Raw genomic sequence first — 115,343 nt, 5'->3', positions numbered from 1 at the left:
ACTGATTTATGTTGAGTGGTAGTGAGATTATCAGCTAGATCTAAGTCTTCAATGGATTGTAATACCATCGCTAATGAGTTCTTCATATCATGGATACTGGTGGCTAACATAGTACTAAAATCTAATTGCTCATTGTTTTTCATTATATCTCCATCAGCATAAAAGTAGTGCTATATCATTCTATCGATAAAAAACCCAAGATGTTAGCCTTTAACGCTTAATATTAAACAGCCCAAAGTTTGCAAAATAGTTACCACTTTATTGTTTTGTATCATTTTGTCGTTGAATTCTACCCTTTAAGGGTATTTATACAGGTATAGTAGTGGCTAAGAAAAGTATGACTTTGTTAATTTTAGAAGTCTGATAGAATAAAATGGAATAAGCATTAACCTAAACATAAGCTGATAACATTATGAAATTGCAACAATTGCGTTACATTGTCGAAGTACTCAATCATAACCTGAATGTATCTGCCACTGCTGAGAACCTATTTACCTCTCAACCAGGTATTAGTAAGCAGGTCAGAATGTTAGAAGATGAGCTAGGCATTCAAATTTTCGAGCGTAGTGGTAAGCACTTAACGAAAGTGACCCCTGCAGGGCAGGAGATCATCCGCTATTCGACGGAAATATTAGGTAAAGTTGAAAGTATTAAAGCTGTTGCAAATCAATATACTATGCCAGATCAAGGTAAGTTAAATATTGCTACAACCCATACTCAAGCACGTTATGCCTTACCAGAAGTGATCAACGGTTTTATTAAACGTTATCCTAAAGTGTCATTGCATATGCACCAAGGTACACCTACACAAATCAGCGAGTCTGTGGTGAAAGGTAAGACTGACTTTGCAATAGCGACTGAAGCATTACATCTATACCAAGATCTGATCATGCTACCTTGTTATCATTGGAATCGTTCTGTGATTGTGCCTAAGGATCATCCCTTAGCTAAAATTGATAAACTTTCTATCGATGATATTGCTGAACATCCTATTGTCACATACATATTTGGTTTTACTGGTCGTTCAGAATTAGATGAAGCCTTTAACGCTGCCGGTTATAAACCTAATGTCGTCTTTACCGCAACCGATGCCGATGTGATTAAAACCTATGTGCGTCTAGGATTAGGTGTGGGTGTGATTGCAACCATGGCTATCAATGAAGATGATGACTTCTGTGTATTAGACGCCAGCCATATCTTTAAGTCGAGTTTAACCAGTATTGGCTTTAGAAAAGGGTCGTTTTTACGAGATTACATGTATGACTTTATGGTGCGTTTTGCACCGCATTTAACTCGTCCATTAGTTGAAAAAGCGATACAGCTTAAATACTCAGCGGAAGTGAACAAACTATTTGAGGATATTGAGTTACCGACTCGATAAATTTATTTGGTTTTATCCCTAAACCTAAAAACCCAAGGCATTGACCTTGGGTTTTTTATGTTCGTTTATCAAGTATTACTGATTCAGTTCAGCTAACAATGGCAAGATTTTACTGACCTTATCAAAGCACTCTTTATATTCACTTTGTGCATTTGAATCTGCAACAATACCTCCGCCAGCCCAGCAATATATTTTTTGCTGATGGCACACTAAAGTACGAATAGTAATACTACTGTCCATATCGCCATTACCATTAACGTAAGCGATGCTGCCACAATATATATGACGTTTAAACTTCTCTAGTTCACAGATCACTTCCATGGCACGAATTTTTGGCGCACCAGTGATGGAACCGCCTGGAAAACAAGCTCTTAATAGATCTTCAGTACTATATTGCTTTGCTAATTCACCAGTGACTGTACTCACGAGGTGATGAACAGCAGGGAAGCTTTCAATATCAAACAATTTAGGTACAGCTACACCGCCAGCAGCACTAACTCGACCAATGTCATTGCGTAATAGGTCTACAATCATTAGGTTTTCTGCCTGATCTTTTTCAGAGTCTTTTAATTGTTGTTTATTTACTTGATCTTGAGTGGGGTTATTGCTTCTTGGCATAGTGCCTTTAATCGGCTTAGTCTGAATCAAATTACCTTTTAACTGCAAAAAACGCTCTGGTGATACAGAGATAATGGTTTGTTCAGGCAATACAAAAAAAGCGGCAAAGGGGCTTTGTTTTCCATTAACAATGCTTGATAAGCCTGATATTCATTGCCCTTATATGGGGCTTGAAAACGTTGCGCTAAATTAACTTGGTAACAATCACCACTGAGTATGTACTCTTGTACTTGATTAAAGGCCTGTTGATACTCATCTTCAGTGGTGTCAGCTTGCCATTCCTGGGTTAGTCTGAAGTCAGTTATTTCAGGTGGTGCTTGTGTTACTAACTCATTTAACCATTGCCAGCGAGCTTGCCATAATGATTGGGTATCTTGTTGTTGGCCTTTAGTGCGGTGCTGCATTAAGTATAACTGGTTATCTCGTACGTTATGTAGGATAGCCCAGTCATAAAAACCACAGTGGTAAGCGCCTAAGTTCATTCCTTGATTCTCAACTTGTTTATGCAAAGATTCAAACAGTTCACCCATTTCATAACCGTAAGCAGCGATAGCGCCGCCAGTGAAAGGGAATCTGCTGTTCTGCTCAGGATGAAAGAGTTGCTCCCTTATAGTATTTTGTGCAGCAAGTGGATCAGTTGCAAGTGTTTGACTTTGCGCAGTAATCGCATCATGGAAAAAAACGCCATGTTGCGATTCTGTTAGTGTCGCAATTGGCTCACTGGTGAAAATTGACCACTGACTATCTTCATGGTCAACACTACTTGATTCTAAAAAAACGGTCCATGGAAGTATGGATAGCTTGCTCTTAATGATAGTGATTATCTTTTCAGGTAAAGATAGCGGTTTGATTACGGTATTATCTGATATATAAGTCATTTTTTCGTATTTAGGCAACATTTTTTTAACAAAAAATTAGGCGGTAGAGAACAATAATATTACCATTGTTTTCACAAACTGTTTACTAATTACTGGGAGCGACTGATGACAGTCATTAAAGAGCTTGATTTCATTAATAGTGTAAAAAATTCGTTACAATTCATTTCTTATTACCATCCCCTCGATTTTATCCAAGCAATGGATAAGGCTTATCAAGCGGAGCAGAATCCTGCTGCAAAAGATGCCATCGCACAAATTCTTATTAATTCTCGTATGTCTGCGGAAGGTAAACGTCCAATATGCCAAGATACTGGTATTGTGACAGTATTTGTTAAAATTGGTATGAAAGTTAGTTTCGATACTGAACTAACCGTGCAAGAGCTTGTTGATGAAGGTGTGCGCCAAGCATATAACGAGCAAACTAATCCATTACGTGCTTCTATTGTCGCTGACCCAGCTGGCGCACGTAAAAATACCAAGGACAACACTCCATCTGTCGTACATGTAGAGATGGTTAAAGGTGATAAAGTAGAAGTAATGGTAGCGGCTAAAGGTGGTGGTTCAGAAAACAAATCGAAAATGGCCATGCTTAACCCATCAGATTCTATTGAAGATTGGATTGAAAAAACGGTACCAACAATGGGGGCAGGCTGGTGTCCACCAGGTATGTTGGGTATAGGTGTTGGCGGTACAGCTGAAAAAGCGGCTGTCATGGCTAAAGAAGCGCTAATGGAGCCAGTTGATATTTATGAGTTAGAGGCAAAAGCAAAAGCTGATCCTGATTCATTAGAGACAGATGAAAAACTACGTTTAGAGATTTATAAACGTGTTAATAATTTAGGTATTGGCGCGCAAGGTTTAGGTGGTTTAACAACTGTATTAGATATTAAAGTAAAAAGTTGTCCAACCCATGCTGCCTCAAAACCTGTAGTAATGATTCCAAACTGTGCTGCTACACGTCATGCTCACTTTACCTTAGATGGTTCAGGAGAAGCATACTTAACACCTCCAGCGTTAGTTCAATGGCCTGAAATTACTCGTGAAGTGGGTGAAAATGTTAAACGTGTTAACGTTAACGAGCTGACTAAAGCGGACATGAGTGATTGGAAAAGCGGCGACACTTTATTATTAACGGGGAAAATTCTAACCGGTCGCGATGCGGCACATAAACGCATTAATGAATTAATCACCAGTGGTAAAGGTTTACCTGAAGGGGTTGATTTCAATGGACGCTTTATCTACTACGTGGGCCCTGTTGATGCTGTTCGTGATGAAGTAGTAGGTCCTGCTGGTCCAACAACTGCAACTCGCATGGATAAATTTACTGACTTTATGTTAGAAGAAACTGGTTTATTAGGCATGATTGGTAAATCTGAACGTGGCCAACAAACCGTTAACTCTATTGCTAAACATAAGTCAGTATATTTAATGGCTGTTGGTGGTGCTGCATACCTTGTTGCTAAAGCGATTAAAAAGTCTCGTGTTGTTGCCTTTGCCGACTTAGGAATGGAAGCAATCTACGAGTTTGACGTTGAAGATATGCCAGTGACAGTTGCCGTTGATAGCCAAGGAAATAACGTGCATGAGCAAGGTCCTGCAATTTGGAAAGCTAAAATTGCTGAAATAGACAGCAAAATGTCACAATAGTTATTAAATTGATTGCTTGATCAACTAAGGATGGTATAAAAGCAATCGAATTAACTATTTTTCAATATCAACAAAGGAATAAGTATGTTTGAACAAGTGAGTATGGCACCTGCGGATCCTATCCTAGGTTTAACAGATGCATTTAAGAAAGACAGTCGTGAAGATAAAATCAACCTAGGTGTTGGTATTTACAAAAATGAAATGGGTCAAACACCTATTTTAGCGACAGTTAAAGAAGCGGAAAAACGTTTACTTGCTGAAGAAACTACCAAAAGCTACCTGACCATTGAAGGTATTGCAGCTTACGGTGAAGCTGTTCAAACATTATTATTCGGTAAAAACGCTGAAATCATCACATCAAAACGTGCTCGTACAGCACAAGTACCTGGTGGTACTGGTGCATTACGTACAGGTGCTGACTTTGCTGTTAAAAAACTAGGCATCAAAAAGATTTGGGTAAGTAACCCAACTTGGGCTAACCACGGTAACGTGTTTAAAACATCTGGCCTAGACGTTGTAACTTACGATTACTACAATGCAGAAACTAAAGATCTTGATTTTGATGCGATGGTTGCTTCTCTACAATCTGTAGAAGCTGGCGATATGGTATTGTTCCATGGCTGTTGTCACAACCCAACGGGTATCGACCCAACACCAGAGCAATGGGAAATTTTAGCTAAGCTAGTTGCTGAGCTAGGTGCAATTCCATTCTTTGACTTTGCTTACCAAGGTTTTGGTAATGGCGTAGAAGAAGATGCACAAGGTCTACGTGTGTTCGCTGAACATAACAAAGAACTATTAATTGCTAACTCATTCTCAAAAAACTTCGGTTTATACAACGAACGTGTTGGTGGTATTACGCTTGTTGCTGAAGACAGCGATATTGCAGATGCGGCATTTAGCCAAATCAAAGCAGGTATCCGTTCAAACTACTCTAACCCACCATCACATGGAGCGGCTATCGTAACAACTATCTTAAATGATGAAGGTTTATATGCTCAATGGGTACAAGAAGTTGCCGATATGCGTAACCGTATTCAAGAGATGCGTGATCTATTTGTTGCAACATTAAAAGAGAAGGGTGTACAGGGCGACTTTAGCTTTATTAGCCGTCAATTAGGTATGTTCTCTTTCTCTGGTTTAACCGTTGAACAAGTAAATACACTTAAAGAAGAACATGCTGTTTACATCGTTGGCTCTGGTCGTATCTCAGTAGCAGGTATGACTAAAAACAACATGCAACCATTATGTGATGCGCTAGCTAAAGTTATCTAATCAATCACTTATGCGTTAATATTTAAACCTTAATGAGTGATCATTAAGGTTTAATTATATTCATTACATTAACTTTTACATCACTGTTAACGTTAATTTAATTAATATAAAACCGAACATAAAGCTGACTTTACATTTTTAAGTATTCTCGTTTCATGTAAAGTAAATCAGCATCGGTAAACATGATAGAGAGCTATGAGTAAAAAAATTAATCAAAGTTTTTCATTTTTAAAAAAATTGAAAAAACTGCCAATTTCTGCAGATAATGTTAAATGCTTGCTATCAACAGATGCATTCAAAACAGAATTATTTGCACAAATCAATAACGCAACTCAACGTATCTATATTGCTGCTTTATACTTAGAAGCAGACGAAGCTGGCGAACAAGTATTAAATGCTTTGTATAAAGCTAAGCAAAACCATCCTGCATTAGACATCACCGTTTGTATCGATTTTCACCGTGCTCAGCGTGGTTTGATTGGTGCTGCAAAGGGTGGAGATACCAATACAACTTGGTATCAGAAAATGGCAGAGATAAACGGGCAAGGTGTTAAGATTGTAGGTTTGCCGGTTAAGCGTAAAGAGTTGTTTGGCGTTCAGCATCTAAAAGGCTTTATATTTGACGACTTGGTTTTTTACAGTGGCGCCAGTATTAATAATATTTACCTACACCAACAAGAGCGTTACCGTTTTGATCGTTATTGGTTAATTAAAGATAAAGCCCTTGCCGATACTATGGTGGATTACTTAAAACAAGTGATCGTTAATAGTGAAGCGGTTGTACAGTTAAACTCTCCCTATGTACCGCGTTTTAACGAACTGAAAAAAGAGCATAAAAATTTAAGTAGAAACTTAAAATCATCGGGTTACCGTTTTCTACCTGAAAAAACTGATGGCCTGGCTATCAGACCGCTTACGGGTATTGGTACTAAAAAGAACCTGTTAAATAAAGTGATACGCGGTATCTTCCATTCAACAGAACAAGAGCTGATCTTGTTTACCCCTTATTTTAATTTACCAACGGCGTTATCTCGAGATATCTCAACTTTACTAAAACGTAAAGTGAAGATAACTATCGTAGTAGGGGATAAAACGGCTAATGACTTTTATATTCCTGAAGATAAACCTTTTAAAACCATCGCTGCTTTGCCTTATTTATATGAAGTTAATTTACGAAACTTTGCAAAAAAACATCATACTTCGATTTTACAGGGTAATTTGAAGCTGCACCTATGGAAACATGATACTAATAGTTTTCACCTTAAGGGTATCTATTCAGATCAACGTTTTTCATTGTTAACCGGACATAACCTGAATCCAAGAGCATGGCGTTTGGATCTCGAAAACGGCTTATTAGTGGATGATCCTAAAAAGCAATTAACTGAACAACTTAATAGTGAATTGGAAAATATTCTTACCCATACACGTTTAATTGAAAGCTATCAGGATATTGATGACATGGTTAATTACCCAGATAAAGTGAAGCAATTAATCTCAAGATTAAAACGTGTTAAAGCCGATAGAATTATTAAAGGTATTATCTAATACTAGCTAAGCTACTGAGACTTATTTTCTCAGTAGCTACTTTTCCAAAAGATGGTTAACACTTCCTGCCATAAACGATTTAAAGTTAACTTCCGATTTCTTCCTTCTATTTCCGACATTAATTTCTTTTATTTCTATTCCTTTCCATTTTTAAATTAAATATGTTCCATATTACAAATACCCTGATGACACTTTTATTAACAAAGCTTTATACCAATCACATTAAGTAACTGATTTATTAACTGGTTAAAATAACTTATTTACTCGTTGTAATTTTCGCAAATAGAGTAATTATTTAATAATTAACATTTTTTAGTTAATTCTCCGTCAGACTATTAACGAAGTGAATCATCGAGAGGTTTAAATTACGCCTGATTTAAGTCATTTTTGAATTAAGTCATTTTTCCTGCGCAAAGTTTAGATCACTTACTTAATGCAATTGCTATTAAATTCAATCATAAACAAAACACAGTGATAGAAAATGGTTTGCTTTTTAAGCAGAATAGCAAAAAGTGTCGACTATTTAAGCGCTTAGATATAATATTAATAATTATCTGTTGAATTATGTGGGGGCTTACGTATAATCCCTCGCATCAAGTCAAGGCTTGATGCAGTGACAATGGTAGGCCTCTTGGTTTCTCGCATTGATAACTTATTAACCTGGTCAGAGCCGGAAGGCAGCAGCCATAGTAGGTGATTCAAGTGCCGAGAGTTTGCTGGGAGGTCTGCCACCCAATCACTACTCTTCGTAAAAGCTTCTAAATATGACTCAATATAATTCCCAATTCGATACATCACTTAAAGCACAGCATTTTTTACCCAAATATTGGGGAACTTGGTGCCTATTAGGCCTGCTATTTGTTTGTAGCTACCTACCTATTCGTTTTCGCGACCGATTTGCTGCGTGGTGTGCAGATAAACTCTATTCCGCTAAGTTTTTGCAAAAACGTAAAAAGATTGCCTTTACTAATATCGGGCTATGCTTTCCTGAGTATTCTGACTCGGATAAAGATGCATTGATGAAGAAAAATTTCCGCTCAATGGCTCAAATCGCTTTGTCTTTAGGTGAGATTGCATTCCGTAGCCAGAATTTCCTTCATAAACGTATCAATTTTATTGGTGAGCACCATGTGCAAGAAGCTGAAAAAGCGGGAAATGCGATAATTTTCTTAGCGCCACATTGTTATGGAATCGATTTTGCTGGCGTTGCTGCGATCTCAGCAAGAGGGTACCCTCTATCTAGTATGTTCAAGGATTATAAAAACCCTATCTTTGATTGGTTTGTAACAAACTACAGAACACGTTTTAGTCGCCAACATGAAAAAGGGACCTTGTATCATCGCAGTGAAGGCTTAAAACCTTGTATTAAAAGCCTACGTGATAAAGCACATTTCTACTATTTGCCCGATGAAGATCATGGTCGTGAAAGTAGTGTTTTTTCACCCTTCTTTGCGACTGAAAAAGCGACTTTGCCGGTTATTGGTCGCTTGGCTAAATTAGGTAAAGCGGTGGTTATTCCAACTTATACCTCATATAATGCTAAAACGGGTAAGATTGATGTTATCTGTCACTCTCCCTTAAACAATATTCCTAGCGGTTGTGAGCAGCATGATACGGATTTAATGAACCAAGCGATTGAACGTGTGATCGTGGAGAATAAAGCGCAATACATGTGGACATTAAAACTGCTAAAAACAAGACCTGAAGAAGGGCAGACGATTTATTAAGCCTTGTATGATTGGTGAGTAATTTTATATATTCACCAATCAAAGAACACTTAAATTATTGTGCGTTGAAACGCTGCCCAGTCACTTCTAAGCTATCATCACCTAAAAGATAAAGGTAAGTCTCTAAAATCTCTTCCGGTGTCTTTAAACGGTTCACATCTTCATCTGGATACGCACTAGCACGCATAGATGTCCTCGTTCCACCTGGATTGACCGCATTAAAACGCATAGTGGTATCTGCATATTCATCTGCTAAGATTTGCATCATACCTTCCGTTGCAAATTTTGAGACACTATAAGTCCCCCAAAACGCGCGACCTTTATGCCCAACGCTTGATGTAGTGAAAATGGTGCTTGCGTTAGTACCTGCTTGAAGTAGTGGCAGAAGGTGCTTAGTTATCAAAAAACCGGCATTGACGTTGGTTTGCATCACCTCAGTCCAAGTATCATAATCAATGTCGATAAATGGGCTTAACTTGCCCAATTGACTAGCATTATGCACTAAACCATCTAATGTAACTTGTTGTTCAGTTAATTGTTGAGTAAATGTCATGTAGCGCTCTTCAGTGGCATCATTTAGGTCTAGTTCAATAACCATTGCTGTTTGTTTATGTAACTGAGCAATGTGATCAGCGACAGCTGCAAGTTTGCTTAGCGTTCTACCTAATAAAATCACTTTAGCACCTAAGTCAGCACATTTTATGGCTAACGCTTTACCAATACCGTCTCCAGCACCAGTAATAAGAATTGTTTTATTATCTAATAAGTTAGTAGGGGCAATGTAGTCCATTTGTGCTTCTCTTTTGTAAAATGAAGGGATCATATCGTTTTTTTAAAAAACGCTTAAACTCTTTTGTAGGTTGCGACATTTTTTGTCATTATGGGCAGATTATTTTACTACGAGGATTTATTTTGGATTATTTAATGCAGTATGGGCTTTTTTAGCGAAAGCTATTACCTTTGTGATCACTGTTGTTGCTATTTTAATTGCTATCATTGCACTGACTAGTAAACAAAAAGCTAAAAAAGGTGAGCTAGAGTTAACTGATTTATCTGAACAAATTAACGATACAAAGCAATCAATTTCAGAGCAATTATTAACATCTGCGCAACTTAAAGCGAAACAAAAAGAAGATAAAAAAGCACAAAAAGAACAAAATAAAAAAGATAAAGCAGAAGCTAAACAAGCGAAAAAAGCTGAAGTAAAACCACAACTTTATGTCCTCGATTTCAAAGGCAGTATTGATGCTAAAGAGGTGTCATCTTTACGCGAAGAAATCACTGCTATTATTAGTGTCGCAACAGAAAAAGATGAAGTGTTTGTTCGCTTAGAAAGTGGTGGCGGAATGGTACATGGTTATGGCTTAGCTGCATCACAATTACAACGCTTAAAAGATAAGAATATCCCACTGACTATCTCTGTCGATAAGGTAGCAGCAAGTGGCGGTTATATGATGGCTTGTGTTGCTGATAAAGTCATTGCAGCGCCTTTCTCTATCATTGGTTCAATTGGCGTGATTGCGCAGATCCCAAACTTCAATAAAGTACTTAAAAAACATGATGTTGAATTTGAACAACTGACTGCGGGACAATACAAGCGTACCTTAACAATGTTTGGTGAAAACGATGATTTAGGACGTGAAAAATTTAAACAAGAATTAGAAGAAACACATCAACTATTTAAACATTTTGTGAGTGAGCATCGCCCACAATTAGAGATTGATAAGATAGCGACGGGTGAACATTGGTATGGCTCACAAGCTTACGATTTACAGTTAGTTGATAAGATACAAACAAGTGATGATTACCTGCTTGAACAACTTGAAGGTAAACATATAGTACAAGTACGTTACCAAAAAAGTAAAAAGCTTGCTGAAAAAATCGGCAAAAGTGTAGCGTCATCTGTACAAACAAGTTTAATGACTATCATGCAAACTAATATTTCTAGAATGTTTAAGTAACGTTTTGATTAAAAATATGTTAAAAAGCCGGCTATTATTCAAGTCGGCTTTTTTGTTACCTATTATTTAAAAATATAAAAAATAGGTTGCTATTAGTTAAAACTTTGGATTATATAAAAAAGAGAGACTCAGCGGACGAGTCAATATTCTTTCTAACACAGACTATATATTAGGTATCAAAGCAATATGAGCAAATCTCTGGTTATCGTGGAATCACCTGCCAAAGCAAAAACAATTAATAAATACTTAGGTAAAGATTTTATTGTTAAATCGAGTGTTGGACATGTTCGTGACCTACCAACAAGTGGTAGTGCGAAGAAATCAATCGATGCAAAAGAAAAAATCTTTAGCTGGCTTAACCCCTGCTCAAAAAGCGAAAGAGACAGCCAAACGCACACAAGCTGCGTTAGTGACAAGAATGGGTATTGACCCAAAGAACAATTGGGCTGCCAACTACGAAATCCTCCCAGGTAAAGAAAAAGTAGTTGATGAATTAAAGAAGTTAGCCGTTGATGCACCGACTATCTATCTCGCAACCGATTTGGATAGAGAGGGTGAGGCGATCGCATGGCACCTGAAAGAGATTTTAGGTGGTGATGATGACAAATATCAACGTGTTGTATTTAACGAAATTACTGAGTCTGCGATTCAAGAAGCTTTCCAACACCCAACCGAATTAAATGTTGATGGCGTTAATGCGCAACAAACTCGTCGATTCTTAGATCGCCTTGTTGGTTTTATGGTTTCACCTTTGTTATGGAAAAAGGTTGCCCGAGGTTTATCTGCAGGTCGTGTACAGTCAGTGGCGGTAAAGTTACTGGTTGAACGAGAGCGTTTAATTAAAGCCTTTAACCCTGTTGAGTTCTGGGATTTACACGCAGATACAGTGGCAAAAGATAAAACTGAATTACGTTTAGAAGTGTTTAAACATAATGATAAAACCTTTGCGCCAGTTAACGAACAAGAAACATTAGTAGCTGTAGAAGCATTAAAAGATGAAACATTCTTATTACATGCTCGTGAAGATAAACCGACTAAAAGTAAACCAAGTGCACCGTTTATTACCTCTACACTGCAACAGGCAGCGAGCACACGTTTAGGGTTTGGTGTTAAAAAGACCATGATGTTAGCGCAACGTTTATACGAAGCGGGTTACATTACTTACATGCGTACCGACTCAACAAACTTGAGCAAAGATGCAGTTGCTTCAGCGCGAGACTTTATCACGAAAGAGTTTGGTGAAAACTACCTGCCAGAAGCACCAGTTTCATACAGTAGTAAAGCGGGTGCACAGGAAGCCCATGAAGCGATACGTCCATCAGATGTGTTGCAACGTGCTGAATTGATTGATGTTACAGATAAAGATGCAAAACGTTTGTATGAGCTTATATGGCGCCAATTCTTAGCTTGTCAAATGCTGCCGGCTCTATATGATTCATCAACTCTGGTGATTGCAGCAGGTGAGTATAAATTACGTGCTAAAGGCCGTACTTTACGCTTTGCAGGTTGGACAAAAGCACAACCGGTAACAAAAAGTAAAGCTGATGAAATTCATCTACCAGATCTGAAAGTAGGTGAAGAGGTAAGTTTAGTTGAGTTAGATCCTCAGCAACATTTTACTAAACCACCTGCACGTTTTACTGAAGCTGCATTAGTAAAAGAGTTAGAGAAACAAGGCATTGGTCGTCCATCAACCTATGCGAGCATCATCTCTACCATTCAAGACCGAGGTTATGTGAAAGTAGACAAACGTCGTTTCTTCGCTGTGAAAATGGGAGAAATTGTCACTGATCGTCTAACTGAAAACTTTAGCGATTTAATGAGCTATGACTTCACTGCTGCCATGGAAGAAAATTTAGATGCCATTGCAGAAGGTAAAGCAAACTGGCACAGCGAGTTAGATAGATTCTACAAAGACTTAACAACGCAATTGGACAAAGCTGATTTACCTGAAGAAGAAGGCGGTATGCGTCTTAATGACCCAGTGATTATTGATGATGTTGCATGTCCTACTTGTGGACGCCCAATGGGCATCCGTACTGCTAGTACTGGTGTATTCTTAGGTTGTTCTGGTTATGCATTACCACCAAAAGAGCGTTGTAAAACCACTATCAACTTAGTTGATGGTGAAGAAGTTGAAGATATTTTAAGCTCTGAAGACTTAGAAACTGCCGCATTAATGGCTAAGCATCGTTGTCCTAAATGTGATACTGCGATGGACAGCTACTTGATTGATGAAACACGTAAGCTACACGTTTGTGGTAATAACCCAATCTGTGATGGGCATATTGTTGAAACAGGTGAATTTAAGATTAAAGGGTATGATGGCCCAGTTGTTGAATGTGACAAGTGTGGCTCGGATATGCAACTTAAAGATGGTCGCTTCGGTAAATACATGGATTGTACTAATGACGAGTGTAAAAACACCCGTAAAATCCTACGTAGTGGTGAAGTTGCTCCACCAAAAGAAGACCCTGTTCATCTGCCTGAATTAGAGTGTGAACAAAGTGACGCTTACTTTATCTTACGTGATGGGGCAGCGGGTATTTTCCTTGCTGCAAGTACATTCCCTCGTTCAAGAGAGACACGTGCCCCTAAAGTGGCAGAGTTAGCCCAATTCCGCGATAGAATCTCTGAGAAGTTCTATTACCTTGCTGATGCACCGCAACAAGACCCAGATGGGAACTTAGCGATTGTACGTTATAGCCGTAAGAACAAAGAACAATATGTGATGACGGAAATAGATAAAAAAGCAACGGGTTGGACGGCTAAGTTTATTGATAATAAATGGGTCGAAGAGCTTCCTAAAAAGAAAGCCGCTAAAAAAACCAAAGCGAAAAAATAACTCATCACTTCAAACTATAATGGCAGCCTTCGCTGCCATTTTTGTGTCTGTTGATTTTTTCGGCAACCGAAGCAGTTCTTAATCTGCAAGTTAAGGTTGTTTGTTTATATTTTTAAACATTTGTATATACTAGCGTTTTTTAAGAGGATGGTATGAAATGCGCGTAGCTTTAGGTATTGAATATGATGGTGCGAACTATTATGGTTGGCAAAGACAAAAAGAAGTTAACTCTGTTCAAGAAGAGCTAGAAAAAGCGTTATCTAATATCGCCAATCATCCGGTCACAGTCAACTGCGCGGGTCGTACAGACGCTGGTGTACATGGGACTGGACAAGTAGTACATTTTGATACTGATTCTGTACGTCAAATTGGGGCTTGGACATTAGGTGTAAATGCTAAATTACCCGATGATATTGCTGTTCGTTGGGTGAAAGAAGTGGATGATAGCTTCCATGCTAGATTTAGCGCTACAGCAAGACGTTACCGTTACATAATTTACAATGGTGTTTACCGTCCAGGTATTTTAAGTAAAGGCTTAAGTCATTATCATTGTGATTTAGATGCGGCAATCATGCATCAAGCTGGTCAGTATCTAGTGGGCGAACAAGACTTTACTTCATTTAGGCATTGCATTGTCAGGCTAATAGTCCTGTACGCACTATCGAATATATAAACGTATCACGACACAGTGATTTTATCGTGATTGATATTAAAGCAAATGCTTTCTTGCACCATATGGTACGAAACATTGCAGGTAGTTTGATTGAAATAGGTCAACAGAAACAACCCGTTGACTGGTTACAAACCTTATTAGGTTATAAAGACCGAGCAAAAGCGGCAGCAACAGCTAAACCAGGTGGATTATATTTAGTAGAAGTAGATTACCCTGAGCAGTTTGCACTACCTAGACCGGCTTGTGGCCCGTTATTTTTAGATATTTAATGCGATGAATACCATGACAAATTCAACACCTAATACACTTTTTTCTGCAGCAACACTGGATCAATGGTTAGCTCATTTAGAGCAGCTACACCCTAATGCCATAGAGCTAGGGTTGAAACGCATCACTGAAGTAGGTCAACGACTAAATCTGATCCATTTTGATGCTAAGGTGATCACGGTTGCTGGCACTAATGGTAAAGGTACTACCTGTGCTTACCTTGAAAAGATATTATTAGATGCTGGTTTTAAAGTAGGTGTCTATAGTTCACCGCATATCCATCGCTATAACGAACGTTTACGTATTAACTCACAAGAGTTAACGGATCAAGCACATTGCGATGCGTTTGCTATCATCGAAAAAGCGCGTGAAATTATCTCTCTGAGTTATTTTGAGTATGCGACTTTGGCTTGTTTATATCTTCTACAACAAGCAAGTTGTGATTATATTCTATTAGAAGTCGGCCTTGGTGGACGTTTAGATGCAACCAACATGGTGGAGTCTGACCTTAGCGTTGTCACCACCATTGGTATCGATCATATTGATTGGTTAGGCAGTGATAGAGAAAAAATAGGGTTTGAAAAAGCCGGTGTATTTAGAGCCAACAAACCTGCCATTTGTGGTGAATTAGATGTACCACAGTCTATTATCGACCATGCATCAAATATTTCTGCACAATTAAAGCTTGCTTCTCGAGACTTCTCATTTGCAATGTTAGATGATCAACATTGGTCATGGACAGGGCAACACAAAACGTTATCGCCTATAAAGCAAACCTTAATGCCAATGCAAAATGCCTCTACTGCATTAGCCGTCATTGAAGCTTTAAATTTATCTATTGCAGAAGAACAATTGATTGCTTCCGTTGAAAATGCAGCGTTAGCAGGGCGCTTACAAGCGATATCTGGCTATGATTGCGATTTTTACATTGATGTTGCACACAACCCACAATCTGCGCAATACTTAGCATCACAAATAAAACGCTTGAAGCATGAAAAACCAGAATTTTGTCAAGTACATGCAGTTGTTGGCATGTTATCAGACAAAGATATGACCTCGACGCTTTCTGCAATTAATGCTCAGATAAATGAATATCACTTTGCGGATTTAAACTGTTACCGTGGTGCTTCTGCAGCAACATTATTAGAGGCATACCAGGAAAGTGAAGACAATCAGCATAATGTGACTTGTTATGAAAATGTGTCTAGTGCAGTCGATAAGGTAGTTCAGAATGTCAGTGCATCTGATATAGTCATAGTATTCGGTTCATTTCACACCGTTTCCGATATTTTAACCAAATAGCAAGGGTATAACGTGGCATCTCAGTTTAAAAATCGTTTAGTTGGTATTACCATTTTAGTTGCTTTAGTTGTTATTTTTCTACCATCTATCATCGATGGTAAAAAAACAACTTATCAACAAGAGTTTGCAGCAACACCCATTAAACCTGAGTTAAAAGAACACTCGCAATCTTTCACTGAGCAATCTGCTAGTACAAAAGAACAATTAGTGATTGAAAACCAACAAAACGAAACACCACAAGATGAGCAACCAGCATCAGAATGGAAGGTTGAGGAAGTTGCACCCACGGTTGTTGCTGAAGAGCCTGCAAATAAACCACAAACTGCGCCAGCAGTTGTAGCAAAACCGGTTAAGAAAGCTGTATTTGAAGATCCGGCTTGGACTATCCAGCTTGGTGCTTTCCAAAACAAAGCGAATATTAATAGTTTATTAAAGAAATTAAATAAAGCGGGCTTTCAGGCTCACACCATTCCAAGGGAAGTGATGGATGGTCAATTAACGCGTGTTTTTGTTGGGCCAAACGTATCGAAACAAAAATTAACCGATATGTTGCCTAGATTAAAAAGTTTAACCAGTTTAAACGGAAAAGTTGTTCCTTTTAGTCCAATTGCACCTTAGTTTTTAAAGCGTTTTAAAACATTCTCTGATAGAATGCGCGCGTTATGAGATCCACAACAATTTAGGGATAAGTATGAATTGGTTTGATTTCACCATTCTTGGTGTTATTGGTTTATCATCTTTAATTAGCTTAATTCGCGGCTTCACCAAAGAAGCTGTCTCGCTAGCCACTTGGTTCGCTGCATTCTTTATCGCCAGTAATTTTTATCCCGAAATGGCGCAATTCTTAAGCGGTATAGAAGACCTTAAACTTCGTAATAGTGCCGCCATTGCTATCCTCTTTATTGCTACCTTATTAATAGGTGGCTTAATCAACTACATCATTAATCGTTTAGTAGCAGTAACTGGCTTATCAGGTACAGACAGACTATTAGGCGTTATTTTTGGTGCAATTCGCGGTATCTTAATCGTGAGCGCTTTACTCTTCATCATTGATTACATGACATCATTCGATGAAACTTTATGGTGGAAAGAGGCGCAATTGCCGCCTCATTTTGGCATAGTGATAACCTGGTTCTTTGAACATTTAGAAAGCTCATCTAGCTTTCTAAAAAATATACAATCAACAAAGATTTGATCGTTGATTAGCAAAAATTAGTCACTCCATTAAAAGCACATTCGTTTGTGCTTTTTTGTGAACTCTCTTAAAAATAGAAAGGCTTCAATTTATGTGTGGAATAGTAGGTATAGTTGGTTCAACTCCTGTCAATCAAAGTATTTATGATGCATTGACTGTATTACAACACCGCGGGCAAGATGCCGCTGGTATTGTAACGACTTACAACGGCAACTTTAAACAACGCAAAGCTAACGGCTTAGTAAAAGATGTGTTTGAAACAAAACATATGCAACGTTTAAAAGGAAATAGTGGTATCGGTCATGTTCGTTACCCAACAGCAGGTAGCTCAAGTGCAGCTGAAGCACAACCATTCTACGTAAACTCACCTTGGGGTATTTCCCTAGCGCATAACGGTAACTTAACTAACGCTAAAGATTTACGTGCTGCGTTAGTGAAGTCTCGTCGCCATATTAACACTACTTCAGACTCTGAACTGTTATTAAATACATTTGCAGCTGAATTAGGTAAAACTAAAACTGATCACCTTTCTCCTGATGATATTTTTGCTGCCATTTCTGAAGTTCATAAACAGATCAGCGGTGCTTATGCTGTAACTGCGTTGATAATTGATCATGGCTTAATTGCATTTCGTGACCCTGATGGTATTCGTCCATTAGTGTTAGGGTCTCGCCAAACTGATGAAGGTGATATTGAATATATTGTTGCTTCTGAAAGTGTAGGCCTTGATACAATTGGTTTCCGTTTCCTACGCGATGTTGAACCAGGTGAAGCCGTTTACATTACAGAGAACCGTAAATTATTTACTCAACAGTGCGCTGAAAAGACGTCATTAACGCCATGTATCTTTGAATATGTTTACTTTGCTCGTCCAGATTCAACATTAAACGGTATCTCAGTTTACGAAGCGCGTTTAGAGATGGGTCGTAAATTAGGTGCTAAAATTAAACGTGAATGGGCTGATGTTGAAATTGATGCAGTTATTCCAATTCCAGAAACTTCTAATGATATTGCCTTAGAAATTTCAGTTGAGCTTGGTTTGCCGTACCGTCAAGGGTTTGTGAAAAACCGTTACATCGGTCGTACCTTTATCATGCCGGGTCAAACACAACGTCGTAAATCGGTACGTCGTAAATTGAATCCTATTTCAGCAGAGTTCAAAGGTAAAAACGTATTGTTAGTGGATGACTCTATTGTACGTGGTACAACCTCAGAGCAGATCATTGAAATGGTTCGTGAAGCTGGTGCTAAAAAAGTTTACTTAGCATCTGCAGCACCAGAAGTACGCCATCCAAATGTGTACGGTATTGATATGCCAACACCTGAAGAGTTAATCGCTCATAACCGTAATGCGGAACAAATCAGTGATTGTATTGGTACTGACAAGTTAATCTTCCAAGATATTCAAGATCTAAAAGATGCTGTTGGTAAACAGAACCCAAACATTAAAGAATTTGAATGTTCAGTATTTGATGGTCAATATGTGACACCCAATATTAATAAAGAGTACTTTGATTACCTAGCAAGCTTACGTAGTGAAGATGCTAAAAAGATCCAAACTCAAAAAGAAGAGATTGCGAACTTAGAGATGTATAACGAAGCCTAATCTTTCTTTTATCGCTCCTTTAAAAGCACAGCTTAGGCTGTGTTTTTTTATACTTAGTACCTTATTATACCAATCATAGTAAGTAACTGATCTATTTTACTTGTTAAAACAACTTATTTTTCGTTGTAAGTTTCGTATAGGGAACAACCATTTACATCAACTTACGCCTCAAACTAAGCCATTTTTCCGGCGCAAAATTTAGATCAGTTATTTAATACAATTGGTATTACATATTTAAAGACATAAAAAAACCAGCCGATAGGCTGGTTTGTATATTAGTGAGTATTAAAAACTAATTAGAATTCCGCAGTACCTGGTGCACGTGGGAATGCAATTACGTCACGGATATTTTGTACGCCCGTTACATATGAAACTAAACGCTCAAACCCAAGGCCAAAACCAGCGTGTGGTACAGTACCGTATTTACGTAAGTCGCGGTACCAGCTGTAGTCTTCTTTATCTAAGCCCATTTCATCAAGACGCTTATCTAGTGCAACTAAATCTTCTTCACGTTGACTACCGCCAATGATTTCACCAATACCTGGTGCAAGTACGTCCATTGCCGCTACCGTTTTGCCATCTTCATTTAGTTTCATGTAGAAAGCTTTAATGTCTTTCGGGTAGTTTTGAAGAATGATTGGCGCACCAACGTGTTCTTCAGCAAGGTAACGTTCATGCTCAGATTGTAAATCCACGCCCCATTCAACAGGGTACTCAAATGTTTTGTCACATTTTTGTAGAATGTCGATGGCATCAGTGTAATCCATACGTACAAATTCAGAATTAACCATCTTCTGTAAACGAGTGATCGCTTCTTTATCTACACGCTCAGCAAAGAAAGCCATATCATCAGCACGTTCTGTTAATACTGCGTTAAATACATATTTCAACATATCTTCAGCTAGTTGTGCCGCATCCGCTAAATCAGCAAATGCAATTTCAGGTTCAACCATCCAGAATTCTGCAAGATGACGAGTTGTGTTTGAGTTTTCAGCACGGAAAGTTGGGCCGAAAGTGTAAACATTGCTTAATGCACAAGCATAGGTTTCAGCATTTAACTGACCAGATACCGTTAAGAAAGTCTCTTTACCAAAGAAATCTTTTTTGTAATCGATTTTACCTTGGTCGTTACGCGGTAAGTTTTCTAAATCTAAAGTACTTACCTGGAACATTTCACCAGCACCTTCACAGTCACTGCCTGTGATGATAGGTGTGCTGATCCAGTTAAAGCCACGCTCATAAAAGAAGTTATGGATAGCATGTGATAAACAGTTACGAACACGTGTCACCGCACCAAACATGTTTGTACGAGGGCGAAGGTGAGCATGTTCGCGCATGTATTCAATACTGTGGCGTTTTGCAGACATTGGGTAAGTATCCGGGTCTTGTACAAAACCTAACACTTCAACTTTAGTTGCTTGAAGTTCGAATTGTTGACCTTTCCCTGGGCTTTCTACTAGTTCACCCGTTACTGCAACACTACAACCAGCAGATAGATTTAATACATCTGCAGTGTAATTTTCTAATTCAGCAGGCACAACTGCTTGGATCGGATCAAAACATGAACCGTCGTAGATATTTAAAAATGAGATGCCAGCTTTTGAATCACGACGTGTACGGATCCAGCCTTTTACTGTCACTTGGCTGCCTAATGCAAATTTGCTGTTGAAAATATCAACAATGGGTGTTTTTGACATCTTAAATTGTGCTCCATAATCACAGGGTTAACTGTTTTATACTAAAAATATTGATAGCTGCATATCTTACCTTGGATAGATTCAGATACAAGCCTCTGACCTTATATTAATAACACTATTGCCAGTTAAATAAGCACTTAAATAGTGTAATAAGTTATTTTACTAAACATGGCTAGCTGGTTAGTGGTTTGATTTGGGTTATCTATTTACTTAACTCCTCACAGACTTGGAAAATTGCATCGCAGAGTTTGGTTAATTGTGAGTGCTTAATAATATAAGGCGGCATAATATAGATAAGTTTGCCAAAAGGGCGAATCCATACTCCGGTGTCTACAAATTGTTTTTGGATAGATGCGAGGTCAACTGCTTGGTGTAACTCTACGACGCCTATTGCGCCCAATACTCTTACTTTGTTCACTGCTTTCAGTTTGTTACAAGGTGTAAGTTGTTGTTGTAATTGTAAAGCGATCTTGTCAACTAATAGCTTCCAGTCACTATTGAACAGCATAGCTAAGTTGGCATTAGCAACGGCGCAAGCTAATGGGTTCCCCATAAAAGTAGGGCCGTGCATAAATACACCTGCCTTACCTTGGCTAATTGTATTAGCTACTTTCTTAGTTGTTAATGTTGCAGCAAAACTCATATAACCCCGGTTATTGCTTTACCTAAACAGAGAATATCTGGACTAACTTGAGCATGCTCACAAGCAAATAATTTACCAGTTCGCCCAAAACCAGTTGCGATTTCATCAGCAATGAATAGTACATTATATTGATCACATAACTTACGAACTGCCTTTAGATAATTAGGATGGTAAAAATGCATACCACCTGCACCTTGTACAATGGGCTCCAAAATCAATGCAGCAATTTGATTATGGTTTTCTTCTAATAATTTAGTCAGTTCATGCATTTCACTATCATTCCATTCTTGATCAAAAGCGATAGTGGGTTGCTTAGTAAAGTAATTTTTAGCAACAAAGTCTTGATATAGTTCATGCATGGAGCCATCAGGATCGGTAACACTCATCGCTGCAAAAGTATCTCCGTGATACCCTTTTTTTAATGCAACAAACTTGGTTTTCGCATACCCTAATGATTGCCAGTATTGCAAAGCCATCTTCATGGCAACTTCCACTGCAACACTGCCTGAATCACTGAAAAATACTTTATTTAAACCGTCCGGCGTTATCTCAACTAATTTTTTTGCTAAATCAACGGCAGGTTGATGGGTTAAACCGCCAAACATGATATGTGACATCTTACCTAATTGCTCTGTGGCAGCTTGATTTAGGGCGGGTACATTGTAACCAAACAAACTGGCCCACCAAGAAGACATTCCATCCACTAATTGCTCGCCAGATTGTAACTGAATCAAACACCCATCAGCACTGGTTACTGGGTAACAAGGAATTGGTGCGGTCATTGAAGTATAAGGGTGCCAAATATGTTGTTTATCGAAATCAAGGTCAACTACGGTCTTTGATGAAACTATATTGTTCATTTATCATCCAATTGTAAAGGTTTTTATAAGTTTTAGGTTGACAGTGTAACGTCCAATATTAAACTAACCAAATATTTTTCAACTTAGGTCGCCTTAATATGCTTAACCAAAATCAACCCCGTCATGACTGGACAGTCAGTGAAGTTAATGATTTATTTGCATTGCCATTTATGGATTTAATGTTCAAAGCACAAACTGTACACCGTGCTAATTTCCCCAATAATCAAGTACAAGTCAGTACTTTATTGTCCATTAAAACAGGTGCTTGCCCCGAGGACTGTAAATATTGTCCACAAAGTGCACGGTATGATACTGGTCTTGAAAAAGAAACATTAATGGAAGTTGAGAAAGTGATCAAAGCGGCTAAAGAAGCCAAGGCAACGGGTTCTACACGTTTTTGTATGGGCGCAGCCTGGAAGAATCCTAAGCAACGTGATATGCCTTATTTAGTTGAGATGATTAAAGAGGTTAAATCGTTAGGGCTTGAGTCTTGTATGACACTAGGCACGCTGGACAATAATCAAGCCGAGCAATTATCTAGCGCTGGATTGGACTACTACAATCATAATTTAGATACTTCGCCTGAATATTACGGTGAAATTATCACCACTCGATCTTATCAGGAACGATTAGACACTCTAGACCACGTTCGTAATTCCGGTATGAAAGTGTGCAGTGGCGGCATTGTCGGTTTAGGCGAAGAGGGCAAAGACAGATCCGGTTTATTAGTACAATTAGCAAATATGCCTGTTCAACCAGAAAGTGTACCCATTAACAAATTAGTAAAAGTCAAAGGTACACCTTTAGATAATGTTGAAGACCTGGATGACTTTGAGTTTATTAAAACCATTGCGATAGCACGTATTCTTATGCCGAAATCACATGTACGTTTATCTGCTGGGCGTGAAGATATGTCTGAGCAAACTCAAGCCTTGTGTTTTATGGCCGGGGCTAACTCTATCTTTTATGGTTGTAAGTTATTAACCACAGCAAATCCGGATGAAAACTCAGATATGCGTTTATTTAATAAATTAGGTATTAACAAAGAAGAGATTAATTTCTCTCCTATGAAACTGAAAAAACCGTTGATGCTGCCATTATTCGTCATGTCGAACGCGGTGAACTATTTTATGACGCAACCAGTAAGTTATAACCATGTCATTTGAATTTATTGAGCTGCAACTTGCACAACAAAAACAGCAGCACTTACACCGGTCAAGTATTGCTATCAGCGGTAAACAAGCACGTCATATAAAGGTAAATGACAAATCCTTCCTGAATTTTTCAAGTAACGATTACTTAGGGTTGGCCTCAGAGCCAGCTTTGGTGAATGCCTGGAAAAAGGGGCTGATCTGTTTGGAATAGGCAGTGGTGGATCATATTTAGTGACGGGTTATAACCAGGTGCACCAAGATGTTACTGAGCAATTAAAAAGCTGGTTGAATCTTGATGCCATCGCGTTGTTTAATTCAGGTTATTCTGCTAATCAAGCGATTGTTAAATTGCTACTCAGTAAAGATGATTTAATACTGCAAGATAAATTAAATCACTCATCCCTTATTGAAGCTGGCCTATATAGCAAAGCTCAGATGAATCGGTTTAAACACAATGACTTGTCACATTTAACGCAATTACTCGATCGTTACCAATCCATACACAATAAGTTAATTATCTCTGAAGGTGTGTTTAGCATGGATGGAGATACTGCACCAATATCTGACTTATCGAGCATAGCTAAAAGCAATAATGCTTGGTTGATGGTTGATGATGCACATGGTTTAGGTGTGTTGGGTGACCGAGGTAAGGGCTGTGTCAATAATGCACAGGTTGACCAACAAGAGGTTGACATTTATATGGCTACTTTTGGTAAAGCGTTAGGTGTTGGCGGTGCATTTATTGCGGGTTCAACTGAGTTGATTGATTACATTAATAACTTTTCCAAACCTTACATTTACACTACTGGGTTACCTCCTGCCATGATTTATTGCATTGGAGAAGCCGCTAAGTTAGCTGAACAACAGCAATGGCGCCGTGATCATTTAGCTGAATTGATTTCAGATTTTAAAACCCTTTGTTCAGGATTTAATATCCCCATAATGGATTCAAATACTGCGATACAACCTGTTTTAATCGGCAGCAGTTCACAAGCCCTATTAATCAGTGATTACTTGAAGCAACAGGGAATATGGACAACGGCTATCCGCCCGCCAACGGTTCCTGTTAATAGTGCAAGGTTACGGGTAACGATCACCGCTAACCATTGTAAATCAGATATTCTGTTACTCGCACAACAACTAAAGCAGGCAATTGATGCAAATAACCATTGATAAACAAGCCGTGCAGGCATCATTTTCGAAAGCAGCTAGCCGTTATGATATTTTTGCTGATTTACAACGTGAGATAGGGCACCAATTGTTGGGCTTAGTTGATGAACCAAGGAACAGTGCTAGTGCCCTTGATTTAGGCTGTGGCACGGGATATTTCTCTCAATTATTGAATAACATCAACACAGTCAAACAATTAACCTGTTTTGATTTATCACCAGCGATGCTTGCTCAGGTAAAACAAAAACAGTTAACAGGTTGTCGTTTAATCGAAGGTGATATAGATAACTTGCCTTTTGAACCCTGTCAGTTTGACCTTGTTTTTTCCAGTTTAGTATTACAATGGAGTCAAGACCTAACTAGTTGTTTAAAGCAGATTAAGCAGGTATTAAACGATAAAGGCACACTGTACTTCTCAACCTTATTAACCGGCTCATTGTTTGAATTAGAGCAAGCCTGGTTAAGGGTAGATAAACAACAACATATCAATCAGTTTTTAAGTAAGCAACAAGTCACTACTGCATTACAAGAGGCAGGATTTACTGATATTGAGTTAGGTACTGAAACACGTATTAAACGATACCCAGACATAATTTCAGTTATGAAAGCCTTAAAAGGTATTGGTGCAAATCATGTACATGGCAAAAAACAAGATCACCTTTCTGGCAAACAACTATTGGAAAAATTAGCGCAAGGCTATCAAGCTTTTGTCGATGATAACGGTATGTATTGCCTGAGTTATCAAGTGTGTTATGTCGTGGCTAAAGTAAGTAATTAAAAAGGGCAAGAATAGATGGTAAGAGATAATAAAGTAACGATACACGCTGAAAACACTACCTATTTTGTCACGGGTACGGATACCGACGTTGGCAAAACCGTGTGCACTCGAGCTCTGCTACAAGCTGCGAATCAACAAAATAAAAGCACTATTGGTTACAAGCCAATTTCTGCGGGGTGTGAGATGACAGATTCTGGTTTACGCAATGAAGATGCATTAATTTTACAAAAAACAGCAGTACTTCATTACCCTATGAAATGATTAATCCAATTGCTTTTGCACAACCCATTGCTCCCCATATTGCAGCTTCTGAAAATGGCGTGAAGATTGATGTTAAGCAAATCGAAGATGGATTAACCCACCTGCAAGCAATGCAAAGTGATCTCATTTTCGTTGAAGGCGCAGGCGGTTGGCATTTACCTATCAATGGACAGCAACTTTTATCCGATTGGGTTGTTGAAAAGCAATTCCCTGTGATTTTAGTGGTGGGGTTAAAACTTGGGTGTTTAAATCATGCCTTGCTTACCGCTAAAGCCATTCAACAAAGTGGCTTAACACTGGTGGGTTGGATAGCAAATCATATTCAACATGATTTGCCCTATGCAGAAGAAAATATTAATTCCTTAACAGCGTTAATTAATGCGCCTTTATTAGGCGTAATACCGTTTTTGGATAATGTTGATGAGCAAGACCTGAGCAACTACATTAATATTGAATTTAATAGGTTGTTAGGTGTTTAACAGTTACCTTTTTAGCTTGTCCTGGCGGGCAAAAGGTTCCACTACTTTTCGATTGTTTGGTATGAATTCTGGTGTGCTTATTTGAATCACCAACGATAACTTTGGGTCACTAATTTTAACTGAAGGTCCTATCACTTCACATCCTGTTAATGTTGTTAACACTAAAAATGAAAATAATTTAAAAAATTCATCTGTTGTCCTAGTTTAATATAAATTATGTTATTGAAATTACTAAGATAAAAATTGGACAACATAAATGACTATAAATATTTAACGGTGGAGTCTCTTTAAGAATCAAGAGGGGCATGGGTAATATCATCAAAGGGGTGGCTAGAACATAGTATTTGCAGTCGCTAGGGTTAAATGAGTGATTGCAACCATTGCATCATTACACATGCACTGCCATCGGCAATAAATTGTGATCGCCAAAAACTAATCTTATCAAAGCTATCTTTATAGTTATCTGTTGGTCATCTTATCCATAACGGTGTTATCAAAATTAAGCTGATCACTTGGCGAATAAAGATATATTGAAATGTTGATACTTGACCATTAAGTACTTTCAATGAGGTTATGAAGTTAGGCTATTTAGTGAAACCTTGATAAAAAAGTGTGGTCACCAAGGGAAATGTTGACCACATACAAGCCTAATAAAGCAAACTATATAGTTTACGGCGGTACTCAGACACTAACGCTTTATCGTCAGTGGTTTCTAGAATATCTAACATTATTTTTTTTGCTTCGCCATTATCGTACCCTAAATCAGTAGATAGTACGGTAAATAAAAGGTTAAGTGCTTCTTTGTAACGTTTTACTAATTGGTACTGCAAGGCTAATTGATATTGTACCGCTTGCTTATCTTGTGCAGTCTCTAACGCGTTTTCTAATGTCGTTATTTCAGGTGTTTGTGAAGCGCGTTTCGCTTGGTCAAGTTCTGATACTAGACTATGGTAAAGCATGCTTTGTTGTTCTACAGGAATGTTAGCTAAAATCGGTTTAGCATTTTCGAATTCACCTAGACCTAAGTAAACTTGTGCTAATGCGAGTTTAATTTGGCTATCTTGATCATTTAATGTTTGCGCTTGTAAAAGAGTCGCTTTTGCTTCTATTAACTCACCTTTGGCATATAACGTTTGTGCATCGGTTAATAAAGCTAATGCTGGATCGGGTAAATGCTTATTAATGAAATCGTTCAAAAAGGCAGGTGTTTGTTCACCGGCAAAACCATCAACACCTTGTCCGTTTACAAACATATATGCCGTTGGCACACTTTTAATTTCAAAATGTTGTGTGATCTGGTGTTCGGTATCGCAATTCACTCTGGCTAAAGTAAAACCATTGGCATGATCATGTTGGAGTTGGGTTAGGGCGGGCAATAACGTTTTACAGATATTACACTGGCTAGACCAAAAGACCACAAGCACAGGTTTATTTTTTGAGCCTTCAGCAACCACTGTTTGAAAGTCTTGAACTGTGACATCAAAGATATCAGCTTGCATATTTACCTCATTGTTTTTAAATAATTTTAGCCAATAATACGTGAAGAATGAAACTCATCAAGATCTAAGGTGTCTGTAGGTCACAACATGTATCATATTCGCTAAATTAAGCTTAACTATGATTCATTTAATTGTTAAATAAATATTAACGCTCTTTGAAGCTATTTAAGGTTAATAAATCATCAATTTAAGCTGTGATTATCAGAAACTGTTGATTATTTGAGATGAGTAGTAATCTGTTTGTTTTTCTTCTTGTTTTTAAAGGCTTGCAAAAGTAACATTACACGCTCAATAAAAGGAGCATTTACATGTTAACAGGTAGTATTGTAGCACTCGTGACACCAATGGATCAGACTGGCGAAATTGATTATATTGCATTAAAAGAACTCGTAGAGTTTCATATCAAATCAAAGACGGCAGCCATTGTAGCAGTAGGTACGTCAGGAGAATCGGCAACGTTCAGTGTTGATGACCATGTTAAAGTAGTTGAGCGAACAATAGCTTATGCTGCTGGCCGTATCCCTGTTATTGCAGGTAACGGGGCTAACTCAACATCAGAAGCCATTGCATTAAGTAAACTTTTCACTAACAGCGGTATTGTTGCTGGTTTAAATGTAACTCCTTATTACAATAAACCAACTCAAGAAGGTTTATACCAACATTTCAAAGCAATCGCTGAGTCTTGTGAATTACCACAAATTCTGTACAACGTGCCTAGTAGAACGGCTGTTGATATGTTACCTGAAACGGTAGCTCGCTTAGCTGAGATACCAAACATTATTGGTATTAAAGAAGCAACGGGTGACCTACAACGTTTAGCTGATATCAAAGCATTAGTACCGGAAGATTTTGTACTTTACAGTGGTGATGATGCAACGGGTTGTGACTTTATGTTACAAGGTGGACACGGCGTTATCTCTGTATCAACTAACGTTGCACCTGCAGAAATGACACAAATGTGTGACCATGCTTTAGCTGGTGAAACCGAGCAAGCATTAGCAATCAATGAACAACTTATGCCGATCCACACAAATTTATATCATGAAGCGAATCCAATCCCGGTGAAATGGGCTTGTGCGGAGTTAGGGTTAATTCCAACTCCTACATTACGCTTACCCTTGACCACATTATCTGAACAATTCCAACCAGTTGTTCGTAATGCATTAATTGAAGCAAAATTACTTTCATGAATAAAAATAAAGCATTAACCCAACTAGCCAGTGTTGTTATTTTAACCTCTGTTGTTGCTGGTTGCGCACGTTTTGAAACAAGAACACAAGCAAGCGGTGAATTTGATTATCAAGACGTGGAATTAATCAACAAATACGACCATGGCGATGTGCCACAAGTTGAGCAAAGAACTGTGTTTGATATCAAACCGTTAACTGCTGAACAAACGGCGTTAGGTTTAGAAGGTAAGGACGTCGACGTGCGTCCTCCTGCTCAACTAATGGCTGTATTAGATGGCGTGATCTTAGATTCAAGCAAAACAGAAACTAAAGTTTGGTTTAATACTTTTAAGCAAAATAATGATCACACTAAAAAAGTAGTTGATTTAGCGCTTGAATACTTAGCCTATAAAAATGCAACACCTAACATACAGTCACAGTCACCAGTTATTATTGATTCAGGGCTAGTAACAAGTGAGCGTACTTACGGTAGTTTAAGTAAAAGTACTGTATTGGAAGAGGGCGAGTATCAATTAACCATTGAGACTGCACCAGACAACCACAGTGTTTCATTAGTTGTAGATGCACAAAGTTATCAAGAAAAAAACGATGACTACCAAGTACAAAATACTTTACAAGGTCGTGCTAAACGCAATGTAGAAATTCGCTTTATCAATGAAATGCTGCAGTTTGCTAATTTAAAACAACAAATAGAAGCAAAGCAAGTTGCTGATAATCGTCCATTGCCAATTAAATTAGGCTTTGATGATAATCATCAAACAGCTTGGATTGTAGATGCGGAGTTCTTAGAGACATGGGCTAAACTTCCATCATTACTCAGTACAATGAGCTTTAAGTTAGTTGATAGTGATAAAAACTTAGGTTATTTCTTAGTACGCTTTGTTGAACAAGATGAAGAGTATTGGCAAGAGAATATGCTTAACCCGATCACACTTGAAGGTGGCGAGTACTTTGTTCAACTTGGTGAATTAGTAGGTGGTGATACCTCCATTACTTGGTTAGATGAAGATAAGAAACCATTAACTAATCAGCAAGTGACAGAGTTATATTTAAGCATTACGGATAATGTACGTAATGTTATTTTAGATAAAGAGAGTCAAACAAAACCACTTTAGTGGATTGGTTTCAACTTCTCTATTAACTAAATCGAAAGCCTAAGTCTTTACTTAGGCTTTTTTTATCTTCACATTCTTTTTCGGCTTCGGCTGCTTCCTTAGCTTCTCTCTCTTTAATCGCTTTTAATACGTGATCTGGCACTTTCATTTTGGCACTTTTCCTAAGTAACAAAAGATTACTAAGAATAATAGCTAACACTAAAAAAATGATAAAAATAACCCAACCAATAGACATAAACATAACCTTAAGGAACAAAAAAGCAGGAACTAAGTCCTGCTGATATTATCTCGATTATCTAATACTATTCAATTAAATTGTATTGCTCACGAAGAATATGGATGATCTCTTGTTTTGGATTGTCCGATAATACAATCGGCTTACCAACGATCTTTTCAGCGATGCCAGTATAAGTTTTAGATATTTGCATTAATACTTCTTCTGGTAATGCATTATCTTTTGCTAACGCTGAGCGCTCTTCCATACGATCTTTATTCAGTAAAATATCTGGATCAGGGAAATGTGATAATAATAACTGACGGAAGTCTTCTTTAGAGTTTTCTACAATTTTACCTTCACGGTAAGCAGGACCATCCCAAATACGAGATGAATCAGGTGTACCTACTTCATCCATGTAAATTAATTTTTCATTGCCAGCTTTATCAGTAACATAACCAAACTCAAATTTTGTATCAACAAAGATTTGATCAAGTTTAGCTAATTCACCACTGATTAAGTCAAAACCTTCTTTAAGTAACTTTTCATAATCTGCAATATGTTCTTTAGCAGTAAAGTTGAAAGCGGCAAAGTTATCTTCAATGTTTTTACGCGTTACATTGACATCATCTACTTCTTGTACGCCAGGAATACCGCGTAAAATACCTTTAGAAGAAGGCGTGATTAATAACTCTGGTAATTTAATATTGTTTTGTAAGTTTTCAGGCAGGGTGATCCCACAGAACTCACGGTCGCCATTATCATAAGCACGCCACATTGAACCAGTGATATATTGACGTGCAATAGCTTCAATCATAACTGGGCGAGCTTTTTGTACGATCCAAATAAACGGATGTGGGATATCTAGAATATGGCTATCTGCTAAGCCTTGCTCTTTAAACAATTTGAACCAATGGTTAGATATTGCATTTAATGCTGCGCCTTTACCTGGTACACCATTCATGCCACCTTCACCATGCCAAATACAATCGAATGCTGAAATACGGTCACTGATAACCATGATCGCTAATGGAGCATCAGCGGCAACATCATAGCCTTTTTCTTCAATTAAACGTTGGCTATCTTCAGCTGTTAACCAATAAACTGAACGCACTTTACCACTGTGGACTGGCTGATCTGTACGAATTGGTAAGTCGTTGTTTACAGCTAATACTTTGTCGGCAAGACTCATAAATATATCCTATAAAAAGTCAAAGTGAGCAGAAACTTCTGCAAGAAATGATAAGGCGCGAATGATAACAGATTCACTGTGAGTATTCATGCCAAAATGGTGTTATATCAGTATAATACCTGTTTCTTAAGCATTACTAAATTGATAAAAGTAGCCAAAGGGTGTTGTGCATGTCGAAAGGTTTTACCTGTAAACAATTTCATATTGATACCAGCGAATGCGGTATGCCGGTAAGTACAGATGGTATCTTATTAGGGGCTTGGGCAAATATTGAAAAAGCTGAAACAATATTAGATATAGGTTGTGGGGCGGGACTGTTAAGTATTATGTGTGCACAGCGCAATTCCGATGCGTTGATTACTGGCATCGACATAGAAATAAATGCGGTTAACGCCGCGAAAAGTAACTGTGAGCAAACGCCTTGGAAAACACGTTTAATAATTGAACTGTGTTCACTGCAGCGTTTTGTTAATAAAAAAATACAGTTTACAGCGGTGATCTGTAACCCACCTTATTTTAATAATGGAGAGCGGTCACAACAAACTCAACGAGCATTAGCTAGGCATACTGAAAGTTTATCCCATCAACGTTTATTAAATGATTGTCACCAAGTGCTAGCAGAGGGCGGAAAAGCTAGTTTTATTTTACCCGCCACTGAAGGTTTTGCTTTTATCGAGTTACTTAATCACTTTAATCAACAAAAAGAATGTCCATTTGCGGTGTCTCGTTTAACTAAAGTGTACACAACACAAAAAAAACCAGTGTCTCGTTTACTTATTGAGTTAACCAAAGTGGATCAAGATGTTGCCATAACAACACAACAAACGTGCTTATTCATTCATCAAGGTGAGGGGTTTAGCGACGCGTTTATTACATTGACTAAAGACTTTTATTTGAAAATGTAAACTTTATTGATAAATGATTAGGTATTATATTCTAAGAACTGGCGGTGGTCAGGTCCGGCACAGAAACTACTTATCTTGTTACTATGTTTAACTGCTTTCCAATGGGCAACTTGTTGACCTTTATTAACATGAGGGAAAGTGTCCTCTAGCGCATGGGGAATAGTTAAAAACTTACAGAGCTGCGAATAACTATTTGTTTCGCTAATATTAATGGATAAAAAGTTTGTCCGTCCTGCAAAATAGCTAAGCACCTGTTGCTGATGCGTTTGATAACAGTCAATCAAATGTTGTTCATTCAGCAAATCAGGTGATGTTAAATCAAAGGTCTCATTAAAAGATCGCTTTAAAACAGGACTAAAGTCACCTGTATTGGCATCTAGTTTCGGTAACATTTTCTTCAGTAAACCTTGTACCGAGGGTAACCAGTTTGTTAAGTCTCTAGTTAAATAGACAAATCGTGCACCAGGAAACAGTTTATCTAACTGTTGATAATCTGAAAAACAAGGGCAATCGGTTACAACATCGGCCAACACAAAAGATTGTTTGGTAAAAGCGGTATGCGCCACTTTGTACCCTAGATTTAAAAAGCGACACTAATACTAGTGGTGCCAGTTCTTGGTAGGCCGATAATAAATATTTTACTCAATGCAACTCTCTAACAGGTATGGATGGGATCGTTATTTAATGATTAACAGGTATAAATTGAAGAGTAACATTTTATTGCAATAGAATAATAGCAATCACAGGGGATGATTTAGTGGGTGTGCTTTTTTATAAATAGAGATTTAAACCAATCAATACCTACTGAGTTATGTTCATGATATCAGTAGGTATTAAATTAGGTGTTCTATGCACTGATAATGGATTGCATAGATTCAACTAATTCTTGTGCCATCTGTTGGTGCGCATCAGTGGTAATTCCTTCATGAAAATGACCTTGGTCATTATCAAAATATTGGCCATTATGTTGACGCATTGAAGGAGATAGGGCAATTTTAGTAATGATGTTTGCACCAATACTTAAGTCACTACCTGGAATACCAAAACCTTCTTTAACCATTTTACTTGCCAATAAAGAACCTGGGTTAACAGAAATGCAGATAGGGTTGCCTTCAATTTTTCTAAAAGATTCAGACCATAAACGAATAGCAAGTTTACTTTGTGAATAAGCTTGCATATGATCAAGGTCAATCTTACCCATTAAGGCAGACATATTGACCGGAGATTGAGCTGCAGATGATAAATTAACAACTCGACCGTTCTCGCCTAATAGCGGAGCAAGGGCATTACTTAAGTAAAAAGGCGCGATGGTATTAACCACAAACCTTACATCTAAGCCTTGTGCATTTTTGGTTTGATTGGTTTTGAACACACCTGCATTGTTAATAAGTACATCAATCTTTTGGTAGTTCTCAATAATTTCAGCGGCAAATTTTTTAACGGCATCAAGATTAGATAAGTCTGCAATGTAAGTATCAACCTTAACTTGATCCGATAATGCTAAAAGCTGCTTTTTTAGTATTGGCTAGCTTTTCAGAACTACGCCCATGGATAATTAAATGATGACCTAACTCAATAAGTTTTTTAGCTGTTTCATAACCAATGCCATCTGTTGCACCAGTCAGTAAGATTGTCTTATGCATAATAGAACCCCTAATATGAGAAAAGCTAACCCATATTTTATGGGTTAGCTGTAAAAGTAAAATAAGTTAGAGATTAAATTTCTACAACGACTTTACCCATGCCTTGACCACTGGTTAAACGTGCATACGCATCACCAACTTGTTCAAATGCATAACGGTTTTCGTCTAATACTGGTGTTAAACTTCCTGCTTCAACTATCTTAGCTAACTCAGCTAAGATGGCACCGTGCTCTTCACGTTTAGCATTGTGTAACATTGGAATTAGCATAAAGACTACATGTAATGACAAACCTTTCATGTGTGCAGGTAGTAAATCTAACGACAACATAGTAGTGGTAGTCGCAACTTGACCATTTAAGGCTGCCGCTTCAAAAGAGTTCAGAAGATTCTCACCGCCAACGGTATCGAAAATAATATCAAAGCCAGTTGAGCCAGTGTGTTTTTCAACATAATCCGCTACTTTTTCTTTCTTATAATCAATTGCAGTCGCGCCTAATTTTTCAATTAAAGAGGTTTGTTTGTTGCCGCCACCCGTTGAATAAACATCACTACCAAAGTAGTTAGCAAGTTGAACAGCAAGGTGACCAACACCACCTGAACCACCATGCACTAATACTTTTTTACCTGCAGAAATTTGTGCGCGTTGCAACGCTTCATAAGCGGTAATGCCAACAAGTGGTAGTGCAGCGGCTTCACGCATTGACAGGGTCTTAGGTTTCAGTGCGATTAAGTTTGCATCCGCAAGCATGTATTCTGCTAATGCACCTGGTAAATCTGCTAAACCTCCAGCACAACCGTAAATTTCATCACCTACTTTATAATTTTCAACACTTTCACCAACCTCAGTAATGGTACCGGCAAAATCCATTCCTAGTAGAGCTGGTAATGCAGGCGATAATCCACCTAATGCTTCACCCATAGTCTTGATCATAGTATCGACTGTGTTAATGCTCGTCGCTGAAACTTTAAGAACAACATGGCCTGCTTTTACTGCTGGTTGTGCAATTTCAGTTTTTTCAAATACTGCTTTTTCGCCGTAACTATTCAATATCATTGCTTTCATAATGTTCACCCTTTATTGGTAGATGTCTAGTAAGTGAAATAAGTATATTACCAACTAACTATTTTGATAATATTGGAATATAATGAATCACTTTATACTTTTTGTTGATAATAAGGCGTGTTGTTTTGAATATTGAACATTTAAAACTATTTGTAAGAATTGCAAATACCAATAATATTAGTTCTGCGGGAGAAGCTCTCGGACTCTCTGCTGCTGTTGCAAGTAATCATATTAATAAACTAGAAGATAATTTAAAAGTAAGGTTGATCCATCGAACAACACGTAAAGTGTCTTTGACCGAAGAGGGGAAAGCATTTTTACCCTACGCAGAAGATGTGATTGCAAGTGTATTATCGGCTAAAGCCTCACTCAGTAATGAAGCCAATATTTTACAAGGTCGTTTACGTATCTCTGCACCTGCTTCATTTGGTAAAATTCACCTGATCCCCGCATTAACTGAGTTTTTAAAAAATAATCCAGCCTTAACCATAGATTTAAAATTATCTGATTCTATTGTGGATTTAGTTGAGGGGGATTCGATATTGCTATCCGTAATTCTAAGCTTAAAGACTCGAGCCTGATCGCGCGTAAACTTACTAGTGATCAACGTATTATTTGTGCGGCCCCTGGTTATATAAAAGAAAATGGTGAACCACAACACCCAAATGATTTAAAGCAGCACCAATGTTTAACTTTAACCGGGTTAGATCATTGGGTATTCGATGATCATGGAAGTGAATTAAACATTAAAGCCAAGGGCAATTTAAGTGCTGATAATGGGGAAGCCATCAGAGATGCCTGCATTAATGGTTTAGGGGTAACTATTTGCTCAAAATGGATAGCTCATCAACAAATAGCTGATGGTAGCCTAATTCAAGTATTAAAAGATTACCCGCTACTTTCAGATACCTCTATTTGGGCTATCTATCCTAGTTCTCGTCAAGTTGCACCAAAAGTGAGGGCATTTATCGACTACTGCAAACAACATTTTGAGAATAATAATGCGTGGGAATTGTAGCTTATACGGTAACTTATTAATTAATATGGCATAATTTGTGTAATTTTTAACCTTGAAACTGAAAGTTATTATTCAATAATGATTGCTAAATCATAGTTTGTGAAGTCAAGCATTGTCTGTATGACGTTAAATGTTACTCTTTTGCAGTAACATGAGACTAACAAAGGCATAACAAAACTATGCACAAGGAATGAGGTTATCAAAATGAATAAAACAATAAGAAATGGTATTTTAGGATTAGCATGTTTATTTTCTTTTAATGCATTAGCAGAAAATTACACTATAGGTACTGGTAGTCAAAGTGGTACCTATTATCCTCTGGGTGGTATATTAGCTAAAATCTGGAGTGAAAATATTGATGATTTTGATATGCGTGCAGAAGTAACTGCAGCCTCTGTTGAAAATACTATTAAAGTAGCAGCTAAAAAACAATTGGCCGGTATTGCTATGGGCAATGTGGTATTACAAGCCAGTGAAGGGGTAAAACCTTTCCCCGTAAAATGGATGTTGCGCCTTTATTTGCACTTTATCCGAATGTCGTTCAATTCATTGTACCTGCTGATTCAGATATACAATCTATTAAAGATTTAAAAGGTAAAAAAGTATCTTTAGGTGCGCCAGGATCAGGTACGCGTGTAAGTTCAACTAATATCTTAGCGGCTTTAGGTATTAACGACAGCGATATTGAAGCACAGTCATTGAACTACACTGCAACAACTAATGCCATTGCAGCCGGTCAAATTGATGCTGGTGCGATAGTGGGTAGTGTTGGTGTCGGTGCGATCACTGAACTGGCTTTCACTAATAAAATCCGAATTTTATCTTTCACAGCTGACGAGTTAAAAGCAGTCTCTGAAAGTAATGCATCTTACCAAGCTATTGATGTACCCGCGGAAAGTTACAAAGGTGTTAATGCATTTAGTGCACCAGCGGTATGGAACATTCTTGTGGTTAATAAAAATATGGATACAGATTTAGCGTATCAAATGACTAAAGTTGCTTTTGAGCATATGGATGAAATTAACCAGGTCATTAGTGTGACTAAATTCACCACAGTAGAAAACATGAATAAGTTAGATGGTGTTGACCTACACCCTGGTTCAATGAAGTATTTCAAAGAACAAATGAAATAAAATAGATGGCATCCTTGAATGCCATAGCGTAAAAACAAATACTGCAACTAGTGATTAGTTGCAGTATTTTTGGTTTTACGCCCTTGATAAATTACAACACTAATCATTAAATACCTTAATCATTAACAACATAATTACTTTCTGTTTAATAAAAAATGCAACGTTTATTAGATATATTGAACTGTAAATTAATAAAATATACCGATGATATTGGACAAAGGATTGGAGTATATACCGATCACACTAATTAACTGATCTATCTTGCTGGTTAAAATAACAGATGTTTCGTTGTAAGTTTGATAAAGGGGATAACCCTTTACTGCAGTTTACACCTTAAATTACGTCATTTTTTCCTGCAAAAAATTTAGATCATTTATTTAATATAATTAGTATAAGAAATTCGCTTCGGAGAAAAGCATGACAGAATCAACTACTCGCTGGTATTCAGATAAATTCGTTTTAATTGCTGCATTAGCAGCCATCTCGCTTTCTGTATTTCAAATCTGGCAAGGCATTACCGCAGATTTATCTGCACCTGTATTTAGACCTATTCATTTAAGTTGGGTGCTTATTTTGGTGTTTTTAACACTACCCTTAGTCAAGTCAGAAAAATCAACCGCTATTTATATGCTGGGTCGTACAATTGATATTGTGTGTATTGCAGCCATTGCTTGGGCTTCTTATCAGATAGTGTCTTTTGATTACGACGACATTATGTTCCTAATGGACGGCTTAACCTCATTAGATCAGTTATCGGGATTAATTATTATGGTGTTGCTTTTAGAAGCGACACGCCGGACCGTTGGTATGGTGATGGTATTAATTGCAGCTTTATTCCTTACTTATGCCATTTTTGGTAATTATTTACCCGGTTCAGTGGCTAGTAAAGGTTTTTCAATTGAAGAGATTGTAAGATTCCATATCTTCTCTACTAACGGTATTTATGGTGCACCGTTAGCGATTGCAGCAGGTGTGGTTTTCATCTTCGTATTATTTGGTGCTTTTTTACAAGTCACTGGAGCAGGCAAATTCTTTATTGACGCATCATTTTCACTAGCCGGTAAATACCGTGGTGGTCCAGCGAAAGCAAGTGTATTAGCATCAGCGGCTTTAGGCTCTATTTCTGGCTCTGCGATTGCTAATACAGTAACAACAGGCGCTTTAACCATCCCTATGATGAAGAAATTAGGCTATAAGTCTGAGCAAGCTGCTGGTATTGAAGCCGCCGCTTCAACGGGCGGACAAATCATGCCACCTGTAATGGGAGCGGGTGCCTTTGTAATGGCTCAGTTTACAGGTATTCCTTACAGTGAAATCTTATTAGTTTCTATTGCTCCGGCTATTTTGTATTTTGCTTGTACCTTACTTTATGTGCATTTAATGGCTTGTAAATTAGGGTTACAAGGGATGGATGTAACTGAAAAAATATCTGTAGTATTAAAAGAAGGCTGGCATTTTTTAGTGCCTTTAATTCTTATTACTACGCTTTTATTGATGAGTTATTCACCGATCCTAGTAGGCATTACAGGTTGTGTTGCGATTCTTGTAGCGGCGATGTGCCGTAAGCATAGTCGAATTACTATTGGTGTATTCTTTGAAGGTATGAAAGAAGGGGCAATTTTAGCACTGCCAATCAGTGTTGCCTGCGGTACAGCAGGTATTGTTGTAGGTGTAGTAGGACAAACGGGTATTGGCTTGCAGTTCACGCAATTCCTGATGGCGCTTTCAGGTGGGCATCTATGGTCTGTATTAGGACTTATTGCTATTGCAGCTGTGATTTTAGGAATGGGGTTACCAGTAACTGCGGCTTATATCGTATTATCTATCATGGCCGTGCCAAGTTTGACTGAGTTAGGAGTTGGGTTATTAGCGGCACATATGATTGTTTTCTGGTTATCACAAACCTCAAATGTAACACCGCCTATAGCCTTAGCTGCCTTTGCTGCTGCAGGTATTGCTAATACCTCTCCGATGAAATCTGCGGTACAAGCCTTTAAATTAGCACAAGGCTTTTTTATTATTCCAATTATGATGGCATTTTCAGGCTTAATCTGGATGGAAGGTAAAAATGTAGACTTTGTTGTTGCAATAGTGCTAACTGTTGGGTTAATTGTTGCCTTTGCTGGATGTATTGAAGGGCGCTTAGCGACTAAATTATCACTGCTTTCTCGTATAGTGTTATTAGTTTCAGCTTTTGCTATGCTAATACATCAGCCTTATGTTAATGCTGTTGGTTTAGCACTCATAGTCATGATAACTTTGTTCAACATACGCAGCTCTAAAAATGAGAATGCATTAGCTAGCAAAGTAATATAAGTACTTAGGCAGTTATTAACCTTTTAGATAAGATAAGCTGTTTTAAAGGTAACAAATGTTTCTTTAAACAGCTTAACTTAATGATTTATTATCTCATAACCCTGCCTTAACGTAACAATGGATAACATTGATATGCCATCGGCTGCTATTAAATAATGACATCAAAAAAGGAGTTTTTATGAAATATAAATTGTTAGCGACGACTATTCTTGCGGGTTGTTTTTCTACTTACGCATCAGCGATTGAAGTTGAATTAACGGATTCGGCATGGGATGGCGTTAAGATACCAGAAGGGCAACAATGTCAGAAGTTTGGTGGTCAAAACCCAATGACCCCTGCACTTAAAGTGTCTGAAATCCCTGCAGGATCCGATTCTATCGTACTGGCCTATAGTGATAGAGATTCTGAAAAAATGAATAATGGTGGCCATGGTGTAATGAGTTATGAAATTGACTCAATGACGACGTCTGTTGCGATACCTCAAGTTGCAGGTCATTCATATGACTTACCTGAAAAAGTTACTATGATAGAAGCGCATCGTAGTCCCGGTTGGGATAAAGAAGGCGCTTATATGCCACCATGCTCTGGTGCGAAAGATCATGCTTACTATTTGACAGTAAAGGCAATGAAGGGCGCTCAAGTTACTGCGACCACTGTACTTGAATTGGGTAATTATTAGTTAATGTAACCTTATCTAGTGCCAAATCCTTCTCACGATTATAAATTCACTTTAAAGCAATTTTTAGTGAATTTTTTTACCCTCTGTTTGATAATAGTAAGCTCAATAGCAGTGTTCCAGATAATATTAAAACAACTTGAACGATCGTTATAAATGTGTTTGAATGAGTGTTCAATTAAAGAGGGAGTCTCACATGATTAAATTTTATTTTCACCATACACCTAACCCAATGAAAGTAGCACTTTTCCTAGAAGAAACAGGTTTACCTTACGAAGTGGTTCCTCTTGATACATTAAAAGGTGAGCAACATACTCCTGAGTACAAAGCGATCAACCCAAACGCTAAAGCACCTGCTATTATTGATGACGAAACTCGTGTTTTTGATTCAAACGCTATCTTAATGTACCTATCTGAAAAATCAGGTAAATTAACGGGTAAACCAGAAGATCGTGGTGAAATGCTATCATGGTTAATGTTCATTGCTTCTGGACTTGGTCCTTACTCTGGTCAATCTGTACATTTTAGACATGCAGCGCCAGAAGGCTTAGACTATGCAGTTAACCGTTACTTGCGTGAAGCACAACGCCACTATGAAGTATTAGATACACATATGGAAGGCCGTGAGTTTATCGTAGGTGATGAATTCACTATTGCAGATGTTTCTGCATGGGGCTGGATTGACAAGGCACCTGTGGTACTTGGAGAAGAAGGTTTAGCTCCATACCCTAACTTACAACGTTGGTTTAACAGTATTGATAGTCGTCCTGCTGTTGCTCGTGCGCGTAACATTGCAAAAGACGTTGAATTTAAAAAAGAGTTTGATGAAGAAGCCAAACGTGCTTTCTTCCCTTCAAACTACCCAAAAGCTTAATTTATCAATAAGGAGTGAATATGACTGAACAATATGTCCCACCTAAAATTTGGGTACATGATACTAATGGTGGCAACAAGTGGGCTAACATTAATCGACCGGAGTCAGGTGCTACACATGACAAGGTTTTGCCGTCAGGTGAGCATAAAATACAGTTATATTCATTAGGTACTCCTAATGGTCAGAAAGTAACTATCATGCTTGAAGAGTTATTAGCTTTAGGTATTAGTGAAGCTGAGTATGATGCTTATTTAATTAATATTGGTGAAGGTGATCAATTTTCATCTGGTTTTGTAGAAGTTAATCCAAACTCTAAAATACCAGCACTTGTTGATAAAACAAGCGGGGATGACCTTAATGTTTTTGAATCTGCATCTATTTTAGTGCACTTAGCTGAAAAGTTTGATCAATTCTTACCAGCATCAGGTGCAGCGCGAACTGCTACATTCAACTGGTTATTTTGGGCACAAGGCTCAGCTCCGTTTTTAGGAGGTGGTTTTGGCCATTTTTATGCCTATGCGGATGAAAAGTTTGAATATCCAATTAATCGATTTGCGATGGAAGCGAAGCGTCAACTTGATGTATTAGATAAGCAACTAGCCAATAACACTTTTGTTACTGGTGAAGAGATCACTATTGCCGATATGGCAATTTGGCCTTGGTACGGTAACCTAGTATTAGGTAACTTATATGATGCTGCTGAATTCTTGCAAGTTGAGACTTACACTAACGTTATGCGTTGGGCTAAGTTACTTGAACAACGTCAAGGATTTCAACGTGGCCGCACGGTAAATCGTCCTTTCGGTGAAGAGTGGGAAAAAGTACAAGAACGCCACTCAGCTGCAGATATCGATGCTGTGTTAGCTAAAAAACCTAAGTAACCACTAGTTATATAGCTAATAACGTCATCTAAGTTGACGTTATTAGCTCTTTTCCTTCGATTGACTTTTTTAGTTATTTAGCTATTCAGTTAATGTCACTAACTTTTCAGGGTAAGTTTTAATAAAATCTATAAAGCAATCTGCCATAGAATATTGAGTTATTTTACCTTCACCTTGCATCATAGTTAATGCATCATATCCCTCTTTACCTTTCATGGTATAGGCCGATGAGCTACCGTCATAAAACGTTTCAGCGTCGACTTCTACCCAACCTTGTTGATTACAATAGATACAAAGATTATCGATTCGTTCACCAATAGGGCGCGCTTGATGATAGGTGAATTTAAGATTGTAAACATAAGGGTAACTACCTGAACCACTTCCTGCGACACCATTGTTGGTGGCATTGTTAATAGCACCTTCTAATGCTTGTGCAATATATTTACCTTGAATACGATAAACCCCGATCGGTACTACAAAGGGTAATAATTTACCTGCGATATCAGCAACGGTTATATCCCCTTGGTTTAATGAGGTTCTAATGCCGCCTGCATTATGAATGGCAAAATCAACTTTAAAACCAGCTTGTTGCATTTTAAACATAAAGGATTCAGCCACTAATGGCACAATTTCACTGCCACCATCCTGGTCTGGAATACGAATATGACGCATATCTTGAGGTAATGTTGCAATGACAGTATTTTGAAGTTTACGAACACGTGGAATGTATTTATCCAATAATAAACTTTGTAGTACAGGGTCTTTTTTACAAACAATAATATTGTTATGTTCAGCTAATAGTTCACTGGCTTTATCAGCAATCGGAGAGTCATGTGTGGTTAATAGGGTTTTATCAACACATAATCGGCGGCCAATTAATAATTCATTTTTTCCTTTAAAGGATGAGATAGTCCCATCCGCTTCAAACTGTATTTCACAATGTCCTAAAGCTTGTGCATGACAGCCTGCTTGAACAATATAAGTCTGATTAACGTAATGGCCATAATCATCTTCTTTATCAAGTCCTAGATCACTAAAGTTACCTTGCAATATATGGGTATGGCCACCGACAATAAGACTTATTTCTGGTACTTGCTCTGCTAAATCAAAATCAGCTTGATAACCTAAATGGCTTAATAATATGATTTTGTTAATGCCAGACGCCTGAATCGCTTTCACAGTATTCTTTGCGGTTTCTAGTGCATTAACAAAAGGGGTATCAGGATCGACATTAGCAATTTCCATCATCCTATCGATAGCAAGGCCAAAGATTGCAATGGGCTCATCCTCTATTAGACGGGTGATCCAACGCGCAGTTTGAGACTGTTTTTGATAAGAATATAAATTTCCACGATTCGATAAATAATGTGATTTATTGGTTAGCTCATTTGATAGATCCCAATTACCCGCCAGCAGTGGAAAGTTAATACGATCTAAAAAATCGGCAATGGGGGCATTACCCATGTCTAACTCATGATTACCAATGGTCATGATATCGATCCCTAATGCATTGAGCATTTCGGCGTTTGCTTTGCCCTTAAATAATGAAAAATATAAGGTACCTTGAAACAGTCCCTGGCATGCAGAAATAAAAAGGGACTATTTTTTTCAGCGGCAATCACTTTAAGTTGTTTAACACGTGTGGCAATACGAGAAAACCCACCATTACTGACATAAGGGGAGATCTCTTGTCCATCAATACTCAATTTTAAAGGTAATGCTTGAGGTTCAAAATAGGAGTGAGTATCGTTGATATGAGCCAGTGTTAACTTGGCTGGTTTATTGTTAATTATCATAAGCCTTCTATATTGATAATGCGTCAATAGAATAGGCTAACATTATGATTAAGAGTTACAAACGTTTTTTATTGGCTATCTTTATTGGCTATCTTTATTTGCCCCTTATCACTGTTATTAACTACTATGCTGTTTAATGAAAATTTATATACAATTAATCCAAGCTTCAAAAGTAACCTATACAAAAAGGGGACTTGTTGAAAACAACAAGCCCCCTGAAAAGCGCTATTAATCATTAAACTTGAGATTATTTTTCCCAAGCAAAAGATTCAAACATTGGATCCACAGGGGTTTTCGCTACGTGGTTAACGTAGTTACTGATTGTTTTCTGTGATAAACCAAGAATCACTTCTAATACTTGTTGTTGACCGTAACCTGCAGCGAAAAAGGCTTCCATTTCAGCAGCAGGTACATTACCACGCTCACGTACCATGCTTAATGTGAAGTCATGTAACGCTTGTAATTTAGCTGTAGGCATTTTATCACCGTTACGTAACGCTTCAGTTAATGCAGCATCCACATTCATAGAGTGAGCAATACCGGTATGAGCTGGTACACAGTAATGACATTCATGCTCAACATTGATGGTTTGCCATACAACCGTTAACTCTTCAGCATCAAAAGATGTGTTCGTGAACTGCTCATGTAATTGTGTGTAAGCTTTTAGAATAGTAGGTGCTTCAGCCATAGTACCGAATAGGTTTGGTACTACCCCCATTTGTTTAACTGCACCTTCAAGAATTGGCTTACTTTGTTCTGGAGCTGTATCTACTGTATGAATTTGAAATTTGCTCATTACTGTTACTCTCTCTAGTGAAAAATGTATTTTGAAGATGTCTCTTCATTAAGTAAGTTCATCATAGTGTATTATGAACGATCGTTCAAGCTATTTATAACGATCGTTCAAAATTAATTTGTAAGTATAACTATTTATTAATCTAGAGTTAAAAAGAGTATGGAATAGTGGTAAATAGGAGGAGTGATATTACTTTATAGTGAAGATAATTGATTAAGCTATTATATTGTTTGTGACAAACCGCTGTTGAGTTAACAGGGCTTAAATATAATAGCTATAGATATTGATACTAATGAAATGGAGAGCCAATAAAAATTTCATTTACAAATTTATTGATGGTGTCGATATTACTGTTCACACGCGCATAAGTACGTAAACCTATGATTTGTACTTGGACATAACTTGCTAACTCTTTAGGATCTTTGTCAGAGGCTATTTCGTCTTGATCAATGGCTTGTGCAATGATCTCAGCAAACTTATCTTCAACATTAGCTAATAATAATTTAGCTTCATCGAGTAATTCTTTATTATCAGCTTCGGTGAGTTCTGAGATAGATTTAACTATCATACACATACAACTTGGTTTGCCTTCTAAGTTGTCGACCACCAGCTTTTTAATGAACAATTTAAGGCCTGCTAAAGGCGTTTCTGATTCTGCTAAACAAGCTTCTAATACTTCGCCTGTTTTATTGGCATAATATTGAATAGATTCTTTAAATAGATTGTCTTTGCTGCCGAAGGTTGCATAAATACTACCTGGACGAAGATCGATGGCGGTTTGTAAATTGCGCATAGACGTACCGTGGTAACCTTTACCCCAGTATAAATTGGTCGCTTTTTGGATTACTTCTTCTCGATCAAACTTGGCAACTTTACTCATAAACAATCTTATTATTTTTAATGGAACACTCGTTCATTATACAACTAAAGGGTCAGGTTACCAAGCGATACAAGGCATTTCTTAAGAACAGATTAAAATAAAAGGGAATGATTTGAGAAAGTATAAAGGGGGATTATTTATCTTTTTTACTATGAAACGCACTCGGCATAACTTCAACACCAACCATCCTTCCTAGTTTTACAATAATTGGGATAGTGATAGGGGCAAAGGGCAGTAATGCAAATACACCTAACCCTAACCCTTTCAAAATATCTAAAAACTGTTCATTTGCTATTTTCATTTCAGATTTAGTGGCTTGCCCCTTTGTATAACGTTTATAGATAACTAGCATTAACTTTGTCTCCTGCTTTTCTTGGGCAAGGGCGACTTTTAATTTAAGCATGGCACGCTTTGTTCTTAAGCGTGCTGCTAGCTTTTGAATTCGAATAACACGAATAGGGGCTTTATGGAATTTGCGTAATGTTTTCATTATTTACTCATTATGAAGCTTTGATAACAGTAAATGTGAAAAGACGTTACTGATAAATAGATTGTTATGCCTTCAGTCTACCTGTTAATTGTATAAACAAACACTAAGTTGTAATCAATTAATAATAAAAATCGTGTTCATATTTCAATATCATCACAAAGTTACTCCGTTTATTTTAGCAGCAGTAGATCGATTCAGAGATAATTGACCTTTACATGTGAATTATCATATATATGATAATGGAAATATTATTAACTGATGGTAATAACAATGACAAACACGAAAAAATCGACAGTGCTTTTTCTATGTACTGGTAACTCTGCACGTTCACAAATGGCCGAAGCTTTATTACGACATAAGGCTGGAGACCTATTTGAAGTGCACAGCGCTGGTACTCACCCTGAAGCTGTGGATAGCAGAGCGTTAGATGCATTGCAAAAATATGGTATTGATGCAAAAGATGTTGTGTCTAAGGATGTGAATACATTTGCAGGTCAAGCTTTTGATTATGTTATTTCCCTGTGTGATAAAGCCAGTGTGGAATGTAGAAGCTATCCAAATGCAGGTAAACAACTTGCCTGGGATTTTCCAGACCCTAAAACACGCGTTGGAAACCAACCTTTTTATACAACACTCAATGAATTAAATACGCGACTAGCTATGTTTTTATTAGTTGAAGAAAAGCAGGTAAAACAGGTACAAGAAACACTTCAAGATGCACCTTTAACTGAGTTCTTTAAATGTTTAACCGATCCTATTCGTTTAAAAACATTGATGTTATGTCATTACCATGGCGAATTATGTGTTTGTGAATTGATGGAGGCGCTGCAAGAAGAGAGTCAACCCAAAGTGTCACGTAACTTAGCCGTACTTAAAAAAGCTAATATCATTAAAGATAGAAAGCATGGGCAGTGGGTATTTTATAAAATTAATCCTGATTTACCTTTATGGGAAAAATCTGTTATTGCTGAATCAACGGAAAATAATGTGCAAAGTATCGCTGAAGAGTTACATCGTTTGGATGCGATGAAAAATCGTCCAGATCGGGCAAGTTTCTGTAAATAAAAGGTGGGAAAATAAAATGGGAGTATTCGAACGTTATTTATCGGTATGGATTGCCATTTGTATTAGTGCAGGTGTATTACTGGGTCTATGGCAGCCTAGTGTGTTTGAAGCCTTAGCTAATTTAGAATTTGCACATGTCAATATTATTGTGGCTGTGTGTATTTGGGTGATGATTTACCCGATGATGGTACAAATTGACTTTTCATCCATTAAAGATGTTGGCAAAAACCCGAAGGGGTTAGTCCTGACGGTAGTCATTAATTGGTTGATTAAACCTTTTACTATGGCCGGCTTAGGTTGGTTATTCTTTAATTGGTTATTTGCAGATCTAGTTGATCCTGCTTCTGCACAAGAATATATTGCAGGTATGATTCTGTTAGGGGTTGCACCTTGTACAGCCATGGTATTTGTTTGGTCACAACTGACTAAAGGCGATCCAAATTATACTTTGGTGCAAGTGTCGGTCAATGATGTGATCATGATTTTTGCTTTTGCACCTATTTCCGCTTTGTTATTAGGTGTGAGTGATATTCAAGTGCCTCGGGAAACCTTAATTATCTCCGTGGTCTTATATGTTCTATTACCATTAATTGCTGGGATAGTAACGAGGCATTACCTGTCACTTAAACGTAATGCCGTAGATAGTTTTTTAGCGAAGATCAAACCTTGGTCTGTGGTTGGTTTATTAGCAACTGTGATTCTATTATTTGGTTTTCAAGCCAATACTATTATCGAACAACCTCAAACTATATTATTAATTGCGATACCACTTATTTTACAAACCTATGGTATCTTTTTGATCACCTACATCATTGCCAAGAAAATGCAATTACCCCATAACATTGCTGCACCAGCGTGTTTAATTGGAACTTCTAATTTTTTTGAATTAGCCGTTGCCGTTGCTATCTCATTGTTTGGTTTACATTCTGGTGCTGCTCTTGCTACTGTCGTCGGTGTACTCGTTGAAGTCCCTGTGATGCTGTCATTAGTGGCTATCTTGAATAGAAGCCAACGAAACATTAATCAATCTTAACTTATAAATGGAATTAACCATGCAAACACATCCTTATGATATTTTACCATTAGACAATGGTGCACAACTTATTTTCACACCTTGCCCTGGTACAAAAGAGACCAGTATCGATGATGCATTAACAACATTGAAAGATGAAAAAACAGCGATGTTGATTACCTTAATGTTTGATCAAGAGATGGACAAAAATGCAGTCAATGCATTACCTGTTTCGTGTAAGGATCAGGGTATTGAATGGATACAGTTACCTATCTTAGATGATGCAGCGCCAGGTGTTGAATTTGAAAGTCAGTGGGCAAAACACAAAGCAGAGATTGTAGAGTTAATTAATAATAAAGGGACCATTGCAGTTCACTGTAAAGGTGGATCTGGCCGAACTGGTTTAGTGATTGGGTTAATTCTATTAGCCTTAGATTGGCCTGCAAAAGAGGTCATAAAAACGGTTCAATCGATTCGCCCTAAAGCCTTATCTCACCCCGTTCAGCTTGATTATTTTAATACTTATGCTATCTAATCACACTAATAAGTGATCTAATTTACTTATTAAAAACTTATTTCTTCGTTGTAAGTTTCGTAAAAAGCACCTGTTATTCAGGTGCTTTTTTGTTCTTTAAACAGAGTTATTTAGCATATTGATACAGTCATATGCAATGCACCATTAGTAGTTCTATTTTGTGTGTGATTAGTATCATTGCTGCACTTTGGGTTAAATTTTATATGAAACGTAATCTATTTGAACCTGACATGAGTTAATCTAATTAACTATATAAGTTCTTATTTTAATTAAAGATAAGAACTTATATCTGTTTGAACTTCCAGTTGATATTCCGATAGTTTACTTTTCTATATTAAAATTTTATTTAACCCCGCAAACTCACCCCTGTATAGTAAGCACTCTTTAAATGATAGTTATTTGTATTAGCTGCTAATAGGGCTATACCTTTGTTTATCATGATTAATGAGTGATTAGCAATATAAGGAAGCAGAGTTTCTCGTGAAAGGACCAACCAACAACTCATTGAATCGTATCGAGTCGGTACTTGATTATATTGAAAATTCATTGCATCTCCCACTTTCATTAGAAGATCTTGCCAGCAAAAGTTGTTGGTCTCGGTGGCAATTACAACGAATTTTTCAAGAGTATACCCAGCAAAATGTAGCTAACTATGTTCGCCAACAAAAATTATCAAAAGCAGCCGAGTTAGTGTTAGCTAATGGTAATAGAATGATCGATATTGCTTATATGCTAGGTTTTGGTTCGGAAATTTCATTTAGTCGTGCATTTAAATCTTATTTTAATATGAGTCCTAAGCAATATCAGAAACGTGGACTAAGAATGGGGATTAAAAAGCCTTTGATTAAAAGCCCGTTTACGGAATCTCAATTAAACTCCTTGTTTGTGCAGATACGCATAGAGCATTTACCTAAAATGACCATATACGGTGTAGAAAATAAAATTAAAGGGATCGCTTCTGCTGCACCTGATTATATGAACACTGTGCCTGATACATGGAAAAAGTTTGAAACATTTTCCAAAGCACAACATATTGTCACGGACCAATACTTTGGGGTGATTAGTGCTGATGATGGTGAGCAAGAAGGGCAACTAACTTATTTAGCGGGGACTGCCATTCCACTACAAGAAGCAGCGCATATTGATTTAACCGATCAAGATTATGCCGTCCTCTCCTTTGAGGGCCCAACAGAAATGTTTGCGAAGATAGTCGAATGGTTTGTGTTTTTTGGTTACCTAACTCAGAGTATGAATTATGGGATGGTCATGAGTTAGAGGTTTACAAAAAGCAAATAGATAAATCAAGACTAGACGTTGAATATTGGTTACCTATTTTACAAAAAGCGACAGTCAAAAAGTAAAAATAGTTCATTTCGACATATACTTTGCACCAAATTGTTAAGTTTTTCATTTATAAATTGATATTATCTAAATAATAATCATTATCAATTTAAATGGAAGAATCAGATTATCATGACAACTACAAATGGAACCAAGTATTTCAAACCAACTACCTTAGCCTCAGTGATTGCAATCGCATTATTCAGCCCGCATCTAGCTGCAGATCAAGAATATGATAATGCAACAGAATTAGAAACTATGTCGGTGATGGGTAAGGCTTATCGTAATACTGCAACCAAAACTTCCTTAGCACCTGAAGAAACACCTCAAGCGATTAACGTGATTGATGGAGAGCTATTACAAGAGCGTGGTGCTCAATCATTGAATGAAGCGTTACGTTATACGCCAGGGATCGTGACAGAAACTAAAGGCGGTGCAGTAACCATGTATGATACTTTTACTATTCGTGGTTTCCCTACTAGTCAAAGTTATTATGACGGTTTAATTTTACAGCAACTAACAGATTGGAATGTACAACCTCAAATAGATCCTATTGCACTACAGCAGATTGAAGTATTTAAAGGACCGACCTCAGTTTTATACGGTTCTATGCCACCAGGCGGCATGGTGAATATGATTGCTAAAGCACCTCAATTTGAATCTAAGACTCAAATTGGTGTAAAAATCGGAACAAGTGACTTAAAACAAATTTCTATTGATTCTACTGGTCAAATAGGTGACAGCGATGTTTCTTATCGGTTTATTGGTCTTGCCCGTCAAAAAGATGGACAAGTTGATTATACAGGTGAAGAGCGTTACCTGTTAGCACCTTCTATTACATGGGATATCTCGGATAGAACTTCGCTTAACTTGAACGTGTATTATCAAAATGATCCAGATATGGGGATGAATTCAGCAATTCCTTCTTCTGGTTCACTATATGAAAATGGTAATGGTACAACGAGTTCAAGTACATTCGTAGGAGATAAAAACTGGAGTACCTATGAGCGCGAAGTATTAATGTTAGGCTATAAATTTAGCCATGACTTCAACGCTAATTGGACTTTCCTACAAAATGCTCGTTACACTAAAGCAGACCTATACCAAGAAAATACGTATCACTATGCCAGCTATGATGAAACAACAGGTGACCTTGATCGCTACATATACAGTACTGATGAAAGTTCAGAAGCCTATGCTATTGATAACCAATTAAGCGGTGTTATTAATATTGCAGGAATTAAACATAATGTATTACTCGGCATCGATTACCGCCAGTTAAAAGGTGATTCAGCTTACGATGATTACGGTGCAACTAGCACGTTTGGTACCTTTAATATATTTAACCCTGATAACGATTTAATTGATCGTGATGCATTGACATCATTCGGTACTTACAATGATGAGATATCTCTTAAACAACTAGGTGGTTACTTTCAAGACCAAGTTCGTTTAAATAATTTAGTATTGATTGCTGGTGGTCGTTTAGATACTTATAAAAGTAAAAGTGATTATTCAGGAACCATCGAAAAAGTCGATGAAACAGAGTTTTCATATCGTTTAGGCGCGTTATATGAATTTGATAACGGATTATCACCATTCATTAACTATGCAACTAGTTTTGAACCTGTAGCGGGCCAAAGTGAATTTGGTGAAGCATATGAGGCTGAAACAGGTAAACAAATTGAGGTAGGACTTAAATTCAATTCCCTTGATTACAGTAAAACTGCAACTATTTCAGCATTCCAAATCATTAAAAGTAACGTAAAAGTGTCTGATCCAGCATCAGCTGATTATCAAGGTCAATTACAAGTGGGCGAAGTGCGTTCACAAGGTATTGAGCTCGAAGGTAGTTGGTTTGTTACTGATAACTTAGATGTGTCTGCTGCTTACACATACACGGACATCGAAATTACTGAAGATAGCGAGAATGGTTTAGAGGGGACAACACCTATCTACGTACCTACTCATGCAGGTAATCTATGGGCGAATTACTATTTTGATGACCAATACTTACGTGGTACTCGTTTAAGTGCAGGTATTCGTTATGTAGGTGAAATGCAAATGGATGCAACCAATACTCAAGGTAAAGTACCGGATTACACTATTGCAGATTTATCTATTGGTTATGATATGGGTAACCTTAGTAAATCTTTAACAGGTATGAATGTTAACTTGTCTGCTAATAACGTTTTTGATGCGGAATATTTCTCTTGTTATGACGACCAAAACTGTTGGTATGGCGATGAAAGAACCATTGAACTGGGCGTAAACTTTACTCTTTAATTTAAACTTTAATACTTTAAACCTCATAGTAGCTCGCTATTATGAGGTTTTTTTATGTTTATTAATGAGTACCTTGTTTATTAATTGTAATTACAATTAAGATTAATTATCATTTAAAAATTATTTTAACCTTGTAATAACCTCAATAAAGTAAAATATTCCATCATAAATTTTTCAACACCTTAACTATAATAATAATAGGAATTTTAATGAAAAAATCAGTATTAGCCACTTTGGCCGTATTATTAACTCTCCCTAACTTAGCTTTTGCACACGTTATGCCCGGTGGAGGTGGATTTATGTCAGGGTTTTCACATCCTGTTTTAGGTCTTGATCATTTACTCGCTATGTTAAGTGTTGGTATTTTGAGTGCTCAAATGGGCGGGAAATCAATTTGGAGAGTACCTGTTACATTTGTTATTGTGATGTTAATTGGTGGCATTTTGGGCATTAAAGGTGTCGAAATGTTCTCTGTTGAGCTTGGTATTGCAATTTCAGTTTTGGCTTTAGGTCTCTCAATTACAACTGAAAAAATTACCACATTTTATCGCAATGCTATTTGTTGGCTTTTTTGCTATTTTCCACGGTTTTGCACACGGGGTTGAAATGCCGTACCTTGCTAAACCTGAAATGTACGCCGCGGGATTTGTTGTAGGAACAGCAACAATACATATCGCGGGTGTGTTTATTGCGCTTATATTAAAAAAATTCAAACAAGGTGAGCAATTGCTTAGATATTTAGGTGCAGGCATTGCCGGTGTAGGTTTCCATCTAGTAATGATGTAATACTATTCATAACAGCACTTTAAGTTACTTAAGTGCTGTTAATTTGTTTTTGTATATTTTCTTTTCATATTTTCCCTTTCTAAATTAACTGTATACGTTATATTAAATTCATTATTTACCATTTTTTAAACGTTAAGATAATGAATAAATTACCTAAAGATATTAGAAAAAATTGGCGTAAACAGGGTGAAGCCCCTGATTATCGTTTCTCGCTTGCTAATGAACGCACATACTTAGCTTGGATAAGAACTGCATTAGCCTTGTTAGCCGGTGCAATAGGATTAGACCAATTAACGCCAGACTTAGCGAATGCTGAAATACGTTATGCTTTATCTGCTTTCCTTTGTATATGTTCTGCATTATTGGCTATTTTTGCTTATCGTCGCTGGGCGGCTAACGAAGCCTCTATGCGCCATAAAAAAGCGTTAACTTATACTAGTTTTATTAAGGTGATCAGTAGTATTGTATTTATATTCAGTGGTGTAGTGATTTTGGCTGTTTTTTTATGAATTCTGAAATCGTTGACCATGGATTACAACCAGAAAGAACCTTAATGTCATGGTTTAGAACCTACTTTTTACTTATTATCGTTAGTTTTGTTCTGTTATTTGTAAGTGCCAAACTAGACTTACTACTATTTAAATTAGCGGCTTTATGTTTAATAGTATTTACTATTCTCAGCTTAATATTGCAAATTAAGCGTTTCAAACACTACTCACCTGATAGTAATACGGTCAATCAAGAGGAAGTTGTAACTAAAGTATCACTTTCCTGTTGTGTTGCTTTAATGTCATTGGTTTACGCTGTATTTCTATTGATGAAAATCGTATCCAGTTAATAGTGAGCGACTGATAAATTAAAAGTAAAAGTACTCATCTCTGAGCACTTTTTAGTGATTCTCTACTTAAATAGCTATTTATTTAATGTCCACGGTGACCATGATGTCTTCTGCTATGTTTTTTACCATGATGTGGTGAAAAGAATAAAGAAAGAACAGGGCCATGTAATCCAAGTTGAATGACTGGAGTTGGTGAACGTTTTATCACTCTATTTCTTATCGCTCTTCTTTTCTTAATCTTCTGAACTTGTCGCACATTTTTTTGGTGGCTAACTTTTTGTTTGTGTTGAGCAGATGCTCCATGATGATTATTTGCATAAGCAGGTGTAGTGAATGCAAAACTAAAAGTGAATAAGCCTGCCGTTAATAATGATAATGTATTTTTCATGTTAATCTCCTCGTAAAGTCATATCGACTTTGTTGCAGTGACTAAACTATAAAAGGTAACTATGTGGTAAATTTGCAGAAATTGTGGAGATTCCATAACAATTTTCGATATAAAATATTTGATTTAAATTCAATGGCTTACTTGTTGATTTATCAAATGATTAATTTTTATAACAAAAAATATCATTATTTTTACCGATTTTAACGCATAAAAATACTTATTCTATTGCAGTAATATGGAATAATTTCAGCCAATCTAGCCAATAAATTTATGCTACCTATTTATAATTTGAATCAATGTTCAAGAAGTAAGACAGTTAATCTTATATTTAGTTTTAAAAGGTAAAATTCGCTATTAACGGTCGAGTACTATGTGGTTTTTTTGATGGTAATATAATCATCTTAAGCTTAAGTAACCTATACCAACCAGATTAATTAACTAAGATGTTTTGTCGTGTTATAGAAACAAAAAAGCATGGTAGCGTAACGCTAACATGCTTCTGAATTTTGGATATCTGTAGAAATTTAGTAATAAAATTTAGCTGTCTTTATCTAATTACTTTTACTACTTTTTGTTGCGGCTGATGATGGTTAGTTTGGTGAACATCATTACTCGCTATCACTATAGATGTGTTCACTCCGTTACCAAATGAAATACTAAAGCTAGTACTTGGCTGATTTTTAACAGCCTTATGCTGTGGTTTTTTCATATGCGTATTTTGTTTAACAATTATTACTTTCTGATTGTTTGCTTGCTTTCTATTATGCTGTTGTTTGGCACTCTGATTAACCTTGCTTTTAACAACTGTTACTTGTTGTGTATTATTTTGATCTCCGGACTGTTCATGTCCTCTTGAATTTGCTGATGCATTAAATGAAAAACTTGCAGCTAATAGGGCAGTTGCTAATACTAATAATGGCTTTTTCATACTCTTCTCCAAGTGTTTAACTTTATTGTTAAATCTACAGTTTGTTTCAATAACTAAACTATACTGCTGAAATATGGAGTAAGTTTGTAGAAAATATGGAGTTTAAATATATCCTGATTTTTTGCTGCGAGGCCAACTTCACCTAAATGTCTTTCACGTTTCCTTTTATATTCAATGATAATAAGTAGCGATACTTTTGAACTAGTTAGTTATTTTTTAAAAATTAACCAATATATTGATCTCAGCTACATTATTTTAAACTCAATAAACATACAATAAATTACCTATTTATGGTCATTTAATTGTTACTTTTTTTAAATGTCATCTATTATATAAATGTACCAAGTTTTACTTAGGTTGTTGATTAAGTGTAGTTAACGTAAGTTTTACTTCATTAATTAAACCTTTCAAAGACATAAGTTATTTTTACAACAACAATAGATTACTTAATTATTATAATTATTAGAAAAGGTTTTATTATTAATTACTTATGGATAGGTGATTGTTAAGACTAATAATTAATTAGGATTTTTACTACAAGGAAATGTATGCATCATCTAACCCGACTTATTTTATCTCTTTCTCTCGCTTCGTGTTACAGCCAAGCAGATTCAGTAGATCAAGATTTTATTGATTTTGATTTTGATGAATTAATGCAAATTGAAGTCACTTCGGTTAGTAAAAAGAATGAGAAATTATCAGAAGCAGCGGCTGCTATTTATGTGGTTACACAAGATGAAATTCGTCGTTCAGGCGCAACCAGTATTCCTGAAGCCCTGTTTTTAGTGCCTGGCGTAGATGTTGCAAAAATTGATTCAAATAAGTGGGCTGTAACCATTAGGGGATTCAACGGACGTTTTTCTAATAAATTATTGGTTATGATCGATGGGCGTAGTATTTATACGCCAACATCATCAGGTGTTTATTGGGAAAGTTTAAACTATTTAATGTCTGATATTAGCCGAATTGAAGTTATCAGAGGCCCAGGTGCAACACTATGGGGAACCAACGCAGTTAATGGTGTTATTAATATTATTACCAAACCTGCTACTGGTGAAGAGGGAGAAGTAACTGCTTCTATAGGTAATCAATATAAAGGAGTTGGCGTTAGGCAAGGTGGAGAATTAAGTGAAAATACAAGATTCAGAGCTTACGTAAACAGCAAAAAGTTAGAAGAATCAAAAGACCTTAATGGTGTCGACCAAGATAACCAAGGAAAATATTTACAAACAGGTTTGCGCGTTGATATTGATTCAGGCGATGACCAATGGTTAACCCTACAAGGCGATCTATATAAACATCAACTTCGTCAACAATACTCTGCATCAGATTATTCTTCGCCCTATATTGCTACAATAGAAAGTGATGATGTTGATCTGATAGGTGGCAATATTGCTTTACGTTGGGGAATGAAAACCAGTATTGATTCTGAGTTAAATGTACGCACGAGTGTCGATTTTTATGAACATAACGATCCACAGTTCGATGAAAAGAGAACCACTTTCAATATTGATATAGAGCATCAATTAAAGCCCATGACTGATCATTCATTAATTTGGGGGGCAGGTTATCGTGTCAGTCAGAATGATCTTGATGGTTCAGCTCTTTTAGTACTTCATCTTCAATAGAAACAACTCGAATTTGGAATTTATTTATCCAAGATACTTGGAGCATACCAGATCAAAACCTCTCCTTAACTTTTGGTGCGAAATTAGAAGGAAACAATTATAGCAGTACCGAACTACAACCGAATGTACGTTTGAGTTGGTTAGCAACAAAACAAATGACTTTATGGACAGCAATTTCGCGTGCTATTAGAATTCCTTCACAAGTTGAAAATGACTCTATTATCAATATTCAGGTAATCGCGCCTAGTCCTTTTGATCCCACAGGAACCCCTGGATTATTGCAATTAGTAGGTAATAATGAATTTGAATCTGAGGAGTTAACCGCTTATGAAGTTGGTTACCGTTGGCTTCCGTCTTCTGAATTGTCCTTTGACATTACGGCTTTTTATAATAAATACAATAATTTATTAAGTTATGACATTGGAGATGCAGAGTTAAAAACAGTAAACGGCAGCACTTTTTACGTGATCCCTATTAACCTCGATAATAATGTTGAAGGTTATAGTTATGGAACAGAATGGCTAGCAACCTGGAAAGTGACGCCATCGGCACGCTTACGTTTTACCTACAGTTATCTAGATATTAATTTAGAAGATACTCAAACCAATGCATACAGTAATGATGTTATATCACTAACCGCTGATCGCTCTTTAACACACCAAGCTTCTATTTGGGCAAGCACAGATTTATTCGAATCAGTTGAATTTGATATACGTTTTTATTATACCTCTGAAAGGAGTTGGGACAGCACAAACGGTGAGCAATATATTTCTGATTCCATCGACAGTGATTTGCGTATTGCATGGCAAGCATCACCATCATTAACTTTATCGCTTATTGGGCAACACCTTTTACATGACGAGAATCAACAATTTATTACCGAGTCATCCAGTACAGATTCATTAATAGAGAGAAGTATCTTTGTTAATGCGCTATATCGCTGGTAATAGCGATTAGATATATCGAGATGATAAATAACCCAATACTCAGACCCTTATTTATTTTTCTACTGTATTTCCTGTTTAATATAAACCTTGCTACAGCAGAGCAAAATAAAATAAGTACTCTAAAAGTTGCTTACATATATAACATAGCAAAGTTTACTAGCTGGCCGGATACTACATGGAATAACCCTGAAGACGCATTTGTTTTATGTGCCTATGGTGAAGATGAAGTGACCAGTGAATTAAGCATGTTAACTGGCAAAAAAGTGGCGACCCATCCCATTTCAGTGGTTGAAGTTAAAAGTGATCAAGATTACAGACATTGTCATGTTTTTTATATTAGTACCGACGACCGTAATCTTTATCGTTATTTACTCTCCCAAATCGAACTTCAAAAAGTATTAACGATAACCGATCAAAGCCCTCATTTTACATCTGGCGGTTTTATCAATCTTGTTGAGCATAATAATCGACTTCGTTTTCAAGTTTCTAATCAGCAACTATCTACAACGCAATTAGTGTTAAGTTCAAAGTTATTGAAGCTTTCTATTCTCGTAGATGATTAAAGGTGAACCAGTGATAAAAATAAAAAATCTTTCTATAAGAAATAAGTTAATAGCAATCGGTTTATTGCCTGGCGTGATAGCCACGATTGCGATCATTATATTTGTTAGTTTCGCTCAGCACTATTATCGTCACTTGGACTCTGAGAGTGAAATCAGCACTTTAGCAAGGTTAATGGCGACTCAAAATACAGCAACGGCACTGTTTAAAGATCAACAAGCAGCTCAAGAAAGCTTAGATAGTCTTCACGCGAAAAAAGAGATTGTATTAGCGAGAATTTACGATCAAGACAAGCAAGTATTAGCTGAATATTTACAATCAGATTTTGACCAAACAGCACATAGCAAATTGATATCTATGCCGTTATTAGCGTTACAAAAAGGGCAGTTATCAGAAATATTGTCGCAAGTTGAACCGATAATCCATCAAGGAAATACTGTAGGTTATATATTGTTGGTTGATGATTTTAGTGTGTTACATCAACGCTTATTAAAACAGTTAAGTATTATTCCTTTCATTTTTATTTTAGGAACATTGTTTGCTTTATTGATTGCTTTAAGGATGCAGCGATTGATCTCTGCGCCACTTTTAGAGATCACTAAAATTATTGATAAAGTCTCTACCGATAAAGATTATAGCTTGCGTATTCCAGGACATCGCCATGATGAAATAGGGTCGTTGATGAAGGGGTTTAATCAGATGCTTGATCAAATTGGACGCAGAGATAAAGCCCTAAAAGATCATAGAGATAACTTAGAAAATAAAATTTTAAAACGTACAGAAGAGCTGACCACTGCGAAAGAAAATGCAGAAGCGGCAAGTAAAGCAAAAAGTGAATTCTTAGCAACCATGAGCCATGAAATAAGAACACCTATGAATGGTATTTTAGGAATGACTGAGTTACTACTGACAACACCGTTAGGGCAAAGACAAAAAAGGTTTACTGAAACGGCCCATCAGTCGGGAATGAACTTATTAGGTATTATTAATGATATTTTAGATTTTTCAAAAATAGAGTCAGGTAAGATGGAACTTGAGTTGATTGAATTCAATTTACGTTCTTTGATTGAGGAGTTTGGCTCTTTATATGGTGAAACTGCTCACAATAAAAATATAGAATTAATACTGTCTATCCCACCTAATTTCAACGATACCTACCTAGGTGACCCTGTTAAATTACGACAAGTACTCACTAATTTATTGAGTAATGCATTAAAATTTACTGAACATGGTCAAGTAACCTTGAGAGTATCAGAAAAACAAAAAGGTAAAATTCATTTTAATGTTATCGATACTGGCATTGGAATTGAACAAGAGAAAATTGACCATATATTTGAATCTTTTGCTCAAGAAGATAGTTCAACAACTAGAAAATATGGTGGTTCAGGGTTAGGACTTCCTATTGCAAAACAATTAGTTAGGTTAATGGGCGGGGTATTAACAGTCACTTCTGAAAAATCAGTGGGGAGTCAATTTTCATTTGAAATTGAACTAATGCCTATTGAGTTGACCTCAGCTAATGTCGATACTAATGCATTTAAAGTCTTACCTGCATCATTGAATTTACAGGAAAAGCATATTCTTGTAGTTGATGATAACGCAACAAATCGCTTTATTATTAAAGAACAACTCAAAGAGATTAATTTAAATTGTGATTTAGCGACAGGTGGAACGGATGCTTTAGCATTATTAAATGTTGCGCATCAGAAAAATAAACCTTATGACTTAGTTATCTTAGATATGCATATGCCAGGGTTCGATGGTTTAGAGTTAGCAGATACTATCCGTAAAAATAGTGAATGGAAACAACCAATTATGGTGATGTTAAGTTCAGTCACCACAGATTCAGTATTACTAAAAGAAAGCAATATTACCTATTTTTTAAATAAACCTGTATTACAAAAAGAACTTTATGATTGTTTAGACGATGCTTTTAACCTGTCGAAAAATAACCACGATTCTGCGCAGTTACAAGAAAAAATGGATGAAAATTATCATTTTAGTTATCCATACAACATTTTAATCGCTGAAGATAATCCAGTTAATCAAGAAGTGGCTGTTATTGTACTAGAGTCATTTGGTTTACATGTAGATGTTGCTGATAACGGCCTCATTGCAGTCGAATCAGTAAAAAACAAAAATTACGATGCCATCTTGATGGATATGCAAATGCCTGAAATGGATGGGCTAGAGGCAACACGTACTATTCGAAATTTAGAATCTACAGGTGAAATTTGTAAAGGAAATATCATTATCGCATTAACCGCTAATGCAATTGATGGCGATATGCAACGCTGTCTACGATCGGGAATGGATGCTTATCTTAGTAAGCCTTATTCGATGGCTGAGTTATATGAGCAATTGGTACCCTGGTTACATATTCCACGTGCTGATGATTTAAAAATCACTAAAGACAATAAAAACAATGACTTGACTGTAAATCAGAATGAGAGTTTTAATCAATCAGTTGATCCTAGTTTTCTAGATAATTTAGCGACTTTACAGCCAGGAGATTCATCAGTATTGATTAATAAAGTGGTTAATCTTTATTTACAGACTCTACAAGAAAGCTTAAAAGTATTTAACGACTTAGACTCTGCTAATGATGATATTAGAAAATCAGCACATACTTTAAAGTCTAGTAGTGCGCATGTTGGTGCAAATCAACTTGCAAAATTAACTGATAAATTAGAAAAAACGTTAATGTCCAATTCATTGACTTCAGTTTCAGACTTGCTTAAAGAGATAGATTCAGAATCTATCAATGTTATTGCTTATTTCAATACAAAAAATAATTATAAAATTTGAATGGGATATAGCATTTTATTAAGACCAGTAATGAGGTTTTTATGAATATGAAATCAATATTAGTGATAGATGATGATGAAATGACTCGGTTGTTAATCAATCAAGTACTTTCATCTGATAACTACCATGTTATTGAAGCTAAAGATGGTGCTGAAGGGATATTTTTATTTAATAAACATAAGCCAGACTTAGTATTACTCGATGTTGAGCTTCCAAAATTAAATGGATTTGAAGTTTGCCAAATAATTAGAGCATCTGAAAAATCAGAAAGGGTGCCTATTATTATGATCACCGGAATGGATGATACAAAATCTATAGAGCATGCTTATAGTTTAGGTGCCACTGATTTTATGATAAAACCTATTAACTGGTCTCTCTTTACTCATAATTTACGTTATATCTTACGTAATAATTATTATTACAACTCATTGAAAAAAAGTGAAAGTCGATTAGAACATGCACAAAAAATTGCGCGTTTAGGCTATTGGGAATTAGAGCAGGATAATGGACACTTATTATTATCTAAACAACTTGCAAATATGTTTGGCTTAACTTCTTTTAAATTTGAAAATGGTAAATCATTTTTTCTTAATCTTATTTATAAACCTGATCGCTTTTATGCTAAAAATATTTTATTGCAAGCCTTTGAAGATGGTGAAGCTTTTAACTTAGATACTCGAGTTCAGTTAGCAAACAATGATTTATTACACTTAAAATTACAAGGGCAGTTATTAAAAAATACTAATGAATCAGACTCCATTATTTCAGGTGTGATGCAGGATATAAGTGAGCTTAAGGAATCACAAAAAAAACTGGTTCATGTCGCGCATCATGATTCACTTACTAATCTTCCTAATCGAGTTCTATTTACACAAAGACTAGAGCGTTCAATACAAAGAGCTGACCGTAATGGTAATAAAATTGCTCTTTTGTTTATTGATTTAAATCGATTTAAACAAGTTAATGATTCACTTGGACATGAAGCCGGTGATTTATTACTAAAGGAAGTAGCGAGTCGTTTTAGTTCCGTGATAAAAAAACAGATTTAGTAGCAAGATTTGGTGGGGATGAGTTTGCTTTCTTATTAGATTCAATTGATAACTTAGATTTAATTTCAAAATTTATTAAACATTTTCAAGCTTTATTTAATGACGCTTTTTATATAGATGATGAAATTATCTATATAGGTTCAAGTGTTGGCATTAGTATTTATCCAGATAATGGTAAAGATAGCAGTGAACTTTTACGAAATGCAGATACCGCTATGTATCAAGCTAAAAAATCTGAACAAGATAATGTATATTTTTATTCTAGCGAGTTAACTGAAAAAACAATTAAAAGGTGGTCAACGGAGAATAATCTTAGAGAGTCTCTAGAAAATAATGATTTTATTCTTTTATATCAACCTAAAGTATGTTCTCAAACTCAAGTTATAGTTGGGGTTGAAGCTTTAATTCGATGGCCACGGGAAAACAAAGTTCCGATATACCCATCAGAATTTATTCCAATTGCAGAAGATACAGGTTTAATTGTTCCCTTAGGTAAATGGGTTATTGAACAAGCAATTGAACAGTTAAACTTATGGAAAAATACAGCTTGCGATCATTTATCAATTTCAGTGAATGTTTCTAGTCGCCAGTTATACAATGAAGGATTTACAGAGTTTGTAATAGGGGCCTTAAAAAATTCTAATATACCCGCTTTTAAATTAGAATTGGAAATAACGGAAGAGCATTTAGCACCAACCAATCAAGAAGCTAAAATAAAAGAAACCTTAAAAAACCTAACAGATATAGGAATAAAAATTTCGATTGATGATTTTGGGACAGGTTATTCATCATTATCACAATTAAAAATATTACCTATCTCTATTTTAAAAATAGATAAATCATTTGTAGATAATATACCGGGTAATAGCAAAAACGTTGCAATAATAAAATCTATTATTAGTTTAGCCAAGAACCTTAATCTAAAAGTAGTTGCAGAGGGTGTTGAAACTATAGAGCAACTTATTTGCTTACGTGAATATAATTGTGAAATGATTCAAGGCTATTATTTTTCTAAACCAATAACTCATCTTGAAATTGAACAATTAGTTCTTAAAAAATCGTGGAGTGTTGCTTGAGTAATAATGTAGCCTTATAAGGCAGTTATCGTGCTTACAGTGCTGTCAAATAGGCTCTAAGCTTTACACTTTAAGGATAATAGGCTTATTTGTTTTTAGATTTTAATACACAGCGTATAAATATACTGCATTTTTTATATATCTATATTTAAAATCAATAGGTTACTGGTAATGAAATTATAATGAATGACGTGAATATTAAGGGGCTAAGTGCTTAAGTTCCACTTTATGACTATTAATTTGGCTAATTAGAGAGAGTTTTTCTCGGATATCATTAATTATTAAGACTCAATCTTAACCTTTATGCTTAGTTATTAAGCCAATTATGCATTGAACTTAACTTTTATATTAGTTTTTAAGTTAGCTCATTATAATTTTGATCGTTACTGATGAATGGTTTCATTACTTTATTGATAATAGTGAATACTAGGATTTAACTTGTCAGGTTTAAATCTGTCTATGGTTACATTTTCAATATTTGCACATCTATATAAAAAAACCAAAACCGCATATAGGATAACAGTATGTTATACATTTTATGTTAAATAGAATTATGGTAAATTTGACGTTAATTTTTCAATATATGAATACAGCTAAACGATGACCATTGAATAATACACGGTATTTAACATAATATACATTATGCGCAGTTGTGTTTATTGTATTAGGTGAGTCATATCTAACACTATTCATTTATATTACTTAGTTTTACTATCACTATTGGTTAGTATTCTTGAATCACAATTTATTATCTGTTCTTTAATTTTCTCTTCGTTTCTTTTAACTATCATAACTCTCAGCTCTCTTAACTTTTAGTTTCCATTCAACTTTATCTACTATCTATTACTACATAATATTTTGAGTTTAGTTACTATAATTCATCGTTAATTACTTTCTAATTTAAATCACTTCATTAAGTACCTGTTCATCACGCTCTTGGTTGTTTGCCAGAACCTTTCATATATACCTATGAAATACTGTAACTAATTGTTTTATAATAAAAACTAAAGCTGATTTATATTAGTTGTAACTATACAAGTCTCATCAATAATTAATTTTTCTAGTTAATTTAACGTTTTCAAATTATTTTTAACTGTTAATAACCTTAATTTGAACGCTATTTAGGCGCTCTGTGTTAAAATCTGAGAGTTTTTTAAGGTATTTCCTTTAACTATGAAATCTCAGGCGTCTGTTGAAATCATGTTTTTGACTGATTTAATTTAAATAATCTATGTAACTTGGTATTACATATTCCTTAAGCTCACAATGACCAATTATCCCTATAACAATTTTCAGCAAACTTTTACCTTTCAACTTTTACCTTTCAACTTTTACCTTTCAACTTTAATTATATTTCTATTTTAATTAACCTCAATCAATTAATGCTCGATCACTTATATCTCTATCCAATATAGATGTTAACCTTATCAAGGTTACTAATAACAATTACATCAGTGAATTTATCTATGTCAGGCTTACATTTATTATCAGGAAAATTAGCTTTAGAATTTAAAACTATCGAGATGATGGTTAAGATTTATTGTAAACATCATCACCATAGCTCAATTAAAATAAACGATGTTTGTAATAGAGTGTGCTGACTTTATTCGTTATACCAATGAAAAATTAGAATCGTTGTCCTTATGGAGAGATTAAGCCAACCTGTAATAAATGTCCTATACATTGCTATAAAACGAAAAGACGTTCACAAGCTAAAAAGGTAATGTTATTTTCTGGCCCAAGGATGATTTTCTCTCATCCATTATTGGCAATACGACATCTATTATCAGAACGAAATCCAGTTCCAAGTTCTGTTCCTAAAGAACAATCAAACAGGCATATAAGAATAAAGCGTATTAAGAATTAGAATATTTTTGTTTATAAATAATCGCTTTCACTTACTAATTATTTAAATTAATCACATATTTATCAGTAACATAAATAATTAGTTTTATTATGAAGTATATTGTAAGTGTTTCTTATTAGGCCTAATTTTATAACCATTCACAAGCACCCTATTTATATATCTTCTACTTAATTCACTGATTTATAAACTATTTGAAAAAATATATATTGTCGAATACTGCTATAAAAGCATTCAGTTTACCTTGATTTCGGTGTTGAATGCCCTTTTATTTAACTATCTACACATTTAATATAAAAATATTAGTGTTTTTATTGCCTATAAAACAATCATTTTATCTTATTTACCAGTTATATTTTTTGGGTTAAATAGAGCAATTTTACGTTTATCTTGTGTTTAAATTTCATATCTCTAGCTTAAATAAAGACCTACTTCTAATTATGGCGACTTTAAATATTCTATCTTTGTATTAGAAAAATCAACGCTGTTAACTGTTTTTTACTGCACAGAAAAGATATTTAAATGACATTTTAAACTCGATATTATTTTAATTTCTAATTACTTTCTGAGCCTGTAAAGTGCTTTACTTACTCGATTAAATATCAATTTTAATTGTTTTTCTCAAAGCTAATACATTCTATTTATAACGTTATACTTGTAGTTATTGTTTCATCAATGAATTGGGGGGAGATAAATAACCAGTGTTTTATTATTAACTAATAAAGCGCAAGGTATTGTTATTAAATAAATTTATAATTTTCTATTATATATTTCCATTTAAAAACGCTTTTATTTCTTTATTTAACTGTTTATGAAAATCGACTCTATTGAAACCAACTTGATCTGTAGAAGGCAAAAAATGAGGGCTAGACATTGATTTTGGAAATGGACTTAAAAATGAAAAATGCCCTGCATTATTCACCACTTTTGAAATGACTTTTTGTTTATCTATGATTCTATTTATGACTAAATCAGCTGTTCTTTTGTGCCAGCCGTTCTCTAATGGAAAATCATGCTCAGCAGTTAACATTAAAATAGGTAAATTGACATTATTTAATGTCCCTTCTGGTGTAAACCATTCTGTTGCCGGAGCTAATAACACTAAGGCATCGATACGTTTATCATGCTGTACTATTATTTTCTCATGACTCTCTGTCCATGGTTGACCGCCTGCAGCAGCTAGTACGGTATAACCTCCCATAGAATGACCAATAAGAGCGACTTTATCTGTAACATTCGCTGCAAATACTGAGTCAGCATATACACTATTTAACGCTAAACTAATATGTTTAGGCCTCATTTGTAAATTTTCTAACGCGCCCTCCAACGTATTATTATGAGTATTATTTCCATAATGTTCTGGCATTGCAACGATATAACCATTCTCTGCTAGGTACTCTGCGATTGTTAGGTACCCCAAATGGGTTCCGCCCGTTCCATGCGATATGATCACTACTGGTAATGTTTCCTTAATAATCTTCGCATCAAGCGTAGATTCTACTGTATAAGGGCCAATTATCACTGGTTTTGCTGGCTCATAGCTTGGGTACATGACCAATAATGGAGATGAAATACTCCTCTCTTTATCTACTATCTTTAAATGACGGTGGCCCACATAATGTTTCAATTTATTATCCTTATATTATAGATAAGCTTTATATTAACTTCTCAATTCAGCTTCTTAACAGATCAAGCAATGGCCAATTTATTAATGAGAAAAACAGTTATTAAATCACTTATTTAGCCGTTATAAATGTTTTGCAGTGTAATGATACACTCATTTACCTGTTCATGATTTATCATTAAATCTGGTATTATTCGTCTTTTACTTGGAGATTGCTTGTTAGTGAATCACTCGAAAATACTATCAATACAGTTAAATAGTTTTGTGCGTCGTGTTGATAATAAACAACAAGTTTTAGCGTTAGTTAGCCAACACCAATGTACTCTAAAACGTATTCGTCGTTCTCAAAACTGGTTATTAAGTGGTAGTGAATCACAGTTAACTTCGTTAATACCTTTGTTAACTGAACTTCAACTATCTTGGGTTAACCAGGCGATTGTAAAAGGTCTCCCTAAGCCTAAAGTCGATTTTCAGCAGTTGATTACTTCTCATCCTGAGATGACATTAAATAAATTAATTGCACAAACAGGCTGTTCGCTGGCCGAGGCTCGAATCGCTTTTGATCTTGCAGAAGATTTTAGTGATTAGTATCAGCACCCTATTTTCGGAATGTGCGGCCATTGAGTAGTGTATTGAGGTGTTAATAATTCTCTGCGCATTGCCCAACTTTCTTGTATTCCCTGCGCTGCAAAAAATACGCTGTTAGTACCATAACGCTGGTTAATTCCATCTAATACATTCATTAATGATGGATTAGGTTGATCAGCATTAAACAGATCAAATTGTTGATGTTTTGCGTTGCTTAAATTTAACAATCCAACACCCACTTTATAATATCGAACACTGGCATTAAATAGCTGCTCCATGCATTCACTCAGGGCATTAAGCAATTGTGAAGTATCATTTGTTGCGTGGCAAAAATGAATAATTACTTTATAACTTGCTGGCATCGGGTCAAAGGGGCTGCTAGATGCAAAGGCTAATAATGTACCGCATAGGGACCCCTGTTGCCTGGCTTTTGCTGCTGCAATGGCGATATGTTTTGCTAGAGCTTGATGTAAATGTTCAATATTGGTAATGCGTTCTCCGACACTACGCGTTGAAAAAATTTGTAATTTATCGGCTCTCACTCCATCCCATAACTTGCATGAGATTCCATTTAATTCATTAATTGTTCGCTGTAGTTCAACATTAAATAAGCTTTTAGGTAAATATTTTAAGTTAGTTTCCCTGAGTTTCTGTACGTTGTTAATACCTTGTTCAGCAAGTTTCTTATTGGTTTTACTGCCTATTCCCCAGACATCAATAGGGGATAATTGATCAAAGACTTGTTGTATAAAGCTAGGGTCATCAAGTACACATACACCTTTAAATCCAGGCCATTTTTTAGCAACGTGATTGGCAACTTTTGCTAGGGTAAGGGTTTTTCCTATACCAACGCAAACGGGTAATCGAGTTTCTTTCCAAACAGCTCGGCGAATTTTTTGTGCATGATCTGCTAAATGAGGGATTGGTTGACTGCAATCATTAAAATCTAAAAAAGCTTCATCAATGGAATAGATATGTTGCTCAGGTGCAAAGCGCCCTATTACTTGCATCATTTTATGTGAGAGGTCAGCATATAGTTCATAGTTTGATGAGCAAACAATAATGCCCGTTCGTTCACACAAGCCACGTGCTTTAAAATAGGGTTGAAACTTTTTAATCCCTAATGCTGCCGCCGCTTTATTGGCCGCAACGATACAACCATCATTATTAGATAGCACAATAATAGGTTTACCACGCCACTCAGGGCGAAACACTTGTTCTGCACTACAATAAAATGAATTGGCATCGACTAAGGCAAACATTATAGTGTTGCCGCTAACAATTGACTGGCTCGATGACAGCGAATGGAGCGAATGACCACCCCTTCTATGGTGAACTGATCATCTTCATTTATTGCAATAGCCTTATATCTAGGATTGGCAGATAATAGTTGGCGGCCGCCAATATCAATGAGTTTACAGATGAACTCTCCGTTATAATTTGCCACGATTACATCATTATTTTTGGCTGTCAAGTGCCTATCTACAATCAGGATATCACCACTGTATATACCAACACCCTGCATAGAATGACCATCAGCTTTGCCAATAAAAGTTGCGCTTGGATGCTCTATTAATAAAGCATCCAGGCTTAATGGGAGCTGTAAGTAATCACTTGCAGGACTTTCGAATCCGGTAATACCGGCACTTGCTGTAATAGGGATAAATTTCATAGCTACTTATAATTTAACTGTATAAAAAAACAGTTAAATTATAGGGGACTTTATTAGAAGTACAAGAGGAAAAGTTTTAAAGTGCTTTATTACACGCATTCCACTCACGTTATACAATGATATTTAGGCTTAATTATTCGCTAACAATGACCGATTAAAATCAGTCACTAACCTTGCTCCAGATTATAGTCGACGCCTGGTTAAACTAGATGCAGATCAAAACCTAACACAAAATTTAGATGCTCACCCTATCACTGCTACTTTTGAACTTAATGATGCTTCCGATTCGCCAAAAACAGAAGTAGTGAAAGAAAAGTACATTGTAGGAACAGGTGGTGCCAGAAGCTCTGTTCGTCGTAACCTATCAATTGAATTAAAGGGTGATTCTGCGAATAAAGCCTGAGGTGTAATGTATCTATTATTAGTGACAGACTTTCCAGATATTCGTGTTAAAAGCTTTATTCAATCAAAAGAGTGTGGTGCGGTAATGACCATTCCGCATGAAGGTGGATATTTAGTTAGCTTTTATATTGAGCTTGGGTTATTAAGTAAAGATCAACGTGCAGGATACCAAACCTTACCGCTGAAGATGTGATCGCAAAAGCCCAACAAATTAAGCATGACTCTATTGCTGCATCAAAAGCGAAATTAGGTGAAAAAACATTAGGTTGGTTTGTTCTTGGTGTTAATTACCATTAAATAATAGATGTGGGTTAAAAAGTTGGAGTATGGTTTAATACCAATCATAGTAAGTAACTGATCTATTTTACTTGTTAAAACAACTTATTTTTTCGTTGTAAGTTTCGTATAGGGAACAACCATTTACATCAACTTACGCCTCAAACTAAGCTATTTTTCCGGCGTAAAATTTAGATCAGTTATTTAATACAATTGGTATAAGTTATGCTGTCGAGGCTGTTTGGTTATTAGTCTATTAAAATAAGCAATAAAAGTGATAGCAACGTACAGATCTTTGCTATCACTTTTAAAGCTCCTCTTATAGCCTAAAGTTGATATGTGTTTAATCCCAATCCCATTCATAATAAGCATCAACTGCTTGAGATAATCCGCTTGAAGCTTCAATGTAGAATTGTTTGAATAACTCATAACGAATGGCAAAAATAGTAAAGGAGTCGAACACCCCTACGCCATAACTGACTTCAACACCTGGTGCGATAGTACCTTTTAATCCCACCGATTGTTCGCTACCTTGGCCACTAGAATCTAGTGACAGATCTTTAATACCAACACTTTCACCAATATTATTCATAACGCCGTCAGTCTGCCCTGCGCCTAAGTCAATTAATATCGCTGCTAGCTGACTGGTACTATCGTCACCTGAAGCACTTTCAATAGAGTAGCCTCGAGTAATATACGATAGTGCGTTTTGTTGCGACATCGATGGATCTGAGAAAATCGTTAATTCAATTTCATCAGGTGTGCCAGTTACACGTACACCTGCAGTCACGTTATCTTCAATATCTGAAGGATCGCGAATAGCTTCGATATTTAAATAAGGTGAATCTGCTAAACCTTGAAAAACAACACGGCTATTTTGTAATACTAGCTCCTGTGAGAAGGCGCGGTAACTCCCTTCTGAAAAGGTTAATTCACCATTCACAGTTAGTTCTTTGGTAAGCTCTTTTCGCACTAACAAATTACCTTTGATCAGAGAATCTAACCCAAGTGCTTGAATACGTAAACGGTCACCCATGGAAACTTTTACGTTTAGTTTCATTGGCAAATCAGCACTGTCAGTGGTTTCTTCTGCATCCACGACAATCACATCACTAGAGGTACTTACAGCACCTTCTGGTAACGCTTTTACGGTTATCTTACCTTTATCAATATTGATTTCGCCATCAACACTGATACTTTGGTCATAAATAAGATCAATATTTGGGCTAACATAGAGCTCTATTTGTGAATAATCTTGGATCAACATTTGATCGGCTTCTAAATGTACATCAGCTTTAAAGTCATCAGCCCAATTTAATAAACCAGATATATCAACACGGCCGTTTGATTGCTCTTTTTTATCATCTTTCTTAATGTTGGCAATACGTTGCGGAATACTGATAGTATTTTTAATCGCGGAATCCTTTATCGCCACTAAAGTATCGACAAAACTACTGGATTTTTCTCTGGTGTTTTTTGATTATTGGTAAAGAAAAAACCAGCGATATCAGCCTTATTATTATCAATGTTAATTTGCGCATTTAAGTCCGAGACTTGTACCGGTGATGTTGGCGCTTTCATTACTGTTTCTGCGATTAATACTTGGCCTTTTAAAATAGGCTTATCCAATGTACCGCTGATATCAATGTCTGATTCTAAATGTCCTGATAACGCTTCCACTTGAGGAACAAGCACAGTAAAAGCATCAAAATTAGGTACTTGAAGGTTCAATTTTGCATTAATGCTAGGAGAGCTATCATAAGGACTTACCCGGCCAGAGAGGTTCACATTGATCAAACCATCTGAAATAGCTTGTACAGAAAAGTCAGCATTTTGTTGATCCGCTTTTACTTCAATATGTAATTGCTCTACTGGGTAATTAATGGATTGTTGCTGTGAATTTGTATCCTTAATGTTCAGTGCAACTTGGTCTCCATCAAGATAGATATTGATGTTAGGTTTCCGGTTATTTACCCAAGAAATATCCACATCCGCATCCAACGCTCCATCTATCGTTAATGTATCTGGCATAAATGGCGTAAGACTGCTCATTAAAAATTGGTTAATACTGATATCAATATCACCATCTTCACCTGCACTTAATTTACTAACACAGAGTTGACCGTTGTTTGCATTACTTTGATCACTAGCAACCCAACAGTGTTCACTAACATTAACGGTCTGCCCATCCATTGTCACCGTGAAAGGTGATTCCAAGGTTAACTTACCCTGCTCACTGTCTATCAAGGCTTGTTGTAATTGCGCTTGCCAATCATTAACCTGTTGAGTAAAGGCCAAGGTTAAATCACTATTTGCCATGCTACTATTTAAATCAAGCTTAATATCATGTGTCACTTCTTTCTTGGTAATGGAATCAGGGGTGACAGATACATTAAGGGATTGGACTTTTTGACCGCTAGCCAGGATATCCTTCGCACTAACTGTTAGATTAGCATAAGGCAGTTCAGTAAGTGTTGCATCACCCTTGATAATCAGTTTTCCTACACTATCTTTTAGGTAACCCGTGTTTTCAGCCGTGAGATCTGTGTTAACCTTAATCTTATCCAAACTGCCTGCTAGGTTAACTTGCCCTTGGATTTTACCTGCGGTTTCAACCACTATTTTACTTAAATCTTGGATATCTATAGTCAGAGCTAAGTCATTAATTTCTGCTACTTTACCATTTGCTGAAACGCGATTATCACCATTAATAATATTCAAGTTATTAACATTTATGCCCTTAGCTGCAGAGCCATTTGCAGTCCCGTCTATGGTTAACGGACGCGCTAAAAACTCACCCGCTAAGTCAATTTTTGGAAGGTCAAATGCCCACTGATTAGGGTCTTCAAGGGACACTGTGACAGATTGTTGTATATGACCATTTAACGTTGCTGGGTACTCGGCACTTAACGCTTCAAAATCAAGATGCTTAACATTAAGGTCACCTAGCCAAGTCAGTTGCTCTTTCCAATTAAGTTGTCCGGCTAACAGCACTTCACCTTGTAAGGTTTCAACTAATAATTGAGATAATGTTAAGCCGCTTAGATCACCTTGCCCCTTTAAGGAAAGTTCACCTTTGGGGAAGTCTGGTAATGCATAGTCTGCTGCAATATCAATTTGATAGTCGCTTAAAGTGCCTTCACTGGTTATATGTCCTTGATTAGTAATTATTTGTGGGTCACCAGTTAATGGCCAAGATAATTGTGACCATTGCACTTGCAATTGATGTGGTAAATTAGGGCTATATAGATCAATTTGATTATCAATAGTGGCGCTAATTAACTGGGTTAAACTAATATGTGATGATAAATCACCTAAATCACCCTTTGCGGTTAAATCAATTTTTGGCCCTTTAATAAAGTACTCGGATCCAGCTGCGCTACCTCTTTCACCTCAATGGAGGCTTGTAAGTCCATTGGATAACGCTTACTGATATCAATATTACCCTTAAGATCTAGATTGGCTTCTGGTACATCTAATGCAAACTTGTGTATTGAAATTGCAGAACCAATATAATCAAATTGACTTTGCAAGCTGTTAATTTTTGCTACATTTTGTTGGTTTTGAATCAGAGTAAATCGATTAACATCTAGTTTCTTAACCAATAAATTAACGGGTAAAACAACTTCGGGTAGATCTCCCTCTTTTAAAATAGCAGGGATGCTATCAGGAATAACCAATGGTTTATTAATACTGCTATTAGCCGTCGGCGACTCTTCTTCGGTATCAGCCAAAGTAACCGTTAAACCGTCAATACTGGTACTAAGAGTCACATCACTATTTTTGCCATCAACAGCTAATAGTAATTGAGATAATTCTATCTTGAGCCCTGCAACATTAACTAGGGTGTTGTTAATATCTAAGCCTCGAATGTGTACAGGAATGGGAAACTCCACTTCCACTGGCTCTGATGTTTCTTCTTCAACTGCGGGGTCAGTGGATTCTGGTATATTAACCGTCGCACTGCCTACTTTTAGAGAATCGATACAAAACTCTTCAACGATACATTGCCAATCGAAGCGATAACTTACATCCTTTAATTCAATCAGCGTATCATCATCTTGCCAACGAATTAATTCATAGGTTGGAGAGTACAATAAACTACCTTCAGTAAGATTGATTTGTAATCGTGATTCAAATTTTTCCACTATATTAATCACTAGACTATTGCCAGAATGTGTATTTAACAGCCAAATAATTAAAATGACCAACACAAAAGTGATAAAAAACAGATATTTGAGAATTTTAAAAGAGGCAGGAAGAATGCTCATAATTCAGGACCAATCATAAAGTGAATTTTGAAGGAATCGTCAGTATCGGTTAACGGTGCTGCAACATATAAACGAATTGGGCCAACTGGAGACGCCCAGACAACACCTCCACCGACACTTTTTGAAAGCGCTTCTGAGAAATCATCGGTAGCCGTACCGACATCAGAAAAGACCGCAAATTTCCAACTCTCTGCGATCGGGAAACGATACTCTAAACTGGCCGTGGCTAAATAAGAACCACCAATTAAATAACCATCTGAATCTTCTGGCGCAATATCTTCATAACCATAACCACGGATACTTTGATCACCACCAGTGAAAAAACGCATAGAAGAAGGTACATCATAAATTGACTCAGAAAAAATCGCCCCTACCTCAGCGGATGCGACAAACTGATGACCAGAATAGGTTCGAATGAATTTAGTTTGACCATACACTTTTACTACATCATCGGTAGACAATAGGCTATCTTCAGCAAACTCGAAAAACACCTGCTTTTTATCACCCCAATCAACATTGATTCCACCACGACTTCTGGTTTTACTAAAACTGATACCAGGTAATATTAAGGCGGTTGAAAAGTCTTGTTGCCCCTGTGTACCTGACTCATTATCGTAACGTAAATATATAGTACGTAACCAGTCATTATCTAAACGCCAATGTCGATTAAAGCTGACCACATACTGCTTTGTGTCAGTATCATTCTGGTCAAGCATTTTGTAACCATTTTGAATCGAGTAATAGTTATAAAGCGGATCATCTATGGGTATTTTATAAACAATGGAGGCTTCTTGTTTTGGATCTGACGCTGTTAAGCTTGCTTCAATAGAGTGGCCATATTGATTGATCCAAGGTCGTGTCCAGCCGAATGTCCCTCTCACACCTTCATCGGTACTGAAACCCAAGCCAGCAGTAAATGAGTCTTCAGGATTCATATAAGTAATAACATGAAGTGGGATACTTCTACCTTGCTTCTTTTCCATATTTGGTAGAATGGAAATACTTTTAAAGTAACCCGTTTGATTTAACTCTTGGTTGTAGCTGTTAAGAATATTAGTATCAAAGGGGTCTCCAACATTGAAGTTAATTAGGGAGCGTATATATTTTTCTGCGGGGGTATCTATGTCAAAAAATAACTCACCAAATTGATAACGTATGCCGCTATCAAACCATAAATGTACGATAGCAGTGTTATTTTTTTGCGTAACTTCTACTGAGGATTTACTAAATTCAGCGTCAAAGTAACCGTATCGTTGCGCTAAACTAGTAAAACGACTTTTGGCTGCAGCATATTCACTGTGGTTTAAATATCCCCCTCTTTAATTGGGAAATCCAGCATATATTGTTGAAAATTTGCATCTTGTAATGCTTCGCCAGTGATTCTTAAGTCAACTTCTGTAATGGTAATACGCTGACCTAAATTGACATTTAAGATAACCGTTTGTTTATCAGCCTGTTCATTAATACTGGTGGTGATCTCAGGTTGGTAATAACCCGTGGCGGTTAAACTTTCTTTTGCGGTTTCCTCAACTTCATTTAGGTAACTAATATTATCAATGCTTGTTGGGGCAGAAATAGCACTTAGGTAGACTTTAATATTGTCCGTGGCTTGCTGGTCTGTACTTCCTTTAATCTCATAATCAACTGCTGCGTTTGCACTCAATGAGGAAGATATTAATATGCAATAAACACATAATCTGTATAGTATTTTCATTAACTCTCTAATTTTTTGTCGATTTAATTGCTAACATATAGCAATGAAATAATACCAGCATCACACTCTTGGAATCACAAACTCTCTGGTAATCAAAATTACGCTATATAACTGAATGTTGTCATTAACCATGATATGACTCAATACATCCCATAAAGTTTTACCCTTCGAGCATATCTATTATTGCAGTTTGACAGAAACAACAATTTAATGACAATCTGTTTATTACTGATTTTCCTGTAAAAGTGTAGATAAGGTGTCGTCATAAAATTGAATATTAGTATCTTGTGCTTGTTCAGCCATTTTTAAAGCCCTTACAGATTGATGTAACAATGTACTCGCTTGCACACCTATTGCAGGAAACAGTGTCAATCCAAAGGCACAATTTAACATGAATTGTTCATCAAACACTTTGAATGGCACCTGCAATGCAGATTCAAGGTCTTTTGTCATTTGTAAAGCTGCAGTTGATGCGGCTTCATAATCTGAGCCAATATCATCAATGGAAATGACAAACTCAAAACCTTTTATATGCGCGACAAAGTTCGCATTGCTATGATGCTGCTCTAATCTACGTGCTACTAAGTAAAGTAGTTCATTTATTTTGTTGGTTTCTGGTAATTCACTAATATGTTTAAAACGGTCACAGTTAAAAGCAATCAGGGCGCCTTGCATTTTTTGATCATATAAGCGTTGATTCTCTACTTCTATATGCAATAAAAACTGTTCACGGTCTGGGAGGTCTGTGACATTTTCAGAAAGTTCACTATCGACTTTGACCTCTTTTAACATTTCACGATATAGCGATAGATCCGTATGAGTACCAATAACTCGTTTAGGGTTACCTTCTGTATCCCAGGATACAGTCTGTCCTCGACTTAAGATCCAACGGTATTCGCCATTATAACATTTCATACGGTGAACATTTTCGAAGAAAGAGGTGAACCAGCAAAGTGCGCGGCTAAATCCTCAAACACTGAATACAAATCATCTGGGTGAACACGATTTTCCCATTCAATCACATCATTAGAAATATTTTCTTTGTGGAAACCGAGCATCTCTTTCCAACGTTTAGAAAAATACACCTCACCAGAGTCAACATCCCAATCCCAAACACCGTCTCTCGCACCATTAAGTGCATTAGCCCAGCGTTGCTCTCGTATTTCTAAACGATGCGTATTACTTGAGATCTCTGCAATCAAACGCATAAATGATTTTTGTAACAATCCTACTTCGCCAAAGCCTGACATATCAATATAACTAGGGTTGTTAATATCGATATTATCAATGGATGTGATAAAGCGTTTAAGCGGGACAACAACTAAAATGTTAATTAGGTAAACAAACAGACAAAGTGTCGCTAGTAACACTAGCGTAAATTTAACCAATCTAAATACACTTTCGTAAGCTAGTGCACTAAAAGCACTTTTTAAGGAGTAACGAATAAAAATAACACCATTAAACTTACGATTTAAACTATTACCCTTTGAGATCATCTGTAATGGGGCATAGGCCACTAACTCTTCTTTCTGTTTAGATAACTGTACGATGATTTCATTTTTATTGATAACACGGTCTAATAGATCACCTTGGTAACCTTCTAATTGTAATTTAGCAAACATATATTTCTCTCGAAACTGGTTACTTAATACAACCTGTTGGTTGTTATCAACGACGGCAACGGTTTTTACATTTTCATTTAATGCTGCCGTTGAAACAAACTCCTGAGCTTGAGATTTTTCTAAACGCATTAATGAGTTAGATAACGAGGTTTGTAATTGTCCTGCTAAACCTTTTAAATCCTGCTCAGATTTGATGTAGAGGTTTGCTTGTTGTTGGCGATATTCCATAAACAACACACTACCCTGAAGTACAATAAAGATAACAATTAATAATGCGGGTAATAGGATAATCAGGGAAAGAGAACGTAATTTATTCATAAATAGCTCGCTCTAATATACGTGTTGAGATAAGACTAGAAAAATCAGTTTGTATATTACCAAGCATACGTTTTTCAATCATCACTTCACTTAACTTCCTCGCTTGGATTTCAATATTTGAAGGTGAGCCAGATAAACGAAATAAAGCTTGTTTTGCATCAATAAATTGTGTGTTCGCCAACGCATTTTCAAGTATATAAGGGTACAACTGAAGTCGAACTGACATAGAGGTTAAAGCTTCTTCTGTGTTTTTTTGATAGAAAAGATGAGCGTTATAAAATTGTCGAACAAATTCGGCAATCTGTAACTCTTTCTCTTGATATAAATCGCCTCGAGCCACTAATACGTTGATAATTGGCAATGTGAGTTGGTTTGAGTTAATTAACTCATGAGCACCTAAACTAATTAACTGTTGCTTAACCGGTTCACGTACCATCAATGCATCAATATTACTGTGTAAATAGGCATCTTTTACTTCATTCTGTTTAACTTCGAATAGTTGAACAGTTTGATTGTTGAGGTCGGTAAGTGTAAATACTTCATCCAATAATAATGCCCCTGCTGCTTTGTTTTCATAACCGATTGCATGCCATTTTAAATCTTGTAATGATTTAATATTAGGTTTAGCCATCAATGCGTCCCCGCCTTTAGATCTGTCGATAACAGAGATTACTTTTAAATCAATGCCTAATGCGACTAAGGTTAATACTTCATCTAAAGAGAGAAATGCGAGATCTAATTTTCCAGTTTGGAACGCTTGGATGACACTAGTCGAAGAGGTTAATTCTAATAAAGAGTATTGATATTCATTTAAAAACCCTAGCTCATCGGCTAAAAATGCAAATTCAAAATTTGGCCAAGGTGCTGCACCTACGGTTAAAGGCTTTTGATAAGGAGTACAACTTAGTAAGGTAAATAATAAGAATAGCAAAGTTGTTAATTTATAGGGAATAAAGTTCATAACATCATTATTTATAAGCAGTTTAATAGAAGAAATTGAGTTTATACCAATTCCATTGAGTATGTGATCTAAATTTACCTTGGATAATGACTGGGGTTAAGGCGAAATATAAAATGTTTATCGTTCACAATTGTATTCATCATTACATAAAAAAATAGCGTGTAGTTTAATACACGCTATTTTTATACATTATTGTGAGTTTGTTACAAAAAAGGCTACATCATTTGACTGTTTTGTAATGCTTTGATGCGGTCTTCTAGTGGTGGATGAGACATAAATAGACTGCTTTTCTTCTCGCCTGAGATACCGAAAGCCATCAAACTGCCTTCTAATTTTGGCTCTGCGTTGTGTTGTAAACGTCTTAGCGCAGCTATCATCTTCTCTTTACCCACTAAAGCTGCAGAGCCAGAGTCTGCACTGAATTCACGTTTACGTGAGTAGTACATCACAATGGTGCTAGCTAAAATACCGAATACCATCTCTAAAATAAACACTATGATAAAATAAGAAAATCCATGGCCAGAGTTTTCATCATCGTTGCTACGCATGGCATTATCGATGAAACCACCAATCACTCGCGCTAAGAAGATAACAAAGGTATTAACCACACCTTGGATTAAGGCCAAGGTCACCATGTCACCATTAGCAACATGACTAACTTCATGTGCTAATACCGCTTCTGCTTCATCCTGTGTCATTTGCTCAAGTAAACCAGTACTCACTGCAACTAATGCACTATTTTTCTTCATACCAGTAGCAAACGCATTCATATCTGGCGCTTGGTAAATAGCCACTTCTGGCATTGCAATCCCTGCTTTTGCCGCTTGCTTTTCAACTGTGTCTAATAACCAACGTTCTGTAGCATTTCTTGGATTAGTGATCACCACTGCTCCTGTGCTCTTTTTCGCCATCCATTTTGACATCGCTAATGAAATGAAAGAACCACCAAAACCGAATACGGTCGCTAATACTAACAATCCACCCATGCTTCTAGAGTTTAATCCAGTCACCGAAAAGACAATACTTAAGACAATACCTAACACCAATACCACGGCTAGGTTAGTTAATAGGAATAATGCAATACGTTTCATGTTGACCTCAACTTAAAAATAACGATTTATTGACATAATATGGCTTTAATCAAAAGATGCAAGTAAATATTTATCAAAAATGCGCAGATTCATCAGTCTAATTTGCACCTAGGAAATTCTGCCGTTACAATCCATTCCCACTTTTTTAATACTTAAGGAACAACCATGGCTTTAGCTCAAGCACGTCATATTTTAGTAAGCTCAGAAGAACAATGCATTGCATTAAAAAATGAGATTGAAGCTGGCACTGATTTTGGCTCAGCAGCAAAACAACACTCTTCATGCCCATCAGGTGCGCAAGGTGGTGATTTAGGTGAATTCGGTCCAGGTATGATGGTACCAGCTTTTGATAAAGTTGTGTTCAGTGCACCAGTTGGCGAAGTTCAAGGCCCAGTTAAAACACAATTTGGTTACCATTTATTAGAAGTAACTAAGCGTAACGATTAATCACTATCATTATCGAACAAATAATATAGAAAACCGCCATTGGCGGTTTTTTTGTACGTGTAATTAAACTGTCAATCTAATAAACCGATAGAGTTTGCAAAAACACATAAGATTGCCACAGGTGCAACCCAGCGTAACAAGGTAATAACGATTGTAAATTGCAAGGCACTTAAGTTTAGCTCTTGCTTCACAAGTTCTTTGTTGATCTTCCAACCTACAAACAAAGAGATAAATAATCCACCTAAGGGCAACAACACATTAGCAGTAATATAATCTAAAAATTCGAAAAGGTTACTGCCCATACCAAAGGATATTTTTGTCCAATCTGCTCCAGCAAAAGAGTAAATGGTTAATAAAGACATAAACCAGATAGCCCCCTGCAACTATTCCCGCTTTAACTCTTGTTAAACCATGACGCTCTGCAAGATAAGCTGCAGTTGGTTCAAGCATCGCAATAGCAGAAGTAAAGGCAGCAAAAACGATCATGATAAAAAACAACGTACCAAACAGATCACCAAAGGGCATATTCCCAAAAGCGACAGATAAAGATTGGAATAATAAACCTGGGCCTGCTGTTGGCTCTAAACCACTTGCAAAAACGATTGGATAAATGGCTAACCCAGCAATCAAAGCCACTAAAGTGTCAGCAATAGCAATCATTACAGAGGTTTTAGCGATGGAAACCCCTCTGGTAAATAAGCGCCAAATACCATCATAATGCCAGAGGCAAGACTTAGAGTGAAAAAGGCATGCCCTAATGCAACGAGTACGCCCTCAATGGATAGCTTAGAAAAGTCGACATCAAACATAAATGAGAAAGCACTATCAAAATCCCCTACTACCGCAGAGTAAATCATGATACCTAGCAATAATAAAAGTAATGCAGGCATTAAAAAGTTGACCGCTTTTTCTAAGCCTGCTTTAACACCTTTTATGATCACTAAGACAACTGCCAACACAATAAAACTTGTCCAAAACAATAATTGTTGACTATCAGTAATTAAACCAATGAATAACTCTTGGATGGCTTGTGTGTGAGTACTGGCATCAATTGCTGCATAACTAAATTCACCCGTAGCAGCAAAATACACGTAAGCTGCAGCCCAGCCCGCGATCACCACATAAAAACTCAGTACCAAAAATCCAGCTAAAACACCCATTGCGCCAATTATCGACCAATGTGAACTTGCATTAGATTCTATTGCACAATGCGCAGCAGCATTAGCTGGAGTAGACCGACCACGTTTACCAATCACAACTTCAGCCATCATCACAGGAATGCCAATGAATAAAATACACAACAGGTAAACAAGTACAAAGGCACCGCCACCGTTTTCACCCATTATGTAGGGAAACTTCCATATATTACCTAATCCAACCGCGGCACCGGTTGCGGCGAGAATGTACGCGTATCGACTTGACCATCGATTAGATACCTGTGTGTCTATGCTCATCTAAAAACCATATATAATTAAAAAGGTGGTCTTTATAATCATATCGCATAATAATTACAAGCAAAGGTTAGTTAACTTAAGGCAATAAAAAGAAAAATATAAAAAACTAGGTATTGCGGTCAATAAAGAGGAATAGCCTACTTTTAATAGGCTATTAATGATGTACAAGTTAACCTGCGTTTTGAAATGAAACCCACTCCTGTGGCTGAGAAGATAGACAAGGTGTTAACTTATCGACAGTCACTTTAATAATTTGAAACTGTTTAAACTCTTTACCATTAGAGAAGTGATGCACTTGATCAAATAACATACACAAACAGAAATTATCCTGTTGTTCTAATACCATATATTTTGCCGATTCCATTTCGCCTGTTGTGGTTAACATTGCTAACTCACCATTATTGTAATGAGTTATGGCCTGCTCAGATGTTTGAAACAACCAGCTTTTAGGCATAATAGGCTTATGAAACACATCTATTGCAATTAAATGTAAAATAATTTTACAACGAAGTGATTCTTCAAAATGACTTAAAGAATCACTTTCGAATAGCTCAATATAGCGTGTTACATCTTCAACCGTAAAAGAGATAACTTGGCTTTGTTGTAATCTCAGCATATTCGATTGGTAAACAATTGGAAAAGTGCGGTCACGATCAACAACGGACAATTTACCCTGCTCTTGATCAAATACCCATTGCCACTCTGCCTTTGGAATAAAATCCATTTTGTTTACCTCATTTATATTAACTTATTAAATATGATTAACGATATTTTTGATTAAGCCTGGACCTTGGTAGATGAAACCAGAGTAGACTTGCACCAAGCTTGCGCCTGCTTCAATTTTCTTTTGCTGCCATCACACTATCAATACCGCCAACACCAATAATTGGAATTTCTCCCTTAAGCTGCGCTGCAAACTTAGCGATCACAACCGTACTTTTATGTTGTACAGGACGACCACTTAACCCACCTGCTTCGGCAGCATGAGACATGCCTTTGATCATCTCTCTATCTAAAGTTGTATTGGTTGCGATTAAACCATCTATTTTATATTTTAGTAAAGATTGTGCAATGGATTCAATCTCTTCATCACTTAAATCTGGGGCTACTTTTAGTGCGATTGGAACATATTTATCATGTTTTTTAGCCAGTGCTTGTTGACGCTCTTTTAATGACATAAGTAAATCATCTAAGGCTTCACCATATTGTAAGCTTCTTAATCCGGGTGTGTTGGGTGATGAAATATTCACAGCAATGTAACCCGCATGAGGGTAAACCTTTTCCATACAAATCAGGTAGTCTTCTTTACCTTGTTCAACGGGTGTATGAATATTTTTACCAATATTAATACCAATAACGCCTTTGAATTCACTGTTTTTTACGTTTTCAATTAAATTATCAACACCGTCATTATTAAAGCCCATTCGGTTAATAATACCTTCACCTTCTAACACACGGAATAAACGTGGTGAAGGGTTACCAGGTTGACCTACTGGTGTCACTGTACCCACTTCAACGTGACCAAAGCCCATGGCACCAAAAGCATCGATACATTCTGCGTTTTTATCTAAACCAGCGGCTAAACCCACTGAGTTTGGAAAGTTAAGTCCCATTACTGTCACAGGTCGTTGTTGAACTCGTTGGCGGTAGAAAAGATCTAATACCGTACCGTGAGTTAATTTAAGCTGCTTGATTGAAAGATCGTGCGCTTTTTCTGGGTTCATTCTAAATAAAAAACTGCGCATAATTCGATATAACATAGTAAGGCCTTATAGGTAGTAGGTAACTGATGATGAATACTTATCTTCTTGACTATATAGATGAAATTATCAATCTACGTGACGATAATAACAAATTGCCCAGTGCTTAGCATACAACTTTGTGATATTCCTGTGTTAATGCTAATCACACAAATCAATTGTCATATTGAATTCAGGAAAAAAAGAGGGCTAATACAAAACAAGCCTATAAAAATAGGCTTGTTTGTAAACGGATATGAGTGATAATTAGTTAATGGTTAACGCTGGATATTGGTAAACACGCGCTCGCCAACCTTTTAACCAAGCACTTTCATCTCGTGGCGCATTCTCAACACGTCGAGTGAGCATTTGATCGGCTGAAATAGCAAAGTTTAACAATAAATCAGTGTTTTGATCGGGCATATTCAATAACACTTGTTTTAAGCCCCAGCCTTTACCTTGATAGCGTTCCTTTTGTGCAATCCCCTCACCTTTAAAGTTAATGTAATCTAATAACGCAAAAGTCCCTTCTGGTGTTTCACTCATTTCCGTAACGCGTTTATTAATAATCTGTTTTTCTTGATCAGAGCTCGCGTTCAATATATCTGGAATACCCTTTTCTAAGCGTTTGATAATAAAAGCCGCCTGTAATGACACCGTTGAAGCTAATAACTCTCTTAATTCAGCTAATTGTGTATCATCAAAATGGTTATAAAAATCCTCTCTGTTATGCCAAGGCGCATTTTTAGCCGTCAATAACCACTCTGGTACAGATACATTATTATCAACTAGATACTTTAATAACTCAGGAAACTGCTCAACATAGGGACCTTTTTCCTGATTGGGGTACCAGATGAAATGCCCTATACCTAATGAAGGGAAAGCCTCGTTTTTATTCCAAACTGTTAGATACTCTTTTTTACCTGCGCCTTCATTTTTCCAAATAAGCGTAGCCAGTTTGTCAATTTGAGTATCAGATAAAATAATAGAATACTGTTGCGCCAATAGTTGCATGGGTACAAAAATAAACAGTGGCGCGGTAAGTGAAAAGATTAACAGAAAGATACGCACAAAATATAAGCCTAATTTAACGAATAAGTAGGTATTAGAGCTGCTTATATTAGGAAAGTTCAGTAAGTGTAAATATTTAATCATTTAATTAATCAATTAGTTAAAAGGTAACTAATATAAAACTAGACTACGAAATGAAAACTCATGCTATCAATGAGCTCATCGCGTTTCTCTTGAGTGGCGACTTGGCGATAAGCATCAAGGGCATCACGATCCTTTGAGCTGGGTTGGTCATAACCTAGCGTATCGTTGATAGATTGTGCTTGTTGTTCTGAAAGTACTAGAGAAAACTGTGTATTTTCCTTGGCACTTACCGGAGTAATGTCAGCGGTTGGTGATGGCTTAGCACTTTTCTTAACTTGCGACACATTTCCCGTATTAATAGGTATATTGTTGGTTGCAAGGTTATTGTATATAGCCATCTATTACGCTCGTTTAAATTCACTAAACCGGATTCAATTTATATTATAGACAATTATTCTCTACCTGGAAGCTTTTTCCATGTCACTGTATCTCGTAAGTACACAGGTGTAGCAGACTCAGGATTAACGGCTTGGTTGTCTGCAATTAATTGAGCTGCTGCGGTTAGCATAAATTGCGCATCTGGATAGAGTATCTCAGTTTGCTGACATACTTCAAAATAAGCTAATAACTCTGGGTAAGCAGCCCAACCAGTTCCGACTAAAGTGCTTTTGCTTTCAATGCTTAAACCTTGAGTTTGATACTGCTCAATTAAAGCCTCAGGTTTTATTACCACTTCTTTTTCTTGTAATGTCATCACATCATGTTGATTAATGTATTGTGCAAAATAAACTTCACCCATGCGAGCATCTATCGCAGCATATACACTCTGGCAATTTGGGTTATTGACTAACGCCTGTTGTGCCATTGCTTGTAAAGTAGACACACCTACCATCTTTTTCTCAAGTCCGTAAGCTAACCCTTGTGCAATACTAATCCCGATTCTAACACCTGTGAAACTGCCTGGGCCTTGACCATAGGCGATAACATCGATGTCCGCTAAGGTTAAGTTAGCTTGTTTTACTACGTCATTCACTGTAGGAAGTATTTTCTGAGTATGTTCTCTAGGCGCTAACATAAAGTGATGAGTCGTTGTATCGTTTGTGGCTAATGCAACAGAACATGCTTCTGTTGATGAATCGATACACAGTATATTTAATGAGGATGACATAAATCGCCTATTTTATAAATATGAAAACAATATTGTTACAGATAGAAATCATTGCGTAACATGGTAAGCAATGACCTTATGATTAATAACTAGCTTAAAATGGCTGAGTATATTATTCGATTAATCTTAAAAATCGATCGCTTTGTCGAGATCTCGGGTTCGCGGCATGCAAGGTAAACTATTCAGAAACAGATTGCCATATTTACGGCTGACTAATCTAGTATCACAAACAACTAACACCCCTTTATCTTGTTCTGCACGAATTAAGCGACCAACGCCCTGTTTTAAAGTGATCACCGCCTGCGGTAATTGCACATCAAAGAAGGGATCTTTACCTTTTAGCTCAGCATCTTCCATACGCGCTTTAAGTAATGGCTCTTCAGGAGAGGCAAAGGGAATTTTATCAATAATCACACAGGATAAGGTTTGTCCACGTACATCAACACCTTCCCAGAAACTTCCCGTTGCCACTAATAATGCATTACCGTGGCTAATAAACTCATCCAATAAAGCTTGTTTGCTTTTTCACCTTGTAATAGCACTGGCAAAGTTAAAGATTCTCTAAAAGCGCTTGCTAATTGATTCATCATAGAGTGACTAGTACAAAGGAAAAAGCAACGCCCTTTACTGGCTCTGATCACTGGCGATAAGGTTTCAGCTAATTTATTCGCTAAACCAGGTGTGCCAGGCTCAGGCAGTAATCGAGGTACAACAAATAAGCTTTGTTGTTGATAGTTAAAAGGGCTACCTAGTTGTAAACACTGTGCTTCAGTTAAACCTAACAATTCAGTAAAATGAGAAAACTCCCTTTTACGGATAAAGTTGCAGAAGTAAAAATCCAACTGGCTTGCTTTTTCTGACACTCAGATTGAAAGCGTTGCGCCACACTTAAAGGAGTAATATTTAATGAAAAGTGTTGTTTTGTACATTCATACCAATAACTAAACCCGCTTTCATTGGTATTGTTGAGTTTTTCAAAGAGCAGTATGTATTGATTAATTTTCTCAAAACAATGATCTAATACTTCACTTTTTCCTAAACGCTCTGTGACCACTTGTTTTAAAAAAGTTAACACTTGGCGCAAACGAGTCACATGCATCTGCATCGCACGGTCTTTACTTTTGTCTCGCCAACTTCCCGAGCCTTTTTCCATGGCAAAAGCTAATCGAAAATCTAAAGAGGCAGCTCTCAACTGTTCAGCAGCTTTAGCCATCTGCTTTGCTTCTTTTAATTCGGTGCGATAAACAAAGTCTATCTCTTTTGCTAATTCAGTGAGTTGTTTACTAGAGAGCATTTCGCCAAAATATTGACTCGCAATATCAGGTAATTGATGGGCTTCGTCAAAGATGTAAGTATCTGCATCGGGAATTAATTTACCAAAGCCTGTTTCTTTCACCGCAAGGTCAGCAAAAAACAGATGATGATTAATCACAATCACATCAGCATCCATGGCGGTTGTTCTGGCTTTAACCACAAAACAGTCTTCAAAACTTGGGCACTCGCGGCCTAAACAATTGTCATTACTGCTGGTAATTGAGGGAATGATCATTGCGTCTTCAGGTAAGTTATCTACTTCTGCAATATCGCCGGTCACAGTGCTAACGGACCACTCTTTAATTGCCACCAATTCACTATGTAGATTAGGTTGTTTAAAGCGAGTTTCTAACATGTAGCGATTTAAACGTTCGGTACATAAATAGTTACTGCGCCCTTTTAACAAAGTGCAATGCCCTGTAAATTTTGTTGCTTTTATTAAAGTGGGTAAATCTTTTAAATAGAGTTGCTCTTGCAGTGCTTTACTACCAGTAGAGATGATCAACTTTTGCGACAAGCTTTTATCTAAGTTAAGTAATGCCGGTGCCAAATAAGCAAAGGTTTTACCTGTGCCTGTTTCAGCTTCCACGACCACTGATTGCTTTTTCTTAATGGCCGTATCAATTGATTGCGCCATTTTAACTTGTGCATCACGGCCTCTAAAATGCGGCAAGATGTTGGCTAATGCACCTGTTGGTGAAAAAACGAAGCAATCAAATCAATAAACTCTTATAAGCTAACGGGCTAAAATGATGAAAACGTTTTTCAACATTCATTAATAAAGCGGATTCTACGTCATTTAGCAGTTAGTTAATATCGTCTCAAGGTTATTTAATGCAAAATTAATTAAACAGATGGCCAGCACAATTGACTAGATCATGGCTTATATACACTAATTTATCAGTAAGTTAGCTGATAACGAACACATTCGGATATTAGCACTGTATATTCATTCCTTTACTCTTTACAATAAACAGTATTGCTAAGAGGAACTCCGATGAACCGTAAAAAGAAAATTAACAGTATTTTAAAGAAACGCATGAAAAAGATTAATGCCAAGAATGCCCCTGCCAGTAAAGAGAAGTATATTTCCAAAGCAGAGCGCGCAAAACTTGAAGCGCAGCAAGCAACTGAAGTGAATGATAACGTCGAATAACAATCCCTATTTAATGATAAGAGAGTAAATATCAGCAACTAACGCCATAATGTTTACTCTCTTATTAGCAACCCTACCTCACCACTTATTTATAAACCCACTCTAATTATCTCTCATTTTTCTGGTTTAGCACGTTATACCAATTGCATTAAATAAGTGATCTCACTTTTGCGCAGGAAAAATGACTTAGTACAAGGCGTCATTTAAGCCTTTGGACGATTAACTGCGTTAATAGGCTATCGGAGAATTAACCAAAAGATGTTAATTCTTTAATAGTTGTTCTATTTGCGAAAATCACCACGAAGAAACAAGTTATTTTAACAAGTAAAATAGAACAGTTACTTAGTGAAATTGGCATTAATTAAAACTTGGCTTACAACTTGCTTTATATCTAGTAACAAGTAAAACGACAAATTTAAGTCACTTCAATGATTGATATAAATACATTCTGCCGTTTTGCCATTTTACGCATACAAAAAAGCGATGATGCACCGCATTATCCTTCGCATGCAATAACGTATGGATGATTAATGATGAAAACAATGACTGCTATCCTATCTGTTGCTATTTTGTCTGGTTGTGCCAATTTTGGTCAACAAGAGGTAACTGTTGATGAGAGTTCAGAGACGACCGAAATAATCCCTGAAGAAACTGGTCGTCAAATTACACAGAGGGACAGTGATGATACACCCGTTGCTAACGACCCATACTATGCACCAGTAGAGCCAAGTAAAGCTGCTGTTCCAGTGCAAATAACGGGCTCTTTATTTAACGATAGTACCTCTACTGATTTATATAGTTACGCACCAAAGTTTCAAGTGGGGGATATTATCAATGTTGTTTTAGAAGAAGAGTCTGTGGCCACTAAATCAGCGAGTACTAACCTGTCTAATGATAATACCTATAATCTTGATCCAATTAAAATTCCAGGCGGTAACCTAACCGTTAATGATAAAGAAGTTGAGTTAGGTGTTAGCCAAGACCAAACATTTGGCGGTGAGTCCGGTAGCAGCCAAAGCCATAGCTTAAGCGCTAAAATGACGGTGTCTGTCATTGAAGTATTAAATAATGGCAATTTATTGGTACGTGGTGAAAAATGGTTGTTAATTAATAACGGTAAAGAATATATCCGCCTCACGGGGATTATAAGACCAAGAGATGTCACTGAAGATAACTCTGTTGATTCCTATCAAGTGGCAGACAGTCGCATTGAATTTAGTGCAACCGGTGAGCATGCAGAAATGCAGACACGTGGCTGGTTATCTTCTTTATTCAGCGGCAGCTTATGGCCAATTTAAGGAACCCTTATGAAATTAACTAAGCGTTTGTTGCCGCTATTAATACTTAGCTCCTTTGCCGCTAATGCACAATGGTATTCGAGTGAAGGTCGAGCAGTATTAAATGAAGAAAATATTGACCAATCACGTAGTAATGCAATATCCGATGCTATGGTCACTGTGTTACGTTCAGCAGGTACCAGTGCTGAAAGCGTACAAGTCATTCAAGAAGGTGTATTAGAAGTTGATAAACTAATGTTAAAAACCAATGGTGAAATCCATGACATGCGTATTGTGCATGAGGAGATCATCGGTGGTTATTACACAGTAGAAGTAGAAGCTGATATCTACCCTTTCTCTACTTGCCCGCAAGAGAAATATGCAAAAAGTATCTTTGTTGGCCCGTTTAGCTTAGAGGATCGCAAAGATGCGCAACTCGGAGCCATTTACGATAGTGATGAAGTGATTACCAAACGTTTATTTAAACAGTTAAAAGGTGAATCCAATAAACTTGACCCAAGACATGTGATGACACAACAAATTGCGTTTACTAATAACAGTGAAGGCGATATTGAATTACAAACATTAAAAGTGGCAAAAGATGTCGCGACTAAGTATGACGTACAGTATCTAGTTTTTGGTGTATTAAAAGATATGTCCGATTACTATGAAACAACGACATATACATTTAGTGAAGAGACTACCCATAAACGTAATTTTAAGATGCAGGTCTATCTCATTGATGCGATCAACCAACTGACTCTGTTTCAACAAGAATACTCAGCAATTAGTCAGTGGCCCTATGACCTTACACAGCATTTTGACCCTAATAGTTTGTCTTTTTGGCAAACAGATTATGGGTATGCGATTGACCTAAAAATCAATGAAGCAGTAAGAGATGTAAGACAAGCTTTATACTGTCAGCCAACCATGGCAACCATTATTGCAAAATACAATGACCAGTTAGTGATGAATTTAGGTCATCGTAATGGTGTAGAGAAAGGCGATAAGTTCCAGTTGATCCGAAGTCAGTTTCTTTCTCACCAGAACTCGCAACTACCTAACTCAATTTATTTGCCCGATGATATTCTTCTGTCAGTTGTGTCAGTACAAGCGGACCGTGCAATTTTGAAAGCTAACGATCCAATTGATATGAGTAATATTCAAATCAGGGATATGCTAACACCTGCAGACAAAATGACACTGCAGCGTTTACAACCACAAACTACAGCAAGTAATCCTACCAATAGGAGTGTATATTAATGTCTACCATAAACAGCGCAGCAAACAGTCTGCAAAGCTTATCAAGCAGTTCAAATTCAACAGGCACTGCTGCTGCCAGTAAATTGCTTGGTGAAAGCTTTGAAAATGTATTGTCGTCTCAAATGCAAGGCAATGAATCACTTGTCACTGCTAGTACAGGCAATATTAAAGATAGCCTTGAAGGTGTATTTGATGAATTGCAACTGGGCATCGCCACCTCTTTTGTCGCAGGTCTGTCAGGTGATGATAGCGCAACCTCCACTGGCGCAAATGCTGAGCAAGCTGAGACTGCAACAGATAATGAACAACAAACAACCACTGACCAGTCAGAAACAGCTGCCGCCGAAGATACAACCAGTGAGGATTTAGCTGCAAATAATGAATCAGAGTTAACAGATACATCCACTGAAGAAGCAGACTTAAGTGCATTAGATATTCAACAAACTGCAGATGATGCGGTAGGCACTTTACAGTCAGCAGCGCTTGATAATATCTCTATCGAATCACAGACTAAAAATGCAATTTCAATGCTGCAAGAAAAACTACGTGAAAGTATGCAAGGTAAATAGTGGACTGCTAAACAGGCTGTGAACTAATTATAAACTGCTCATTTATATTAAATATATCTTAGATATACACAAAAAACAGTTCACATTTAAAGTTTAGGTTGATACTCTTATCGCAATTAAATTTTAAAGAGTTTCAAACCATAATGAAAAACGACATTCTGAAAGCACATCATCATCATACAACTTAATCTTTCAGGATTTTTCTTGGAAGAGATGTTACGTGCTTCCAGTGGTTACCCAAATACAAACCCTCGGAAGTAAAATCCCGAGGGTTTTTTAGTTTTAAAAGGAAGGAAAAATAGTTATGCCAGAACAACGTTTAAGAATCGCGATACAGAAGAAAGGCCGTTTAAGTGATGATACGGTTAAATTATTAAAAGCATGTGGAATTAAAGTTAACCTAAACACGCAACGTTTAATCGCTCACAGTGAAAACATGCCAATTGATATTCTTCGTGTGCGCGATGACGACATTCCAGGCTTAGTAATGGATGGTGTAGTAGATTTAGGTTTCATTGGTCAAAATGTACTTGAAGAAGAAAGCATGATGCGCCAAGTGGCTAAAGAGCCAACAGCACACAAAGTAGTAAAAGAACTTGCGTTCGGTGAATGTCGTTTCTCACTAGCAGTAGATAATGACTTTGATTACCAAGGTGTTCAATCACTAGCGAACATGCGTATTGCAACAACTTATGTTCACATTCTTAAACGTTTTATGGAAGAAGCAAACGTACCTTACACATCATGTATGTTAACAGGTTCAGTAGAAGTTGCTCCACGTGCAGGTTTAGCTGATGCTATTTGTGACCTAGTTTCTACCGGAGCAACACTTGAAGCAAACGGCCTTAAAGAAGTGGAAGTTATCTACCGCTCTACAGCAGTATTAATGCAACGTGATGAACCATTAAGTGCAGACAAGCAAGAGCTAGTTAACCGCATTCTAACGCGTATTGACGGTGTTCAAACGGCTAAAGAGTCTAAATACATCATGCTTAATGCGCCAAAAGCTAACTTAACTGAAATCACTAACCTACTACCTGGTTCTGATTTACCAACAGTGATGGAATTAGCGGGCAGCACAGACCACGTTGCACTGCATGTAGTAAGTAAAGAAAACCTTTTCTGGGAAACAATGGAACAATTGAAAGCACTAGGTGCAAGTTCAATTCTCGTATTACCTATTGAAAAAATGATGGAGTAGTCCAAACCATGGGAATGCAAACAGTCAACTGGGAACAATTAACATCTGATCAGCAAGCAGAATTGCTTGCTCGACCAGCAATGGCAGATTCATCAGGCTTAACAAACACTGTTGCTGAGATTATCTCTAATATCCGTCAACAAGGTGACCAAGCTTTATTGGATTACACTAAACGTTTTGACAAATTAGCCGGTGATAACTTCACGCTCAACAATACTGATATTGAAGCAGCAACAGCGCGTTTAGACGATGACATCAAAGATGCGATTAAAGTCGCGTACCAACAGGTTGTTAAGTTTCATGAAGCACAACAGCAGGATGTGATTCGTGTAGAAACCATGCCTGGTGTTGTCTGTGAGATGCATACACAAGCAATTGAATCAGTTGGTTTGTATATCCCTGGTGGAAGTGCCCCACTACCTTCAACGGTTATTATGACGGGAGCGCCAGCACAAATTGCAGGCTGTTCACGTCTGGTATTATGTTCTCCACCGCCTTTAGCCGATGAAATACTCTATGCGGCATCACTATGTGGCGTTACAGAGATCTACTCTGTAGGTGGTGCGCAAGCCATTGCAGCACTAGCTTACGGAACAGAAACCATCAAAGCCGTTGATAAAATATTTGGCCCAGGTAATTCATTTGTTACCGAAGCGAAGCGTCAAGTGAGTAATGATTTTGCTGGTGCAGCGATTGATATGCCTGCGGGCCCATCTGAAGTACTAGTGATTGGCGACGAAAACGCAGATCCTGCTTTCATCGCTTCTGATTTGTTATCACAGGCTGAACATGGCCATGATTCACAAACCATTCTGGTCACACCAAGTGCATCGGTAGCAGCACAAACGGCTAGTGAAATAGATAGCCAATTAGCGCTATTAGAGCGCCGTGAAATTGCAGAAAAAGCGATTGCGAATAGTGTCAGTATTGTGTGTAAAGATATTGAACAAGCAATCGAGATTTCTAACCGTTATGCGCCTGAGCATTTAATTGTTCAAACTGATAAACCAAGAGAGATTCAACCAAAGCTTAGAAATGCAGGTTCTATCTTCTTAGGTGCATGGACACCAGAATCTGTTGGTGATTATGCAAGTGGTACTAACCATGTACTGCCAACCTACGGTTACACTAAAACCTATTCAAGCTTAGGCTTAGCTGACTTTGTAAAACGTTACACAGTACAAGAGTTAACACAGGATGGGTTACGTAATCTCGCACCAGCAGTCACTCGCTTAGCGGCTGCAGAAGGATTAACTGCACATAAACGCGCAGTGACCATTCGCATGGAAAAATTAGATAAGTAATAGATACGCCTGAGTAGTTGCTACTCAGGCATTCGTTAGGGAAGAAGGACCACGATGAGTAATATAATAAAGCTTGCTAGAAAAACCGTACAAGCGCTAACCCCTTACCTTTCAGCTCGCCGTATCGGTGGCCGTGGGGATGTTTGGTTAAACGCGAATGAAGCTCCAGACAGCAGTGATTACCAACTAGATTCATCACACCTTAATCGTTACCCAGAATTTCAACCACCTCAAATTATTAACGCCTACGCAGCTTACTCCAAGCTTAATACAGATCAAATATTAACCACTCGTGGTGCCGATGAAAGTATTGAAGTATTAATTAGAACATTTTGTGAAGCAGAGTTAGACAGTATTCTAATTTGCCCTCCTACTTACGGTATGTATGCGATCAGCGCGGAAACTTGTGGTGTTGGTATTGAGCAAGTGGCACTTCAAGATAACTTTGATGTGGATTACGAAGCAGTTGAACAAGCTGTATTAGGTTCTGAAGGACATATTAAAATTGTGTTCCTTTGTGCACCAAATAACCCAACGGGTAATATGTTAGATCAACAAAAGCTAGCAAAACTACTAACGGCAACGGAAGGCAAAGCATTAATTGTGGCCGATGAAGCTTACATCGAATTCTGCCCTGAGTTTACTCAAACGAACTTAATTGAAAACCATGAAAACCTCGTCATTACTCGTACACTTTCTAAAGCATTTGCACTTGCCTCTATCCGTTGTGGGTTTACATTAGCTCAAGCCAGCGTGATAGAAATGATGTCAAAGGTTATTGCACCTTATCCCGTACCAGGCCCTGTCGCACAAATTGCTGAACAAGCTCTTTCAGAGCAAGGTTTAGAAGTAATGCGTGACCGAGTAGCGGTATTAAATAATAATCGTCAAGTATTGGCTAATGCAGTGAGTGAGCTGGATTGTGTCACAGAAGTATTCCCGACTACGGGTAACTTTTTGTTAGTACGTTTTAAAGATTCAGCTAAAGTGTTTAAGGCTTTTGCGAATGACGGTATTATTATGCGAGACTTTGCTAATAAACCACGCTTAGAAAATTGTATTCGCATTACTATCGGTACGAGCGAAGAGATGAACAAAACTTTAAATACATTAAAAGCACTGTAGGAACCCATTATGAGTACACAAAAATTTCTATTTATCGACCGCGATGGGACATTAATTGATGAACCTATCAGTGATAAACAAGTAGACAGCCTTGAGAAACTGGTTTTCGAACCTTATGTAATACCAAGTCTATTAGCATTACAAGATGCAGGTTTCATTTTAGTGATTGTTTCTAACCAAGATGGTTTAGGTACTGATAGCTACCCACAAAGTGATTTCGATATTCCACAGAACAAAATGATGGATATATTCGCCTCTCAAGGTGTTAAGTTCGAATCTACGTTACTATGCCCGCATTTTTCTGAAGATAACTGTAACTGTCGTAAACCACATTTGGGTATGGTCAAAGAATACCTACAATCTGGTCGTATCGATCATAAAAACTCTTATGTTATCGGTGACCGCGAAACAGATATTGGTTTAGCTGAAAACATGGCGATTACCGGCATTCTTTACAATAAAGAAACTAACGGTTGGAAAGAGATTGTTCACCAATTAACGTCACGAGGTCGTACTGCTTCGGTTACTCGCACAACCAAAGAGACAGATATCAACGTATTCGTTGATTTAGATAAAACCGGAGAAAACAAAATTGATACGGGTATGGGCTTCTTTGACCACATGCTAGATCAAATTGCCACACACGGTGGTTTCCAAATGGAACGTGAGTGTTAAAGGTGATTTACATATTGATGATCACCACAGTGTTGAAGACACAGCGTTAGCATTAGGTGATGCATTGGACAAAGCATTAGGCGACAAGCGTGGTATTGGCCGTTTCGGTTTTGTACTGCCAATGGATGAGACAAAAGCGAGCTGTACATTAGATTTGTCTGGCCGCCCTCTTCCTTAAGTTTAAAGCGGATTTCCCTCGTGAACTAGTAGGCACTATGTCAACTGAAATGGTAGAACATTTCTTCTACTCACTTTCACAGGCGATGCGAGCAACTTTACATTTAGAAGTTGAAAATGGTAATGCACACCATATGGTTGAAGGATTATTCAAAACATTTGGTCGTACATTACGTCAAAGCATACAAATTATTGGAACTGATCTTCCTTCAAGTAAAGGTGTTTTATGATAGTTATCATTGATACGGGGTGCGCTAATTTATCCTCGGTATTATTTGCCATTGAACGTTTAGGTTATGAAGTAACCATCAGTAAGGACCCAGCAGTATTACAACAAGCTGATAAGTTATTCTTAACAGGTGTAGGTACTGCTAAAGAAGCAATGAATAACCTCATTGATCGTGATTTAGTAGAAGAGATTAAAAAGTTAACTCAACCTGTGTTAGGTATTTGTTTAGGTATGCAAATGCTAGCAGAAGGCAGTGAAGAAGGCTTTGCAGAAGAAACTGTAATCAATACACTAGGTTTAGTGGATGGCTTTGTACAAAAAATGGATGTAGCGCCATTGCGTTCACCACACATGGGGTGGAATCAAATTACCCCTAAATTGGACGAACCTTTATTCAAAGATATTCCTGCGGGCAGTTATTTTTATTTTGTTCATAGTTATGCCTTACCAGTAAATGAAAATACTATTGCTAGTTGTGAATACGGGACCCCATTCACCGCAGCAGTAAATAAAGATAACTTCTATGGTGTACAGTTCCACCCTGAGCGTTCAGGTAAAGCAGGCGCACAACTTATTAAAAACTTTTTGGAGCTTTAAACATGATAATTCCAGCACTCGACTTAATCGATGGTAAAGTAGTTCGTTTATACCAAGGCGATTACGATCAAAAGACCGTTTATAGCGACGATCCACAAAGCCTATACACTATTTATAATGAACAAGGTGCTAACTGGTTGCACCTAGTTGATTTAGATGGTGCAAAAGATATTACTAAGCGTCAATTGTCTGTCATTGAAGGCTTAATCAAAAACACACCAGCTAAAGTACAAGTTGGCGGTGGTGTTCGCACAGAAGAAGATGTTAAAGGTCTTTTAGATACCGGCGCTCATCGTGTTGTGATTGGTTCAACTGCAGTGAAAGAACCAGAGATGGTTGCTGGATGGATGGAGAAATATGGCCCTGAGCATATTGTACTTGCGCTAGATATCAACATAGATGCTGAAGGTAATAAAATCGTTGCTGTATCAGGTTGGCAAGAAGATAGCGGTCAAACTATCGAGTCACTATTAGAGATTTACCTTAAAGTTGGCTTAAAGCATGTATTGTGTACTGATATCTCTAAAGACGGTACGCTTACAGGATCAAACGTTGATTTATATAAAGAGATGGTTGTCGCTTTTCCAAGTGTTTCTTGGCAAGCTTCTGGCGGTATCGGTTCATTAGATGATATTGCAGATGTAGCTCGTTCAGGTGCTCAAGGAATGATTGTAGGGCGCGCTTTATTAGAAGGTAAGTTTACTGTAGAAGAAGCGATTAATTGCTGGCAGAATGCTTAATTTTATTGTTTAAACGATTACCTTAAAATCAAAGCTAAGAACAAACTTTATAAATACAAAGGCGCTATCTAAATAGCGCCTTTTTTTGTAACCTAGTTTAAGGTTTATACCAATTGTATTAAATAACTGATCTAAATTTTGCGCCGGAAAAATGGCTTAGTTTGAGGCGTAAGTTAATGTAAATGGTTGTTCCCTATACGAAAATTACAACGAAAAATAAGTTGTTTTAACAAGTAAAATAGATCAGTTACTTACTATGATTGGTATTATTAACTTTTTCTAGCAACAAGATGTACGGTGCTTATTGAACGCTCTAAAAAAGCGCCTTCGCAATACGCTAAGTAATATAACCATAAACGTTTGAACTCTGCATCATAACCATGCTGAGTTAACTCACTCCATGAGGCTAAGAAGTTAGTACGCCAATCGGCTAAAGTTTTAGCATAATCTAAACCAATATCATGAAGCCCTTCTATTACCATTTCTGAACTTGTTGTTAACTGTTGAGATAGCACGTTTATAGAGGGGAGGAAACCGCCTGGGAAAATATAACGTTGAATAAAATCTACATTGTTTTTATAGTATTCAAAACGCTGATCGGCGATGGTAATTGACTGGATTAACAGTTTACCACCAGGTTTTAATCTTGCATTACACTGTTCAAAAAAGCTCGGCAAAAACTCATACCCTACCGCTTCGATCATCTCAATAGATACGACTTTATCAAAAGACCCTGTTAAATCACGGTAGTCTTTTTTCAATAACGTAATTTTATCTTCAAGGCCTAAAAATTTCACACGCTGTTCTGCATAAGCATATTGTGCTTCAGAGATAGTTGTTGTTGTAACTTTACAACCTACATGCTGAGCAGCGTAGATAGCTAAGCCACCCCATCCGGTACCTATCTCCAATAAATGATCATCTTTGTTTAGTGATAAACGTTCACAAATAGTTTTTAACTTGTAAAGCTGTGCATACTGCAGTGTTGTTGTTTCAGATGGATAGATAGCTGATGAATACATCATCTCAGGATCTAGAAAGCGAGTATACAATTCATTACCTAAGTCATAATGAGCAAGAATATTACGTTTAGAACCAGACTGGGTATTTCTGTTTTGCCAATGAGTAAAACTGTTTTTAATTTTATTCAGTATAGATTTATTCGAGTCAAGTTGATCTGTTTGTTGTTGCGCTTTCGCAAAAATTCTAATCACATTGGTTAGATTTGGACTGGTCCATTGCCCTGCAATAAAAGCTTCCGAAACACCAATACTGCCGCCTTTGACGAATTGCTTGTAAACAGCGATATCATGAATATGAATTTTCGCTTTAATTAAATTTTCTTGCTCTTCTGGAGCAATGCTTTCCGGAAAGAAATAATGTTCAGAGCCTTCAACAACTTCTAATTGACCATAGCTCAATTTTGAAAATACAGAGTGCACAAGTGCTCGGCAGCGTTTATCAAACCAACTATTTGTTTCTATAGTGACAACTTTTTGTACTTCTTCCATTAATCTCTCCTAGAATATATAGCGTGTTTTAGGTACTAGGTGGCTTTTTGATAACCAACAAAAGGAATCCGTTTGACGAATAACTTAAGCGCTTGCCAATAAATACCCAATACAATCTTGCCCGTCATAATTGGAATTTGGGCCCAGATTTTAAATAAATTTTGTTTATTAAAAGCCTGCTTCTTTAACGAGAGGCTTGCTTCAAACAGTTTTAAAAAGTCTTGATTGTCTTGGTGATAACGTCTGTTTTCAATTTTTACCATCATGTGATTGCTGTCAACACTTGGCGCTCTTACTTGCCAACTATAACTCATATCTAAATCCATAAATGGCGACACTTGGAACACTTTATCGGTTATTTTTAGTTGTTTATCTTTACTTAAATCAACCAAATAATAATGTCTTTCATTCCAAGGTGTATTACTTACTTCTGCTAACATTTGTGTACAGTTATCATTCACATCGTAACAAAAGTAAAAATTAACTGGGCTAAAGTACAATCCAAAACATCGCACCTGAACTAACATTAATATGCGTGTAATATCCTCATGCCCTTCAAGACTTTTTATTTTATTTCTAATACGTTGCGAAAGTTTATTAGGTTCACTTCTTAGATAATCTTTCTCTACAAATCGTAATGGGTGAAACCGGGAGTATCCAAAAACACCCACCCCTTGCTTTTCTTCTGCTAATTTATCTACATCTAATGCCAACATAAATAGCTTAGCATTAAAGTGATGTTTTTTAGGGAGAAAGCGATGATGCACCACATTGCCCACATAGATTGCGCTGTGTTCGAAATTGGTAGACTGTGTATTGTGGTTTTCCATAACGATTATTTCTCAGCAAAGGCATCAAGATAGCAATCAAAACGCTGTGCAACTTCTACTGCACTTTTTACACCATCCTCGTGAAATCCATTGTGCCAATAAGCTCCAGCAAAATGAGTATGTCGCTTTCCACAAATAGTGTCTCTTTGTTGTTGAGATTGAATAGATTGCAATGAGAATACTGGATGATAATAAGTAAATTCCCTTAAAATTTTATCTGCATCTATCTCCTCTTTTTGATTCAAGGTTACACAGAAAGTCTCCTCACTGTTAATTCCTTGCAATATATTCATATTGTAGGTCACACTCGCAGCTTTATCTCTGTCATCGCTTAGTTGATAGTTCCAACTAGCCCACGCTTTTTCTCTGTTAGGTAATAATTTAGTATCTGTATGTAACACCACAGAGTTTTCGCTGTACGGCATTCCGGAAAGTATTGACTGCTCCTCCTCTGTAGCATCACTTAGTAACTGCAAAGCCTGATCGGAATGACATGCGATCACGACTTCGTCAAAGGTTTGCATATCAGAGTGCATGTCAAAATGAAGCTGTACTTGCTGGTTTTGTCTTGTAATACCGATAAGCTGTGTATTTAAATGAATGCTATCCTTAAAAGGTTCACATAAAGGAGCGAGATAGCTGCGCGAACCATTAGGAATAACATACCATTGCGGTCTATCTGCGATATTCAGTAAACCATGATGATGAAAAAACTGCACAAAGAAACGAAACTCGAAGGTTTCCATTTGCGCTAAGGAGCTTGACCAAATAGCAGCGCCCATGGGTAATATGTAATGTTCAGCAAAGAACGCACTGAATTTATTACTTTTTAAGAAATCACCTAAAGTAGCGCCTGGTTGATAGTTGTTTTGTTCAAAAATAGCTTTACATAGTTTGTTAAATCTTAAGATTTCTTTAACTAATAGCCAAAATTTAGGTTTAAATAAATTACTACGTTGGGCAAATAAAGTATCAAGATTATGGCCATTATATTCAAGGCCGGTTTGACAGTTATGTACTGAAAAGCTCATCTCAGTGGCTTGTTTGCCTATGCCTATTTCATCTAATAATGCCAGATAATTTGGGTAGGTTTTGTCATTAAACACAATAAACCCGGTATCAATGGCGTAAGGGATACCATTTTTTTCAATGTCTACTGTGGCCGTATGCCCTCCAATGTAGTCATTTTTTTCAAAAACCGTTACTTTATGTTTTTTAGATAATAGATAAGCAGCCGTTAATCCTGAGATGCCAGAGCCGATGATGGCGATGTTTTTCATTGAGTTATCCCTTGATGATTAATTTTCGCCAAATCCAATTTGGCATAAAAGAGAGGAATTTAAGAAGCATAGTTAGACGTTTAGGAAAATGTGCATACTCTTTACGACTGTCGATTGCTTTAGCGATATTCAGTGCAGCCTGCTCACTGTTTAAAAGAAATGGCATAGGGAAATCATTTTTATCTGTTAAAGGTGTTTTAATAAAACCAGGATGAATTAAAGTAACGTCAATTTTTTCTTTGAGTAAGTCTAACCTTAAGCTGTTGGCCAGATAATCAACACCTGATTTTGAAGCACCATAAGCTTCACTACGCTGAAATGGCATTAAAGTGGCACTTGAACTAACAAATACAACTTGCCCGCCCTGACGTACTTTTGGTAGTAGATACTGCAATAACCAGCCTAATGAGATTAAGTTTGTTTGAATAACATCGGCGAACAATTCACCATCAAACTGTTTAGCATCATCGATGTAACGACAGTTTCCTGCGTTTAGCACCAGGATATCTAAACTGTCTACCGATTTTGAAAAAGCTTCAATTTCAGAGGGAATAGTCATATCAAACTGTCCAATCAGCTTTGCTTGCTGAGCCATTTCTTGTAATTTTTCTTTATTACGCCCACAGGCAATAACGTTATCACCCTGCTGTTGATAATGCTTAAAAAGTGAGTGACCGATGCCCGATGTAGCTCCAGTGATCAATATGTTTTTGGCTGTCATTATTGTGCCGCCTTAACTTTAATCCAATGAATGAGTTTACCTATTAAGGGCAATTGTTCGTATAACATAGCCCCTAAGTCTAAATAATCACGGTGGTATATAATTTTATTATCAAGTGCTATTAACTTAGAAGTACCTTGTACTGACACAAAGTTTCCGCCATTTAATTTGGGATGTTGATAAATCATTTCCCAATAGATAGCTGCTTGTTGGTTATCAATAATCACATCATTGATAGAGAAGGTACAACTGCTTAAATTTTTGTATAGTCCCTCAAAGTAGTCATGTAAGTTGGATAAACCATGAATCTCATGAATAGGATCAATGAATGTCACCTCTTCAGCGTAAACTTCATCCAATAAATTAAGATTATTAAATGAAAGTTTTTGATAAATGGAAATAAACCTACTTAACCATTCAGGATATTGTTGATCTATTACTGACTGCTCTATATTCATTGTATTACCTTAAATAAAATCCATCTAACGTCGATCAAGCAATACCCTAGGCTGTTTATTTTATCTATTATTTATAGAAAGCTAGTGCATTTAATCTTGCTTCTTTATGATCGACAATCGCTGGCCAATAAATAGAGAGGTGATTTTCCTTTATATATTTATGTGGAAAATGTATCTGTTTATCGGGCAAATTGCTTAGTTCTGGTAAGTACTTACGAATAAAAGTGCCTTTAGGATCAAACCTTTCGCTCTGCGTAATTGGATTAAAAATCCTAAAGTAAGGTTGAGCGTCGCAGCCAGTGCTTGATGCCCACTGCCAACCTCCGTTATTAGACGCTAGATCCCCATCTATTAGGTGCTGCATAAAGTAGCGTTCACCAACACGCCAATCAATTAATAAATGTTTAGTTAAAAAGCTAGCCACTACCATGCGTAGTCGATTGTGCATCCAACCTGTTTGGTTCAGTTGACGCATGGCCGCATCCACTAAAGGGTATCCAGTTTTTCCCTCACACCAGGCGGTAAATAGAGTGTGATCATAAGGCCATGACACTTGCTGATATTTATCATTAAAACATTTGTGCTTACAAAGGCTCGGCTTTGCAAATACAAGGTGACGATAAAACTCACGCCAAATTATCTCATTAAGCCAGCAAAATTCTTGGCTATCGCTACTGGTTAATATGTCCGGGTATTTATCTAATAAGGTTTTGAAAACATAACGAGGGCTTAACACCCCTGCCGCTAGATAAGGTGAAATACCACTTGTCCCTTTGACACTCGGTATATCGCGAACATTTTTATAATTCGACACTTTGAGTCGATAAAAAAGCGGTAATGCTTTCTCTGTTAGTTCGCTGACCAAAGGCCATTTACTAGAAAGTGACGCCTCTATTGGTTTTTCAACTGTGGTTGATGAATTGGTTAATCCTGGCAAATACTGATAACCATGTTCTCTTACATAAGTTAACCAAGCACGTTTAAAAGGGGTAAATACTTTATACATTTCACCTGATTTAGTGACGACTTTACCTTTCGGTACAATCACATCAGCTTCAAACAAAATTAAGGGAATTTGTTCCTTTAAACAAGATTGATCACGTTGTTGCTCGTTTACTTCTAATTCGCTGTTTGCAACAACCTGTTGTACATCATGGTCAGTACAGTATTTTTTTAAATATGCTACTTGTGCTGTAAAGCCGTCGACTTCAACAAGCTCTAATTGAACGTTAATAGAAGCGAGTTCTTCCACCAGTGCAACAGCATGGCGCTTAATAAAGTCTATTTTTATGGGGGCCCAATCATGCGCTAACCACTGTTTTTCTGAAATAAAAAATACTGCTTTAGCAGTTTTTTTAGGGGTAGAGTGATTAATGAAATGAGTGAGTGCAGGGTTATCATTGGTTCTTAAGTCATTACGAAACCAGAGTAATTGATTCATAGGAAGTGTGTATTCCTGTTAGTAATATAGGGGAAAGATAATCGCCACAACTGTCAGATGAAAAGTGGCGTTATGGAAGTGATGGTTAGTAAGCGTAACGCAGTCTTAACTGTTCAGGGTATGGCTGAAGGTACGATTGCCCTTTAAGATAGTCTTTTGGATACTCTCTTAAGTAGTGATTTATCAAAGTTAATGGTGCAATAAGAGGCAATAAACCTAATCGGTAACCATCGATTTGTTCACACAATTCTTTACGTTGTTCTGCAACTAGATGCTTAGAAAAATAACCTTGAATATGCGTCAGGGTATTCACATGGTTTTTACGCGTTGCTGGAATTTTTAAAGCTTCCATTAATCCAAAAATATATTTGTCTGCTTTCTCTGCCAATGGCATATCAACGTCAGCTAATAATTGCCCCAATTTTCTGTAAGCCACTAAATTGTGGCTCATGACTGTGTATTTATAATGGCTATGGAAGGTCGTGAGTTTGTGTTTAGTTAAACCAGACGCACTCACTTTTTGCCAATGTTTATATGCATAAATACGTGCAACAAAGTTTTCACGTATATGCATATCATTTAAACGACCATTTTCTTCACAGGGTAGTAAAGGATTAGCTTCCATAATCTCTTTTGCAAAGGCACCAACGCCATCAGAAGCGAGGGAGTTCCCCTCTTCTGAATAAATCTTAACACGCTCCATACCACAGCTTGGACTCTTAGCGCAGAAAACATAACCACTCAAGTGCTTGGTCATCTCTGCTACTTTTTTTCCATAAGCTTGTAATGCCTCAGTGACATCACCAGAACCATCCGGTCGTGCTACTGTGATGACATCATCTTTGTTAATCAAGCGAATAGTTGGACGCGGAATAGGCAAACCAATCGCCACTTCAGGACAAAAAGACTCATACTCAACATGCTCTCCTAACTCATCAATACAAAAACGAGAAGGTTTATTACTTGCATCAAAACGTACCTTCTGACCAATTAAACACGCACTGATACCAATTTTAATTTCTTGTTTCTCGACTGAATAAATCACTATTCGCTCCTTTGAATAAAAAACCTAAACACTAATAAATAAATGACCCGATTGGGTTTAATAGCTTATTAATACCTTGAGTAAAGTGTAGTGCATCATTAGCAACTGTGTAACATAGGCACCCATTTTGTGAGACCGGATTATGTGTAAAGGTGCCATCTAATAAAATAAAATCACCTTTATTGTATTCACCTCTACTATCTGTGAATGAACCATCAAGTAATACCGTCAATTCAAAGCCTTTATGAGTATGTGCTGGAACACCACCGCCTGGATTGATATGTAACAAGCTTGAGTGAATTTCGTCTTCGTTAAGTTGTAAACGAGAGCGAGATAACTTTCCAATATTAGCGGCTTTACCTAACTCAATTCGACTCAATGCAGTAGGCAATTCATATGTTTTATCTCGAAACACTACTTCACGTTTAAGAGCTTCAGTAACTACATCAGCATCATCGTTAAATGTGATATTACTGATCATTGACTCGAACAGGTCATCTTCAGCTATATCATCAGAAAATGAGGTGAAACTATCTGACTTTAAGTCATCTAAACGCACTGGCGCTTCTTCAAATGAGTGCTCAGCCACTTGTTCTGTTAACTGCGCTATTGTATGTTGGCATTCAGGACACATATCCGCGTGGATACTAATGCCGATCGCAAGTGAAGCTGGTAACTCAGCATTGACATAAGATTGTAATAATTCAAATTTCGGATGATGCTTAATCATGTTCTTCTCCTAACTGCACTTTTAATTTAGCGAGCGCTAAACGTAGCCTGGATTTAATCGTGCCAAGTGGTAGGTTAAGATGGTTGGCAAGCTGCTCTTGCGACATCTCCATCAAATAGAAACCTTTAACCACTTGCTGCTGCGCTTCGGGTAATGCATCAATGACACGTAACAGTTGATTACTTTCAAGATGATCTTCGTATGCTTGGTCTTCGGTTACTGCACCTTCTGCAATTGGCCAAATATCATCACTTAAATTATCTTCTCGATTACTTTTAACTTTTCTTAACAAGTCAAAAGTGACATTACGCATTACCGTATAAACCCATGTCGTTGCGGCACCTTTATTTGCGTCAAATAAATGTGCTTTACGCCAAACATTACTCATGGTTTCTTGAACCACTTCGTGGGATTGAGCTTCATTAGGAAATTTACTGCGTGCTATACGCTGTATTTTAGGGGCGAAAAATTTAAAAAGATGAGTAAACGCAATTTTACAGCGTTTATCAGCAACTTGATTAAGCCATTCGGTTAGTTGGGTGTGATCAATATTTTCATTCATGCCGTTAGATTTAGCATGACTTACCCCTGTTGGCAATTTAGTTTGTTCGACTACCATAATTATTTCCCTAATTTGGACTCTGGCAATCAATACGCTGAGTACAAATTAAAGATCACTGGGTTAATGAAAAATATAATATATTTTGTGAGTTTTATTGTGAAATGATTGAATGCACTAATTTTTTAGCTTCTGTGTAAGACGACTCGAGTACGAATTTATTTTTAATATCAAAAGGAATTGGCAATAATTCCAACCATCTTGATACAGTCCAATACGGGTTGTTTGGTAACTTATCATGGTAAAGTTCGTTTAATAGCTTATTACTCTCAAATAGTGATTTCAAAGAACCTGATAATGACGCTAACTCTGTTGTTGAACTTTTTTGCGACCAATGTTTATGTACTAACGCATCAGCAAACAATAATTTATCTGTATCTTGTTGTATATTTTCCAACTCAACTAAGCAATCACAACTGACATCTATTTCTAAGACGCCATCTTTCCCTTGTTCAAAGTTAATGATATTAACCCAACTACCCCATCGGTAAGCTTGCGTCGTACTTTGTTTGTTAGAAGAAATAACAAACCCACCTAATTGAGTTGCGAGCCCAACCATTTTCAAATAACGAGGCTCGAAAATTCTTAAACGCGTAATACCACCCGGTAATAAAAATAGATCTAAAGGAAACACTGGGAGATTAGTTGTTTTGCCTGACATAATTGGCCCTCTTTATTAAAAAAATGAGCATAAAATCATGCTCATTTTAATGTACGAAGTGCTAGCTAAAATGGTTCATAAAGATTGTCAGTAAATACCGTTAAATGACAATCAGTAAGGAACAATAATTGCCGGTTATTGACAACCTTATACAGATGCTTGTTTATCAAAAAAGAGCCTGACATTAGCTACATTTACACCAAGTTGTCAGTAAATAATGTTAGATGACAATAAATAAGAAATAGACATTACCGGTTATTGACAGCCTTATACAGATGGTTGTTTATCAAAAAAGAACCTGACATTAGCTACATTTACACCAAGTTGTCAGTAAATAATGTTAGATGACAATAAATAAGAAATAGACATTGCCGGTTATTGACAACCTTTTACAGGTGGTTGTTTATCAAAAAATAGCGTGACATTAGCTACATTTACACCAAATTTATTGATAGCTGTTTTATTGATGACTCTATGCTGATCAAGTTGATACATCCAATCATCCATACTGACTTGGTAGGTGCTGCCATCTACGGGCAACAATAATGTATAGGTTAAATTGAACGCAAAACCTTGTTGCCAGCCAATAGCTTCACCAATAACATCTTCCGCAGTGCCTATGTAGTGTCCATCGGATTGTTGTGAAAAATGCCAATTTCGATAGCTTATCTCGCCATCATCAAAGTAAAACTTTTCAGCCAATACCCCATCGCCGTTCTTCCAAGTACCTTGTAATTCAACACAAAATCGCCTTGTGACCACATCACTTGCGTCTTGAATTGTGCCCCATGCAGTCACATTACCGTTAAAGTACTCTTTAATATCAAATGCATTTTTATGTTGGGAGTAATCATTTAAATCCTGCGAGCAACTACTAATGGCAAAGCAGCTTAATAAAGTTACAGTGGTAAAAGACAGTTTATTCATGACGCGATTCCTAATAATTTATCTCTTAAAGCTGGTTGAGTGGTATTCTCAGAAAACCAAATAGCCAAAAAAATAGTCGAAAAATCAGGGTTATCAATACTTCCAATTAATTGATTATTGTAATAAAACGCGCTTTTCCCTGACTTGGTTACAAAAGCAAGTTGGTCACCCTCTTTGATATCAGGCCACATACTTTTTAATTGGGAAACATATCCTTGATAGCGATCTGGTTTAAATTCTAGGTGTTGCCACTGCTCTACGGTTTTCTCTATTAAGTCTTCTGAGTCTATATTTTTAAGATAATTTATTTGATAAACCACTGAACCTGCTTTATCAGGAAAACGCCCTGAAGTCGTCGATAACTTACTTTTATAAATATCCCAGATAAATACAGAGAAAGTCGCCTTGCCAACAAGTTTAGTAGGCGATGAGTTTAACAATTCAGGTAATGTAGTTTGCCAGTCTGTTAATGTTTTTGAAGTTGATGTTGATGCAAAGGCAACATTAATTGATAGCAGTAACACTATCAGTCCGTTCACAATATTAAGCATATTGTATTTCCTTGTTTAACATGATTGATTTTAAATAATAGAAAAGCAGGAATAAGCTTCCCCAAATAACAGCAAGTGTTAAATAACTTACTGTCCATGAGTAACTAAATTCAACAGCATTGAAATTTGTTCCTGCTAAATAACTTAAAGGTGCAAAACCACCACCCACTAAGACCTGAGATACTTTAGATTTATTTAGAAAAGATAAACTATGACAAAGAGTACTGGCAAAACAAGCCCATAAAACAATTAACCAAAATGGGATTAACGCTGAATCTGGAAAATCGAAAAAGTGAATAAAGTGCAAGAAAGAATCCACTGAAGCCCCTATAACAGTCACTAATAGCACTAACCTAACTTCATTAGTTAGCTTCGATTGTAAAATAAAGTGATGTAATAACATGACTAAGGCCACTGGAATAAATATATTGCCAAAATAGACTAAACCAAACCAAGCTAGGTTAAACCCCAACATATTGATAATCATCAGCACTGCTCCCCTATTCTTACTCTGATTAATATAATAAGCATACGTCAGTAAGCAGACTTTAGATCTCTTTATAAAGCCTTAACCCTTATTCCATAACGATTGTTTTTTTAAACGGGTAAAAAGATACAAATACGGACTTAAAATCTGTTTATTAATCAGATTTAAGCCTACAAACTGCTCCCTAATATAGTTATAATGTTCTGATAATGAATTAATAATCTTTACAATCACTTATGATTATTTCTTAATAAAGTATTGGTAAATTATTTTAAGGGTGTTAAAAGCTCAAAAATAGGACACCACATAATAGCGAGGCTTTATGTTAGCAAAACGAATTATTCCGTGTTTGGATGTAAAAGATGGACAAGTTGTTAAAGGAGTACAATTTCGTAACCATGAAATTGTCGGCGATATAGTTCCTCTTGCTAAACGTTATGCCGAAGAAGGCGCGGATGAACTGGTTTTTTATGATATTACAGCCAGTTCAGATGATAGAGTAGTAGACAAAAGTTGGGTAAGCCGTGTAGCAGAAGTTATTGATATTCCTTTCTGTGTTGCAGGTGGGATTAAGACTGAAGAAGATGCACAGCGCATATTACAATTTGGTGCTGATAAAGTATCGATTAACAGTCCTGCATTAGCTGACCCAAGCCTTATTAATCGTCTAGCTGAAAAATTCGGTACCCAATGTATTGTTATTGGTATCGACTCTTACTTTGATGAAGAAACCGGGCAACACCAAGTAAAACAATTCACTGGTAATGAAGCTGCCACAGTCACCACCAAATGGAATACATTTGATTGGATCAAAGAGGTGCAATCACGTGGAGCTGGTGAAATTGTATTGAATGTAATGAACCAAGATGGCGTTCGATGCGGATACGATATTGACCAACTTTCTCAAGCGAGAGCAATTTGTCATGTTCCATTAATTGCATCAGGCGGTGCTGGCGAAATGGTTCACTTTGCCGATGTCTTTAATAAAGCCGATGCTGATGGTGCATTAGCTGCTAGTGTATTCCACAAACAAATAATTAATATTGGTGAGTTAAAATCTTACCTTAAAACAGAGCAGGTAGAGATACGTTTATGAGTTTAATGAAAGAAGAACAACTAGCTACGTTAGATTGGGCTAAAGTAGATAACCTAATGCCAGTAATTGTACAGAACCAAGTTTCTGGCAAAGTATTAATGCTAGGTTATGTTAATGAAGAGTCACTAGCCGCTACCCTTGAGTCTGGAAAAATGACGTTTTTCAGCCGTACTAAACAACGTTTATGGTGTAAAGGTGAACAATCAGGTAACTTCTTAAATGTTGTTGAGATCAGTTCTGACTGTGATAACGACACTTTATTAGCGATTGTAAATCCAATCGGTCCTACTTGTCATTTAGGCAATGAAACCTGCTTTAAAAATGAACAAGAACCATCACTAAGCTTCATTTCTGATTTAGAACAAGTTATCAAAAGCCGTAAAGGTGCTGATCCAAAGAGCAGTTACACAGCTAGCTTATATGCACGTGGTACAAAACGTATCTCGCAAAAAGTTGGTGAAGAAGGTGTTGAAGTTGCATTAGCAGCAATGGCAAAAGATATGGATGAGTTAACTTGTGAAAGTGCTGACTTGTTATACCACCTGACAGTGTTATTGCAGAATGAAGGTTTATCATTAGCAGATGTGGCAGCAAAGTTAACTGAACGTCACAGCCAATAATTAAATACTAAGCTCAAAATTAAAAAACCGCTCCCAGTTATCTGTAAGCGGTTTTTTTGTAATCGATAAAAGTCAATATCGACTAGGCTTGTTGTTTACGCCAGAAAACAAAACCAACCAAGGCAGAAAATAAAATAAACAGCATACTAGGTTCAGGGACAGTTACTGGTTCAGTTAAATTAACGGTATCTACATCATAATTAATTACACCAGTGAATAATGAATCATGTACTTCACCATTTTGGTCAAAATTATTAACAACGACAGAACCTTCAATAGGTGTTGCATTCGTAAGGTCAGCAAATGGTGCTAAAACACTACCGTTAATTTGTTTAACTAAATCAATCTCAGTGGCTTCAAAGAAATTCCAAATAATATTCTCTCGAAAAGCGTCACTAGTAATATTACCAACAGCATTACCTAAACTCGAATCGTTAACCGTTTCACCTGACACATTAATAATAATTGCTGATGGTGACTGACCATTTAAGTCAATATCATATTGCTGAACTAAGTTATTTTCAAAAAAACTATCGGAAGTGATATTAAACACTGCTAAGTCACTTCCAACTGAATCACCCACTTCGAATGAAGCAGCAGATGGTTGGCCGTTAGTTGATTTTAATAAAGTAGAATTAACGGCTAATTCAGATAGGTAACCGGAAAAGTTAACAAACTCTGACTTTATCAGATCAAAATCATATTGCGTTGTATCATTAGACACTGAGTTTGAATTAATATTACCATTATTTATCCCAGCAATAACTACATCATGACCGTTTGCATTAACATTTGTACCAGATAATAAATCACCACCGACGACTAACACACTGCCAATAGATGAGTCATTCTGAGGCAGATGAGTACCATAATTAGAATTAGAGCCTGATAAATCACCAGCAACAATGGTTTTGCCTTCAACTTCACTGCTTGAAGTTAAATCATTTAATACAACTAAATTATATTCATTTAGTGTTTCAAGAGGGCCTGCTAAACCAAAGTTAACATAACAGGTTAAAGTGACTGCCATCAGCGCGTTAATTTTTTTCATTTATATATCTCGATGCAAATTTAATATTCGCACTCTTAAAGCAAATTTTATACCAAAACAGGTAATTCATTGAAATGTAAAGTGTTAAAAATTAATTAAAAAGTGGTGCTTTATGTACTGTAAATTTAATCGACAAAATTAGTTAACTAAATACTATTAATTAACTTAAATTATCCGTAATCAAAACCTCTCTCATTAATCTGTGATGGTCATTATGATTAAATTCATTACCATAAATATCTAATATCATATGTTGTGAATATTGTAATTTATCACCAGAAAGAGTCATCTTTTTTTGCAATGATTTTGTTGATGCCTTTGTTTGTAAAAATGCAGATTCGGTAATTGGCCAATTAGGACAATTTAAACGAGCTTCAACTTCAAATACAGTTGAGCGTTTTGTGATTGCTTTACCGCCAGCAAGCACAGAAAGCCCTCGGGGTATGGTCAAAGAGTTGATAACATTCTCAGTACCTTGCTCCCATAACCAGTAACCCACTTCACGATGAATGATTTTTCCCGTCGAGTTTCTTTGTACTAACTGAGTGTATTGTACTGCGCTCAACGTTTGTTCTTCGGCATTAGATGTTTCACCTGCTTCTATAAAAACAAGCGTTTCAAAGTAGTCATTAAGTTCTGTAGACCCATCTGCTTCGGGGGATTTATCTTTACCTTTATTGCCTTTCCATGTACCAATTAACCCAGCTAATGGTCCGTAATCGATTGGGTCTTGCTCCTGCATATTGTTGCCTTTTATTATTAATAATTTTTTGTGAGGAAGGTTTTGAGCAGGATTATATATAAATATCAGGAGCTTTAGTAGAAATTACTACTTTAGTGTAGTGGCAGAATGAATGACTGGTAAGCAGTTATTTAACACTAACTACTTACCACTGATTCAATTATCCATTGATGGTTTGTCTTCTTTTTTGATAAGCACTGATAACCAACTCAATAGCTGACAATAAGATGAGGGTATAACCTAAAGTTTCTGTGCCCTCTTCTACAATATTTTTAACGATACGGACATATTGTTCGCCCATCACAGAGTGCCAAAATGAACCTCGTCCCATTAGTCGTGAAAACGCTACAAGCGTAATAAACCCAGATAAGAACACACCATAACTTGGCAGAGTAGTGTAGGCTTTTAAAGCCTTATATATCTGTGATAACTGACCTCGTAATGAACATATTAACGCGATGAAAATCATACATACCAAGATCTGCCAAGCACCATCAAATACATGATGATCCAATAACGAGTCAGACTCTCTAACAAACATCATCGCTAATAACGCAGCTAATATTTTACCAATAATATTTGATGCATTATCTAACTTAGCTGCCCATAGAAACAACATACAACTACTGAAAGTTAATAGGTCTTGAAGATGTTCAGTCAATGTATGTTCGCTATATTGAGCATGAGTATGAAGTTGGTAACCTTCCATATTGATCAATATTGCCACTACAGAAACAACGATTAAATAGAGTAAAGCGCGAAGTAAAAACATAAATAGGGTCTGCCATGATGATTTTCATCTCACATATTTAATGAGATGAATGAGTTAAAAATTGATTTCGTATAGCTCAAAAGCCTATTAACGATCTCAACAGCACAAATTTATAAATTACACTTTTAAAATACCAATCATGTTCAATAACGTCTCTATCACGTAAGGAGTTAACCTAAGTTATGATAGTTAAGTGGTAGAATACAATTGTATAAACAAGCAATCTTCAGAGATAACTTTAATAGTAAATTACTCTTTTTCTAATAAGATTGCCCTGAACCTATGAGCGAAAACTCTTAACGTTGCGACTTTATCAACACCATTAATGGCTTAATCTACATCCATTGAATATAGATTAGTGGTTTAATGTTTTTGACAAGTGTTTTACTGAAAATAGAATTAATTTATTAATGATGAAAGAATGGTTTAATATTCTTTAATTCTCATCAAGTTAAACTCATTAATCCTTTAATGATGATTTAATACCGCTATGCTAACTATATTAAATAATAGAAGTTGCTTGCTTTATAAAGCCTAATTAATAAAGCGCGAGATTATAACAAGAGAGAAAGAGTAATACAGCTATTTTAACAAAGTAATAACATTATTCTTTGTAAAGAATAATGAGCAGAAACCTTGGATGGAAATGCCTACAGCTACCCCAGAATAGAGGCAGCTTAGAATAGATTAATGTTGCTTTAAAGCACGCTTAACAAAGGCTTTAGTTCGCTCATGCTCAGGATTAGAAAATATCTGTTGAGGTGTGCCCTGCTCTACAATGTAACCATCTTCCATAAAGATCACTCGGTCCGCGACCTCTTTAGCAAATTGCATTTCGTGGGTCACCACAATCATGGTTTGTTTCTCGAAAGCTAATTGTTTCATCACCGCTAATACTTCATCAACCCATTCTGGATCTAACGCTGACGTTGGCTCATCAAATAAGATGACTTCACCTTTTGCTGCCATTGCACGTGCAATACCAACACGTTGTTGTTGTCCACCCGATAACTGTGAAGGATAAGCATTAAGTTTTTCGGCTAAACCTACTTTTACTAAAATAGCTTCAGCTGTTGATAATGCTTGCTGCTTAGGAACCTTCCAAACAGTAATCAAACTTTCGGCTACATTTTGTAATGCCGTTTTGTTTGCAAATAAAGAATAATTTTGAAATACAAAACTACTTTGTTTACGTAATGCAGTAACATCTTTGGCTTTATGATCCACCGCGTCGATACTCGCCGGCCCAATAGTGATTATACCTGTAGTCGGTCTTTCCAGATAATTTAGGCAACGTAGTAATGTTGATTTACCCGTCCCTGATGGGCCGATAATCACTACAATTTCACCTTTAGCAACTTCAAAGTTTATCTCTTTGAGCACGGCTAAATCACCAAATTTTTTACTTAATTTAGACACGTTGATCATAATTAATAAGCCTTATTAAGTCTGTATTCTAATAAATGTTGAATACGCGTGAAGAAGATAACGACTACCCAGTAAATCACTGCAACAGCTAAGAAACTTTCAAAAAATTTAAAGCTAGAAGAGGCTTCCATTTGCGCTTTTGCCATAATTTCAGCGACACCTAGAGTGAAGGCTAAAGAAGTACTTTTAATCATATCGATAAAGTAATTCATTAAAGATGGGGTCGCTACACGTGATGCTTGAGGTAATATAACGCGTTTCATAGCCTGTAAGCGTGTCATACCAATACTAAGACAGGCTTCCATTTGCGATTTATCAATGCCTAAGATAGCTGCTCGAATACTTTCTGCCATGTATGCAGAAAAATGTAATGACAGACCAATAATAGCGGCAGTAAATGCATCCATACCGACAAAGATAGGCATGAACTGTGGAAAACCATAATACAGAAGAAATAACTGTACTAATAAAGGTGTACCACGAAAAAATGAAATATAAAGTGACGCAAGGTGTTGAATAAAAGCAATTTTAAATACTCGCACTAGCGCTAAACCAAGCGCGAGTATTAATGCAAATAAGAACCCCCAAAGTGCCATTTCCATTGTTACCCCAAGATACTTAAGTAAAATGGGCATTAATTCAATTATGTATTGAAGATCAAAAGAACTTTGCATAAAAACGACTCTTTAAGGATTAATATTATTGTGTAATGTCTGTACCGAACCACTTATTTGAAATCTCAGCTAATTTACCGTCAGCGCGCATTGATGCTAAAGCAGTATTAACTTGATCACGGATAGCTAATTGAGATGGTTTGTTTAAGAATGGCATCGCATTTTTAATTTCTTCAAATGGGTGACCAGCTAATTGTAATGGTAAACCCGCTTCTTTAATTAATTGAACTGAAGATACGCGATCCATCACAAATGCATCAGCACGACCTAAAGCAACATCTTGCTCGATACCTGTATCGTAAGTCACGATATTGATTTCGTTGTTAGTATCGTATTTACGCAGTACTTCTTCAAAGTTACTACCTAGGTTAACAGCTACTTTTTTACCTTTAAGGTCTTCGATACCTTGAATATCATCGCGGCCTTTACGAACTGTAACCTGAACACCGTCAATCACGTAAGGTGTTGAGAATGCATATTTAGCAGTACGTGCTTCAGTAATAGTGATTTGGTTAGAGATAGTATCGATATGACCTGCTTCTAACATACCAAATAAACCAGAAAAACTTGCTGTTACATATTCAACTTTGTAATCTGAACGTTTTGCAATTTCATTCCATACATCAACTTCAAAGCCTTGTAGTTTATCTTGCTTAGAGAATGTGAATGGGAAGTAACGACCAGACATACCTACTTTCACAGTTTCTTGTGCAAATACAGGAACAGTTAATAAACTACTTGCTGCTACGAAAGCAATCAGTGCCTTTTTAAAAAATAATTTCATAGTAATCCCTATATAGGTGGTGTTTCCAATATGCTAATTAAGATCCATCTATTTTCAGTAGCAAGACAATTATCTTTAACAACTAAAAATA

General features: G+C 36.7%; 102 protein-coding genes, 1 other RNA gene and 13 pseudogenes (1 of these 116 only partly in view). 59 read left to right on the top strand and 57 right to left on the bottom strand.

Annotated elements, in window-relative coordinates:
- On the bottom strand, positions 1 to 143 hold the 5' portion of the coding sequence (locus ACLKL2_RS02805) for a hypothetical protein (protein ID WP_413693290.1). 91 nt of this gene lie to the left of the window's left edge; the window shows 143 of its 234 coding nt (coding positions 1-143); the start codon lies at positions 141 to 143; its stop codon lies beyond the left edge, outside the window.
- 269 nt (positions 144 to 412) lie between these two features.
- On the opposite strand from ACLKL2_RS02805, the gene cysB reads away from it, so the two are divergent.
- Entirely contained in the window at positions 413 to 1,381 is a 969-nt protein-coding gene (gene cysB, locus ACLKL2_RS02800; RefSeq protein ID WP_413693289.1) for an HTH-type transcriptional regulator CysB, read from the top strand.
- A gap of 75 nt (positions 1,382 to 1,456) precedes the next feature.
- On the opposite strand, the pseudogene pabB reads toward cysB, so the two are convergent.
- Positions 1,457 to 2,877: pseudogene (pabB, locus tag ACLKL2_RS02795) on the bottom strand (aminodeoxychorismate synthase component I).
- 105 nt (positions 2,878 to 2,982) lie between these two features.
- Here pabB and ACLKL2_RS02790 point away from each other — a divergent pair.
- The 5 genes from ACLKL2_RS02790 to ACLKL2_RS02770 all read left to right on the top strand — a co-directional run bounded on the left by ACLKL2_RS02790 (position 2,983) and on the right by ACLKL2_RS02770 (position 9,071).
- Entirely contained in the window at positions 2,983 to 4,524 is a 1,542-nt protein-coding gene (locus ACLKL2_RS02790) for a fumarate hydratase (RefSeq protein WP_413693287.1), read from the top strand.
- An 84-nt stretch (positions 4,525 to 4,608) separates the two neighbouring features.
- Positions 4,609 to 5,799: an amino acid aminotransferase gene (locus ACLKL2_RS02785; protein WP_413693286.1), complete on the top strand. Its 1,191-nt coding sequence runs from the start codon at positions 4,609 to 4,611 to the stop codon at positions 5,797 to 5,799.
- Between the two features lie 195 nt (positions 5,800 to 5,994).
- The gene (pssA, locus tag ACLKL2_RS02780) at positions 5,995 to 7,344 is read left to right on the top strand and encodes a CDP-diacylglycerol--serine O-phosphatidyltransferase (protein WP_113818198.1); all 1,350 of its coding nucleotides are present in this window, start codon (positions 5,995 to 5,997) and stop codon (positions 7,342 to 7,344) included.
- Between the two features lie 629 nt (positions 7,345 to 7,973).
- An RNA gene (gene ffs, locus ACLKL2_RS02775) (signal recognition particle sRNA small type) lies at positions 7,974 to 8,069 on the top strand.
- A 39-nt stretch (positions 8,070 to 8,108) separates the two neighbouring features.
- The gene (locus ACLKL2_RS02770) at positions 8,109 to 9,071 is read left to right on the top strand and encodes a lauroyl-Kdo(2)-lipid IV(A) myristoyltransferase (protein ID WP_113818197.1); all 963 of its coding nucleotides are present in this window, start codon (positions 8,109 to 8,111) and stop codon (positions 9,069 to 9,071) included.
- Between the two features lie 55 nt (positions 9,072 to 9,126).
- Here ACLKL2_RS02770 and ACLKL2_RS02765 read toward each other — a convergent pair whose 3' ends face one another.
- Positions 9,127 to 9,894, bottom strand: coding sequence for a YciK family oxidoreductase (locus tag ACLKL2_RS02765; RefSeq protein WP_413693285.1), 768 nt, complete (start codon positions 9,892 to 9,894; stop codon positions 9,127 to 9,129).
- Positions 9,895 to 9,983: 89 nt separating this feature from the next.
- Here ACLKL2_RS02765 and sohB point away from each other — a divergent pair.
- From sohB to purF, 7 genes and pseudogenes are all read left to right on the top strand, one after another.
- Positions 9,984 to 11,032, top strand: a pseudogene (gene sohB, locus ACLKL2_RS02760) (protease SohB).
- 186 nt (positions 11,033 to 11,218) lie between these two features.
- Positions 11,219 to 13,877 (top strand): annotated as a pseudogene (gene topA / locus ACLKL2_RS02755) (type I DNA topoisomerase).
- A gap of 157 nt (positions 13,878 to 14,034) precedes the next feature.
- Positions 14,035 to 14,819: pseudogene (gene truA / locus ACLKL2_RS02750) on the top strand (tRNA pseudouridine(38-40) synthase TruA).
- Positions 14,820 to 14,832: 13 nt separating this feature from the next.
- Positions 14,833 to 16,119 (top strand): bifunctional tetrahydrofolate synthase/dihydrofolate synthase, encoded by a 1,287-nt coding sequence (gene folC / locus ACLKL2_RS02745; RefSeq protein WP_413693284.1) that lies wholly within the window; start codon positions 14,833 to 14,835, stop codon positions 16,117 to 16,119.
- A gap of 12 nt (positions 16,120 to 16,131) precedes the next feature.
- A complete protein-coding gene (locus tag ACLKL2_RS02740; RefSeq protein ID WP_413693283.1) occupies positions 16,132 to 16,737 on the top strand; it encodes an SPOR domain-containing protein in 606 nt (201 codons plus the stop codon).
- 73 nt (positions 16,738 to 16,810) lie between these two features.
- Positions 16,811 to 17,314, top strand: coding sequence for a CvpA family protein (locus ACLKL2_RS02735; protein WP_413693282.1), 504 nt, complete (start codon positions 16,811 to 16,813; stop codon positions 17,312 to 17,314).
- A gap of 91 nt (positions 17,315 to 17,405) precedes the next feature.
- On the top strand, positions 17,406 to 18,920 hold the full coding sequence (gene purF, locus ACLKL2_RS02730; RefSeq protein WP_113818190.1) for an amidophosphoribosyltransferase: 1,515 nt from the start codon (positions 17,406 to 17,408) through the stop codon (positions 18,918 to 18,920).
- Positions 18,921 to 19,216: 296 nt separating this feature from the next.
- On the opposite strand, the gene asnS is transcribed toward purF, so the two are convergent.
- Positions 19,217 to 20,617, bottom strand: a complete 1,401-nt coding sequence (gene asnS / locus ACLKL2_RS02725) for an asparagine--tRNA ligase (protein WP_413693281.1) — start codon at positions 20,615 to 20,617, stop codon at positions 19,217 to 19,219.
- A 202-nt stretch (positions 20,618 to 20,819) separates the two neighbouring features.
- Positions 20,820 to 22,120, bottom strand: a pseudogene (gene bioA, locus ACLKL2_RS02720) (adenosylmethionine--8-amino-7-oxononanoate transaminase).
- Positions 22,121 to 22,218: 98 nt separating this feature from the next.
- Between bioA and bioB the strand changes: the two are divergent.
- From bioB to bioD (ACLKL2_RS02690), 6 genes are read left to right on the top strand one after another with little or no spacing between them, the layout of a single operon-like run.
- Positions 22,219 to 23,286 carry a biotin synthase BioB gene (gene bioB / locus ACLKL2_RS02715; protein ID WP_413693280.1) on the top strand — a complete coding sequence of 356 codons (1,068 nt, stop codon included), beginning with the start codon at positions 22,219 to 22,221 and terminating at the stop codon, positions 23,284 to 23,286.
- Positions 23,276 to 23,485 carry a hypothetical protein gene (locus ACLKL2_RS02710; RefSeq protein ID WP_413693279.1) on the top strand — a complete coding sequence of 70 codons (210 nt, stop codon included), beginning with the start codon at positions 23,276 to 23,278 and terminating at the stop codon, positions 23,483 to 23,485. Before bioB ends, ACLKL2_RS02710 begins: the two co-directional genes overlap by 11 nt.
- 20 nt (positions 23,486 to 23,505) lie before the next feature.
- On the top strand, positions 23,506 to 24,447 hold the full coding sequence (locus ACLKL2_RS02705) for an aminotransferase class I/II-fold pyridoxal phosphate-dependent enzyme (RefSeq protein ID WP_413693278.1): 942 nt from the start codon (positions 23,506 to 23,508) through the stop codon (positions 24,445 to 24,447).
- A complete protein-coding gene (bioC, locus tag ACLKL2_RS02700; protein WP_413693277.1) occupies positions 24,431 to 25,222 on the top strand; it encodes a malonyl-ACP O-methyltransferase BioC in 792 nt (263 codons plus the stop codon). The genes ACLKL2_RS02705 and bioC overlap by 17 nt, the downstream gene beginning before the upstream one ends.
- Positions 25,223 to 25,237: 15 nt before the next feature.
- Complete coding sequence (gene bioD, locus ACLKL2_RS02695; protein ID WP_413693276.1) at positions 25,238 to 25,483, top strand: ATP-dependent dethiobiotin synthetase BioD; 246 nt, start codon at positions 25,238 to 25,240, stop codon at positions 25,481 to 25,483.
- On the top strand, positions 25,480 to 25,962 hold the full coding sequence (gene bioD / locus ACLKL2_RS02690) for a dethiobiotin synthase (protein ID WP_413693275.1): 483 nt from the start codon (positions 25,480 to 25,482) through the stop codon (positions 25,960 to 25,962). The genes bioD (ACLKL2_RS02695) and bioD (ACLKL2_RS02690) overlap by 4 nt, the downstream gene beginning before the upstream one ends.
- 647 nt (positions 25,963 to 26,609) lie before the next feature.
- On the opposite strand, the gene ACLKL2_RS02685 is transcribed toward bioD (ACLKL2_RS02690), so the two are convergent.
- A complete protein-coding gene (locus ACLKL2_RS02685) occupies positions 26,610 to 27,461 on the bottom strand; it encodes a tetratricopeptide repeat protein (RefSeq protein WP_413693274.1) in 852 nt (283 codons plus the stop codon).
- Positions 27,462 to 27,769: 308 nt separating this feature from the next.
- Here ACLKL2_RS02685 and dapA point away from each other — a divergent pair, with 308 nt between their 5' ends.
- Both dapA and bamC read left to right on the top strand, forming a co-directional pair.
- Positions 27,770 to 28,651 (top strand): 4-hydroxy-tetrahydrodipicolinate synthase, encoded by an 882-nt coding sequence (dapA, locus tag ACLKL2_RS02680; protein WP_113819205.1) that lies wholly within the window; start codon positions 27,770 to 27,772, stop codon positions 28,649 to 28,651.
- Complete coding sequence (gene bamC / locus ACLKL2_RS02675) at positions 28,648 to 29,766, top strand: outer membrane protein assembly factor BamC (protein WP_113819204.1); 1,119 nt, start codon at positions 28,648 to 28,650, stop codon at positions 29,764 to 29,766. Before dapA ends, bamC begins: the two co-directional genes overlap by 4 nt.
- A 22-nt stretch (positions 29,767 to 29,788) precedes the next feature.
- On the opposite strand, the gene ACLKL2_RS02670 is transcribed toward bamC, so the two are convergent.
- On the bottom strand, positions 29,789 to 30,001 hold the full coding sequence (locus ACLKL2_RS02670; protein WP_413693273.1) for a DUF2897 family protein: 213 nt from the start codon (positions 29,999 to 30,001) through the stop codon (positions 29,789 to 29,791).
- A gap of 67 nt (positions 30,002 to 30,068) precedes the next feature.
- Positions 30,069 to 31,172 carry a phosphoribosylaminoimidazolesuccinocarboxamide synthase gene (locus ACLKL2_RS02665; RefSeq protein WP_413693272.1) on the bottom strand — a complete coding sequence of 368 codons (1,104 nt, stop codon included), beginning with the start codon at positions 31,170 to 31,172 and terminating at the stop codon, positions 30,069 to 30,071.
- Between the two features lie 170 nt (positions 31,173 to 31,342).
- On the opposite strand from ACLKL2_RS02665, the gene ACLKL2_RS02660 reads away from it, so the two are divergent.
- Positions 31,343 to 32,077 (top strand): tRNA1(Val) (adenine(37)-N6)-methyltransferase, encoded by a 735-nt coding sequence (locus ACLKL2_RS02660; RefSeq protein WP_413693271.1) that lies wholly within the window; start codon positions 31,343 to 31,345, stop codon positions 32,075 to 32,077.
- 17 nt (positions 32,078 to 32,094) lie between these two features.
- Here ACLKL2_RS02660 and ACLKL2_RS02655 read toward each other — a convergent pair whose 3' ends face one another.
- From ACLKL2_RS02655 to ACLKL2_RS02640, 4 genes are all read right to left on the bottom strand, one after another.
- A complete protein-coding gene (locus ACLKL2_RS02655; protein ID WP_413693270.1) occupies positions 32,095 to 32,643 on the bottom strand; it encodes a sulfotransferase in 549 nt (182 codons plus the stop codon).
- 281 nt (positions 32,644 to 32,924) lie between these two features.
- Entirely contained in the window at positions 32,925 to 33,545 is a 621-nt protein-coding gene (locus ACLKL2_RS02650) for an SDR family NAD(P)-dependent oxidoreductase (protein WP_413694235.1), read from the bottom strand.
- Positions 33,546 to 33,558: 13 nt separating this feature from the next.
- Positions 33,559 to 33,720 (bottom strand): SDR family NAD(P)-dependent oxidoreductase, encoded by a 162-nt coding sequence (locus ACLKL2_RS02645; RefSeq protein ID WP_413693269.1) that lies wholly within the window; start codon positions 33,718 to 33,720, stop codon positions 33,559 to 33,561.
- A gap of 73 nt (positions 33,721 to 33,793) precedes the next feature.
- The gene (locus ACLKL2_RS02640; RefSeq protein WP_413693268.1) at positions 33,794 to 34,783 is read right to left on the bottom strand and encodes a zinc-dependent alcohol dehydrogenase family protein; all 990 of its coding nucleotides are present in this window, start codon (positions 34,781 to 34,783) and stop codon (positions 33,794 to 33,796) included.
- A 125-nt stretch (positions 34,784 to 34,908) separates the two neighbouring features.
- Between ACLKL2_RS02640 and ACLKL2_RS02635 the strand changes: the two are divergent.
- The 7 genes and pseudogenes from ACLKL2_RS02635 (at position 34,909) to yghU (ending at position 41,681) form a co-directional block, all read left to right on the top strand.
- Positions 34,909 to 35,801 (top strand): annotated as a pseudogene (locus ACLKL2_RS02635) (LysR family transcriptional regulator).
- Between the two features lie 204 nt (positions 35,802 to 36,005).
- Entirely contained in the window at positions 36,006 to 36,392 is a 387-nt protein-coding gene (locus ACLKL2_RS02630; protein ID WP_413693267.1) for a TAXI family TRAP transporter solute-binding subunit, read from the top strand.
- Positions 36,302 to 36,934, top strand: coding sequence for a TAXI family TRAP transporter solute-binding subunit (locus ACLKL2_RS02625; protein WP_413693266.1), 633 nt, complete (start codon positions 36,302 to 36,304; stop codon positions 36,932 to 36,934). The genes ACLKL2_RS02630 and ACLKL2_RS02625 overlap by 91 nt, the downstream gene beginning before the upstream one ends.
- Before the next feature lie 417 nt (positions 36,935 to 37,351).
- Positions 37,352 to 39,250 carry a TRAP transporter permease gene (locus tag ACLKL2_RS02620; RefSeq protein WP_413693265.1) on the top strand — a complete coding sequence of 633 codons (1,899 nt, stop codon included), beginning with the start codon at positions 37,352 to 37,354 and terminating at the stop codon, positions 39,248 to 39,250.
- Between the two features lie 178 nt (positions 39,251 to 39,428).
- A complete protein-coding gene (locus ACLKL2_RS02615) occupies positions 39,429 to 39,929 on the top strand; it encodes a hypothetical protein (protein WP_413693264.1) in 501 nt (166 codons plus the stop codon).
- A gap of 193 nt (positions 39,930 to 40,122) precedes the next feature.
- Positions 40,123 to 40,800 carry a glutathione S-transferase family protein gene (locus tag ACLKL2_RS02610; protein ID WP_413693263.1) on the top strand — a complete coding sequence of 226 codons (678 nt, stop codon included), beginning with the start codon at positions 40,123 to 40,125 and terminating at the stop codon, positions 40,798 to 40,800.
- A gap of 20 nt (positions 40,801 to 40,820) precedes the next feature.
- Positions 40,821 to 41,681 carry a glutathione-dependent disulfide-bond oxidoreductase gene (gene yghU / locus ACLKL2_RS02605; protein ID WP_413693262.1) on the top strand — a complete coding sequence of 287 codons (861 nt, stop codon included), beginning with the start codon at positions 40,821 to 40,823 and terminating at the stop codon, positions 41,679 to 41,681.
- An 81-nt stretch (positions 41,682 to 41,762) separates the two neighbouring features.
- On the opposite strand, the gene ACLKL2_RS02600 is transcribed toward yghU, so the two are convergent.
- From ACLKL2_RS02600 to ACLKL2_RS02580, 5 genes are all read right to left on the bottom strand, one after another.
- The gene (locus tag ACLKL2_RS02600; RefSeq protein ID WP_413693261.1) at positions 41,763 to 43,199 is read right to left on the bottom strand and encodes a bifunctional metallophosphatase/5'-nucleotidase; all 1,437 of its coding nucleotides are present in this window, start codon (positions 43,197 to 43,199) and stop codon (positions 41,763 to 41,765) included.
- Positions 43,184 to 43,477 (bottom strand): hypothetical protein, encoded by a 294-nt coding sequence (locus ACLKL2_RS02595; RefSeq protein ID WP_413693260.1) that lies wholly within the window; start codon positions 43,475 to 43,477, stop codon positions 43,184 to 43,186. The genes ACLKL2_RS02600 and ACLKL2_RS02595 overlap by 16 nt, the downstream gene beginning before the upstream one ends.
- 247 nt (positions 43,478 to 43,724) lie before the next feature.
- Positions 43,725 to 44,273 carry a carboxymuconolactone decarboxylase family protein gene (locus ACLKL2_RS02590; protein ID WP_113819519.1) on the bottom strand — a complete coding sequence of 183 codons (549 nt, stop codon included), beginning with the start codon at positions 44,271 to 44,273 and terminating at the stop codon, positions 43,725 to 43,727.
- A 289-nt stretch (positions 44,274 to 44,562) separates the two neighbouring features.
- On the bottom strand, positions 44,563 to 45,153 hold the full coding sequence (locus ACLKL2_RS02585; RefSeq protein ID WP_113819518.1) for a TetR/AcrR family transcriptional regulator: 591 nt from the start codon (positions 45,151 to 45,153) through the stop codon (positions 44,563 to 44,565).
- 133 nt (positions 45,154 to 45,286) lie between these two features.
- Complete coding sequence (locus ACLKL2_RS02580; protein WP_113819517.1) at positions 45,287 to 45,643, bottom strand: hypothetical protein; 357 nt, start codon at positions 45,641 to 45,643, stop codon at positions 45,287 to 45,289.
- A gap of 270 nt (positions 45,644 to 45,913) precedes the next feature.
- Between ACLKL2_RS02580 and ACLKL2_RS02575 the strand changes: the two genes are divergently transcribed.
- The 8 genes and pseudogenes from ACLKL2_RS02575 to ACLKL2_RS02540 all read left to right on the top strand — a co-directional run bounded on the left by ACLKL2_RS02575 (position 45,914) and on the right by ACLKL2_RS02540 (position 53,506).
- Positions 45,914 to 46,708 carry a metalloregulator ArsR/SmtB family transcription factor gene (locus ACLKL2_RS02575; protein ID WP_413693259.1) on the top strand — a complete coding sequence of 265 codons (795 nt, stop codon included), beginning with the start codon at positions 45,914 to 45,916 and terminating at the stop codon, positions 46,706 to 46,708.
- Between the two features lie 16 nt (positions 46,709 to 46,724).
- On the top strand, positions 46,725 to 47,741 hold the full coding sequence (gene arsB / locus ACLKL2_RS02570; RefSeq protein ID WP_413693258.1) for an ACR3 family arsenite efflux transporter: 1,017 nt from the start codon (positions 46,725 to 46,727) through the stop codon (positions 47,739 to 47,741).
- A gap of 19 nt (positions 47,742 to 47,760) precedes the next feature.
- Positions 47,761 to 48,255 (top strand): tyrosine-protein phosphatase, encoded by a 495-nt coding sequence (locus ACLKL2_RS02565; RefSeq protein WP_413693257.1) that lies wholly within the window; start codon positions 47,761 to 47,763, stop codon positions 48,253 to 48,255.
- Positions 48,256 to 48,735: 480 nt separating this feature from the next.
- Positions 48,736 to 49,530 carry a helix-turn-helix domain-containing protein gene (locus ACLKL2_RS02560; RefSeq protein WP_413693256.1) on the top strand — a complete coding sequence of 265 codons (795 nt, stop codon included), beginning with the start codon at positions 48,736 to 48,738 and terminating at the stop codon, positions 49,528 to 49,530.
- A 198-nt stretch (positions 49,531 to 49,728) separates the two neighbouring features.
- Complete coding sequence (locus ACLKL2_RS02555) at positions 49,729 to 51,882, top strand: TonB-dependent siderophore receptor (protein WP_413693255.1); 2,154 nt, start codon at positions 49,729 to 49,731, stop codon at positions 51,880 to 51,882.
- 209 nt (positions 51,883 to 52,091) lie between these two features.
- Positions 52,092 to 52,668, top strand: a pseudogene (locus ACLKL2_RS02550) (HupE/UreJ family protein).
- A 140-nt stretch (positions 52,669 to 52,808) separates the two neighbouring features.
- On the top strand, positions 52,809 to 53,177 hold the full coding sequence (locus ACLKL2_RS02545) for a YidH family protein (RefSeq protein WP_113818717.1): 369 nt from the start codon (positions 52,809 to 52,811) through the stop codon (positions 53,175 to 53,177).
- Entirely contained in the window at positions 53,174 to 53,506 is a 333-nt protein-coding gene (locus ACLKL2_RS02540) for a DUF202 domain-containing protein (protein WP_413693254.1), read from the top strand. Before ACLKL2_RS02545 ends, ACLKL2_RS02540 begins: the two co-directional genes overlap by 4 nt.
- A gap of 82 nt (positions 53,507 to 53,588) precedes the next feature.
- Here ACLKL2_RS02540 and ACLKL2_RS02535 read toward each other — a convergent pair whose 3' ends face one another.
- Together ACLKL2_RS02535 and ACLKL2_RS02530 are read right to left on the bottom strand one after the other, a co-directional pair.
- Positions 53,589 to 53,894: a hypothetical protein gene (locus ACLKL2_RS02535; RefSeq protein WP_113818719.1), complete on the bottom strand. Its 306-nt coding sequence runs from the start codon at positions 53,892 to 53,894 to the stop codon at positions 53,589 to 53,591.
- A 547-nt stretch (positions 53,895 to 54,441) separates the two neighbouring features.
- On the bottom strand, positions 54,442 to 54,822 hold the full coding sequence (locus ACLKL2_RS02530) for a hypothetical protein (RefSeq protein ID WP_413693253.1): 381 nt from the start codon (positions 54,820 to 54,822) through the stop codon (positions 54,442 to 54,444).
- Positions 54,823 to 55,370: 548 nt separating this feature from the next.
- Between ACLKL2_RS02530 and ACLKL2_RS02525 the strand changes: the two genes are divergently transcribed.
- The 7 genes and pseudogenes from ACLKL2_RS02525 to ACLKL2_RS02495 all read left to right on the top strand — a co-directional run bounded on the left by ACLKL2_RS02525 (position 55,371) and on the right by ACLKL2_RS02495 (position 64,758).
- On the top strand, positions 55,371 to 56,450 hold the full coding sequence (locus ACLKL2_RS02525) for a TonB-dependent receptor plug domain-containing protein (RefSeq protein WP_413693252.1): 1,080 nt from the start codon (positions 55,371 to 55,373) through the stop codon (positions 56,448 to 56,450).
- Positions 56,447 to 57,397 carry a TonB-dependent receptor plug domain-containing protein gene (locus ACLKL2_RS02520; RefSeq protein ID WP_413694234.1) on the top strand — a complete coding sequence of 317 codons (951 nt, stop codon included), beginning with the start codon at positions 56,447 to 56,449 and terminating at the stop codon, positions 57,395 to 57,397. Before ACLKL2_RS02525 ends, ACLKL2_RS02520 begins: the two co-directional genes overlap by 4 nt.
- A gap of 20 nt (positions 57,398 to 57,417) precedes the next feature.
- Positions 57,418 to 57,960 (top strand): YfiR family protein, encoded by a 543-nt coding sequence (locus tag ACLKL2_RS02515; RefSeq protein WP_413693251.1) that lies wholly within the window; start codon positions 57,418 to 57,420, stop codon positions 57,958 to 57,960.
- Between the two features lie 10 nt (positions 57,961 to 57,970).
- Positions 57,971 to 60,766 (top strand): response regulator, encoded by a 2,796-nt coding sequence (locus ACLKL2_RS02510; RefSeq protein ID WP_413693250.1) that lies wholly within the window; start codon positions 57,971 to 57,973, stop codon positions 60,764 to 60,766.
- Between the two features lie 41 nt (positions 60,767 to 60,807).
- Positions 60,808 to 62,009 (top strand): annotated as a pseudogene (locus tag ACLKL2_RS02505) (diguanylate cyclase domain-containing protein); the annotation flags it as partial.
- A 21-nt stretch (positions 62,010 to 62,030) separates the two neighbouring features.
- The gene (locus ACLKL2_RS02500) at positions 62,031 to 62,891 is read left to right on the top strand and encodes a putative bifunctional diguanylate cyclase/phosphodiesterase (protein ID WP_413694233.1); all 861 of its coding nucleotides are present in this window, start codon (positions 62,031 to 62,033) and stop codon (positions 62,889 to 62,891) included.
- 1,466 nt (positions 62,892 to 64,357) lie between these two features.
- Positions 64,358 to 64,758: pseudogene (locus tag ACLKL2_RS02495) on the top strand (nitrous oxide-stimulated promoter family protein).
- 760 nt (positions 64,759 to 65,518) lie between these two features.
- Here ACLKL2_RS02495 and ACLKL2_RS02490 read toward each other — a convergent pair.
- Positions 65,519 to 66,382, bottom strand: a complete 864-nt coding sequence (locus ACLKL2_RS02490) for an alpha/beta hydrolase family protein (protein ID WP_413693249.1) — start codon at positions 66,380 to 66,382, stop codon at positions 65,519 to 65,521.
- Between the two features lie 219 nt (positions 66,383 to 66,601).
- On the opposite strand from ACLKL2_RS02490, the gene ACLKL2_RS02485 reads away from it, so the two are divergent.
- Complete coding sequence (locus tag ACLKL2_RS02485; RefSeq protein WP_220149670.1) at positions 66,602 to 66,967, top strand: ribosome recycling factor family protein; 366 nt, start codon at positions 66,602 to 66,604, stop codon at positions 66,965 to 66,967.
- 2 nt (positions 66,968 to 66,969) lie between these two features.
- Here ACLKL2_RS02485 and ACLKL2_RS02480 read toward each other — a convergent pair whose 3' ends face one another.
- Both ACLKL2_RS02480 and ACLKL2_RS02475 read right to left on the bottom strand, forming a co-directional pair.
- Entirely contained in the window at positions 66,970 to 68,229 is a 1,260-nt protein-coding gene (locus tag ACLKL2_RS02480; RefSeq protein WP_113818892.1) for a Y-family DNA polymerase, read from the bottom strand.
- Positions 68,229 to 68,639, bottom strand: coding sequence for a LexA family protein (locus tag ACLKL2_RS02475; RefSeq protein WP_113818891.1), 411 nt, complete (start codon positions 68,637 to 68,639; stop codon positions 68,229 to 68,231). Before ACLKL2_RS02475 ends, ACLKL2_RS02480 begins: the two co-directional genes overlap by 1 nt.
- Before the next feature lie 409 nt (positions 68,640 to 69,048).
- Between ACLKL2_RS02475 and ACLKL2_RS02470 the strand changes: the two genes are divergently transcribed.
- Positions 69,049 to 69,234: a hypothetical protein gene (locus ACLKL2_RS02470; protein WP_413693248.1), complete on the top strand. Its 186-nt coding sequence runs from the start codon at positions 69,049 to 69,051 to the stop codon at positions 69,232 to 69,234.
- Between the two features lie 426 nt (positions 69,235 to 69,660).
- Here the strand turns inward: ACLKL2_RS02470 and ACLKL2_RS02465 are convergent, their stop codons facing one another.
- From ACLKL2_RS02465 to htpX, 9 genes are all read right to left on the bottom strand, one after another.
- Entirely contained in the window at positions 69,661 to 70,752 is a 1,092-nt protein-coding gene (locus ACLKL2_RS02465; protein ID WP_413693247.1) for a translocation/assembly module TamB domain-containing protein, read from the bottom strand.
- A complete protein-coding gene (locus tag ACLKL2_RS02460) occupies positions 70,752 to 72,533 on the bottom strand; it encodes a translocation/assembly module TamB domain-containing protein (RefSeq protein ID WP_413693246.1) in 1,782 nt (593 codons plus the stop codon). Before ACLKL2_RS02460 ends, ACLKL2_RS02465 begins: the two co-directional genes overlap by 1 nt.
- A 116-nt stretch (positions 72,534 to 72,649) precedes the next feature.
- Positions 72,650 to 73,465 (bottom strand): hypothetical protein, encoded by an 816-nt coding sequence (locus ACLKL2_RS02455; RefSeq protein WP_413693245.1) that lies wholly within the window; start codon positions 73,463 to 73,465, stop codon positions 72,650 to 72,652.
- Between the two features lie 119 nt (positions 73,466 to 73,584).
- Positions 73,585 to 74,571: an autotransporter assembly complex protein TamA gene (locus ACLKL2_RS02450; RefSeq protein ID WP_413693244.1), complete on the bottom strand. Its 987-nt coding sequence runs from the start codon at positions 74,569 to 74,571 to the stop codon at positions 73,585 to 73,587.
- A 320-nt stretch (positions 74,572 to 74,891) separates the two neighbouring features.
- Entirely contained in the window at positions 74,892 to 75,302 is a 411-nt protein-coding gene (locus tag ACLKL2_RS02445) for a POTRA domain-containing protein (protein WP_413693243.1), read from the bottom strand.
- A 225-nt stretch (positions 75,303 to 75,527) separates the two neighbouring features.
- Positions 75,528 to 76,217, bottom strand: a complete 690-nt coding sequence (locus tag ACLKL2_RS02440) for a diguanylate cyclase domain-containing protein (RefSeq protein ID WP_413693242.1) — start codon at positions 76,215 to 76,217, stop codon at positions 75,528 to 75,530.
- Positions 76,214 to 77,242 (bottom strand): PAS domain-containing protein, encoded by a 1,029-nt coding sequence (locus tag ACLKL2_RS02435; RefSeq protein WP_413693241.1) that lies wholly within the window; start codon positions 77,240 to 77,242, stop codon positions 76,214 to 76,216. Before ACLKL2_RS02435 ends, ACLKL2_RS02440 begins: the two co-directional genes overlap by 4 nt.
- A complete protein-coding gene (locus ACLKL2_RS02430) occupies positions 77,235 to 78,203 on the bottom strand; it encodes an ABC transporter substrate-binding protein (RefSeq protein ID WP_413693240.1) in 969 nt (322 codons plus the stop codon). The genes ACLKL2_RS02435 and ACLKL2_RS02430 overlap by 8 nt, the downstream gene beginning before the upstream one ends.
- Before the next feature lie 215 nt (positions 78,204 to 78,418).
- Positions 78,419 to 79,294, bottom strand: coding sequence for a protease HtpX (htpX, locus tag ACLKL2_RS02425; protein ID WP_113818844.1), 876 nt, complete (start codon positions 79,292 to 79,294; stop codon positions 78,419 to 78,421).
- Positions 79,295 to 79,459: 165 nt separating this feature from the next.
- Here htpX and ACLKL2_RS02420 point away from each other — a divergent pair, with 165 nt between their 5' ends.
- Positions 79,460 to 79,741 carry a peptidylprolyl isomerase gene (locus ACLKL2_RS02420; protein WP_113818843.1) on the top strand — a complete coding sequence of 94 codons (282 nt, stop codon included), beginning with the start codon at positions 79,460 to 79,462 and terminating at the stop codon, positions 79,739 to 79,741.
- Positions 79,742 to 79,812: 71 nt separating this feature from the next.
- On the opposite strand, the pseudogene ACLKL2_RS02415 reads toward ACLKL2_RS02420, so the two are convergent.
- The 7 genes and pseudogenes from ACLKL2_RS02415 to ACLKL2_RS02385 all read right to left on the bottom strand — a co-directional run bounded on the left by ACLKL2_RS02415 (position 79,813) and on the right by ACLKL2_RS02385 (position 87,148).
- Positions 79,813 to 81,195, bottom strand: a pseudogene (locus tag ACLKL2_RS02415) (sodium-dependent transporter).
- A gap of 169 nt (positions 81,196 to 81,364) precedes the next feature.
- Positions 81,365 to 81,919, bottom strand: coding sequence for a cell division protein ZapC domain-containing protein (locus ACLKL2_RS02410; protein ID WP_113818841.1), 555 nt, complete (start codon positions 81,917 to 81,919; stop codon positions 81,365 to 81,367).
- Between the two features lie 27 nt (positions 81,920 to 81,946).
- Positions 81,947 to 82,955, bottom strand: a pseudogene (gene pyrD / locus ACLKL2_RS02405) (quinone-dependent dihydroorotate dehydrogenase).
- Positions 82,956 to 83,201: 246 nt separating this feature from the next.
- Complete coding sequence (locus tag ACLKL2_RS02400) at positions 83,202 to 84,005, bottom strand: hypothetical protein (RefSeq protein WP_413693239.1); 804 nt, start codon at positions 84,003 to 84,005, stop codon at positions 83,202 to 83,204.
- Positions 84,006 to 84,127: 122 nt separating this feature from the next.
- Positions 84,128 to 84,427, bottom strand: coding sequence for a hypothetical protein (locus ACLKL2_RS02395; RefSeq protein ID WP_413693237.1), 300 nt, complete (start codon positions 84,425 to 84,427; stop codon positions 84,128 to 84,130).
- A 53-nt stretch (positions 84,428 to 84,480) separates the two neighbouring features.
- The gene (tsaB, locus tag ACLKL2_RS02390) at positions 84,481 to 85,197 is read right to left on the bottom strand and encodes a tRNA (adenosine(37)-N6)-threonylcarbamoyltransferase complex dimerization subunit type 1 TsaB (RefSeq protein WP_413693236.1); all 717 of its coding nucleotides are present in this window, start codon (positions 85,195 to 85,197) and stop codon (positions 84,481 to 84,483) included.
- 126 nt (positions 85,198 to 85,323) lie between these two features.
- Positions 85,324 to 87,148: pseudogene (locus tag ACLKL2_RS02385) on the bottom strand (ATP-dependent DNA helicase).
- Between the two features lie 360 nt (positions 87,149 to 87,508).
- Between ACLKL2_RS02385 and ACLKL2_RS02380 the strand changes: the two are divergent.
- From ACLKL2_RS02380 to hisA, 10 genes and pseudogenes are all read left to right on the top strand, one after another.
- Positions 87,509 to 87,667: a DUF2986 domain-containing protein gene (locus ACLKL2_RS02380; RefSeq protein WP_113818836.1), complete on the top strand. Its 159-nt coding sequence runs from the start codon at positions 87,509 to 87,511 to the stop codon at positions 87,665 to 87,667.
- Positions 87,668 to 88,197: 530 nt separating this feature from the next.
- Entirely contained in the window at positions 88,198 to 88,965 is a 768-nt protein-coding gene (locus ACLKL2_RS02375) for a flagellar basal body L-ring protein FlgH (RefSeq protein WP_258546867.1), read from the top strand.
- Positions 88,966 to 88,974: 9 nt separating this feature from the next.
- Complete coding sequence (locus ACLKL2_RS02370; RefSeq protein ID WP_113818835.1) at positions 88,975 to 90,207, top strand: flagellar assembly protein T N-terminal domain-containing protein; 1,233 nt, start codon at positions 88,975 to 88,977, stop codon at positions 90,205 to 90,207.
- The gene (locus tag ACLKL2_RS02365) at positions 90,207 to 90,776 is read left to right on the top strand and encodes a hypothetical protein (protein WP_413693235.1); all 570 of its coding nucleotides are present in this window, start codon (positions 90,207 to 90,209) and stop codon (positions 90,774 to 90,776) included. Before ACLKL2_RS02370 ends, ACLKL2_RS02365 begins: the two co-directional genes overlap by 1 nt.
- Before the next feature lie 304 nt (positions 90,777 to 91,080).
- Positions 91,081 to 91,977 carry an ATP phosphoribosyltransferase gene (gene hisG, locus ACLKL2_RS02360; protein ID WP_113818833.1) on the top strand — a complete coding sequence of 299 codons (897 nt, stop codon included), beginning with the start codon at positions 91,081 to 91,083 and terminating at the stop codon, positions 91,975 to 91,977.
- Positions 91,978 to 91,991: 14 nt separating this feature from the next.
- Complete coding sequence (gene hisD, locus ACLKL2_RS02355) at positions 91,992 to 93,281, top strand: histidinol dehydrogenase (RefSeq protein WP_413694232.1); 1,290 nt, start codon at positions 91,992 to 91,994, stop codon at positions 93,279 to 93,281.
- Between the two features lie 54 nt (positions 93,282 to 93,335).
- Positions 93,336 to 94,406: a histidinol-phosphate transaminase gene (hisC, locus tag ACLKL2_RS02350; RefSeq protein WP_413693234.1), complete on the top strand. Its 1,071-nt coding sequence runs from the start codon at positions 93,336 to 93,338 to the stop codon at positions 94,404 to 94,406.
- 9 nt (positions 94,407 to 94,415) lie between these two features.
- A pseudogene (hisB, locus tag ACLKL2_RS02345) lies at positions 94,416 to 95,488 on the top strand (bifunctional histidinol-phosphatase/imidazoleglycerol-phosphate dehydratase HisB).
- On the top strand, positions 95,485 to 96,084 hold the full coding sequence (gene hisH, locus ACLKL2_RS02340; RefSeq protein ID WP_413693233.1) for an imidazole glycerol phosphate synthase subunit HisH: 600 nt from the start codon (positions 95,485 to 95,487) through the stop codon (positions 96,082 to 96,084). Before hisB ends, hisH begins: the two are co-directional and overlap by 4 nt.
- A 2-nt stretch (positions 96,085 to 96,086) precedes the next feature.
- Positions 96,087 to 96,824, top strand: coding sequence for a 1-(5-phosphoribosyl)-5-[(5-phosphoribosylamino)methylideneamino]imidazole-4-carboxamide isomerase (hisA, locus tag ACLKL2_RS02335; protein ID WP_113818829.1), 738 nt, complete (start codon positions 96,087 to 96,089; stop codon positions 96,822 to 96,824).
- A gap of 269 nt (positions 96,825 to 97,093) precedes the next feature.
- Here the strand turns inward: hisA and ACLKL2_RS02330 are convergent, their stop codons facing one another.
- From ACLKL2_RS02330 to ACLKL2_RS02270, 13 genes are all read right to left on the bottom strand, one after another.
- Positions 97,094 to 98,335: a class I SAM-dependent methyltransferase gene (locus tag ACLKL2_RS02330; RefSeq protein WP_413693232.1), complete on the bottom strand. Its 1,242-nt coding sequence runs from the start codon at positions 98,333 to 98,335 to the stop codon at positions 97,094 to 97,096.
- Positions 98,336 to 98,370: 35 nt separating this feature from the next.
- A complete protein-coding gene (locus ACLKL2_RS02325; protein WP_413693231.1) occupies positions 98,371 to 99,165 on the bottom strand; it encodes a DUF1365 domain-containing protein in 795 nt (264 codons plus the stop codon).
- 5 nt (positions 99,166 to 99,170) lie between these two features.
- Positions 99,171 to 100,445: an NAD(P)/FAD-dependent oxidoreductase gene (locus ACLKL2_RS02320; RefSeq protein WP_413693230.1), complete on the bottom strand. Its 1,275-nt coding sequence runs from the start codon at positions 100,443 to 100,445 to the stop codon at positions 99,171 to 99,173.
- A gap of 4 nt (positions 100,446 to 100,449) precedes the next feature.
- Positions 100,450 to 101,166 (bottom strand): SDR family NAD(P)-dependent oxidoreductase, encoded by a 717-nt coding sequence (locus tag ACLKL2_RS02315; RefSeq protein ID WP_413693229.1) that lies wholly within the window; start codon positions 101,164 to 101,166, stop codon positions 100,450 to 100,452.
- Entirely contained in the window at positions 101,166 to 101,624 is a 459-nt protein-coding gene (locus tag ACLKL2_RS02310; protein WP_413693228.1) for a nuclear transport factor 2 family protein, read from the bottom strand. Before ACLKL2_RS02310 ends, ACLKL2_RS02315 begins: the two co-directional genes overlap by 1 nt.
- A 67-nt stretch (positions 101,625 to 101,691) precedes the next feature.
- Entirely contained in the window at positions 101,692 to 103,065 is a 1,374-nt protein-coding gene (phrB, locus tag ACLKL2_RS02305) for a deoxyribodipyrimidine photo-lyase (RefSeq protein WP_413693227.1), read from the bottom strand.
- 85 nt (positions 103,066 to 103,150) lie between these two features.
- Positions 103,151 to 104,110, bottom strand: coding sequence for a YbgA family protein (locus ACLKL2_RS02300; RefSeq protein WP_413693226.1), 960 nt, complete (start codon positions 104,108 to 104,110; stop codon positions 103,151 to 103,153).
- Positions 104,111 to 104,141: 31 nt separating this feature from the next.
- Positions 104,142 to 104,840 (bottom strand): ChrR family anti-sigma-E factor, encoded by a 699-nt coding sequence (locus ACLKL2_RS02295; RefSeq protein ID WP_413693225.1) that lies wholly within the window; start codon positions 104,838 to 104,840, stop codon positions 104,142 to 104,144.
- Positions 104,833 to 105,459 (bottom strand): sigma-70 family RNA polymerase sigma factor, encoded by a 627-nt coding sequence (locus tag ACLKL2_RS02290; protein ID WP_413693224.1) that lies wholly within the window; start codon positions 105,457 to 105,459, stop codon positions 104,833 to 104,835. Before ACLKL2_RS02290 ends, ACLKL2_RS02295 begins: the two co-directional genes overlap by 8 nt.
- Positions 105,460 to 105,553: 94 nt before the next feature.
- Entirely contained in the window at positions 105,554 to 106,120 is a 567-nt protein-coding gene (locus ACLKL2_RS02285) for an LON peptidase substrate-binding domain-containing protein (RefSeq protein ID WP_413693223.1), read from the bottom strand.
- A gap of 375 nt (positions 106,121 to 106,495) precedes the next feature.
- The gene (locus ACLKL2_RS02280; protein WP_413693222.1) at positions 106,496 to 107,047 is read right to left on the bottom strand and encodes a DUF3833 domain-containing protein; all 552 of its coding nucleotides are present in this window, start codon (positions 107,045 to 107,047) and stop codon (positions 106,496 to 106,498) included.
- Positions 107,044 to 107,598, bottom strand: a complete 555-nt coding sequence (locus ACLKL2_RS02275) for a chalcone isomerase family protein (protein WP_413693221.1) — start codon at positions 107,596 to 107,598, stop codon at positions 107,044 to 107,046. The genes ACLKL2_RS02280 and ACLKL2_RS02275 overlap by 4 nt, the downstream gene beginning before the upstream one ends.
- Positions 107,591 to 108,085 (bottom strand): DUF2878 domain-containing protein, encoded by a 495-nt coding sequence (locus tag ACLKL2_RS02270; protein WP_413693220.1) that lies wholly within the window; start codon positions 108,083 to 108,085, stop codon positions 107,591 to 107,593. Before ACLKL2_RS02270 ends, ACLKL2_RS02275 begins: the two co-directional genes overlap by 8 nt.
- A 322-nt stretch (positions 108,086 to 108,407) precedes the next feature.
- Between ACLKL2_RS02270 and hisF the strand changes: the two genes are divergently transcribed.
- Together hisF and hisIE are read left to right on the top strand one after the other, a co-directional pair.
- A complete protein-coding gene (hisF, locus tag ACLKL2_RS02265; RefSeq protein WP_413693219.1) occupies positions 108,408 to 109,181 on the top strand; it encodes an imidazole glycerol phosphate synthase subunit HisF in 774 nt (257 codons plus the stop codon).
- On the top strand, positions 109,178 to 109,801 hold the full coding sequence (hisIE, locus tag ACLKL2_RS02260) for a bifunctional phosphoribosyl-AMP cyclohydrolase/phosphoribosyl-ATP diphosphatase HisIE (protein WP_413693218.1): 624 nt from the start codon (positions 109,178 to 109,180) through the stop codon (positions 109,799 to 109,801). The genes hisF and hisIE overlap by 4 nt, the downstream gene beginning before the upstream one ends.
- Before the next feature lie 82 nt (positions 109,802 to 109,883).
- Here the strand turns inward: hisIE and ACLKL2_RS02255 are convergent, their stop codons facing one another.
- The 6 genes from ACLKL2_RS02255 to ACLKL2_RS02230 form a co-directional block, all read right to left on the bottom strand.
- Positions 109,884 to 110,852 (bottom strand): collagen-binding domain-containing protein, encoded by a 969-nt coding sequence (locus ACLKL2_RS02255; RefSeq protein WP_413693217.1) that lies wholly within the window; start codon positions 110,850 to 110,852, stop codon positions 109,884 to 109,886.
- A 160-nt stretch (positions 110,853 to 111,012) separates the two neighbouring features.
- Positions 111,013 to 111,594: a heme-binding beta-barrel domain-containing protein gene (locus ACLKL2_RS02250; protein WP_413693216.1), complete on the bottom strand. Its 582-nt coding sequence runs from the start codon at positions 111,592 to 111,594 to the stop codon at positions 111,013 to 111,015.
- 160 nt (positions 111,595 to 111,754) lie between these two features.
- The gene (locus tag ACLKL2_RS02245) at positions 111,755 to 112,366 is read right to left on the bottom strand and encodes a hypothetical protein (protein WP_413693215.1); all 612 of its coding nucleotides are present in this window, start codon (positions 112,364 to 112,366) and stop codon (positions 111,755 to 111,757) included.
- A 687-nt stretch (positions 112,367 to 113,053) separates the two neighbouring features.
- The gene (locus ACLKL2_RS02240) at positions 113,054 to 113,794 is read right to left on the bottom strand and encodes an amino acid ABC transporter ATP-binding protein (protein ID WP_413693214.1); all 741 of its coding nucleotides are present in this window, start codon (positions 113,792 to 113,794) and stop codon (positions 113,054 to 113,056) included.
- Positions 113,795 to 113,796: 2 nt separating this feature from the next.
- On the bottom strand, positions 113,797 to 114,429 hold the full coding sequence (locus ACLKL2_RS02235; protein ID WP_413694231.1) for an amino acid ABC transporter permease: 633 nt from the start codon (positions 114,427 to 114,429) through the stop codon (positions 113,797 to 113,799).
- A 64-nt stretch (positions 114,430 to 114,493) separates the two neighbouring features.
- Positions 114,494 to 115,252, bottom strand: a complete 759-nt coding sequence (locus tag ACLKL2_RS02230; RefSeq protein WP_413693213.1) for an amino acid ABC transporter substrate-binding protein — start codon at positions 115,250 to 115,252, stop codon at positions 114,494 to 114,496.
- Positions 115,253 to 115,343 lie beyond the last annotated feature (91 nt).

It is taken from the genome of Psychromonas sp. KJ10-2 (assembly GCF_047323255.1).
Lineage (GTDB): Bacteria > Pseudomonadota > Gammaproteobacteria > Enterobacterales > Psychromonadaceae > Psychromonas.
This window is presented reverse-complemented; position numbering and strand designations above follow the sequence as displayed.

What these genes read in the sequence shown, in the direction of transcription:
- ACLKL2_RS02565 (WP_413693257.1), top strand. Translation starts at nt 47,761, where the DNA reads ATGCAAACACATCCTTATGATATTTTACCATTAGACAATGGTGCACAA.
- ACLKL2_RS02285 (WP_413693223.1), bottom strand. Translation starts at nt 106,120, where the DNA reads ATGTCAGGCAAAACAACTAATCTCCCAGTGTTTCCTTTAGATCTATTT.
- htpX (WP_113818844.1), bottom strand. Translation starts at nt 79,294, where the DNA reads ATGAAACGTATTGCATTATTCCTATTAACTAACCTAGCCGTGGTATTG.
- ACLKL2_RS02670 (WP_413693273.1), bottom strand. Translation starts at nt 30,001, where the DNA reads ATGTCTATTGGTTGGGTTATTTTTATCATTTTTTTAGTGTTAGCTATT.
- ACLKL2_RS02470 (WP_413693248.1), top strand. Translation starts at nt 69,049, where the DNA reads ATGTATCTATTATTAGTGACAGACTTTCCAGATATTCGTGTTAAAAGC.
- ACLKL2_RS02610 (WP_413693263.1), top strand. Translation starts at nt 40,123, where the DNA reads ATGATTAAATTTTATTTTCACCATACACCTAACCCAATGAAAGTAGCA.
- ACLKL2_RS02445 (WP_413693243.1), bottom strand. Translation starts at nt 75,302, where the DNA reads ATGAAAATACTATACAGATTATGTGTTTATTGCATATTAATATCTTCC.
- ACLKL2_RS02365 (WP_413693235.1), top strand. Translation starts at nt 90,207, where the DNA reads ATGTCTACCATAAACAGCGCAGCAAACAGTCTGCAAAGCTTATCAAGC.
- hisIE (WP_413693218.1), top strand. Translation starts at nt 109,178, where the DNA reads ATGAGTTTAATGAAAGAAGAACAACTAGCTACGTTAGATTGGGCTAAA.
- dapA (WP_113819205.1), top strand. Translation starts at nt 27,770, where the DNA reads ATGTTAACAGGTAGTATTGTAGCACTCGTGACACCAATGGATCAGACT.
- ACLKL2_RS02535 (WP_113818719.1), bottom strand. Translation starts at nt 53,894, where the DNA reads ATGAAAAATACATTATCATTATTAACGGCAGGCTTATTCACTTTTAGT.
- bioD (WP_413693275.1), top strand. Translation starts at nt 25,480, where the DNA reads ATGATTAATCCAATTGCTTTTGCACAACCCATTGCTCCCCATATTGCA.
- bioC (WP_413693277.1), top strand. Translation starts at nt 24,431, where the DNA reads ATGCAAATAACCATTGATAAACAAGCCGTGCAGGCATCATTTTCGAAA.
- hisG (WP_113818833.1), top strand. Translation starts at nt 91,081, where the DNA reads ATGCCAGAACAACGTTTAAGAATCGCGATACAGAAGAAAGGCCGTTTA.
- pssA (WP_113818198.1), top strand. Translation starts at nt 5,995, where the DNA reads ATGAGTAAAAAAATTAATCAAAGTTTTTCATTTTTAAAAAAATTGAAA.
- ACLKL2_RS02555 (WP_413693255.1), top strand. Translation starts at nt 49,729, where the DNA reads ATGACAACTACAAATGGAACCAAGTATTTCAAACCAACTACCTTAGCC.
- ACLKL2_RS02310 (WP_413693228.1), bottom strand. Translation starts at nt 101,624, where the DNA reads ATGAATATAGAGCAGTCAGTAATAGATCAACAATATCCTGAATGGTTA.
- bioB (WP_413693280.1), top strand. Translation starts at nt 22,219, where the DNA reads ATGCTTAACCAAAATCAACCCCGTCATGACTGGACAGTCAGTGAAGTT.
- ACLKL2_RS02640 (WP_413693268.1), bottom strand. Translation starts at nt 34,783, where the DNA reads ATGAAAGCAATGATATTGAATAGTTACGGCGAAAAAGCAGTATTTGAA.
- ACLKL2_RS02615 (WP_413693264.1), top strand. Translation starts at nt 39,429, where the DNA reads ATGAAATATAAATTGTTAGCGACGACTATTCTTGCGGGTTGTTTTTCT.
- ACLKL2_RS02595 (WP_413693260.1), bottom strand. Translation starts at nt 43,477, where the DNA reads ATGATAATTAACAATAAACCAGCCAAGTTAACACTGGCTCATATCAAC.
- ACLKL2_RS02475 (WP_113818891.1), bottom strand. Translation starts at nt 68,639, where the DNA reads ATGAAATTTATCCCTATTACAGCAAGTGCCGGTATTACCGGATTCGAA.
- ACLKL2_RS02585 (WP_113819518.1), bottom strand. Translation starts at nt 45,153, where the DNA reads ATGAGTAAAGTTGCCAAGTTTGATCGAGAAGAAGTAATCCAAAAAGCG.
- tsaB (WP_413693236.1), bottom strand. Translation starts at nt 85,197, where the DNA reads ATGTCATCCTCATTAAATATACTGTGTATCGATTCATCAACAGAAGCA.
- ACLKL2_RS02540 (WP_413693254.1), top strand. Translation starts at nt 53,174, where the DNA reads ATGAATTCTGAAATCGTTGACCATGGATTACAACCAGAAAGAACCTTA.
- ACLKL2_RS02545 (WP_113818717.1), top strand. Translation starts at nt 52,809, where the DNA reads ATGAATAAATTACCTAAAGATATTAGAAAAAATTGGCGTAAACAGGGT.
- folC (WP_413693284.1), top strand. Translation starts at nt 14,833, where the DNA reads ATGACAAATTCAACACCTAATACACTTTTTTCTGCAGCAACACTGGAT.
- purF (WP_113818190.1), top strand. Translation starts at nt 17,406, where the DNA reads ATGTGTGGAATAGTAGGTATAGTTGGTTCAACTCCTGTCAATCAAAGT.
- ACLKL2_RS02375 (WP_258546867.1), top strand. Translation starts at nt 88,198, where the DNA reads ATGATGAAAACAATGACTGCTATCCTATCTGTTGCTATTTTGTCTGGT.
- ACLKL2_RS02500 (WP_413694233.1), top strand. Translation starts at nt 62,031, where the DNA reads ATGTATCAAGCTAAAAAATCTGAACAAGATAATGTATATTTTTATTCT.
- cysB (WP_413693289.1), top strand. Translation starts at nt 413, where the DNA reads ATGAAATTGCAACAATTGCGTTACATTGTCGAAGTACTCAATCATAAC.
- ACLKL2_RS02395 (WP_413693237.1), bottom strand. Translation starts at nt 84,427, where the DNA reads ATGGCTATATACAATAACCTTGCAACCAACAATATACCTATTAATACG.
- ACLKL2_RS02380 (WP_113818836.1), top strand. Translation starts at nt 87,509, where the DNA reads ATGAACCGTAAAAAGAAAATTAACAGTATTTTAAAGAAACGCATGAAA.
- hisD (WP_413694232.1), top strand. Translation starts at nt 91,992, where the DNA reads ATGCAAACAGTCAACTGGGAACAATTAACATCTGATCAGCAAGCAGAA.
- ACLKL2_RS02620 (WP_413693265.1), top strand. Translation starts at nt 37,352, where the DNA reads ATGACAGAATCAACTACTCGCTGGTATTCAGATAAATTCGTTTTAATT.
- ACLKL2_RS02235 (WP_413694231.1), bottom strand. Translation starts at nt 114,429, where the DNA reads ATGCCCATTTTACTTAAGTATCTTGGGGTAACAATGGAAATGGCACTT.
- ACLKL2_RS02440 (WP_413693242.1), bottom strand. Translation starts at nt 76,217, where the DNA reads ATGAAATGTTATAATGGCGAATACCGTTGGATCTTAAGTCGAGGACAG.
- ACLKL2_RS02770 (WP_113818197.1), top strand. Translation starts at nt 8,109, where the DNA reads ATGACTCAATATAATTCCCAATTCGATACATCACTTAAAGCACAGCAT.
- ACLKL2_RS02275 (WP_413693221.1), bottom strand. Translation starts at nt 107,598, where the DNA reads ATGCTTAATATTGTGAACGGACTGATAGTGTTACTGCTATCAATTAAT.
- ACLKL2_RS02250 (WP_413693216.1), bottom strand. Translation starts at nt 111,594, where the DNA reads ATGCAGGAGCAAGACCCAATCGATTACGGACCATTAGCTGGGTTAATT.
- ACLKL2_RS02410 (WP_113818841.1), bottom strand. Translation starts at nt 81,919, where the DNA reads ATGGATTTTATTCCAAAGGCAGAGTGGCAATGGGTATTTGATCAAGAG.
- ACLKL2_RS02430 (WP_413693240.1), bottom strand. Translation starts at nt 78,203, where the DNA reads ATGAACTTTATTCCCTATAAATTAACAACTTTGCTATTCTTATTATTT.
- ACLKL2_RS02280 (WP_413693222.1), bottom strand. Translation starts at nt 107,047, where the DNA reads ATGAATAAACTGTCTTTTACCACTGTAACTTTATTAAGCTGCTTTGCC.
- ACLKL2_RS02295 (WP_413693225.1), bottom strand. Translation starts at nt 104,840, where the DNA reads ATGATTAAGCATCATCCGAAATTTGAATTATTACAATCTTATGTCAAT.
- ACLKL2_RS02370 (WP_113818835.1), top strand. Translation starts at nt 88,975, where the DNA reads ATGAAATTAACTAAGCGTTTGTTGCCGCTATTAATACTTAGCTCCTTT.
- ACLKL2_RS02240 (WP_413693214.1), bottom strand. Translation starts at nt 113,794, where the DNA reads ATGATCAACGTGTCTAAATTAAGTAAAAAATTTGGTGATTTAGCCGTG.
- ACLKL2_RS02625 (WP_413693266.1), top strand. Translation starts at nt 36,302, where the DNA reads ATGGATGTTGCGCCTTTATTTGCACTTTATCCGAATGTCGTTCAATTC.
- ACLKL2_RS02420 (WP_113818843.1), top strand. Translation starts at nt 79,460, where the DNA reads ATGGCTTTAGCTCAAGCACGTCATATTTTAGTAAGCTCAGAAGAACAA.
- ACLKL2_RS02710 (WP_413693279.1), top strand. Translation starts at nt 23,276, where the DNA reads ATGTCATTTGAATTTATTGAGCTGCAACTTGCACAACAAAAACAGCAG.
- ACLKL2_RS02480 (WP_113818892.1), bottom strand. Translation starts at nt 68,229, where the DNA reads ATGTTTGCCTTAGTCGATGCCAATTCATTTTATTGTAGTGCAGAACAA.
- ACLKL2_RS02315 (WP_413693229.1), bottom strand. Translation starts at nt 101,166, where the DNA reads ATGACAGCCAAAAACATATTGATCACTGGAGCTACATCGGGCATCGGT.
- arsB (WP_413693258.1), top strand. Translation starts at nt 46,725, where the DNA reads ATGGGAGTATTCGAACGTTATTTATCGGTATGGATTGCCATTTGTATT.
- ACLKL2_RS02590 (WP_113819519.1), bottom strand. Translation starts at nt 44,273, where the DNA reads ATGAGCAAATTTCAAATTCATACAGTAGATACAGCTCCAGAACAAAGT.
- hisA (WP_113818829.1), top strand. Translation starts at nt 96,087, where the DNA reads ATGATAATTCCAGCACTCGACTTAATCGATGGTAAAGTAGTTCGTTTA.
- ACLKL2_RS02600 (WP_413693261.1), bottom strand. Translation starts at nt 43,199, where the DNA reads ATGCTCAATGCATTAGGGATCGATATCATGACCATTGGTAATCATGAG.
- ACLKL2_RS02525 (WP_413693252.1), top strand. Translation starts at nt 55,371, where the DNA reads ATGCATCATCTAACCCGACTTATTTTATCTCTTTCTCTCGCTTCGTGT.
- ACLKL2_RS02665 (WP_413693272.1), bottom strand. Translation starts at nt 31,172, where the DNA reads ATGAGTCTTGCCGACAAAGTATTAGCTGTAAACAACGACTTACCAATT.
- yghU (WP_413693262.1), top strand. Translation starts at nt 40,821, where the DNA reads ATGACTGAACAATATGTCCCACCTAAAATTTGGGTACATGATACTAAT.
- ACLKL2_RS02685 (WP_413693274.1), bottom strand. Translation starts at nt 27,461, where the DNA reads ATGCAAGCTGATATCTTTGATGTCACAGTTCAAGACTTTCAAACAGTG.
- ACLKL2_RS02325 (WP_413693231.1), bottom strand. Translation starts at nt 99,165, where the DNA reads ATGGAAAACCACAATACACAGTCTACCAATTTCGAACACAGCGCAATC.
- ACLKL2_RS02660 (WP_413693271.1), top strand. Translation starts at nt 31,343, where the DNA reads ATGTCGAAAGGTTTTACCTGTAAACAATTTCATATTGATACCAGCGAA.
- ACLKL2_RS02450 (WP_413693244.1), bottom strand. Translation starts at nt 74,571, where the DNA reads ATGGAAAAGAAGCAAGGTAGAAGTATCCCACTTCATGTTATTACTTAT.
- hisC (WP_413693234.1), top strand. Translation starts at nt 93,336, where the DNA reads ATGAGTAATATAATAAAGCTTGCTAGAAAAACCGTACAAGCGCTAACC.
- ACLKL2_RS02245 (WP_413693215.1), bottom strand. Translation starts at nt 112,366, where the DNA reads ATGTTTTTACTTCGCGCTTTACTCTATTTAATCGTTGTTTCTGTAGTG.
- ACLKL2_RS02645 (WP_413693269.1), bottom strand. Translation starts at nt 33,720, where the DNA reads ATGCATAAGACAATCTTACTGACTGGTGCAACAGATGGCATTGGTTAT.
- bioD (WP_413693276.1), top strand. Translation starts at nt 25,238, where the DNA reads ATGGTAAGAGATAATAAAGTAACGATACACGCTGAAAACACTACCTAT.
- ACLKL2_RS02330 (WP_413693232.1), bottom strand. Translation starts at nt 98,335, where the DNA reads ATGGAAGAAGTACAAAAAGTTGTCACTATAGAAACAAATAGTTGGTTT.
- ACLKL2_RS02230 (WP_413693213.1), bottom strand. Translation starts at nt 115,252, where the DNA reads ATGAAATTATTTTTTAAAAAGGCACTGATTGCTTTCGTAGCAGCAAGT.
- asnS (WP_413693281.1), bottom strand. Translation starts at nt 20,617, where the DNA reads ATGTCAAAAACACCCATTGTTGATATTTTCAACAGCAAATTTGCATTA.
- ACLKL2_RS02785 (WP_413693286.1), top strand. Translation starts at nt 4,609, where the DNA reads ATGTTTGAACAAGTGAGTATGGCACCTGCGGATCCTATCCTAGGTTTA.
- ACLKL2_RS02435 (WP_413693241.1), bottom strand. Translation starts at nt 77,242, where the DNA reads ATGAATAAATTACGTTCTCTTTCCCTGATTATCCTATTACCCGCATTA.
- ACLKL2_RS02630 (WP_413693267.1), top strand. Translation starts at nt 36,006, where the DNA reads ATGAATAAAACAATAAGAAATGGTATTTTAGGATTAGCATGTTTATTT.
- ACLKL2_RS02290 (WP_413693224.1), bottom strand. Translation starts at nt 105,459, where the DNA reads ATGGTAGTCGAACAAACTAAATTGCCAACAGGGGTAAGTCATGCTAAA.
- hisF (WP_413693219.1), top strand. Translation starts at nt 108,408, where the DNA reads ATGTTAGCAAAACGAATTATTCCGTGTTTGGATGTAAAAGATGGACAA.
- ACLKL2_RS02320 (WP_413693230.1), bottom strand. Translation starts at nt 100,445, where the DNA reads ATGAAAAACATCGCCATCATCGGCTCTGGCATCTCAGGATTAACGGCT.
- ACLKL2_RS02575 (WP_413693259.1), top strand. Translation starts at nt 45,914, where the DNA reads ATGACAAACACGAAAAAATCGACAGTGCTTTTTCTATGTACTGGTAAC.
- phrB (WP_413693227.1), bottom strand. Translation starts at nt 103,065, where the DNA reads ATGAATCAATTACTCTGGTTTCGTAATGACTTAAGAACCAATGATAAC.
- ACLKL2_RS02530 (WP_413693253.1), bottom strand. Translation starts at nt 54,822, where the DNA reads ATGAAAAAGCCATTATTAGTATTAGCAACTGCCCTATTAGCTGCAAGT.
- ACLKL2_RS02270 (WP_413693220.1), bottom strand. Translation starts at nt 108,085, where the DNA reads ATGATTATCAATATGTTGGGGTTTAACCTAGCTTGGTTTGGTTTAGTC.
- ACLKL2_RS02790 (WP_413693287.1), top strand. Translation starts at nt 2,983, where the DNA reads ATGACAGTCATTAAAGAGCTTGATTTCATTAATAGTGTAAAAAATTCG.
- ACLKL2_RS02255 (WP_413693217.1), bottom strand. Translation starts at nt 110,852, where the DNA reads ATGAAAAAAATTAACGCGCTGATGGCAGTCACTTTAACCTGTTATGTT.
- hisH (WP_413693233.1), top strand. Translation starts at nt 95,485, where the DNA reads ATGATAGTTATCATTGATACGGGGTGCGCTAATTTATCCTCGGTATTA.
- ACLKL2_RS02515 (WP_413693251.1), top strand. Translation starts at nt 57,418, where the DNA reads ATGATAAATAACCCAATACTCAGACCCTTATTTATTTTTCTACTGTAT.
- ACLKL2_RS02735 (WP_413693282.1), top strand. Translation starts at nt 16,811, where the DNA reads ATGAATTGGTTTGATTTCACCATTCTTGGTGTTATTGGTTTATCATCT.
- ACLKL2_RS02580 (WP_113819517.1), bottom strand. Translation starts at nt 45,643, where the DNA reads ATGAAAACATTACGCAAATTCCATAAAGCCCCTATTCGTGTTATTCGA.
- ACLKL2_RS02765 (WP_413693285.1), bottom strand. Translation starts at nt 9,894, where the DNA reads ATGATCCCTTCATTTTACAAAAGAGAAGCACAAATGGACTACATTGCC.
- bamC (WP_113819204.1), top strand. Translation starts at nt 28,648, where the DNA reads ATGAATAAAAATAAAGCATTAACCCAACTAGCCAGTGTTGTTATTTTA.